The following is a 115,343-nucleotide window of genomic DNA, read 5'->3' as shown; positions in this document are numbered from 1 at the left end:
ACTGGACGTCTGGGATAATGGACCGGGTATTCCGTCGGGTATGGAACAGCGCGTTTTTGACAAATTTTCCAGAGGAAACAAAGAGTCATCGGTACCCGGCGTGGGGTTGGGACTGGCCATTTGTCAGGCGATTGTGGACGTGCACGGCGGTACCATTTCCGCCCATAATCGTGCCCAGGGGGGGGCATGTTTCCGTGTTACACTACCCCAGGAGATCCCCCCTGAACTTGAAGATTTTCATGAGGATATGTGACAAACGTACTGATTGTTGAAGATGAACAGGCCATTCGCCGCTTTCTGCGCACTGCGCTGGAAGCCGATGGTCTGCGTGTATATGAAGCGGAAACGCTACAACGTGGTTTGCTGGAAGCCGCCACGCGAAAACCCGATCTCATCATTCTCGATCTCGGCCTGCCAGACGGCGACGGCATTGATTTTATTCGCGACCTGCGGCAATGGAGCGCAATCCCGGTAATTGTGCTTTCAGCCCGCAGCGAAGAGAGCGATAAAATCGCCGCGCTGGATGCCGGCGCCGATGACTATCTCAGTAAACCCTTCGGTATTGGCGAGCTACAGGCGCGATTGCGCGTGGCATTGCGTCGCCACGCCAGCGGCGCGTCTCCCGAACCGGTGGTGCATTTTTCCAACGTAAAAGTGGATATCGCCGCCCGCCTCGTACACCGTGGTGACGAGGAAATCCATCTGACGCCGATTGAGTTTCGCCTGTTAGCGGTACTGCTGAATAATGCCGGGAAGGTACTGACGCAACGCCAGCTGTTGAACCAGGTCTGGGGGCCGAACGCCGTTGAGCACAGCCATTATCTGCGAATTTATATGGGACACCTGCGCCAGAAACTGGAGCGGGACCCGGCTCGTCCACGTCATTTTCTGACCGAAACCGGGATTGGCTATCGGTTTATGCCGTAAGTCTAGTCGAATAAAAAAGCCGGATCAGCATACATGCTATCCGGCTTTTGTATTCATGCCGGATGGTGACGTTAGCGTCTTATCCGGCCTGGGGTTTACGCGTTTTTCAACACTTCGCTGACGATCTCAACCGCTTCTTTTTCGATCTGTTTGCGGTGTTCTTCGCCGAGGAAGCTTTCGCAATAGATCTTGTAAGCGTCTTCTGTGCCTGACGGACGCGCGGCAAACCAGCCGTTGTCAGTCATCACTTTCAGACCGCCAATGGAAGCACCATTGCCAGGTGCCGCGGTCAGACGTGCGGTGATCGGGTCGCCCGCCAGCGTGCTGGCGCTTACCATTTCCGGAGACAGCTTAGACAGCGCCGCTTTCTGCGCGGAGGTCGCGCTCGCCTGCAAACGATTGTAGCTCGGCGCGCCGAAGCGAGCAGCCAGTTCGTTGTAGTGTTCTTGCGGGTTCTTACCGGTCACAGCGGTAATTTCTGCCGCCAGCAGGCACATGATGATGCCGTCTTTGTCGGTCGACCACGGTGTACCGTCGAAACGCAGGAAAGAAGCGCCCGCGCTCTCTTCACCACCAAAGCCAAAGCTGCCATCGAACAGACCGTCAACAAACCATTTAAAACCGACCGGCACTTCCACCAGCTTACGACCCAAATCGTTGACCACGCGGTCAATCATTGCCGAGGAAACCAGCGTCTTACCGACGGCAACATCTTTGCCCCACTGCGGACGATGCTGGAACAGATAGTTGATCGCCACCGCCAGGTAGTGGTTCGGGTTCATCAGCCCCGCCGGGGTGACGATACCGTGACGGTCATAGTCCGGATCGTTGGCAAAGGCCAGATCGAACTTGTCACGCAGCGCCAGCAGACCCGCCATCGCGCACTCGGAGGAGCAGTCCATACGGATTGCGCCGTCTTTATCGAGATGCATAAAGCGGAAAGTCTGATCAACGTGGTCGTTAACGATAGTCAGGTTCAGGTTGTAGTGCTTCGCAATACGCTTCCAGTATTCGATACCGGAACCGCCCAACGGATCAACACCCAGCGTCAGACCCGCTTTCTGGATCGCCGCCATGTCGACGATATCCGCCAGTCCTTCCACAAACGGTTGAACCAGGTCCTGCTCTTTCACATGACCCGATGCCAGCGCCGCGTCCAGCGACATACGCTTCACGCCTTGCAGACCGTCAGCCAGCAACGCATTAGCCCTGTCTTCCACCACTTTGGTGACGTTGGTATCTGCCGGACCACCGTTTGGCGGGTTGTATTTAATGCCACCATCTTCCGGCGGGTTGTGGGACGGCGTGATCACAATGCCATCAGCCAGCGGGCCGCCTTTTTTGTTGTGGACCAGGATGGCATTCGACACGGCAGGGGTTGGCGTAAAGCCGTTGTTTTCCTGCACGATGACATCAACGCCATTCGCCGACAGCACTTCCAGCACAGAGATAAAAGCCGGTTCAGACAGCGCGTGGGTATCCTTGCCCACAAAGCACGGGCCAGTAATCCCGTTTTTCGCACGTTCTTCAGCAATCGCCTGGGCGATAGCCAGAATATGCGGCTCGTTAAAACTATGACGACCTGCACTGCCGCGATGCCCGGACGTACCGAACTTGACGGCGTGCTCAGCGTTCCCTGCCGTTGGTTTCAGTACATAGTACTGTGCCGTCAGTTGGGCGACGTTAATCAAATCACTCTGTTGCGCAGGTTGACCTGCACGGTTGTGGATTGCCATTGCCTGGTCCTTCTAATGCAAGGATTAAATTGTTCCGCAAACCTTTTCAATCAATTCCGCAGGGAATTGCATTGACTGCATGATGTGCTCCACCATGCTGCATTTACGGCCGGTGTTGGTATTGGTGATCACCCAGTACGGCGTGCCTGGCACGTGTTTCGGTTTGGTTTGATTACCATTTTTCAGCAGCGTCTGTTCATCTGCCGCAAAATAAACGCGCGTCCGGCCATGCAACGAATCCGTTGCTTCGGCGAATGCGTTTTGATCCAGAGAATAGAGTGTAGACAGCACCAGCATAAAGCGATTTACTGCTTTCTTCTGCTCCGCATATTCGTCGGACAGCAGCATAAAGCGATTTACTGCTTTCTTCTGTTCCGCATATTCATCGGACAACAGCAGTTCACGCATCGCGCGCACTTTATCTTTTACGGGGTTAACCGGCTTAGCTTCCACGACAGGTTGCACAGCGCGGACTTCTTTTACTACCGGAGTGACAGGCTGTGCTGCGGCGGAAAATTTCAACATACGCCGTAAAATGTCGGATGCGCTCTCGCCGATATGCTTGGTATGGCTGGCAATATAGCTATAGAGTTCATCATCAACTTCAATCGTTTTCATCTTAATCCAGTGCAGTGTTTAGCTGAATACAAGTTGTTGGGTTAACACGCGTAGTGTAAAGGCAAATCCCAACAGCGGATAGCGTCAAGCCTGGTGGCTGATAAAACTCGGAGTAACCGTAGTTGTTGCAGCCCTGTGGCAGAATGGTCAACATGATACCCTAACCCGTGAGTGTGAAAAAAAGAACTTTGCCATGAAATTGAATATCCGAGCGCAATCTGCGCAAAACCTGCACAATAATTCTCCCATCGTCCTGGTTCACGGCCTGTTTGGTAGCCTGGATAACCTGGGGATCCTGGCACGCTCCCTGGTGGCCGATCACGATATCATCCAGGTCGATATGCGAAATCATGGCCTCTCGCCCCGATCGCCTGAGATGAATTATGCGGCCATGGCGCAAGACCTGGTGGATACGCTGGACGATCGACAGATCGAAAAAGCGATCTTTATTGGTCACTCTATGGGGGGAAAAGCCGTCATGGCGTTAACCGCGTTAGCCCCTGATCGTATTGATCGGCTGGTGGCTATTGATATTGCGCCGGTTGACTATCATGTGCGCCGTCACGATGAGATTTTTGCGGCAATCAATGCCGTAACCGAGGCACAAGCGTCCTCGCGCCAGCAGGCGGCAAGCGTCATGCGCCAGCATCTGCAAGAGGAAGGTGTTATTCAGTTTCTGCTGAAATCCTTTGTTGACGGCGAGTGGCGCTTTAACGTTCCCGTATTATGGGATCAATATCCCAATATCGTCGGTTGGCAAACCATCCCGGCATGGGAGCACCCGGCATTGTTTATTCCAGGCGGTAACTCCCCTTATGTCACCGAAGCGTATCGCGAGCAACTGCTGGCACAATTCCCGCAGGCTCGGGCGCACGTTATCGCAGGCGCGGGGCATTGGGTACATGCGGAAAAACCTGAAGCAGTGCTGCGGGCCATCCGTCGTTATCTGAACGAACCGGCTAACTGATTAAAAACTCAGCGTCCGTGCGCGATTACGCGCGTGGGCGTTGGCGTGCCTCTCCTGCTGATGTATTATGGCGCGCTATCCATCCGGGCGGACGCCTGGCTGATTGTTTCCCCGAAGTCACCAAGATCATGGCCAAAGAACAAACGGACCGTACGACATTAGATCTGTTCGCGCAGGAGCGTCGCCCGGGACGACCCAAAACTAATCCGCTCTCGCGTGATGAACAGTTACGTATAAATAAACGTAATCAGCTTAAACGTGACAAAGTTCGCGGGCTTAAGCGTGTCGAACTGAAACTGAACGCTGATGCCGTTGACGCGTTAAACGAGCTGGCCGAGGCGCGCAACATGAGTCGCAGTGAACTCATCGAAGAGATGCTGATGACCCAACTCACCGCATTGCGCGGTCAGGCATAGTCTGAATTTCTGCTCTATACACTAAATAATTCGAGTTGCAGGACAAAACGCCCCGGCCGTTTTGAACAGCGCTTGCGCTGGCCCCGAAGGGGGGAGGCCGTAAGGCCGAATCATGCGGCAAATGAACGCATCCCGATGAGCTTACTGTAGTAAGTAATTCGGGTAAGTGAGCGCAGCCAACGCACCTGAAACTTGAAGTATGACGGGTATAAATCATAAATCGTGTAGCACAGAGTGCAGTCCCGCGTGTTTGCTGTTTCCGCATGCCTGACTGTTCTGCTATGATTGCCCTTATCCGTGGGCAATGCGCCACCACCATTTCAATAAGTTTCAAGAGGTTATTTTACTCATGGCAATCACTGGCATCTTTTTCGGCAGCGACACCGGTAATACCGAAAACATCGCAAAAATGATTCAAAAACAGCTTGGTAAAGACGTTGCCGATGTACATGACATTGCAAAAAGCAGCAAAGAAGACCTGGAAGGGTATGACATTCTGCTGCTCGGCATTCCAACCTGGTACTACGGTGAAGCGCAGTGTGACTGGGACGATTTCTTCCCTACCCTCGAAGACATTGATTTTAACGGCAAACTGGTTGCATTGTTCGGCTGCGGCGACCAGGAAGATTACGCAGAATATTTCTGCGATGCGTTAGGCACAATTCGCGACATCATTGAGCCACGCGGCGCCACCATCGTCGGTCACTGGCCAACGGCGGGTTATCACTTTGAAGCGTCCAAAGGCCTGGCTGACGACGACCACTTTGTCGGTCTGGCTATCGATGAAGATCGCCAGCCGGAGCTGACCGCTGAACGTGTAGAAAAATGGGTTAAGCAGATCTCAGAAGAACTGCACCTCGACGAAATCATCAATGCCTGATTTCGCGCGGCGCAGATCCTCATCTGCGCCGCATCAATAGATAAAACCAATCAAAATAATTGCTACAAATTTGTAACTTTTCCGTCTGACCCTGTACAATGGCTGGATGCCAATCGGGTGTTGCACAGTGTGTTTGTCGGCGATACCACGTTTTGATTAACAATATATGCCAGAGACTTGCTGTTTTCATTTAACCATGGCAGTTCTATAATGATACGCAATTTCTCAAGTGCAATTTCTGTCACTTCTGTTAATGAAGTGAATCGTTTAGCTACAGGACAGATTCCGCATGACTGACAACAATACCGCATTAAAGAAGGCTGGCCTGAAAGTAACGCTTCCTCGTTTAAAAATTCTGGAAGTTCTTCAGGAACCGGATAACCATCACGTCAGTGCGGAAGACTTATACAAACGCCTGATCGATATGGGTGAAGAAATTGGTCTGGCGACCGTGTATCGTGTGCTGAACCAGTTTGATGATGCCGGTATCGTGACCCGCCACAATTTTGAAGGTGGTAAATCCGTCTTCGAACTGACTCAACAGCATCACCACGATCACCTCATTTGCCTCGATTGCGGCAAAGTGGTCGAGTTCAGCGATGATTCCATTGAAGCGCGTCAGCGTGAGATTGCGGCTAAACATGGTATTCGCTTAACCAACCATAGCCTCTATCTTTATGGCCACTGCGCCGAAGGCGATTGCCGCGAAGATGAGCATGCGCACGACGGCAAATAATGTGACGCTTTCTGAAAAGCCAACCATCCGGTTGGCTTTTTTTATGGGCCAAATTTGACCATCCCCCTCTTCCTTCTACGTCAATGTTGCTTTAATGTAAAAATCAATTGCCATTCGGAGAGTTGAAATGGAACTTCGTCAACTACGCTATTTTGTACGTATTGTAGAAACCGGCAGCATGGGTAGCGCGGCGCTCGATCTCAATATCGGTGTTTCGGCACTCAGTCAGCAAATGACGCGCCTGGAAAGCGAACTTGCTATTCGTCTGCTTCAACGCACCTCGCGCGGTGTGACGCCCACCAGCGCCGGACTGGCTTTTTACTCCCAGGCGCAGCTGGCGCTCCGGCATGCAGACGATGCAATCCTCGCCGCACGCGAGGCCCGACTTTCCGGACACGTCAGCGTCGGTATGGCCCCCAGTACCGCTTCCGTTCTCGGCATGCCATTTATTCACGCCATGCGGGAAAGCTATGCTGATGTTCGCCTGCATGTGGTGGAAAGTCTCTCTGGCAACCTGGAACGAATGATTAATACCCGCCAGATTGATCTGGCTGTCGTGTTTCAAAAAGAAAAGATCCTGCGCTGGAGCGCCAGACCGATTCTTGAAGAACGGCTGTTTTTGATTGGGACCCATGCCCTATTGGCTGATATTGTCGACGACAATATTGCTCCAGCCCAGTTGGCAAATATTCCATTGATCATGCCAAGCCCGGGACATGGTCTGCGCGGCAGGCTGGATGCCATCTGCCAGGAACACGCGCTAAATATTGAGATCGCTACTGAAATTGATGGTCTGGCGTTACTGATGCGCGCCGTACGCAGTGGCATTGGCGCCACTCTTCAGCCCGGTGCGGCGATCTCCCATCTCGATAAAGAAACTCTAAGAGTGATCGGCGTCTATAATCCGATACTTAGCCGCCCTAACTTTCTGGTCAGCCTCTCTGACGATGAACTTACCCCGGCAGGCCTTGCCGCCCGTGTGGTGCTGACGAAAGTTATGCATCAACTGGTGGAAGCAGGAAGCTGGCCTGGCGCTACTCTTTACAATAACTAAAGTACTGTTTAGCACCACATCATAGCGCCCGCACAAGCTGTGCGTATACATTTCAATTACAAATTTAACAAATAGTTAAATGGTAATGGAGTATACGATGGTTGATGTTCTGGTGATTGGTGGTGGTAATGCCGCGTTATGTGCTGCCTTGACCGCCCGGGAGCAAGGAGCTTCGGTACTCCTGCTCGAAGCGGCCCCCCGGGAATGGCGCGGAGGAAACTCCCAACACACGCGTAATTTACGTTGTATGCATGATGCGCCGCAGGATGTGCTGGTGGACAGCTATCCTGAAGAAGAATTCTGGCAAGATCTGTGGCGCGTCACGGAAGGAAATACCAACGAAGCGCTGGCGCGTCTGGTGATCCGTACCTCTTCACAATGCCGCGACTGGATGCGCCAGCACGGCGTTAACTTTCAGCCACCTCTCTCTGGCGCTTTACACGTGGCGCGAACCAACGCCTTTTTTATGGGCGGTGGAAAGGCCCTTGTGAATGCCTATTATCGCAGCGCAGAAAAGCTGGGAGTGCAGATCCGCTATAACACCCCGGTTCAGGCGCTTGAACTGCGTAATGGCGAGTTCGTGGCGGCGCTGGCAGGCGAAGAGCGCATCACCGCTAAATCCTGCGTGCTTGCCGCTGGCGGTTTTGAGTCTAACCGCGAATGGCTACGAGAAGCATGGGGAGAGAACGAGCGCGGCGAATGGCCAGCGGATAACTTCCTGATTCGCGGCACGCGCTTTAACCAGGGCGTACTGCTCAAATTTATGATGGATGCCGGAGCCGACATTATCGGCGATCCCTCCCAGTCACACTGCGTGGCCATTGATGCCAGAGCACCATTATATGACGGCGGGATTTGCACCCGCGTGGACTGCGTCTCGCTCGGTATAGTGGTGAACCGGGACGCTGAGCGCTTTTATGATGAAGGTGAAGATTTCTGGCCCAAACGCTACGCCATCTGGGGACGTCTGGTCGCTCAACAGCCAGGGCAGATTGGCTACTCCATCATCGACAGTAAAGCTATTGGCCACTTTATGCCGCCGGTCTTTCCCGGCGCGCAGGCCAATACGTTGGCAGAGCTGGCTCTTCAGTTAGGACTGGATGCCGAACGTTTTACCCACACCGTGACGCAATACAACAACGCCTGCCAGCCAGATCAGTTCGACCACACCGTTCTGGATAACTGCGCCACCAAAGATTTGCTACCCGCGAAAACGCACTGGGCGCGACCGCTTGACCAGCCGCCATACTACGGCTATGCCCTGCGACCAGGGATCACCTTCACTTATCTTGGGTTAAAAGTGAACGAACACGCCGCTGTGCATTTTGCCGGGCTTCCAAGCCGTAACCTGTTCGTCGCCGGAGAGATGATGGCGGGCAACGTGTTGGGCAAGGGCTACACCGCAGGCGTGGGGATGTCGATCGGCACCACCTTTGGCCGCATTGCCGGAAAAGAAGCCGCGCTGGCCGCACGTAAGGAGACACGTCATGAAGCAGCTTGAGAAACTGATCATCGAAGCGCAAATTATCACCGAACCGGAAGCTGAAGTTGAACGTGTGATGCAGGTGTGCAATGCCTGTCGCTATTGTGAAGGCTTTTGCGCCGTATTCCCGGCGATGACGCAACGTCTGGAATTCGGTAAAGCGGATATCAACTATCTGGCGAACTTGTGCCATAACTGCGGCGCTTGCCTGCACGCGTGTCAGTATGCCCCGCCTCATGAATTTGCCATCAACGTACCGAAGGCGATGGCGGAGGTCCGGCTCGAAACCTATCAGCATTATGCGCAACCCGCCGCCTTTGGCGCGCTTTATCGTCGCGCAGGCGTAACCGTGACGCTGGCGCTGGTTTTCGGTCTGATCCTGTTTTTACTCCTCGCTATAGGTTTGAAAGGTTCACTATACCATCCTCCGCTGGCCGGGGATTTCTATCAAATTTTCCCGCATAATCTGCTGGCCTGGATGTTTGGTTCGGTCTTTATTCTGGCGATCGGTTTGCTGATGGCGGGCGTGATCCGCTTCTGGCGCGAGATCTCTCCGGGTATGCCGCGTTCCGCCGAGATTGCTGAAGCCTCACACGATGCGCTGACGCTGAAATATCTCGATGGTGGCCACGGCAAAGGTTGTAACGAAGCGGATGATGCTTTCACCCTGATGCGCCGCCGTTTCCACCACTTTACCTTCTACGGTTTTATGCTCTGCTTTGCCGCCACCGTGGTGGCTACAGGCTATCACTACTTTGCAGGCATAGAAGCGCCCTACCCGTTCTTCAGCCTTCCGGTGATGCTGGGCACGCTGGGCGGCATTGGTCTGGTTGTCGGCCCGGCTGGCTTGCTATGGCTGAATCTTAAACGCTCACCGCTACACGGCGACGCACGGCAAAAACCGATGGATCGCGGTTTTATTTTGCTGCTGCTGCTGACCAGTCTGACCGGTCTGGCGCTGCTGGCGGGAAGAGACACCTCATGGATGGCTATTTTACTGGCCATTCATCTCGGCGTGGTTATGGCGCTTTTTCTGACCATTCCTTACGGAAAATTTGCCCACGGATTTTACCGCTGCGCAGCCTTACTCAAGTGGGCGATTGAGAAACGGCGCAGCAAACAAGCGGGGGTCACAGGCGACTAACCCGCAAACTCTTACCTCTATAAATATTATGATAAGACAGTGGAGCAAACCCAATGACACAACAACCATCGCGCGCCGGAACTTTCGGCGCAATACTGCGGGTAACCAGCGGTAATTTTCTCGAACAGTTCGACTTTTTTCTGTTCGGGTTTTACGCCACCTATATCGCAAAGACGTTCTTCCCCGCGGAGAGTGAATTTGCCGGGCTCATGTTGACCTTTGCGGTTTTCGGTTCGGGTTTTTTAATGCGGCCCGTTGGCGCAATCGTGCTGGGTGCTTACATCGACAGAATTGGTCGCCGTAAAGGACTGATGGTGACGCTGGCGATCATGGGCTGCGGTACCCTGCTGATTGCCCTGGTTCCCGGTTATCAAAGCATTGGCCTGCTGGCCCCTGTGCTGGTATTAGTCGGTCGATTATTGCAAGGCTTCTCTGCGGGCGTAGAGCTGGGAGGCGTTTCGGTTTATCTTTCTGAAATCGCCACGCCTGGCAATAAAGGTTTCTACACCAGTTGGCAGTCCGCCAGCCAACAGGTCGCCATTGTGGTGGCGGCGCTGATTGGCTACGCTCTGAATGCCACACTGGGGCACGATGAGATCTCTGAATGGGGCTGGCGCATTCCGTTCTTTATTGGTTGTATGATTATTCCGTTGATCTTCGTCCTGCGCCGTTCGCTTCAGGAAACAGACGCATTTTTACAACGTACGCACCGTCCCGACACCAGGGAAATTTTCACCACTATCATCAAAAACTGGCGTCTGATCGCTGCGGGTACGCTGCTGGTAGCGATGACCACCACGACGTTTTACTTTATTACCGTCTACACCCCAACCTACGGCAGGGCCGTACTCCACCTGAGCGCGCGCGATAGCCTGGTAGTCACCATGCTGGTCGGTATTTCTAACTTTATTTGGCTGCCGATTGGCGGGGCGATATCTGACCGAATTGGTCGTCGTCCGGTATTGATGGGGATTACCGTACTGGCACTGCTTACCACCTGGCCGGTAATGCACTGGCTCACCGCCGCGCCAGACTTCATGCGCATGACGCTGGTCCTGCTTTGGTTCTCGTTCTTTTTTGGCATGTACAACGGGGCAATGGTCGCGGCACTCACCGAGGTGATGCCTGTCTATGTCCGTACGGTGGGCTTTTCACTGGCATTCAGTCTTGCCACGGCGATTTTTGGCGGCCTTACACCAGTCATATCCACGGCGCTGGTCCAGCTAACCGGGGATAAAAGCTCACCAGGATGGTGGCTGATGTGCGCAGCACTTTGTGGACTCGCCGCCACGGCAATGCTGTTTGTCCGACTGAGTCGGGGCTATCAACCAGTGGAACATAAGCTCTGAAAAGCAAACGGGCGGAAAATTCTCCGCCCGTAGCATTTTTCGAATTACTGCGCAGCGTTCTTGCTACGAATTTCCTGCCAGACCTTGTCACAATCAGCATTAACGGACTGATCGTTACCCGTGCGCGTGGCCTGGATACACTGCTGATAATCCAGTACGCGTACGCTTTCTTCATTAGCAAACTGCTGGTGCTGCTTTTCTTTCTTCAACACATTCAGCACGCTTTGGCAGGCTTCAATTTTCTCCGGCGATCCTTGCGCGGTGTTAATACACGCGCTGTAGGCTTCTTTCAGGCGACTGTCTTCTTTCGGCGAAGGGGATTGCGCACAAGCCACCAGCCCTGATGCCATAATGGCGATGAGTATCAGTTTTTTCATAGCACTTTCCTCAACGGAGCGGCAGACGTCTGGTCTGCCGCTGTTGGCATTAGAAGATGGTGAACGGAGCAATAACGATGAACTTCACGTCGCGTTCATCCTGGAAGATGTTGCCATAACCACCGCCCCAGCTCGGAATGTCTGAATGGTTGTCGTACTGGGTGAAGTGCAGTTTAAACATGGTGCCCTTCGCACGACCGTCCTGCAGGGTATAGACCGCATCCAGGCTGTAAGAAGACTCTTCGATAGTCCGGTTTTTGTCGTAGTACGCATCCGGATTGAGCTGCCAGGTAGATGGCTTGGCATCCCAGGCGTAAACGTAGGACGCACCGACTGCCCAACCCGGCAGATTCCAGTTCTTCAGGTCATACATTGCGCCGAAGAAGACGGCCTTTTCGCCGTTGGCGTTGAAGTCAGAGCGGTTGTCCCACCAGATATCCAGACGACCGTTTGATGAGGCGTAGGTCGGGGTCATACGCTGCAGGAAGTACCCCTGCTGCCCGTCCGCTTTAACCCAGGTCCCTTCCAGGCGCAGGTCAACCACTTCCGCCACTTTGTAGCCGAAGGTCAACGCCTGCAACCAGGCCGTGCCGTCATAAATATCGTTCACGGTGCGATCATCAACTTTGTCGCGCGCGCCGTAGAACTGATAACTGGTGGTAAACGGGTTACCGCCTAAATCGAATTTGTAGCTGGCTTTCGCGAAGTACTGATCGACGTAGCCTTCAGACTGACCAAATGCCGCTTCCAGCAACAGGTTATTTTTGAAGTCATATTTCGCGCCGATTGAGTGCAGGTAATCTACGCTGGTCTTTTTATCGGCCTGATAGAATTTATCGACTTCGGTGTGCCACGGCGCTTTATATTCATTGGCCCACATATAGGAGAAGCTCAGTGCGCCGGCATCACCATAGTCGAAGTTGGCACCGGCTTCGGCACCCTGATAAGTACCAGGCATAAAGCTCCAGTGCGGAGCCAATAGCGTCTGCCCGGTTGGTTGAATGTAACCGGCGCGCGCCCAGGTTGGGCCGTATTTAAATTTGGCTGCTGCTTTATACAGGCTAATTCCGCTCTTATCGCCGGAGTAATCTTCGTCGTAGCCTTTATTTTTTGAAGAGAATGCGATTTCGTTTGGATGGCCGCTTTCGCTACTTTCGTTCATTTCAATCGCGGTGAATGCTGCAATATCAATACCAAACATATCCGCCGCATAACCGGACTGGAAGTCGAGGTTGGCGTTCCATGTGGAGTGAGAAAGGTTGGTTTTGTATTTGTCATGATCGGTGACATCTTTACGGTCACGCTCACGCTGCCAGTAATAGATGCCGCCGGTTAAAGTGGAGTCATCAATGAAACCTTCGGCGTGAGCCTGGGGAGCGACAACGAAACCCGACATTGCTGTGATACCGGCGATAGCCAGCGCCAGCGTACTACGTTTGCCACTAAACGTACGCATATGTTAATCCTCTTTGACATAAAAATGCTGCCGATAAAAGCGGTCAGCGAAAAAACAAAAATTAAAAAAGTAGCGCTAAGAAAACCTCAGTGACTACAATGAATAGACTATTTTTCGCGACGCGAATTATCAATCTCTTTCTGTAACGAGTATGTAATAGTATGAGCAACCGCACATATTTCATTGCTTTCTGTTACATTTTCATCGGGAGATAAAAAAGCGTTGAAAAAAAGAAAAAACCGCTTGTTTTCCATGGGGATGAAATCGGTTTCAGCCCATTTCATATTGCGGTAAGTTATTTAAAGGTAAAAACATTCAGCCGATTCATTATTACAGGCATGTAATTAATTCGCTCCGCAAATGGAGCCTGGAAAACGTTTTGGCGTAAAAAAAACGCCGCATGAAGCGGCGTTTAGACAGGATGTGTTGCGGCTTATTCGCCCGCTTTAGCCCACGTATCGCGCAGACCAACGGTGCGGTTAAACACCAGCTTGTCAGCCGTAGCGTAGCGGCTGTCAAGGCAGAAGTAACCTTCACGTTCAAACTGGAACGCTTTGCCTGCGACCGCGGCCTGCAGCGATGGCTCGCCGTAGCCGTGTTTAATCACCAGGGATTCCGGGTTAATCACGGACAGGAAGTCCTCTGCCGCGCCTGGGTTCGGTACGCTAAACAAACGATCGTACAGGCGGATTTCAATCGGTAACGCATGTGCCGCACTGACCCAGTGAATAACACCTTTTACTTTACGACCATCGGCCGGATCTTTGCTCAGAGTATCGGCATCGTAAGTGCAGAAAATGGTGGTAATATTCCCTTCCGCATCTTTCTCTACACGCTCGGCCTTGATCACGTAAGCATTACGCAGACGTACTTCTTTGCCCATCACCAGACGCTTGTACTGCTTGTTCGCTTCTTCGCGGAAGTCAGCGCGGTCGATCCAGATTTCACCGCTGAACGGCACTTCACGGCTGCCCATTTCCGGTTTATTCGGATGATTAGGCATGGTCACCATTTCGCTCTCGCCCTGCGGGTAGTTTTCGATAACCAGTTTCACCGGATCGATAACCGCCATCGCGCGCGGCGCGTTTTCATTCAGATCTTCACGAATGCAGGATTCCAGAGAGGCGATCTCAATGGTGTTGTCCTGCTTGGTCACGCCAATGCGTTTGCAGAATTCACGGATAGCGGCCGCGGTATAACCGCGACGACGCAGGCCAGAGATGGTCGGCATGCGCGGATCGTCCCAGCCCTCAACGTGCTTGTCGGTCACCAGCAGGTTCAGCTTGCGCTTGGACATCACGGTGTATTCCAGATTCAGGCGCGAGAATTCATACTGACGCGGGTGAACCGGGATGGTGATGTTGTCCAGCACCCAGTCATACAGACGACGGTTATCCTGGAACTCCAGCGTACACAGCGAGTGGGTAATGCCTTCCAGCGCATCGCTGATGCAGTGGGTAAAATCGTACATCGGGTAGATGCACCACTTGTTGCCGGTCTGGTGGTGTTCAGCGAACTTAATACGGTACAGCACCGGATCGCGCATCACGATAAACGGCGACGCCATGTCGATTTTCGCGCGCAGGCAGGCTTTACCTTCTTCAAAGCCACCGGTACGCATTTTTTCGAACAGCGCGAGGTTCTCTTCGACGCTGCGATCGCGGAACGGGCTGTTTTTACCCGGCTGAGTCAGCGTACCGCGGTATTCGCGAATTTCGTCCGCTGACAGTTCGTCAACGTACGCCAGACCTTTATTAATAAGCTCTACCGCATAGGCATGAAGCTGATCGAAGTAATCCGACGAGTAGCGAATGTCGCCAGTCCAGTGGAAACCTAACCATTCAACGTCGTTTTTAATCGACTCAACGTACTCGATATCTTCTTTAACCGGGTTCGTATCATCAAAACGCAGGTTGCACTGGCCCTGGTAATCTTGCGCAATACCAAAGTTCAGACAAATGGATTTCGCGTGGCCAATGTGCAGATAGCCATTTGGCTCCGGCGGAAAACGGGTATGGATCGTGGTGTGCTTACCACTGGCCAGATCTTCATCGATGATCTGACGAATAAAGTTACTCGGGCGGGCTTCAGCCTCACTCATCGTGGATTCCTCAAAGCGTAAACAACGTATAACGGAATATGATCTTATAAGCCAGGCAGACTGACAACCTTTAGTTACGCAAAATATGTATCAATCGAAAATATTGGGGCCAATTGCTGCAAAAAAAAGCGGCGGAGGAATATCCCCCGCCGCTTAAGGCATTTAACTCACTTTACTCAGGAGCAGTTATTTACCTTTAATCTCATACAGTGGTGTCTGACCGGCAACCACATGACCTTCGGCTTTAATGACCAGAGCGCCGAAATCATCGCTGTTGCTGCACACAACCGGGCTAATCATGGAACGTGCATTGGCGTTCAGGAAATCCAGATCCATTTCCAGAATCGGTTGACCCGCCGTCACTTCCGCACCTTCTTCAACCAGGCGTTTAAAGCCTTTACCTTCCAGCGCGACGGTATCGATACCCATATGGACTACGATTTCCGCGCCTTTAACGGTTTCCAGACAGAACGCATGATTGGTGTTGAAGATTTTCACGATAGTGCCCGCAGCCGGAGCAACCACGATTTTATCTGTTGGTTTCACCGCAACGCCGTCGCCTACCGCTTTGCTGGCGAATGCTTCATCAGGAACCTGCTCCAGCGCAACGACGTCACCGGTAATCGGAGAAACCAGCGCTTCAACGGTGACTGCGTTCGCTACAGCCTGCGGTTTTGCCACCGAGGCCGCTGCTGCTGGCGCACTTTCAGCAGACGCTGCCGCAACCGGGCCACGCGCCACAACTTTCTTCATTTCGTCGCCGATGGATTCCGCTTTCGCACCTACGATGACCTGGATAGTTTGTTTGTTCAGCTTAACGACACCCGATGCGCCTAAGCGTTTACACATCGCATCGTTTACGCGACCAGAATCGGCCACAGTCAGACGCAGACGGGTGATACAGGCATCAATCGCTTTCAGGTTATCGGTACCGCCAACCGCAGCAATGTAGCTGGTTGCCAGTTGAGCCAGACCTTCTTCAGTATTGCTGTTCGCTTCTTCTGTAACGATATCGTCTTCTTTATCTTCGCGGCCCGGCGTTTTCAGGTTAAACATACGAATAACTGCGCTGAACAACACGAAGTAGATGACGAAGAAGACCAGCCCCATCACGACCAGCATCCAGACGTTCTTACTTGCTGCCGGCAGGTTGTACATCAACACGTAGTCGATAGCACCTGCGGAGAAGGAGAAGCCCGCGTGGATCCCCAGCAGCGTCGCAACGAACAGGCTGATACCGGTTAACAGTGCGTGCAGGAGATACAGCAGTGGCGCCAGGAACATGAACAGGAATTCCAGCGGCTCGGTAACACCGGTCAGGAACGCGGTGATCGCAACGGACAGCAGCATACCGCCAACCATCGGGCGACGCGCTTTCGGAGCAGCGAAGTACATCGCCAGCGCCGCACCCGGCAGACCAAACATCATGATCGGGAAGAAACCAGACATGAACATACCCGCAGTGCCGTCACCCGCATAGAAGCGGTTGATGTCACCGTGGAAAACGGTGCCAGCGGCGTTAGTAAATTCGCCAATCTGGAACCAGGCGATGGTATTCAGAACCTGATGCAGACCGGTTGGGATCAGCAGACGGTTGATGAAACCAAAAATACCGGAACCCAACGCGCCAGCGCCTACGATCCACTCACCACCCGCATGGATGGCGTTCTGCACCGGCGGCCACACGTAACCGAAGATAGCAGCCAGCACCAGACAGAAGAAGCCAGTGGCGATCGGCACGAAGCGTTTGCCGCCAAAGAAGCTCAGGAAGTCAGGCAGTTTGATACCAGACCAACGGTTATACACCGCACCGCCAACCAGACCGGTGATGATACCCGCCAGTACACCCATATTGATGGCCGGGTTAATGGTAACCATTGCTTTGGTCAATATGAAATAACCGACCGCACCTGCCAGCGCTGCCGCACCCGCGCTGTCTTTTGACCAGCTGGAAGCCACACCGATAGCGAAAATCAGCGCCAGGTTATCGAAGATAGCCCCGCCAGCTTGCGCGATAAAAGGTACGTTTAGTAAATCTGGTTGGCCGAATCGCAGCAACAGTGCCGCGACTGGCAGCACAGCGATGGGGAGCTGTAACGCCCTACCCAGCCGCTGGAAAAAACCTAAAATATTCATTTTATTCCCCCTACGAGACCCCGATTAGGCTTCTTTGAAGCCATATTTTTATTGTGCGACCATTCCTGACAGCAAGATTCTGGATCAACGATATTAACCATTCATCTACATTCTGAGTGTGTGAAAATTTAATTCGTATCGCAAATTAAACGCGTGTTTTTTGTGATTCCAGTCACCAAATATCGTTATTAACCCTCCCTTTCACTGGCTAACTACGAAAACTTATTTTATCATTCAAAAAATCGAAACGGATTGATCCTTACCGATGCAAAACCAGGTTACGCTTAATACTGCACAGAGACTCAATCCGCCAATTGCTTACATTTACTTTTGAGGTGAAGAATGAGACTGATCCCCCTGAATACCGCTGAACAAGTCGGCAAATGGGCTGCTCGCCATATCGTTAACCGTATTAACGCGTTCAAACCAACGGCAGATCGCCCGTTCGTTCTGGGCCTGCCGACGGGCGGTACTCCGCTGACAGCTTATAAGGCATTGGTTGAAATGCATAAAGCGGGCCAGGTGAGCTTCAAGCATGTTGTTACTTTCAATATGGACGAATATGTTGGCCTGCCGAAAGAGCATCCGGAAAGCTATCACAGCTTCATGCATCGTAACTTCTTTGATCACGTTGATATTCCAGCAGAAAACATCAACCTCCTCAATGGTAACGCGCCGGATATTGATGCAGAATGCCGTCAGTATGAAGAAAAAATCCGTTCTTACGGTAAAATCCACCTGTTTATGGGCGGTGTAGGCAACGATGGTCACATCGCGTTCAACGAGCCAGCCTCTTCTTTGGCTTCCCGTACCCGCATCAAAACGCTGACTCACGACACGCGTGTTGCTAACTCACGCTTCTTTGACGGCGACGTAAGCCAGGTGCCTAAATATGCCCTGACTGTGGGCGTGGGCACCCTGTTGGATGCCGAAGAGGTGATGATCCTGGTACTGGGTCACCAGAAGGCGCAGGCGCTGCAAGCCGCCGTTGAAGGCAACGTTAACCACATGTGGACCATCAGCTGTCTGCAGTTGCATCCAAAAGCCGTTGTGGTGTGCGATGAGCCTTCCACCATGGAACTGAAAGTGAAAACGCTGAAATACTTTAACGAGTTAGAAGCGGAAAATATTAAAGGTCTGTAATTGATGTCTCCGCCCTGTCGATAAGTTGCAGGGCGGCATTTTTTGAAATCGGGGGTCGGAATGTATGCTTTAACCCAGGGCCGGATCTTTACCGGTCACGAAATTCTTGATGACCATGCGATTGTTGTCGCCAATGGCCTGATTGACAGCGTTTGCCCACTGGCTGAGTTACCGTCAGGAATTGAACAGCGCTCACTGAATGGGGCCATTATTTCCCCCGGTTTTATCGATGTACAGCTAAACGGCTGCGGTGGCGTACAGTTTAACGATACGGCAGAAGCCGTGACCGTCGAAACGCTGGAAATCATGCAGAAAGCCAATGAAAAATCAGGCTGCACCAACTATCTGCCTACGCTTATCACCACCAGCGATGACCTGATGAAACAAGGCGTTCGCGTCATGCGTGAATACCTGGCGAAACACCCGAATCAGGCATTAGGACTTCATCTGGAAGGTCCGTGGCTCAATCTGGTGAAAAAAGGCACCCATAATCCGGGATTTGTCCGTCAACCGGACGCTGCGTTGGTTGATTTCCTGTGCGATAATGCTGACGTGATAACCAAAGTGACGCTGGCGCCAGAAATGGTCCCGGTAGAGGTCATCACCAAACTGGTAAATGCAGGTATCGTGGTTTCCGCCGGTCACTCCAATGCGACGGTAAAAGAGGCCAAAATCGGCTTCCGCGCAGGGATTACCTTTGCAACGCATCTGTTTAACGCCATGCCTTATATAACGGGCCGCGAACCGGGCCTGGCGGGCGCTATTCTTGACGAAGCCGATATTTATTGCGGTATCATCGCTGATGGTCTGCATGTTGACTACGTTAACATCCGTAATGCCAAGCGCCTGAAAGGCGACAAGCTGTGCCTGGTCACCGACGCGACCGCGCCAGCAGGTGCAAATATTGAACAGTTCATTTTCGCTGGTAAAACAATATACTACCGGAATGGATTGTGCGTTGATGAGAACGGTACATTGAGCGGTTCATCATTAACCATGATTGAAGGCGTACGCAATCTGGTCGAACATGCGAATATCGCTCTCGACGAAGTGTTACGCATGGCAACGCTCTACCCTGCTCGCGCCATTGGCGTCGACAAACGACTCGGCAGCATCGCGCCAGGCAAAGTAGCCAACCTGACTGCGTTTACGCACGACTTTAAAATCATCAAGACCATCGTTAATGGCAACGAGGTCGTTACTGAGTAAGAGAAAGAATGACACCAGGCGGACAAGCTCAAATAGGTAATGTTGATCTCGTAAAACAGCTTAACAGCGCGGCGGTTTATCGCCTGATTGACCAGCATGGGCCAATCTCGCGTATTCAAATTGCCGAGCAAAGCCAGCTTGCCCCCGCCAGCGTAACCAAAATTACGCGTCAGTTGATCGAACGCGGGCTGATCAAAGAAGTCGATCAGCAGGCCTCCACCGGGGGCCGCCGCGCTATCTCTATCGTCACCGAAACCCGCAATTTCCACGCCATTGGCGTACGTCTGGGCCGTCACGACACGACGCTCACGCTCTATGATATGAGCAGTAAAGTGGTCGCCGAAGAGCATTACCCTCTCCCGGAGCGCACCCAGGAAACGCTGGAGTATGCGCTGCTCAACACCATTGCCACTTTTATTGACAGCTGCCAGCGGAAAATCCGCGAGCTGATTGCGATTTCCGTCATCCTGCCCGGCCTGGTTGATCCTGAAAGCGGCGTCATTCGCTATATGCCGCACATTCAGGTCGAAAACTGGGGGCTGGTCGAGGCGCTCGAAAAACGCTTCAAGGTTACCTGCTTTGTCGGTCATGATATCCGCAGCCTGGCGCTGGCCGAGCACTATTTCGGGGCAAGCCAGGATTGCGAAGACTCCATTTTAGTGCGAGTTCACCGCGGAACCGGAGCGGGAATTATTTCCAATGGCCGAATTTTCATCGGTCGCAATGGCAACGTGGGCGAGATTGGTCACATTCAGGTTGAACCGCTGGGTGAGCGCTGTCACTGCGGTAACTTCGGCTGTCTGGAAACCATTGCCGCCAATGCGTCTATCGAGCACCGCGTGCAAAACTTACTGAAACAGGGTTATCCCAGCCGACTCACGCTGGATGATTGCAATATTAAAGCTATCTGTAAGGCGGCAAATAAGGGCGATAACCTGGCAGCAGAAGTGATTGAACACGTTGGTCGCCACTTGGGTAAAACCATCGCCATCGCCATCAACCTGTTTAACCCACAAAAAATCGTCATTGCAGGCGAAATTACTGAGGCAGATAAAGTGCTGCTGCCTGCAATAGAAAGCTGTATCAACACGCAGGCGTTGAAAGCGTTTCGCCACAATTTACCGGTGGTTCGTTCCACGCTGGATCACCGTTCCGCCATTGGCGCCTTTGCGCTGGTGAAGCGCGCGATGCTCAACGGGACATTGCTGCAACGTTTGCTGGAAAACTAATGCTCTCATATAGTAGTGGATTACTATAAGACTCATAACTAATTCCCTGGGTTGTTCATGACCATTAAGAATGTAATTTGTGATATCGACGGCGTGCTGATGCACGACAATGTCGCCGTACCGGGTGCGGCAGAATTTCTGACCGGGATCCTGGAAAAAGGCCTGCCGTTAGTTCTGCTGACTAACTATCCTTCACAGACCGGGCAAGATCTGGCAAACCGCTTCGCCACCGCGGGAGTGAATGTCCCCGATAGCGTCTTTTATACTTCCGCCATGGCTACCGCTGATTTTCTTCGTCGCCAGGAAGGGAAAAAAGCCTACGTGGTAGGTGAAGGCGCGTTAATTCATGAGCTGTATAAAGCCGGGTTTACCATTACCGACGTGAACCCCGATTTTGTGATTGTTGGCGAGACGCGTTCCTATAACTGGGACATGATGCATAAAGCGGCATATTTTGTCGCTAACGGCGCGCGTTTCATCGCCACAAACCCGGATACTCACGGCCGCGGCTTTTATCCCGCCTGCGGTGCACTGTGCGCCGGTATCGAGAAAATCTCTGGCCGTAAGCCGTTTTATGTCGGCAAACCCAGCCCGTGGATTATTCGCGCGGCGCTCAACAAAATGCAGGCGCACTCGGAAGAGACCGTTATCGTTGGCGATAACCTGCGTACCGATATTCTGGCGGGCTTCCAGGCCGGTCTGGAAACCATTCTGGTATTGTCTGGCGTCTCAACGCTTGACGACATCGACAGCATGCCGTTCAGACCGAGCTGGATTTATCCGTCCGTTGCTGAGATAGACGTCATTTAATCTCTTTGGCCGGATAACAATACCTGCAAGTTATCCGGCCTGAAAAACACGCCCATTCAATAAATTCATCCTTTCACTGCTGATTCATCAATAATAGCGCTCATTACATAATCTTTTTTCACCAATCAGCAATGACCATTGCGTTTTTTATTTTCCGTACCGTAATTCGCTTGCGCCCTCTCCCGCTTTGCGGCATTTTCTTTATCAAGCAAACATAAAAAGCATCACGCAACAGGTTAACGGAGAAGGTTATGTGTTCTATTTTTGGCGTATTCGATATTAAAACTGACGCAGTTGAACTGCGTAAAAAAGCCCTGGAATTATCTCGTCTGATGCGCCATCGCGGCCCGGACTGGTCAGGTATTTACGCCAGTGATAACGCCATTCTGGCGCACGAACGTCTGTCCATTGTCGACGTCAATGCCGGTGCTCAGCCGCTGTACAACGTGAAGAAAACGCATATCCTGGCGGTTAACGGTGAAATTTATAACCATCAGGCGCTGCGCGCGGAATACGGCGATCGCTATCAGTTCCAGACCGGTTCAGACTGCGAAGTTATCCTCGCGCTGTATCAGGAAAAAGGCCCGGAGTTCCTGGATGACCTACAAGGCATGTTTGCTTTTGCCCTGTACGACAGCGAACAGGACGCTTATCTGATTGGTCGCGATCACATCGGGATCATCCCACTGTATATGGGGTACGACGAACACGGTAACTTCTACGTCGCGTCTGAAATGAAAGCCCTGGTTCCGGTATGCCGCACAATCAAAGAATTCCCGGCCGGTAGCTATTTGTGGAGTAAGGACGGCGAAATTCGTCAGTACTATCAGCGTGATTGGTTTGATTACGATGCGGTCAAAGACAACGTGACTGACAAAAACGAGCTGCGTCAGGCGCTGGAAGATGCGGTGAAAAGCCATCTGATGTCAGATGTTCCTTATGGTGTACTGTTGTCCGGTGGTCTGGATTCCTCGGTCATTTCCGCGATTACGAAAAAATACGCGGCGCGCCGTGTTGAAGATCAGGAACGTAGCGAAGCCTGGTGGCCACAGTTGCACTCCTTCGCCGTCGGCCTGGAAGGCGCACCGGATCTGCAAGCCGCGCAAGAGGTCGCGAACCATCTGGGTACCGTGCACCATGAGATCCACTTCACCGTACAGGAAGGTCTGGATGCTATCCGCGACGTGATTTATCACATCGAAACCTACGATGTCACAACGATCCGCGCCTCAACGCCGATGTACTTAATGTCGCGTAAAATTAAAGCGATGGGCATTAAAATGGTGCTGTCGGGTGAAGGCTCTGACGAAGTATTCGGCGGCTATCTCTATTTCCACAAAGCGCCAGACGCGAAAGAGCTGCATGAAGAAACCGTGCGTAAGCTGCAGGCGCTGCATATGTTCGACTGCGCCCGCGCCAACAAAGCGATGTCTGCCTGGGGTGTGGAAGCTCGCGTGCCTTTCCTGGATAAGAAATTCCTTGATGTGGCGATGCGCATCAACCCGCAGGATAAAATGTGCGGCAACGGCAAAATGGAAAAACATGTGCTGCGCGAATGTTTTGAATCTTACCTGCCTGCCAGCGTCGCATGGCGTCAGAAAGAGCAGTTCTCTGATGGTGTCGGTTACAGTTGGATCGATACCTTGAAAGAGGTGGCTGCTGAGCAAGTTTCTGACCAACAACTGGAAACCGCCAGCTTCCGTTTCCCTTACAACACGCCATCGTCTAAAGAAGCGTATTTGTACCGTGAGATTTTTGAAGAATTGTTCCCGGTTGCCAGCGCGGCGGAATGCGTGCCTGGCGGACCATCAGTAGCCTGTTCTTCCGCCAAAGCGATTGAATGGGATGAAGCGTTTAAAACCATGAACGATCCCTCTGGTCGTGCGGTTGGCGTACATCAGTCCGCTTATAAATAAGTTAAGCCTTAGAAAAGAGCCCTACGGGGTTCTTTTTTTATGTCTGTTTTCTGTGCAAAAAAACAATTAATAACTAATAATTGCCGAATATTGCGCCATGCTGTTCGCAACCTAACCAAACAGTCACATTCCAGCTATTTTCAATGAAAAAGGGGTTGACGCTTCAAGGCTCAATACGCATAATGCGCCCCGCAACGCCGATAAGGTTACGCGAAAAAAAGATGGCTACGTAGCTCAGCTGGTTAGAGCACATCACTCATAATGATGGGGTCACAGGTTCGAATCCCGTCGTAGCCACCATCTTTTTTGCGGGAGTGGCGAAATTGGTAGACGCACCAGATTTAGGTTCTGGCGCCGCAAGGTGTGCGAGTTCAAGTCTCGCCTCCCGCACCATTCACCCGTAAGCGTTGCACGGATGGGGTATCGCCAAGCGGTAAGGCACCGGTTTTTGATACCGGCATTCCCTGGTTCGAATCCAGGTACCCCAGCCATTTTTTCTTCGATATAGCGGTTCACCGCAACGGTCATTGGGGTATCGCCAAGCGGTAAGGCACCGGTTTTTGATACCGGCATTCCCTGGTTCGAATCCAGGTACCCCAGCCATCGAAGAATATAATAGTATCAGGCTACGTAGCTCAGCTGGTTAGAGCACATCACTCATAATGATGGGGTCACAGGTTCGAATCCCGTCGTAGCCACCATATTAAGGACGTATCGACTCGTTCGGTAAAGCCAAAATATTGTTGGGGTATCGCCAAGCGGTAAGGCACCGGTTTTTGATACCGGCATTCCCTGGTTCGAATCCAGGTACCCCAGCCATCGAAGAATATAATAGTATCAGGCTACGTAGCTCAGCTGGTTAGAGCACATCACTCATAATGATGGGGTCACAGGTTCGAATCCCGTCGTAGCCACCATATTAAGGACGTATCGACTCGTTCGGTAAAGCCAAAATATTGTTGGGGTATCGCCAAGCGGTAAGGCACCGGATTCTGATTCCGGCATTCCGAGGTTCGAATCCTCGTACCCCAGCCAATTTCAAAAGTCGTCCACATTGTGGGTGCGCCCGTTGGGGTATCGCCAAGCGGTAAGGCTCTGGTTTCTGATACCAGCATTCCGAGGTTCGAATCCTCGTACCCCAGCCAATTTCAAAAGTCGTCCACATTGTGGGTGCGCCCGTTGGGGTATCGCCAAGCGGTAAGGCTCTGGTTTCTGATACCAGCATTCCGAGGTTCGAATCCTCGTACCCCAGCCAATTTCAAAAGTCGTCCACATTGTGGGTGCGCCCGTTGGGGTATCGCCAAGCGGTAAGGCTCTGGTTTCTGATACCAGCATTCCGAGGTTCGAATCCTCGTACCCCAGCCATATTAAAAAAGCTCGCTTCGGCGAGCTTTTTGCTTTTCTGCGTTTATCGCCAGATGGCGCTCCGCTTATCAGGCCTACGTATTTCCCCCGTAGGCCTGCCTGAATTACAATCCTAACGCATACTTCAAGGCCTGACGTTTCAGTACGCCTGCGCGCTCTGCGGCCATTAACCCGAGATTACGCATGATACGCAGCGGTTGCAGGTTGTTGCTGAATCCGGCGTAGAACAGATCCATCCCGCTCTGCATAATGAAATTATCAGTCATACGACGATTCTGATAGCGCTTCAGCACCGGCTGACTGGCCCAGGATTCACCGTAGCTGCGCGCATTAACCAGCACGTCAATCAGCGCATCCACATCACGGAACCCCAGATTAACGCCCTGCCCCGCCAGCGGATGAATGGTATGCGCGGCATCCCCCACCAGCGCCAGGCCTGGCTGGACATATTGTAGCGCGTGACGACGCGTAAGCGGGAATGCCCCCGCCGCCACAGGCGTAACGTTGCCGAGTCGCGACGGGAAGTGTTTGGCGATCTCCGCCTGCAGTTGCGACATGCTCAAACCCTGCAGTTGGCGGATACGCGCCGGTGAGTCATACCACACCAGCGAGGCCCAGTTATCAAACAGCGGTAAAAATGCGCGCGGACCGTCAGGCGTGAATTGTTGCCAGGTGCTGTCGCCAGGTGCGCTCTCGCATTGTACGGTGATTAACATGCAGGACTGCGCGTACTGCCAGGCATGAATACCAATCCCGACCATTTTCCGCACCTGAGAATTTGCGCCGTCCGCGCCGATCACCAGCTTCGCGCTGATTTTCTCACCGCCAGCCAGTTCAAGCTCGTGACGATCATCATGCTGATGCAGAGAGATCAATGACGCCGGTACGCGCAGCGTGACTTTCGGGTGGGCTTCCAGCGCCTGCCAGAGTGCCTGTTGCAGAACCGTGTTTTCCACCATATAACCCAGTAAAGGTAACTTAAGCTCGGCGGCATCAAACATTACATGGGCATTTTCCCATTCCCACGTTTCCAGACGACGGTAAGGATGACTGCGCATACCCTGAACCGTATCCCAGACCCCCAGCCCTTTCAGCAACGACACCGAGGCGGAGCTAATGGCGGAAATTCTGACATCGGGCTGTCCATCAGCCACAAACGGCGCGGGAACGGCATGTTCAATGACCGTTACCGTAAATCCATGCTGCGCCAGTCCAAGCGCCAGCGCGCCGCCGACCATCCCCCCGCCGACAATGGCAATTTCCGTTGGTTGATTTGTCATGTGGTCAATCATCCTGTTACATGTATTGTGTAAGTTTACAGGATTTTTTACCCCTTGAGGCTGACATCCGTCATACTGGTCACAACCGCGCCAAAGCAGTACACTATGCGCCCTGCATTTCAGCCACAATTTCGCAAGAGCAAGTCGATGACCAAAAAACTCCATATTAAAACCTGGGGCTGTCAGATGAACGAATACGATTCATCGAAGATGGCCGATCTGCTGGATGCCACTCATGGGTATCAACTGACCGACGTGGCGGAAGAAGCGGATGTGCTGCTGCTGAATACCTGCTCAATCCGTGAGAAGGCTCAGGAAAAAGTTTTCCATCAGTTGGGCCGCTGGAAGCTGTTAAAAGAGAAAAACCCCAATCTCATCATCGGTGTCGGTGGCTGTGTCGCATCTCAGGAAGGCGATCATATTCGCCAGCGCGCCCACTACGTCGATATTATTTTTGGGCCGCAGACTCTGCATCGCCTGCCGGAAATGATCAACAAAGTACGTGGAAGCACTAGCCGTAGCCCGGTAGTTGATATCAGTTTCCCGGAGATCGAAAAGTTTGACCGCCTGCCGGAACCGCGTGCTGAAGGTCCAAGCGCGTTTGTGTCCATCATGGAAGGCTGTAATAAATATTGTACCTACTGCGTGGTGCCCTACACCCGCGGTGAAGAAGTCAGCCGCCCGGCGGATGACATCCTGTTTGAAATCGCTCAGCTTGCGGCGCAAGGCGTGCGTGAAGTGAACCTGCTGGGGCAAAACGTGAACGCCTGGCGCGGTGAGAACTATGATGGCACGACAGGATCGTTTGCTGACCTGCTGCGCCTGGTTGCGGCGATCGACGGCATTGACCGTATCCGCTTCACCACCAGCCATCCGATCGAGTTCACCGATGATATCATTGAAGTTTATCGCGATACGCCGGAGCTGGTGAGTTTCCTGCACCTGCCGGTACAGAGCGGTTCAGATCGCGTACTGAATCTGATGGGACGCACCCATACCGCGCTGGAATATAAAGCGATCATTCGCAAACTGCGCGCGGCGCGTCCGGACATTCAGATTAGCTCAGATTTCATCGTTGGCTTCCCTGGCGAAACCACACAGGATTTCGAGCAGACCATGAAGTTGATTGCTGACGTGAATTTTGACATGAGCTACAGTTTTATCTTCTCTGCGCGTCCTGGCACCCCGGCTGCCGATATGGTTGACGACGTACCGGAAGAAGAGAAAAAACAGCGTCTGTATATCCTGCAGGAGCGTATTAACCAGCAGGCCATGGCCTGGAGCCGCCGTATGGTCGGCACAACCCAGCGTATTCTGGTTGAAGGCACATCACGTAAGAGCATCATGGAGTTGTCAGGGCGTACCGAAAACAACCGCGTGGTGAACTTTGAAGGCACCCCGGAAATGGTCGGTAAGTTTGTGGATGTTGAAATTACCGATGTCTGGACGAACTCCCTGCGCGGTAAAGTGGTGCGCACCGAAGACGAAATGGGCCTGCGCATCGCAGAATCCCCTGAGTCGGTCATTGCGCGTACCCGCAAAGAAAACGATCTGGGCGTCGGTATTTACCAGCCTTAATCTTCTGGCCCGTCAGCTCTGACGGGCCTTGTATTTCCTCCCGCAATCCCCATATTTATTGCAATGCTTGCGCCTTTTCCCTATGGCGTGAATAATTTCCTTAGATGCCGGTAAATGTTCAGCGTCCGGCGAGACATGCTAAAGAGGAACAGTTTGAACATAGACACTCGCGAAATCACCCTTGAACCCGCAGACAACGCCCGTCTGTTGAGCCTTTGCGGTCCATTTGATGACAACATCAAACAGCTGGAACGTCGCCTCGGCATCGAAATTAACCGTCGGGATAACCACTTTAAGCTGACAGGTCGCCCAATTTGCGTCACCGCTGCGGCTGATATTTTACGCAGCCTGTATGTCGATACCGCCCCAATGCGCGGTCAGACGCAGGACATTGAACCTGAGCAAATTCATCTGGCGATTAAAGAAGCGCGTGTGCTTGAGCAAAGCGCGGACAGCGTGCCGGAATTTGGCAAAGCGGTGAATATCAAAACCAAGCGCGGAGTGATTAAACCGCGTACGCCGAACCAGGCGCAGTACATCGCTAACATCCTCGATCACGACATCACCTTCGGCGTTGGCCCTGCGGGTACGGGTAAAACGTATCTTGCAGTTGCCGCTGCGGTCGATGCGCTTGAGCGCCAGGAGATCCGTCGAATTCTGCTGACCCGTCCGGCAGTGGAAGCAGGTGAAAAACTGGGCTTCCTGCCAGGCGATCTGAGTCAGAAAGTCGATCCCTATTTACGTCCGCTGTATGACGCGCTGTTCGAAATGCTCGGTTTTGAGAAGGTCGAAAAGCTGATCGAGCGTAACGTCATTGAGGTGGCACCGTTGGCCTATATGCGCGGTCGTACCTTAAACGATGCGTTCATCATCCTTGATGAGAGCCAGAACACCACCATCGAACAGATGAAAATGTTCCTGACCCGTATCGGCTTTAACTCCAAAGCGGTCATCACCGGCGATATCACTCAGATTGACCTGCCGCGTAGCACCAAGTCCGGTCTGCGTCATGCCATTGAGGTGCTGGCCGAAGTCGACGAGATTAGTTTTAATTTCTTCCATAGCGAAGACGTGGTTCGCCACCCGGTAGTCGCCCGTATCGTCACGGCGTATGAAGCCTGGGAAGAAGCAGAACAGAAACGAAAAGCCGAGCTGGCAGCGGAACGCAAGCGCGAAGCTCAGGAGCAGGAGCAAAAATGAGTCAGGTTATTCTCGATTTACAGCTGGCATGTGAAGACGAATCTGGTTTACCCACAGAAAGTCAGTTTCAGGGCTGGCTGGATGCGGTAATCCCGCAGTTTCAGGAAGAGTCTGAAGTGACGATTCGCCTGGTTGATGACGCGGAAAGCCACGAGCTGAACCTGACCTATCGCGGGAAGGATAAATCAACCAACGTGCTCTCTTTCCCGTTTGAAGCCCCGCCGGGCATTGAGATGCCACTGCTGGGCGATCTGATCATCTGCCGCCAGGTGGTTGAGAAAGAAGCGCAGGAGCAAGGTAAACCGCTTGAGGCCCACTGGGCGCACATGGTGGTGCACGGTAGCCTGCATTTACTCGGCTACGACCATATCGAAGATGATGAAGCGGAAGAAATGGAATCCCTTGAAACAGAGATTATGCTTGCTCTGGGCTATGAGGATCCGTACATTGCCGAGAAGGAATAAGCCGTCGGGCATCTGCCCGGGCTTCCCATGAAGCCATGCGCTGAGTTTACGCGCATTGAGCGACCTATTAACTAACATGAGAACCCATACGACGCCATGAGCGACGACAATTCACACAGTAGTGACACGTTAACCAGCAAAAAGGGATTTTTTTCCCTGTTACTGAGCCAACTTTTCCACGGTGAACCCAAAAACCGCGACGAACTGTTGGAGCTGATCCGTGATTCCGGGCAGAACGACCTTATCGATGAAGATACGCGTGATATGCTCGAAGGGGTGATGGACATTGCGGACCAGCGCGTTCGCGACATCATGATCCCCCGCTCTCAAATGATTACCCTGAAATGCAACCAGACCCTGGATGAATGCCTCGATGTCATTATCGAGTCAGCCCACTCGCGTTTCCCGGTGATCAGCGAAGACAAAGATCACATTGAAGGGATTCTGATGGCCAAAGATCTGCTGCCGTTTATGCGCAGCGATGCCGAAGCCTTCAGCATGGAGAAAGTGTTACGCCAGGCGGTTGTCGTACCGGAAAGCAAGCGTGTTGACCGCATGCTGAAAGAGTTCCGCTCCCAGCGTTATCATATGGCTATCGTCATCGACGAGTTCGGCGGTGTCTCTGGTCTGGTGACCATTGAGGACATCCTTGAACTGATCGTTGGTGAAATCGAAGATGAGTACGACGAAGAAGACGATATTGATTTCCGTCAGCTCAGTCGCCACACCTGGACCATTCGCGCGCTGGCGCCAATTGAGGACTTCAACGAAGCCTTTGGCACCCACTTTAGCGACGAAGAAGTCGATACCATTGGCGGTCTGGTTATGCAGGCCTTTGGTCATCTTCCCGCTCGTGGGGAGACTATCGACATTGATGGTTACCAGTTCAAAGTGGCAATGGCCGACAGCCGTCGTATTATTCAGGTTCATGTCAGAATTCCGGACGACTCACCCCAGCCCAAACTGGACGAATAAACCCGAAACTGGATCTAAGACTACATGGCATTTGCCTCACTAATTGAACGCCAGCGCATTCGCCTGCTGCTGGCGTTATTATTCGGTGCCTGCGGGACGCTGGCTTTCTCTCCGTATGACATCTGGCCTGCGGCGATCGTATCGCTGATGGGCCTGCAGGCTCTCACCCTTAACCGCCGTCCACTTCAGTCAGCCGCTATCGGCTACTTCTGGGGCCTGGGATTGTTTGGCTCCGGCATTAACTGGGTCTACGTCAGCATCGCGCAGTTTGGCGGTATGCCAGGTCCGGTTAACGTTTTCCTTGTGGTACTGCTTGCCGCCTACCTTTCACTCTATACCGGTCTGTTTGCTGGCGTGTTGTCACGCCTGTGGCCGAAAACAACCTGGCTACGCGTCGCCATTGCCGCGCCGGTTGTCTGGCAGATAACCGAGTTCCTGCGCGGCTGGGTCCTGACCGGCTTTCCGTGGCTGCAGTTTGGTTATAGCCAGATTGATGGCCCGTTAAAAGGGCTGGCGCCGGTGATGGGCGTTGAAGCGATTAACTTCCTGCTGATGATGGTCAGCGGCCTGCTGGCGCTGGCGCTGGTGACGCGCAACTGGAAACCGCTGATTGCTGGCGTGGTGCTTTTCGCTCTGCCCTTCCCGCTGCGCTATATCCAGTGGTATACGCTTGAGCCGGAAAAAACAACTCAGGTTTCGATGGTACAAGGTGACATTCCACAGTCACTCAAATGGGATGAGGGTCAGCTACTTAATACGCTGAAAATTTATCTCGACGCCACCCAGCCTGAAATGGGCAAATCACAGCTGATCATCTGGCCGGAGTCCGCTATCCCGGACCTGGAAATTAACCAGCAGCGTTTTTTGAGCATGATGGATGACCTGCTGAAATCGAAAAACAGCACGTTGATTACCGGTATCGTAGACGCGCGGCTGAATAAGCAGAACCGTTACGACACCTACAACACCATCATCACGTTGGGTAAAGACAGTCCGTACAGCTACGACTCCAGCAACCGCTACAACAAAAACCATCTGGTACCGTTTGGCGAGTTTGTTCCGCTGGAATCGATCCTGCGCCCGTTAGCGCCGTTCTTTGACCTGCCTATGTCGTCGTTCAGCCGCGGGCCGTATGTGCAGCCACAGCTGCATGCGCACGGCTTTAAGCTGACCGCAGCTATCTGCTACGAAATCATTCTTGGCGAACAGGTTCGCGATAACTTCCGCCCGGATACGGACTATCTGCTCACCATCTCTAACGATGCGTGGTTTGGTAAGTCTATCGGCCCGTGGCAGCACTTCCAGATGGCGCGTATGCGTTCCCTGGAACTGGCGCGCCCGCTGCTGCGTAGCACCAACAACGGTATTACGGCGGTGATTGGTCCACAGGGTGAGATTCAGGCGATGATCCCGCAGTTTACCCGCCAGGTTCTGACCACCAGCGTAACGCCAACCACGGGCTTAACCCCGTATGCCCGTACCGGTAACTGGCCGCTATGGCTGCTTACCGCACTGTTTGGCTTTGGCGCGCTGGTAATGAGCCTGCGCCAGCGTCGTAAATAACCTTCCTTCCCCGGGCCGGATAACGATGTGTTTATCCGGCCGACAAACTCCCTACCTTGCCCATTCTGGCACGTCTATTGCTTTGTTATACAAGGCAAACGCAGTTTTGGCTGAATGTGCAACCTGGTCGCACCAAAGTTGATCTTTGGTAGCACCTGAAACGTGCAACAAGATATTTTTGCCCCCAAATGGTGCGGCGCACTTCGCAAAAATAAACAATAACACAGCAAATTCTTTACATTCATCCAAACTAAATGTTAACAAACATATACAAGACTGCACGTTTAAGTAGCAAACAATAACAACATCACAATGGGTATCAATGCGTCCCTGGCGCAGACGATAAAGGAGTTGGATATGCAATTACGTAAGCTCGCCACTGCCATGCTGGTCATGGGAATGTCCGCCGGTCTGGCGCACGCAGAAGATGCGGCACCAGCGGCAGGCAGCACGCTGGACAAGATCGCCAAAAATGGCGTTATCGTTGTCGGTCACCGTGAATCATCGGTACCGTTTTCTTACTACGATAATCAGCAAAAAGTGGTCGGTTATTCACAGGATTACTCCAACGCCATCGTTGAAGCCGTGAAGAAAAAACTCAACAAGCCTGACCTGCAGGTAAAACTGATCCCGATTACCTCCCAGAACCGTATCCCGCTGCTGCAAAACGGTACCTTCGACTTTGAATGTGGTTCCACCACCAACAACGTCGAGCGTCAAAAACAAGCGGCATTCTCTGACACCATTTTCGTTGTCGGCACCCGTCTGCTAGCGAAAAAAGGCGGCGATGTCAAAGATTTCGCTGACCTGAAAGGCAAAGCCGTGGTCGTGACTTCGGGTACCACCTCAGAAGTGCTGCTGCACAAGCTGAACGAAGAACAAAAAATGGACATGCGCATCATCAGCGCGAAAGACCACGGTGACTCTTTCCGTACTCTGGAAAGCGGTCGCGCCGTTGCCTTTATGATGGATGACGCCCTGCTGGCTGGCGAACGCGCGAAGGCGAAAAAACCAGACAACTGGGAGATCGTCGGCAAGCCGCAGTCTCAGGAAGCCTATGGCTGCATGCTGCGCAAAGATGACCCTGAGTTCAAAAAACTAATGGACGACACGATCGCCAAGGCGCAGACCTCAGGCGAAGCGGAAAAATGGTTTGATAAGTGGTTTAAAAACCCAATTCCACCGAAGAACCTGAACATGAATTTCGAACTATCAGATGAGATGAAAGCTCTGTTCAAAGAACCGAATGATAAAGCGCTTAACTAACTAAAATAAATGGGAGGCTTCCCCTCCCTCTCGATTGCTACTCGGCACGGACAGACTATAAGCCTGATGGTCGTTCCCCATCAGGCCTGAAAACCGCAAAACGCTGAATAACAATCTTCGAGGGTAGCGCTGCTACCCTTTTTTTTCTGGAGTAGATTTATGTCTATAGACTGGAACTGGGGCATTTTTTTACAACAAGCCCCGTTCGGCAACACCACCTATCTCGGCTGGCTCTGGAGTGGTTTCCAGGTCACGGTCGCGTTATCCATTACGGCCTGGATTATCGCTTTCCTCATCGGTTCTTTATTCGGCATTTTACGTACAGTTCCCAACCGCTTCCTTGCCGGGATCGGCACGCTGTACGTTGAGCTGTTTCGTAACGTTCCGCTCATTGTCCAATTTTTTACCTGGTATCTGGTCATTCCTGAACTGTTGCCGGAAAACATTGGTATGTGGTTCAAGTCGGAACTGGATCCCAATATTCAGTTCTTCCTTTCATCCATGCTTTGTCTGGGGCTGTTTACCGCCGCGCGCGTCTGCGAGCAGGTTCGCGCTGCTATTCAGTCTCTGCCTCGTGGACAGAAAAACGCTGCGCTGGCGATGGGGCTGACGTTGCCGCAGGCTTATCGTTATGTTCTGCTGCCAAACGCTTACCGCGTGATTGTTCCGCCAATGACCTCAGAGATGATGAACCTGGTGAAGAACTCCGCGATCGCTTCTACTATCGGCCTGGTCGATATGGCGGCGCAGGCGGGGAAACTGCTGGATTACTCCGCCCACGCCTGGGAATCGTTTACGGCCATTACTCTGGCCTACGTGCTGATTAACGCTGTCATCATGCTGGTGATGAATCTCGTCGAACGCAAGATCCGCCTGCCGGGCAATATGGGAGGCAAATAATGTACGAATTTGACTGGAGTTCTATTGTCCCTTCCCTGCCGTATCTGCTGGATGGGCTGATGATCACGCTGAAAATTACCGTCACGGCGGTCGTCATTGGTATCGTATGGGGAACTATCCTGGCCGTCATGCGTCTGTCCAGCTTCGCGCCGATTGCCTGGTTTGCGAAAGGCTACGTCAACGTATTCCGTTCCATTCCACTGGTGATGGTACTGCTGTGGTTCTACTTGATTGTGCCCGGCTTCCTGCAAAACGTATTGGGTTTGTCGCCAAAGACCGATATTCGCCTGATCTCGGCGATGGTCGCGTTTTCAATGTTTGAAGCCGCGTACTACTCAGAGATTATCCGGGCAGGGATCCAGAGTATTTCTCGCGGGCAGTCCAGCGCCGCGCTGGCGCTGGGGATGACCCACTGGCAGTCGATGAAGCTCATTATTCTGCCGCAGGCCTTCCGCGCGATGGTGCCGCTGCTGCTTACCCAGGGTATCGTACTCTTCCAGGATACCTCGCTGGTCTATGTATTAAGTCTGGCAGACTTCTTCCGTACCGCCTCCACCATTGGCGAGCGTGACGGCACGCAGGTTGAAATGATCCTGTTTGCTGGCGCCGTTTATTTTGTATTCAGTCTGAGCGCATCGTTGTTGGTCAGCTATTTGAAGAAAAGGACAGTTTAATGATTACCCTGAAAAATGTTTCTAAATGGTATGGTCACTTTCAGGTGCTGACCGACTGCTCTACGGAAGTGAAAAAAGGTGAAGTGGTCGTGGTCTGCGGTCCTTCAGGTTCCGGTAAATCCACGCTTATCAAAACCGTGAACGGTCTGGAGCCGGTACAACAGGGCCTCATCACGGTTGATGGCACCGTGGTGAACGACAAAAAAACCGATCTGGCCAAACTGCGCTCCCGTGTGGGCATGGTGTTCCAGCACTTTGAACTGTTTCCACATCTGTCGATCATTGAAAACCTGACGCTGGCGCAGGTAAAAGTGCTGAAACGCGATAAAGCGCCTGCCCGCGCAAAAGCGCAGAAGCTGCTGGAGCGTGTCGGTCTGGCGGCCCATGCCGAAAAGTTTCCGGCTCAGCTCTCCGGGGGACAGCAACAACGTGTCGCCATCGCCCGGGCGCTGTGCATGGATCCTATCGCTATGCTGTTTGACGAACCGACGTCGGCGCTTGATCCTGAAATGATCAACGAAGTTCTGGACGTTATGGTTGAACTGGCCAATGAAGGGATGACCATGATGGTGGTTACCCACGAAATGGGCTTTGCGCGGAAAGTGGCGAACCGGGTGATCTTCATGGATGAAGGGAAAATTGTTGAAGACTCACCGAAAGAAGAGTTCTTCGCCAATCCGAAATCGGACCGCGCCAAAGACTTCCTCGCGAAAATCCTGCACTAATCTTGCTGGCGCGCACCGCTATGTGCGCGCCACCTCACGCTTTATCTCTTCACTCCTCGAAACAGGTACAGCCCAGCGTTAACCTTGTCACAAAGTCCCACTTACAAGGAGCAACAATGGCACTTCCTATCCTGTTTGATTGCGATCCAGGTCATGACGACGCTATCGCAATTGTTCTCGCCCTCGCCTCACCTGAACTGGATGTGAAAGCAATCACCTCTTCTGCCGGCAACCAGACGCCCGACAAAACGCTGCGTAACGTATTACGCATGTTAACGTTACTCAACCGTACGGATATCCCTGTAGCCGGCGGAGCCGTAAAACCGCTGATGCGCGATCTGATTATTGCCGATAACGTCCACGGTGAGAGTGGTCTGGATGGTCCGGCATTGCCGGAACCCGCTTTCGCTCCTCTGGACTGTACCGCCGTGGAACTGATGGCGAGAACCCTGCGCGAAAGCCCGGAACCGGTCACGATTGTCTCCACCGGGCCGCAAACTAACGTGGCATTGCTTCTGAACAGCCATCCTGAGCTGCACGCAAAAATCGCCCGTATCGTGATTATGGGCGGTGCGATGGGCCTCGGGAACTGGACGCCCGCGGCGGAATTCAATATCTATGTCGATCCTGAAGCCGCTGAGATCGTATTCCAGTCAGGTATCCCTGTGGTGATGGCAGGTCTGGACGTCACGCATAAAGCGCAAATACATCGTGAAGATACCGAGCGATTCCGCGCTATCGGCAACCCTGTTTCGACGATCGTGGCTGAACTACTCGACTTTTTCGTTGAATATCATAAAGACGAAAAATGGGGATTCATCGGCGCGCCGCTGCACGACCCGTGTACCATTGCCTGGCTGCTGAAACCTGAACTGTTTACTACCGTTGAACGTTGGGTTGGCGTGGAAACGCAGGGCAAATATACCCAGGGGATGACGGTGGTGGACTACTATTTCCTGAGCGGCAATAAACCTAACGCAACCGTGATGGTGGACGTTGATCGCCAGGGGTTTGTCGATTTGCTGGCAGAACGGCTGAAGTTTTACGCTTAATACACGCCGGATGGCGCTAACGCTTATCCGGCCTACAAAATCGTGCAGTTTGTAGGCCGGATAAGACGCTACGCGTCGCCATCCGGCAATAAGCGATCATGGCTCAAACGGTCTACGCTGAAACTGGTCATGACCGCATTTCGGGCACAGCGGCAGTACATCCGGAGTGTATACCGCTAAATGGAAGTGGCACTTCTCGCAGACCAGATTGCCCAGGCCAACCACCTCGCCGCTGTGATAAACCCCATGATGGCTAAGATCCTGAAACACTTCGCGCCATTCGAGCTGCGTTTTATCAGTAATATCGGCCAGTTCCTGCCAGATGCTCTCTTTGATAACCCGCATAAAGACGCTGTCAGTCTCTTCATCGAGACTCTCTTCATAACTCAACGCAAACTCTTCCAGGTCGCGTCTGACGGCCCGGGTGACCTCTTCCACCTCGGTTCGCGTTAACTCCCCGGTCTGCATAACTCGCTGACGCGCCTGCTCCACCAGCGCATCAATATCGCGTTCGCCGTTACGCAGGCGTTCGCTCAGTGAAGCCACCAGTTCACGGTAATATTGAGCAACCTTGTTCATCACTTCACCTCCTGGGTCGTTAACTGTCTATAATAATAGACGTTATTTACGCTACGCTTTGCAAGACTGTCCACAGAGTGTGTAAATTCGTGCAAGAATTATCCTTGCGGGAATTCAACGCTGAATGCGCGAAAGGCTGTTTTGGCGCGGGCGTTTGGGCTATGCTATGCGGATCTGAAACACCACATCTAGAGCTACGTTTGTAGCTGTATTGAAAACAGGACCACTGGCTGCCATGCAAGAGCAATACCGCCCGGAAGAGATAGAATCCAAAGTACAGCTTCACTGGGATGAGAAGCGCACATTTGAAGTGACCGAAGACGAGAGCAAAGAGAAGTATTACTGCCTGTCTATGCTTCCCTATCCTTCTGGTCGACTACACATGGGCCACGTACGTAACTACACCATCGGTGACGTAATCGCCCGCTACCAGCGCATGCTGGGCAAAAACGTACTGCAGCCCATTGGCTGGGATGCGTTCGGTCTGCCTGCGGAAGGCGCTGCGGTTAAAAACAACACCGCTCCGGCACCGTGGACGTACGACAACATCGCCTACATGAAAAACCAGCTCAAAATGCTGGGCTTTGGTTATGACTGGAGCCGCGAGCTGGCGACCTGCACCCCGGAATACTACCGTTGGGAACAGAAGTTCTTCACCGAGCTGTATAAAAAAGGCCTGGTATATAAGAAAACCTCTGCAGTCAACTGGTGCCCGAACGATCAGACCGTTCTTGCCAACGAGCAAGTTATCGACGGCTGCTGCTGGCGTTGCGATACCAAAGTTGAGCGTAAAGAGATCCCGCAGTGGTTCATTAAAATCACCGCTTACGCTGACGAACTGCTGCGCGATCTGGATAACCTGGATCACTGGCCGGACACCGTTAAGACCATGCAGCGCAACTGGATCGGTCGTTCTGAAGGTGTGGAAATCACCTTCGACGTGAACGGTTACGACAACACGCTGACCGTCTATACCACCCGTCCGGACACCTTTATGGGTGCGACCTACCTGGCCGTTGCCGCAGGTCATCCGCTGGCGCAGAAAGCCGCCGCGAACAACCCTGAACTGGCGGCCTTCATTGACGAATGCCGCAACACCAAGGTTGCTGAAGCCGAAATGGCGACCATGGAGAAGAAAGGCGTCGACACTGGCTTTAAAGCCGTTCACCCGCTGACTGGCGAAGAGATCCCGGTTTGGGCGGCAAACTTTGTCCTGATGGAATACGGCACTGGCGCAGTGATGGCCGTTCCGGGTCACGATCAGCGCGACTACGAATTTGCCACCAAATATGGCCTGACCATCAAGCCGGTCATTCTGACCGCCGAAGGCGCAGAGCCGGATCTGTCGGAACAAGCTCTGACCGAAAAAGGCGTGCTGTTTAACTCCGGTGAGTTCGATGGCCTCGACTTCGAAGCTGCCTTCAACGCCGTTGCTGACAAGCTGGTCGCAAAAGGCGTGGGTGAGCGTAAAGTTAACTATCGTCTGCGCGACTGGGGCGTTTCCCGTCAGCGTTACTGGGGTGCGCCGATTCCGATGGTGACGCTGGAAGACGGTACCGTACTGCCGACACCAGAAGATCAACTGCCGGTTATTCTGCCGGAAGACGTGGTCATGGACGGCATCACCAGCCCGATCAAAGCCGATCCTGAGTGGGCGAAAACCACCATTAACGGCATGCCTGCGCTGCGTGAGACCGACACCTTCGATACCTTTATGGAGTCCTCCTGGTACTACGCGCGTTATACCTGCCCGCAGTACAACGAAGGCATGCTGGATCCAGAGGCCGCTAACTACTGGCTGCCAGTTGATATCTACATTGGCGGTATCGAACACGCCATCATGCACCTGCTCTACTTCCGCTTCTTCCATAAGCTGATGCGCGACGCGGGCATGGTGAACTCTGACGAACCGGCTAAACAACTGCTGTGTCAGGGCATGGTGCTGGCTGATGCGTTCTATTACGTCGGCGCTAACGGCGAGCGTAACTGGGTTTCTCCGGTTGATGCCATCGTTGAACGCGACGAAAAAGGTCGTATCGTGAAGGCGAAGGACGCCGAAGGTCATGAACTGGTGTATACCGGCATGAGCAAGATGTCCAAGTCCAAAAACAACGGCATCGACCCGCAGGTGATGGTTGAGCGTTACGGCGCGGACACCGTGCGTCTGTTTATGATGTTCGCCTCTCCGGCTGACATGACCCTGGAGTGGCAGGAATCCGGCGTTGAAGGGGCTAACCGCTTCCTGAAACGTGTCTGGAAACTGGTTTACGAGCATACTTCTAAAGGTGATGTTGCTGCCCTGAACGTTGCTGCTCTGAGCGAAGATCAAAAAGCGCTGCGTCGCGACGTACACAAAACTATCGCTAAAGTCACCGATGATATCGGTCGTCGTCAGACCTTTAACACCGCAATTGCGGCGATTATGGAACTGATGAACAAGCTGGCGAAAGCGCCGCAGGAAGACGAGCAGGACCGCGCCCTGATGCAGGAAGCGTTGCTGGCCGTTGTGCGTATGCTTAACCCGTTCACCCCACACGTTTGCTTCACCCTGTGGCAGGCGCTGAAAGGCGAAGGTGATATCGATAACGCACCGTGGCCAGTAGCTGACGAAAGCGCTATGGTTGAAGACTCAACGCTGGTTGTCGTTCAGGTTAACGGTAAAGTACGTGGCAAAATCACCGTTCCGGTAAACGCCACCGAAGAACAGGTTCGTGAACGTGCTGGCCAGGAACACCTGGTGGCAAAATATCTTGATGGCGTTACCGTGCGTAAAGTGATTTACGTACCGGGTAAACTCCTCAATCTGGTCGTTGGCTAAGCGCGGGAGGAAGCGTGCGACTTCTGACAACATTGTTGTTATCTCTGGCGGTGCTGGTCACCGCCGGGTGTGGTTGGCATCTGCGTAGTACTACGCAGGTTCCACCCTCAATGAAAACCATGATCCTGAACTCTGGCGATCCGAATGGTCCATTAAGCCGCGCTGTGCGTAATCAGCTGCGTCTGAACGGCGTTACGCTGCTTGAAGACGGTACCATGCGCAAAGATGTGACGTCCTTACGCCTTGGCGCGGTCAGCATTTCGCAGGATACGGCGTCGGTATTCCAGAATGGTCAAACGGCTGAATACCAGATGGTGATGTCCGTAAGCGCTACCGTACTGATTCCGGGACATGATATTTACCCCATCAGCGCCAAAGTTTATCGTTCGTTCTTTGACAACCCACAGGCTGCACTGGCGAAGGATAACGAGCAGGACATGATCATCAAAGAGATGTACGACAAAGCGGCAGAACAGTTGATTCGTAAGCTGCCAAGTGTACATTTGGCCGATACTCAGTCATCCAGTGTGGATGCTGAGCCAGCAGCGACGAAACCTGCAGCGCCTGCGTCATCTCCGGCGCGTGTTTCCACCACGCTGGGTAACTGATGCTCAAGCTGTACCCTGAACAACTCCGCGCACAGCTCAATGAAGGGCTGCGCGCGGCGTATTTACTACTGGGCAACGATCCCCTTTTATTGCAGGAAAGCCAGGATGCCATCCGTCTGGCTGCCGCAACGCAAGGATTCGAAGAACACCACGCTTTTACTCTGGACACCAGCACCGACTGGGGAGAAATATTTTCACTCTGCCAGGCGATGAGCCTGTTTGCCAGCCGTCAAACGCTACTCCTGCAGTTGCCTGAAAATGGCCCCAATGCCGCCATTAACGAACAACTCGCTTCGCTCGTTACTTTGCTTCATGACGATCTGCTGCTGATTGTTCGCGGCAACAAACTGACTAAGGCGCAGGAAAACGGCGCATGGTATACCGGGCTGGCGAATAACGCGGTTCAGGTTAGCTGCCAGACGCCGGAACAAGCACAGCTTCCACGCTGGGTTGCTGCAAGAGCGAAACTTAACAACCTGCAACTGGATGACGCAGCCAATCAGCTATTATGCTATTGCTATGAAGGTAACCTGTTAGCACTGGCGCAAGCCCTTGAGCGGTTAGCGTTGCTATGGCCTGATGGCAAACTCACGCTACCTCGCGTAGAGAAAGCCGTTAACGATGCCGCGCACTTTACCCCATTCCACTGGGTGGATGCGCTGCTGATGGGCAAAAGCAAGCGCGCGTTGCACATCCTGCAACAGTTACGCCTTGAGGGCAGCGAGCCGGTTATTTTACTGCGTACGATACAGCGCGAATTGCTGTTGCTGGTCAACCTGAAACGGCAGTCGGCCCATACGCCCTTACGCACGTTGTTTGATAAACATCGTGTGTGGCAAAATCGCCGTGGCATGATGGGAGACGCGCTTAACCGGCTAAATCCGGCACAGCTGCGTCAGGCCGTGACGCTGTTAACGCGTACGGAAATTACGCTTAAACAAGACTATGGTCAGTCAGTATGGGCGGAACTTGAGGGACTTTCCCTTTTGCTCTGCCATAAATCGCTGGCCGATGTTTTTATTGATGGTTGATATGAAATCATTGCAGGCTCTGTTCGGCGGCACCTTTGATCCGGTGCATTATGGTCATCTTAAACCGGTTGAAATTCTGGCTAATCTGATTGGCCTTTCCCGGGTCATCATCATGCCCAATAACGTGCCGCCACATCGCGCGCAACCCGAAGCGTCCGGCGAACAACGTAAGCGCATGGTTGAACTGGCCATTGCTGATAAGCCGCTGTTTTCTCTGGATGAACGCGAACTCAAACGCGATACCGCCTCCTACACCGCGCAAACGCTACAAGAGTGGCGTGAAGAGCAAGGTCCGGACGTGCCGTTAGCGTTTATTATTGGTCAGGACTCGCTGCTAACCTTTCCGTCCTGGCATGACTACGACACGATTTTGGGTAACACGCATCTTATTGTGTGCCGACGCCCGGGCTACCCACTCGAGATGGCGCAGGAAAAGCACCAGCAGTGGCTGGAGGATCATCTGACCCATTCGCCGGAAGACCTGCACAACCTGCCCTGCGGGAAAATTTACCTGGCCGAAACGCCGTGGTTTAACATCTCCGCCACGCTGATCCGCGAGCGCCTGGAAAAAGGGGAGCCGTGCGACGACTTACTGCCGGGCGCTGTGCTTGACTATATCAATCAACAAGGGTTGTACCGCTAAGCGCCTTGCGTAATGCCGCCAGCAGTCGGTTATTCTCTTCCATGCTGCGAACGGCTACGCGATAATAGCGCGTATCCAGCCCCGGATAGTTAGCGCAACTGCGGATCAAAACATGTTGTTCGAGCATGGCGCGTTGCAGATCAACATCCGTCAGATCGCAGCGTAATAAACGATAATTTGCCCGGCCGGGATACACCGTCAGGCCGGACAGTTCTTGCAACTGTAGATCAAACCGCGCGCCCTCTTGCTCCAGCCATTTCCACGTCGCCTGCTGATAGGCGCTATCGCGTAAAATAATCTCGCCTGCAAGGGCAGCAAACGCATTAATTGACCACGGCATTTGTTGGCTACGCATCTGTGCAACGGCGTGCTGGTTACTGTTGACCAGATACCCCAAACGCAATCCCGGTATCGCATAGAATTTAGTCAACGAGCGCAGCACCCAAATATGTGGATTCCCGTGCAGCAGCGGGATAAATCCCGGCTCACCGGCAATAAAATCAATAAACGCTTCATCAAGGATCAGATTGATCCCAAGCCGCTCACAACGGGTGGCAATCTCACGTAGCAGGTGGTTATCTGGCAGTAAACCGGTAGGATTGTTAGGCGTACAGAGAAACAGGCAGTCCAGCTCAGAGGTTAACTCATCAAGAATCGCCTCGGTAAGTTGCCAGCCATCCTCTTCACGCAGCGCAAATTCATGAATCGCACACTCCCCCCATTGCAACGCCCGACGATATTCCGCAAATCCGGGCGTAACGATCATCGCATGACGTGGCTTAAGGCCATGCACCAGGGTAAAAATAGACTCGGTCTCACCGTTTCCGGCCAGGATCCACGAGGCCGGGATCTGATGATGATCCGCCAGCGCCGCATGCAATTGAGCGTAATCGACATCCGGGTAACGCTCCGCGCAGTCCAGATTGTCGATAATCGCGCGTTTTAAACTTGCCGGCATACCCAGCGGGTTAATATTCGCGCTAAAATCCAGCAATTGTTCAGGCGAGATACCCAACAATTCGGCGGCTTCTCGGGTATTACCACCATGCGCGCTCTTCAATAAAGACATCGTGCCGCTCCACGTAAAAAAGGGTATTTTAGTGAAAAAACTCTGCGCAATCAGGGCAAACATCATATTTTGTGCGAATAGCTTCACGAGGAAAACATGAGACTCTGGTTAGTACGGCATGGCGAAACCGACGCCAATGTCGCCGGATTATACAGCGGCCACGCCCCCACCTCGCTAACGGAGCGGGGGATCGCACAGGCGCAAACAGTGGGCAAGCTGTTACGCAATCTTCCTGTCGACAATGTTCTTTGCAGCGAACTCGAACGCGCCCGCCATACAACCCGGTTGATCTTAGGCGATCGCGACCTCCCTGTGCGCATTATGCCTGAACTGAATGAGATGTTTTTTGGTGACTGGGAAATGCGCCACCATCGCGATTTAGCGCGCGAAGACGCTGAAAATTACGCCTTATGGTGTAATGACTGGCAGAACGCAACGCCAACGAATGGCGAAGGCTTTCAGGCATTTTCTCAGCGGGTTGAACGCTTCATTGCCCAACTTGCCGATTATAAAGCGTGTCAAAACCTGCTGGTGGTGAGTCATCAGGGCGTGCTGAGCGTGTTGGTCGCCCGCCTGCTGTCCATGCCGGCTGCGGCAATGTGGCATTTCCGCGTCGAACAAGGCTGCTGGAGCACAATAGATTTATGTGACGATTTCGCGGTTCTGAAAGTGCTTAACAGCCGGGCCGCATGGGACGACGGGGAGTGAATGCGCGGTTTTTTCTGCCGAAGGGCCTCTCTCCCATTGACACCCCCTGACAGGCTGTTATCCTCCGCAACCTGACTTTTCCCGCCCTTCAGAGCTTTGCAGAAATTGTTTTACAAAAATGGCGATGCATTCTGTGGCGTGGGGTGGGATGATAGCGCACTTCAAAAGCGCTTTCGGAGACATTTGTCCCGATATCGCCTCTGGTTCAGGTATACTAACAGACGTTTTTAACTCTTTTCACCCAGGGGGAACACTTGCAGGGTAAAGCACTCCAGGATTTTGTAATCGACAAAATTGATGACCTGAAAGGTCAAGACATCATCGCCTTAGACGTTCAGGGTAAATCCAGTATCACTGATTGCATGATTATCTGCACCGGTACATCCAGCCGTCACGTTATGTCTATCGCAGATCACGTTGTTCAGGAGTCCCGCACTGCCGGCCTGCTGCCGCTCGGCGTGGAAGGCGAGAACGTCGCTGACTGGATCGTCGTTGACCTCGGCGATGTGATTGTCCACGTGATGCAGGAAGAAAGCCGTCGCCTGTATGAACTGGAAAAACTCTGGAGTTAATGCGTGAAGCTGCAACTTGTCGCTGTGGGTACGAAAATGCCTGACTGGGTACAAACCGGATTTACCGAATATCTGCGTCGGTTTCCGAAAGATATGCCTTTTGAGCTGATCGAAATCCCGGCAGGAAAACGCGGCAAGAACGCGGACATTAAACGCATTCTCGACAAAGAGGGTGAGCAGATGCTGGCCGCCGCAGGCAAAAACCGCATCGTCACCCTTGATATTCCGGGCAAACCCTGGGACACGCCGCAACTGGCGACCGAACTGGAGCGCTGGAAACTGGACGGTCGTGACGTCAGTCTGCTGATCGGCGGGCCGGAAGGTCTTTCTCCCGCCTGTAAAGCCGCGGCGGAACAAAGCTGGTCACTCTCTGCATTAACCCTACCTCACCCTCTTGTTCGGGTTCTGGTCGCAGAGAGTCTGTACAGGGCGTGGAGCATTACCACCAACCATCCTTATCACCGTGAGTGATCATTGATTCTTGAGTAGATTAAGCAGCGGATGAAACTACAGAATTCTTTTCGCGACTATTCGGCTGAGTCCGCGCTGTTTGTGCGCCGGGCGCTGGTCGCTTTTTTGGGGATTTTGCTGCTGACCGGCGTGCTGATCGCCAACCTGTATAATCTGCAAATCGTTCGCTTTACTGATTATCAGACCCGTTCGAACGAAAACCGCATTAAACTGGTACCCATTCCTCCCAGTCGCGGCATTATTTATGACCGTAACGGAATTCCGCTTGCCCTTAACCGCACCATTTATCAGATTGAAATGATGCCGGAGAAGGTAGATAACATTCAGGATACGCTCGACGCGCTGCGCAACGTCGTAGACCTGACGGATGACGATATTGCCGCGTTTAAAAAAGAGCGCGCCCGTTCACACCGCTTCACCTCTATTCCGGTAAAAACCAACCTGACGGAAGTTCAGGTCGCACGGTTTGCCGTAAATCAATATCGCTTTCCTGGCGTTGAAGTTAAAGGCTATAAACGCCGCTATTACCCTTACGGTTCCGCCCTGACCCACGTGATTGGCTACGTATCGAAGATCAACGATAAAGACGTGGACCGCCTGGACAAAGACGGCAAACTGGCTAACTACGCTGCGACGCATGATATTGGTAAGCTCGGTATTGAACGTTACTATGAAGACGTACTGCATGGGCAGACCGGCTATGAAGAAGTTGAAGTCAACAACCGCGGTCGTGTCATTCGTCAGTTGAAAGAGGTCGCGCCGCAGGCCGGGCATGATATTTACCTCACGTTGGATTTGAAGCTCCAGCAGTATATTGAAACGCTGCTGGCGGGTAGCCGCGCCGCCGTGGTGGTCACCGACCCGCGTACCGGTGGCGTTCTGGCGCTGGTCTCCATGCCAAGCTACGACCCGAACCTGTTTGTGGATGGCATCTCCAGTAAAGATTACTCCGGGTTGCTCAATGATCCGAATACCCCATTAGTTAACCGCGCCACGCAAGGCGTTTATCCTCCGGCGTCGACGGTTAAGCCTTACGTGGCGGTTTCTGCGTTAAGCGCGGGCGTCATCACCCGCAATACCGGTCTGTTCGATCCGGGCTGGTGGCAGTTACCCGGCTCTGAGAAACGTTACCGCGACTGGAAAAAATGGGGTCACGGCCACCTGAACATTACCCGCTCTCTGGAAGAGTCCGCGGATACGTTTTTCTATCAAATCGCCTATGATATGGGGATAGACCGGCTTTCGGAGTGGATGAGCAAGTTTGGCTATGGCCAATATACGGGTATCGATCTTGCCGAAGAACGTTCCGGGAACATGCCAACCCGTGAATGGAAGCAAAAACGGTTTAAAAAACCATGGTACCAGGGTGATACCATTCCGGTCGGCATCGGTCAGGGTTACTGGACGGCAACCCCTATCCAGATGAGTAAAGCGCTGATGATCCTTATCAACGACGGTTTGGTAAAAGTCCCGCATCTGCTGATGAGCACGGCAGAAAATGGCAAGCAAGTGCCATGGGTTCAGCCGCACGAACCGCCCGTTGGCGATATTCATTCCGGTTACTGGGAAATCGCCAAAGACGGTATGTACGGTGTCGCTAACCGCCCTAACGGGACTGCACATAAATATTTCGCTGGCGCGCCTTACAAAATTGCGGCGAAATCCGGTACCGCACAGGTCTTTGGCCTGAAAGCGAATGAAACCTATAACGCGCATAAGATCGCCGAACGTTTACGTGACCACAAGTTAATGACGGCCTTCGCACCCTATGATAAACCCCAGGTCGCTGTCGCCATGATCCTTGAAAACGGCGGCGCGGGTCCGGCAGTGGGGACGATTATGCGCCAGATCCTTGACCACATTATGTTGGGCGACAACAACACCAATCTGCCTGCGGAAAACCCAGCGGTTGCAGCAGCTGAGGACCAATAATCGTGACGGATAATCCGAACAAAAAAACATTTTGGGACAAAATCCACATCGATCCCACAATGTTGCTTATTTTGCTGGCTCTGCTGGTCTACAGCTCGCTGGTCATCTGGAGCGCCAGCGGCCAGGATATTGGCATGATGGAGCGTAAGGTCGGCCAGATCGCGATGGGTCTGGTCATCATGGTGGTGATGGCGCAAATTCCCCCCAGGGTTTATGAAGGTTGGGCGCCCTATCTGTATATCTTCTGTATCATTCTGTTGGTGGCGGTTGACGCCTTCGGCGCTATTTCCAAAGGCGCTCAGCGCTGGCTGGATTTGGGTATCGTGCGCTTTCAGCCTTCTGAAATCGCCAAGATTGCCGTGCCGCTGATGGTCGCGCGCTTCATCAACCGCGACGTCTGCCCGCCATCGCTAAAAAATACCGCGATTGCGCTGGTGCTGATTTTTATGCCCACGCTGCTGGTTGCCGCTCAGCCTGACCTCGGCACCTCAATTCTGGTTGCCCTTTCTGGTCTGTTTGTCCTGTTCCTTTCCGGTTTAAGCTGGCGTTTAATCGGTGTGGCAGTAGTTTTGGTCGCCGCGTTTATTCCGATACTGTGGTTCTTCCTGATGCATGACTACCAGCGTCAGCGCGTCATGATGTTACTTGATCCAGAAACCGATCCGCTGGGCGCGGGCTATCACATTATTCAGTCTAAAATTGCTATTGGTTCCGGCGGATTACGCGGTAAAGGCTGGCTGCACGGTACGCAGTCGCAGCTTGAGTTTTTACCCGAACGCCACACTGACTTTATCTTCGCCGTCTTAGCGGAAGAACTGGGTCTGGTGGGGATCCTGATTTTGCTGACGCTGTACATTTTGCTGATTATGCGCGGGTTGTGGATCGCTGCTCGCGCACAAACCACCTTTGGTCGCGTCATGGCGGGTGGTTTAATGTTGATATTATTCGTTTATGTCTTCGTAAATATTGGTATGGTGAGCGGTATTCTACCTGTGGTTGGGGTTCCACTCCCATTGGTCAGTTACGGAGGCTCGGCACTGATCGTGCTGATGGCCGGGTTCGGGATTGTTATGTCGATCCACACCCATAGAAAAATGTTGTCGAAAAGCGTGTAAGGGGTACGCAATGCGTAAGCAGTGGCTTGGTATCTGCATCGCAGCAGGAATGCTCGCGGCGTGTTCGAATGATGATGGTCAGCAACAGGTTGCTGTCGCGCCGCAGCCTGCGGTGTGTAATGGTCCGATTGTTGAAATCAGCGGGGCCGATCCGCGCTTTGAACCCCTGAACCCAACGGCGAATCAGGACTACCAGCGTGATGGTAAGAGCTACAAAATAGTCCAGGATCCCTCCCGCTTTAGCCAGGCTGGGCTTGCCGCTATTTATGATGCGGAGCCTGGAAGCAATTTAACCGCGTCTGGTGAAGCGTTTGACCCAATGCAGTTGACCGCTGCGCACCCGACGCTGCCGATCCCAAGCTATGCCAGAATCACCAACCTGGCAAACGGCAGGATGATCGTCGTACGCATTAACGATCGCGGCCCTTATGGCAACGATCGCGTCATTTCACTTTCACGTGCCGCCGCAGATCGACTGAACACGTCTAACAACACCAAAGTGCGTATCGACCCTATCATCGTCGCGCAGGATGGTTCATTATCCGGCCCGGGAATGGCCTGCACAACTGTGGCGAAACAAACCTATGCCCTGCCGGCTCGTCCTGATTTAAGCGGTGGCGGCGCGATGTCTTCCGCACCGGATGCGGGTCAGCCGCAAAACGATATCCGCCCTATCAGTAATTCCACGCTGAAAAGCGAGGATACCAGCGGTGCGCCGGTCAACAGCAGTGGTTTCCTCGGCGCGCCGACAACGCTTGCTGCCGGTGTACTTGAAGGCAGCGACCCCACGCCTGCACCACAACCTGTAACCGCCGCTCCCGCAGCGTCAACTGCCCCGGTATCCGCGCCAGCGACCGTTACCGCGCCAGTTGCTGCGACCAACGGACGCTATGTCGTTCAGGTCGGTGCCGTTAGCGATCAAACCCGTGCGCAGCAGTATCAAAAGCGCTTAAGCCAGCAGTTTGGCGTCCCTGGACGGGTAGTGCAAAACGGCGCGGTATGGCGTATTCAGATGGGGCCATTCGCCAGTAAAACTGAAGCCTCCTCATTGCAGCAGCGTCTTCAATCCGAGGCGCAATTACAGTCCTTCATCACCGGCATGTAATAACGTAAACCGGGTATCTGAATTGTCAATTTCCGTAAATGACATTAACAAAGTCACGCGGAAAGTCAGATGCCTGCCCGTTATGCATTTGCTATAGTAGGGCACTTTTTTTTAATTTCATCACGGACGTCGTAGTTCAGACCATGAAGACCACTTTTTCCGCTCGTTTCGTGCAGCGTATGGCGCTCACCGCGGCTCTCTGCGCAGCTACTCTCTCTGCTGCCCATGCCGATGACCTGAATATTAAAACCATGATCCCCGGCGTTCCGCAGATCGATGCGGAGTCGTATATCCTGATTGATTACAACTCAGGTAAAGTTCTGGCAGAACAGAATGCTGACACTCGCCGCGACCCCGCCAGCCTGACCAAGATGATGACCAGCTACGTTATCGGCCAGGCGATGAAAGCCGGGAAGTTCAAAGAAACCGATCTGGTCACCGTCGGCAATGACGCATGGGCTACGGGTAACCCAGTCTTTAAAGGTTCATCGCTGATGTTCCTCAAGCCAGGCATGCAGGTTCCTGTCTCTCAGTTGATCCGTGGTATTAACCTGCAGTCCGGGAACGACGCATGTGTGGCGATGGCTGACTTCGCTGCCGGCAGCCAGGATGCTTTCGTCGGCCTGATGAACAGCTATGTGAACGCGCTGGGTCTGAAAAACACCCACTTCCAGACCGTTCATGGTCTTGATGCTGACGGTCAGTACAGCTCAGCCCGCGATATGGCGATGATTGGTCAGGCGCTGATTCGCGATGTGCCTAATGAATACTCTATCTATAAAGAAAAAGAGTTCACCTTTAACGGCATTCGTCAGTTAAACCGTAACGGTCTGCTGTGGGATAACAGCCTGAATGTCGACGGTATCAAAACCGGTCACACCGATAAAGCTGGCTATAACCTTGTTGCATCCGCAACCGAAGGCCAGATGCGTCTGATCTCCGCCGTAATGGGTGGCCGCACCTATAAAGGTCGCGAAACCGAAAGCAAAAAACTGCTGACCTGGGGCTTCCGTTTCTTCGAAACCGTCAACCCGCTGAAAGTGGGTAAAGAATTTGCCTCAGAACCCGCCTGGTTTGGTAACACCGATCGCGCATCGTTAGGTGTCGATAAGGATGTCTACCTGACTATTCCGCGCGGTCGTATGAAAGATCTGAAAGCAAGTTATGTGCTGAACACCACTGAACTGCACGCGCCGCTGCAGAAAAACCAGGTTGTCGGCACCATCAACTTCCAGCTTGATGGCAAAACCATCGAGCAGCGCCCACTGGTCGTGCTGCAGGAAATCCCGGAAGGCAACTTCTTTGGGAAAATCATTGATTACATTAAATTAATGTTCCATCACTGGTTTGGCTAAAAATCGAACACTTGAAAGTGTGATTTACGTCCCCATATACTAGGTATCCAGATAACTCCCACGCGCTGTGGGAGTTATTATTTTTTGATGTAACGCCGGAGCTGACATGAAAACCAAACTTAACGAACTGCTTGAATTCCCTACTCCATTTACTTACAAAGTAATGGGGCAGGCGTTGCCTGAGCTGGTTGATCAGGTGGTTGAAGTGGTACAGCGCCATGCGCCAGGTGATTACTCTCCGACGGTAAAACCGAGCAGCAAAGGCAACTACCACTCGGTCTCTATCACCATCACTGCTACACACATTGAGCAGGTTGAAACACTGTACGAAGAATTAGGCAATATTGATATCGTACGCATGGTGCTGTAAAAACCTGTCGGTTACCCGCTGCATCCCCGCTCGGGTAACCCCTTCCTCCTGTGATATACTTTTCCCCTCTTTAACATTCTCTACTCTGTGTGAGTATCTACGGAGATGCCGTTTTGTATCAGGATAAAATTCTGGTCCGCCAGCTCGGTCTTCAACCTTACGAGCCAGTCTCTCTGGCCATGCACGAATTTACCGATACCCGCGATGAAAACAGTCATGATGAAATCTGGCTGGTAGAGCATTATCCTGTCTTTACCCAGGGTCAGGCCGGTAAAGCCGAGCATGTACTGATGCCAGGAGATATTCCGGTGATTCAGAGCGATCGCGGCGGTCAGGTGACCTACCACGGTCCAGGTCAACAGGTCATGTATGTGCTGTTGAACCTGAAACGCCGCAAACTGGGCGTTCGCGAACTGGTTACGCTGCTGGAGCAAACTGTCGTCAATACCCTTGCGGAAATTGGCATCGACGCCCACCCGCGAGCCGATGCGCCAGGCGTTTATGTCGGTGAGAAGAAAATCTGCTCATTAGGGTTACGTATTCGTAAGGGATGTTCATTTCACGGCTTAGCGCTCAACGTGGATATGGACCTGTCGCCTTTCCTACGTATCAACCCTTGCGGTTATGCCGGAATGGAGATGGCAAAAGTATCGCAATGGGATAACGCTGCCACGACTGAGAGCATTCGCCCACGTCTGCTGGCCAACATTCTGGCGCTGTTGGGTAACCCACCGCACGAGTACGTTGTGGACTAAAAAGGCTGTCATACTTTGCCACGGCATATGTTGTGGCAAATGGCACAAAACAACAACTATTTTACATTTTGCCAGCCTGTCAGGCTGCTTTCTGGCCCGTTTCAATGATATACTGCGTATCACTAATTCAAAAATAGTTGATAAATGCAACATTCCCTTGAATTGAAACGCTTTCCTTCGTAATTCGCAACTGGAACACGCAAGCTATGAGTAAACCCATTGTGATGGAACGCGGTGTTAAATACCGCGATGCCGATAAGATGGCTCTTATCCCGGTTAAAAATGTGGCAACAGAGCGTGAAGCCCTGCTGCGTAAACCGGAATGGATGAAAATAAAACTGCCAGCGGACTCCACCCGTATCCAGGGCATCAAAGCGGCAATGCGCAAAAACGGCCTGCACTCTGTCTGCGAAGAAGCTTCCTGCCCTAACCTGGCTGAATGTTTCAATCACGGAACCGCAACCTTTATGATCCTCGGCGCAATCTGTACTCGCCGTTGCCCATTCTGTGACGTTGCCCATGGTCGTCCGGTTGCGCCTGATGCTAACGAGCCGTTGAAACTGGCTCAGACCATTGCGGACATGGCGCTGCGCTATGTCGTCATTACCTCCGTTGACCGTGACGATCTGCGTGACGGCGGTGCTCAGCACTTTGCTGACTGCATCACTGCTATCCGCGAGAAAAGCCCATCGATTAAAATCGAAACGCTGGTGCCTGACTTCCGTGGTCGTATGGATCGTGCGTTGGATATCCTCACAGCCACGCCGCCGGACGTATTTAACCACAACCTCGAAAACGTACCGCGTATTTACCGTAACGTACGTCCGGGAGCTGACTACAACTGGTCGCTGAAGCTTCTGGAGCGTTTCAAGGAAGCGCACCCGGAGATCCCGACTAAATCGGGTCTGATGGTAGGTCTGGGTGAAACCAATGCCGAAATTATTGAAGTCATGCGCGATCTGCGCAGTCATGGCGTGACCATGCTAACGCTGGGGCAGTATTTGCAGCCGAGCCGCCATCACCTGCCGGTGCAACGCTATGTCAGCCCGGATGAGTTCGACGAGATGAAAGCCGAAGCCATGGCGATGGGCTTTACCCATGCAGCCTGCGGCCCGTTTGTTCGTTCTTCATACCATGCTGATATGCAGGCCAAAGGGCTGGAAGTGAAGTAATCGTGTAATACTCACTTACATATCAGCAATAAAAAAACCGGCAAATTGCCGGTTTTTTTCATACAGAGCATACAGTATGAGCATCATGCTCCTGATATTACTCTTTATGAGAGAGCTTTTCCGCCTGAACGCTACCATCAGCCTCTTTCCTGGCATCGGTATTATCGTCGTTCATCGCTTTCTTAAAGCCCTTAATTGCCGTTCCCAGGTCTCCACCCAGTGTACGTAACTTCTTGGTACCAAACAGCAGAACGACCAGTGCGGCAACCACCAGCAGTTTGGTAATACTAATCTCACCCATAGATACCTTCTTAACTTAAACCAGGCTACATAATGCGCCATATTAACCTGAGAATATTAACGGCCTTTCGACGCGCGCACACAATAGCAATCTGTAACAAGGTGAATCAAGTCTTGTTTAAAAAAACGTCATAATAATTGCGGTGGCGCAAAGCGTCGGTTAATTAACACCGGAAGTTGCGCCCTGACCTGCTTCACCCGCTCTGCTGAAACCTCGGCCATAATCAGCGCCGGCGTTTCTGCCGCTGCGGCAATGGTCACCCCAAAGGGATCGATGACCCGGCTTTGCCCAATGTTCTTATTACCACATTCTCCAGCGGCAATAACATAGCAAGTAGCATCAAGAGCCCTTGCCGCCAACAATGTTGCCCAGTGATGCTCTTTTAGCGCTCCCCGCACCCAGGCGGCAGGTAAAGCGAGAATGTCTGCCCCCTGCAGAGCGTGCGCTAACGCCAGCTCAGGGAAACGCAGGTCATAGCAGGTCATCAACCCTACCTTTAATCCGTCTACGTCCAGCAGCGGCGCTATGGCGTCTCCTGCATCGACATTCCGCGACTCCTGAATCGCAAACGCGTCGTAAAGATGCAATTTTGCATAATGGGCAACAACCCGACCTCCCCGCAACGCCACCAGCATGTTAAAAGCCCGACCTGGCACAGAAGGAACATGAATCGTCAGAATTGTCGTCATCTCATTTTGCGCGCTTTCTCGGAGTAAACGCGTCAGGAACCCACCCTCCAGCAATTGCGCTGACTTCACTGACAGGTCAGGGTCAATATCGTTACGGGCCAGCAACGCCTCCGGTAGTACCAACAACGATACTCCCTCTCCTGCGGCCTGAGACATTAATGAAGCGCAGGTTTCTGCATTCTTTTCCCACGAAGGACCCACTGCAAACTGCCCTGCTGCAACGAACATATTCCCTCCAGAAAAGTTTGTCAGGCTCGCCAACAGTGATTATTCAGCGTTACACTCATCCTATATACAATCAAATAGCAGGATTTAGCAGTGTTACAACTTCTTTTAGCGGTTTTTATCGGTGGTGGTACAGGTAGCGTAGCAAGATGGATGTTGAGCATGCGCTTCAACCCACTGCATCAGGCTATCCCATTCGGTACGCTGGCGGCAAACTTACTTGGCGCGTTTATCATTGGTATGGGTCTGGCGTGGTTTAATCGCATGACAAACATCGATCCAATGTGGAAAGTGCTGATTACTACCGGCTTTTGCGGCGGGTTGACAACGTTCTCCACCTTCTCGGCAGAGGTCGTGTTTTTACTTCAGGAAGGACGCTTTGGCTGGGCTATGGTGAATGTGCTGGTTAATCTGCTGGGGTCATTTGCGATGACCGCCCTGGCATTCTGGCTGGTTTCTGCCTCTCCCGCACATTAGAGCGAAAAAAACCCGCAATTAAGCGGGTTTTGAATGCTTGCTGTCGTATGCTTACAGAGCGATTACGTTTGCAGCAGAAGGGCCTTTGGCACCGTTAGTGATTTCGAACTCTACGCGCTGACCTTCAGCCAGAGTTTTAAAACCATTGGTCTGGATTGCAGAGAAGTGTACGAACACGTCTTTGCTGCCATCTTCCGGAGTAATGAAACCGAATCCTTTGGACTCATTAAACCACTTAACGTTACCTTTAATCTTAGACATCAAAATTACCTTTACATGAAAAATAGACACAAATGCTGTGTCGGGTATCAGTACAACAATTGTGATGCGCTTTGTCCAGTCGAACTTTATCAAAAAGTGATAAATGTCGCGTTATTTTTCAGTAACCGTTTCCATCCATATGTTTTTAATGGTTTTTTTAAAACCTGACTGACAATACAGGCAGTCCATCAAAACTGGAAGCGTAACCACGCAAAGTAGACGTTACCATTGTTATAGGTTCCTGGAATGTAGGTCATCTGAAACGTTGCCGGACCATAACCGATTGACGCCAGCGGTAACAGCACCGGTACGGGAATGTAGTTCCAGTTATCGCGTGCGGTAAAACCAGCGGTAAAGCCAAGGCCGGTATGGAAGTTATCATCAGGCAGCGGTCGCCAGGTTTTCTCCCAGCCGTAGCCGCCAATCGGTTCCCATTTATTGTAGGAATCCTTAAAGGCCATAATATAAAGCCCGTGCCAGTTACCTTTATCATCCCAACGGGACTGGCCAAATCCTGCCCCCCAGGGGCGCTCATTGTAGCGATCCGTTTTTTCTTTATCGTAGGCAAAACGGGCATGCCAGGTAATAGCCGGTACATACAGGTCATAATGCTCCGGCTGCTGCCAGGTTTCACTGACATTATCTTTAAACGTGGCAAACCAGCCTTTATCTTCAGCAGCGCCCTGGGGAATGAAAGCTAACTGAATAAAAAGAAATGAAAAAATGAGAAAATATCGTTTAGCGACAATCACAACTTAATTACCATCCTGGGAGTTATCAGCAATTGTAGCAAACTCAACCTTAATGTTAACTTAACAAAAATGCGCAGGTAAAAAATCAGAATATTCTTTGGATAATGCTTATAAGATGATTCCCCCTCTATTTTCTGGGCTTTATTACAGGAATAATTTTCTCTTGATTGCTATTAAATTGTTCTTTTCAAACGTGACAAGTAAATAAAGAAACAATAATTTAACACTCTCATATCAAAACACACACAGCAGCAATGCTGTTTCACAGTTTTTGCCGGGGATATTCTTTTTTAAACCACGATGTTGAAAAAACAGTCAGGCCATCGGTTGAATCCGTATTTTTATTGATTTCAATCAGCAATAGTTATCGGTTTATTAGGCACATTCTGTCACCACTTTTTACTTTTTTTAGTTTTTTTACTTTCCGGGCAGCAATGCGACAGGGGAAACAATGTTGACATTTATTGAACTCCTTATTGGGGTTGTGGTTATTGTGGGTGTGGCGCGCTACATCATCAAAGGTTATTCCGCCACCGGCGTACTGTTTGTTGGCGGTCTGGTTTTGCTGATTATCAGTGCGGTGATGGGACATAAAGTTCTGCCTTCCAGCGCAGCAACGACGGGCTATACTGCTACAGACATTGTTGAATACATTAAAATTTTGCTGATGAGCCGCGGTGGCGATCTCGGCATGATGATTATGATGCTGTGTGGTTTTGCCGCCTACATGACGCATATTGGCGCGAACGATATGGTCGTTAAGCTGGCCTCCAAACCGCTGCAATATATCAACTCACCTTATCTGTTGATGATTGCCGCCTATTTTGTCGCCTGTCTGATGTCGCTGGCAGTCTCGTCAGCTACCGGCCTGGGCGTATTGCTGATGGCAACGCTTTTCCCGGTCATGGTAAACGTTGGAATCAGCCGTGGCGCCGCGGCGGCCATATGCGCTTCCCCTGCCGCAATCATTCTTTCACCGACATCCGGTGATGTGGTGCTGGCGGCAAAAGCCGCAGAAATGCCGTTGATTGATTTCGCGTTTAAAACCACGCTGCCAATTTCCATTGCCGCCATCATTGCTATGGCGATCGCACACTTTTTCTGGCAGCGCTATCTGGATAAAAAAGAGAACATTTATCACGAAATGTTAGACGTAGCAGAAATCACCACTACCGCGCCGTCGTTTTACGCCATCCTGCCGTTTACACCGATCGTAGGCGTTCTGATTTTTGATGGTAAATGGGGTCCGCAGCTGCACATTATTACTATCCTGGTACTATGCATGCTCATCGCCGCCGTTCTGGAATTTGTTCGCGGATTCAATACTCAGAAGGTGTTTTCAGGTCTGGAAGTCGCTTACCGGGGCATGGCGGACGCCTTTGCTAACGTAGTGATGCTGCTCGTCGCTGCGGGTGTTTTTGCCCAGGGCTTGAGTACCATCGGCTTTATTCAAAGCCTGATTTCTATCGCCACCTCGTTTGGCTCAGCGAGTATTATTCTGATGCTGGTACTGGTGATCCTGACCATGCTGGCGGCAATGACCACGGGTTCCGGTAACGCGCCGTTCTATGCTTTCGTTGAGATGATCCCGAAACTGGCACACTCTTCCGGCATTAACCCGGCTTACCTCGCTATCCCGATGCTTCAGGCCTCCAACCTCGGGCGTACCATTTCCCCAGTCTCCGGCGTCGTTGTGGCGGTGGCTGGGATGGCGAAGATTTCTCCGTTCGAAGTTGTGAAACGTACCTCGGTTCCGGTGCTGGTCGGACTGCTGGTGGTGATTATCGCCACCGAAGTGATGGTACCGGCAACGTCTGCCCTGATTGGCGGTTAACGATACCTGTCAATACCTGACCTTAATACACAAAATCATTTATGCTGCATCGCGGCGGCAAGTAAAGAAATCCCCAGGAGCATAGATAACTATGTGACTGGGGTTTCTGCACGCAGCCAACAAAGAGGCAGCTTAAAGGATGACGTGTATTAGCCGCCGTGATAAATACGCTGCGGTCTACCCACCTTCCCGTGAATAATCTCCGCGATAATCAAATGGCGGCTGGCACAGTACTCCAGATAACGTCTGGAGGTCGTACGACTGATGGTGAGCGCCTGGGCGATCGTTTCCGCAGTATGATGTACCGTCGGATCGGCAAATAGCTTCAGCACCGCATTCAGCGTTAACGCATCAATCCCGGTCGGCAAATCGCCTTTCGGCTCGCCGCGCGCATAGGCGTTAAACATTTCATCAATCTGCTTTTGACTGGCGCTGTCATTGCCTGCCAGCATACGTCTGCGCTGTTGATACCGCGTCAGCGTCTGCCCCAAACGCTCGTAAGCGATAGGTTTGACCAGATAATCAAACGCGCCGCTGCGCACGGCCTCGGAGACCGTTTCCATATCGCTGGCCGCCGTGGTAAAGACCACACCGCCCGGATAACGCGCCTGGGTCAGCTCATGCAACAAAGTAATACCCTTACCGTCCGGCAAGTAGTTATCAAGAAGAATCAAACCGGGCTTAAAACGCTCAATCATCATTCTTGCCTGCGCAAGATTACCCGCCAGCCATATCTGGCTGAAGCCGGGTATATGGCGGATATATTCAGCATGCATTTCCGCCAGTAGCGTTTCATCCTCAACGATCAGTAGCGTTAATGGTTCCGTCATTATTTTTTTTCACTTTCGGAAGAAATAAAGAAAATAAGGTGCCGCAAGGGGAGTTATCTTCGAGCGTAATCACCCCGTTACAGCGCCTCACATAACTTGCAATCAGATACAAACCGATGCCATGTTCGCCTGGTTCATCGGTACGGGTGCTTACACCCTGTTCAAATATTTTTTCACGCAATGCTTCCGGCACACCGCATCCCTGATCGGCAACTTCGATGACCACATCATCCCCTTCGTCGCTCAAATAGAGTTCGACGACTTTGTTGCCTTGCTGGGTGCGTAAACTCGCTTCAAATGCATTATCAAGCAGATTGCCAACAATTGCTGCAAACTCTGTGCTATCCAGCCCTTCAGGCAGTTGGCGCAGTTGGCTGCCAGGAACAATGGTCATCGTAAGACCCAGTTCCCGCGCACGTTGCACCTTGCCAAATAACAGACCCGCCACCTGACGATCGGCAAAGGCGCCGCGCAGGCTGTCAATCAGTTGTTGCTGCGCCTGTGACTCGCCCTGAACCATAGCCAGCACCCGGTCATACTCTTTCATTTGCAGCAGGCCATTGATAGTCGACATCCAGTTCAGGTGCTCATGACGCAGCGTTCTCAGGCTCTCAACATACTGTTTGATTTGCGTTAATTGCGCATTAAGGGTAGCAATTTCATCTTTACTACGAAAACTGATAATGGCGCCGAGCAGTTCGTCACCGGAGCGAATCGCCTCACGGTTGGCGATAACGCTCAACCCATTAAAATTAACCATCGCATCCTGGCGTTGTTCCGCAATCTGTTGGGTGAAAAAGTCCGCTGGCTGAACGACTTCATTTACCGGTTTGCCCAGCCACTTTCTGCCCGGCGATGACAGCCCCAGCATTTTCCTCGCACTGCGGTTTATCGCAGTGATATATCCGTCAGGATCCACGGCAATCAACCCTTCATACACCGAGCTGAACAGCGCTTCCTGCTGACGCACCACCCGCGCGATTTGTTTAGGCTCCATCCCCAACATCTGCCGACGAATATGGGCAGCAAAAAACCAGGAAAGCAGCATAAGTACCAACAACAGCAGGATAAATACCCCAGCCATTGGCAGTAAGAAATCCGATCGCCAGCTATCAATTTTACTGATCAGATAGCCAATTGAGACCACGCCAATGATTTTGCCATCGTCATCAAAGATAGGGGTTTTGGCGCGCATTGCCATCCCAATAGATCCTTTGCCGGTAATAAAGTAGCTCTCACCTTTTTCCAGCGCGCCAGGCTTGGTGAACTGCATCGGGTAACCAATTTTTTCCGGGTTCGGATGATAAAGACGAATAGAGTGGGTATCTCCAATCACCACATAATCGAAATCAGTCCCGCTCTGTAGTTTGTCGGCAATAGTCGCCAGACGCTTGTAATCACGATGCTTCACCGCCGTGATGATGCTGTCATTAGAGGCGATGATTTTGGCCTGGTTCATTGCCATATCGCGGACATGTGTCGTCAGATAATCTTCAAAACTGGCGGTAAAGTATTGTGCTAACGCTGCGATAATAAGAACAGAAACGACCAGAATGAGCAGAAAAATGCGTAACGGAAACGCCAGACGGCGAAAAAAAGGAAACCGTGTTTTATTTTTCTGTTCTGCCATAAATTTTCCTCACCGACGTTACCGAAACTTATTTTCTATTGTAGTTGTAATAAAAATGTTTTATTTAAAAGTGACGATATAAAACAGGATCGTTGCAGATTCCCCACCTTAAATCAATTAAACAAATTAAAACCACGCGCTATTTCCGGGTTAAATTAATTAAAAAACTTAAAACCATAAAACACATTAAAACCTTCTAACTTATTGTGAAATAAATCAAAAACCACCTCCAAAATACTCCTTACGATGTATGCAGCAGGGAAAAAAAGAAATACTCCGTAATAAAAAACCATTCCCTTCAATTGCAAACAAAACGTTATCAGGTTGCTAATCAGAGCAACAAAAACAGAAACCCAGTAACAAATATAGCATCGGGGCTCTATTTACTATGTTCGGTAATAATATATTCACGCAAGTTAAACGCTCAGAAAATAAAAAGATGGCGGCTATCGCGCAATTTCTGAAAGAGAACGATCTGAGCGTTGATACCACCGTCGAAGTATTTATCACCGTCACCCGTGACGATCGCCTGATTGCCTGTGGCGGTATCGCCGGAAATATCATTAAGTGCGTCGCGATTTGTGAGTCCGTGCGCGGTGAAGGCCTGGCGCTGACGCTGGCGACAGAACTCATCAACCTCGCCTATGAGCGCCACTGTACGCACCTCTTCATCTATACCAAAACCGAGTACGAATCGCTGTTTAAACAGTGCGGCTTTTCCACACTCACCAGCGTGCCCGGCATTATGGTGTTGATGGAGAACAGCACCACGCGGTTGAAACGCTACGCCGAATCGCTGGCAAAACAGCGTCATGAAGGGAAAAAAATTGGCTGTATCGTCATGAACGCCAACCCCTTCACCAACGGTCATCGTTTTCTGATCCAACAGGCGGCCGCGCAATGTGACTGGCTGCATCTGTTTTTGGTGAAAGAAGATACCTCGCGTTTTCCGTATGAAGACCGACTGGATCTGGTACTTAAAGGGACAAAAGACATTCCGCGTTTAACCGTGCATCGCGGTTCGGAATACATCATTTCCCGCGCCACGTTCCCGTGCTACTTCATCAAAGAGCAGAGCGTTATTAACCACTGCTACACCGAAATAGACCTGAAAATCTTCCGCCAGCACCTGGCCCCGGCTCTCGGTGTTACGCACCGTTTCGTGGGTACCGAGCCGTATTGCACCGTCACCTCCCAGTACAACAACGATATGCGTTACTGGCTGGAGACCCCAACGCTTCCCGCCCCACCGATTGAACTGGTGGAAATTGAGCGGCTGTGCTTCCAGGAGATGCCGATTTCCGCCTCCTGGGTGCGCAAGCTGCTGGTTAAAAAAGATCTCACGGCTATCGCATCCCTGGTTCCTGACGCCACGCTGCGCTATCTGCAAAGCATGGTTGAACGAGCCTCATCGGGTGCGGCAGTCCGCCAAAATACCCCCGCATTAGCAACAGGTGAAAAATGAAAATAAACCAGGCAGCCGTCGCAGGCACACTCGAGTCCGGTGATGTGATGATTCGCATCGCTCCACTCGATTCGCAGGATATTGACCTGCAGGTTAACAGTAGCGTCGAAAAGCAGTTCGGTGATGCCATTCGGGCCACCATTCTGGACGTACTGTCCCGCTACAACGTACGCGGCGTGCAATTAAATGTTGATGATAAAGGCGCACTGGACTGCATTTTACGTGCGCGACTGGAAGCACTACTGGCCCGCGCTGGCGGTATTCCGGCACTGCCATGGGAGGATTGCCAGTGATTGCCGAATCTTTACAACAACGTAAAACCCGTACCCGCCGTAGCATGTTGTTCGTACCGGGCGCCAATGCCGCCATGGTCAGCAACTCGTTTATCTACCCGGCTGATGCGCTGATGTTCGACCTGGAAGACTCCGTCGCGCTGCGTGAAAAAGATACCGCCCGCCGCATGGTGTACCACGCGCTGCAACATCCGCTGTATCACGACGTTGAAACCATCGTGCGCGTAAACGCCCTCGACTCCGAATGGGGCATCAATGACCTCGAAGCCGTTGTGCGCGGCGGCGCCGACATCGTGCGTTTACCGAAAACCGATACCGCACAGGATGTCATCGACATCGAAAGCGAAATCTTGCGCATCGAAAACGCCTGTGGTCGCGAACCCGGCAGCACCGGTCTGTTAGCCGCCATCGAGTCGCCGTTAGGCATTACCCGCGCGGTAGAAATCGCCCACGCTTCCGAGCGTCTGATTGGTATTGCACTGGGTGCTGAAGATTATGTGCGTAACCTGCGCACTGAACGTTCCCCGGAAGGCACTGAACTGCTGTTTGCCCGCTGCTCTATTTTGCAGGCTGCACGCTCTGCCGGTATTCAGGCATTCGATACCGTCTATTCCGATGCCAACAACGAAGCAGGTTTCCTGCACGAAGCCTCACACATCAAGCAACTGGGTTTTGACGGCAAGTCGCTGATCAACCCTCGCCAGATTGAACTTCTGCATAACCTCTATGCCCCGACGCGCAAAGAGCTGGCTCATGCCCGTCTGGTGGTGGAAGCCGCTGAAGCTGCCGCCCGCGAAGGTCGTGGCGTGGTTTCCCTGAACGGCAAGATGGTCGACAGCCCGGTTATCGAGCGCGCCCTTCTGGTTATCTCCCGTGCAGAACTTTCCGGCATTCGCGAAGAATAAGGCAAAAAAATGACGCAGAAAATCGAACAGTCTCAACGCCAGGATCGCGTGGCGACCTGGAGCCGTCATGCAGAAAGCGAGCTTTCCGCTTATAAGAGCACCGCAAAAGTAGAATTGCAGGCGCAAAAACCGCGCGACAAAAAGCTGTGCGCTAATCTGGAAGACGCCATTCGTCGTTCAGGTTTACAGGATGGTATGACCATCTCTTTCCACCACGCATTTCGCGGTGGCGATCTGACGATTAACCTGGTGATGGACGCCATCGCCAACATGGGCTTTAAAAATCTGACGCTGGCCTCAAGCTCCCTGAGCGACTGCCACGCGCCGCTGGTTGAGCACATCCGTCAGGGCGTGGTCAGCCGAATTTATACCTCCGGGCTGCGTGGCCCGCTGGCAGAAGAGATCTCTCGTGGTCTGCTGGCTGAGCCGGTGCAAATCCACTCCCACGGTGGTCGTGTACACCTGGTGCAAAGTGGCGAACTCAACATTGATGTCGCATTCCTCGGCGTACCGGCGTGCGACCAGTTTGGTAATGCTAACGGTTATACCGGCAAAGCATGCTGCGGCTCACTGGGCTATGCCCGCGTCGATGCCGAGAACGCCAGGCAGGTTGTTCTGCTGACAGAACAACTGCTGAGCTATCCGCACAACCCGGCCAGCATTACCCAGGATCAAGTGGATCTGATCGTGCAGATCGACCAGGTCGGCGATGCGGACAAAATTGGTGCTGACGCGACCCGTATGACCACCAATCCGCGTGAATTGTTGATCGCCCGCAGCGCGGCAGACGTCATTGCTAACTCCGGTTACTTCAATGAAGGCTTCTCATTGCAGACAGGAACCGGCGGCGCGTCTCTGGCCGTTACCCGTTTCCTGGAAGACAAAATGCGCAGCCGTGACATCCATGCCGATTTCGCGCTGGGCGGCATCACCGCCACCATCGTTGATCTGCATGAAAAAGGCTTAATCCGCAAACTGCTGGATGTACAAAGCTTCGACAGTACCGCCGCGAAATCCCTGGCCCGCAATCCAAATCACATTGAGATTAGCGCTAACCAGTACGCTAACTGGGGCTCGAAAGGCGCATCCGTTGACCGCCTGGACGTTGTGGTACTGAGCGCATTAGAAGTAGACACCAACTTCAACGTTAACGTACTGACCGGCTCCGACGGCGTACTGCGTGGCGCTTCCGGTGGTCACTGCGATACGGCTGTGGCCGCAGCGCTTTCTATCATCGTCGCACCGCTGGTTCGTGGACGCATCCCGACATTGGTAGATAACGTGCTGACCTGCGTAACCCCTGGTTCCAGCGTTGACATTCTGGTTACCGACCACGGTATCGCCGTCAACCCTGCTCGCCCTGAACTGGCGGAACGCCTGCAAGAAGCTGGCATGAAAGTGGTGTCGATTGAATGGCTGCGCGAACGTGCACAGCAGCTAACCGGTCAACCGCGCGCCATCGAATTTACCGATCGCGTAATTGCCGTTGTGCGCTACCGCGATGGTTCGGTAATTGACGTTGTGCATCAGGTGAAGGAATAAGCTATGCACCTGCTCCCTGAACACGCCACCTGCCACGCGGTTTCCATCCCTGAGCTGCTCGCCAGCCGAGATGAGAGACAAGCAAGGCAGCATGCCTGGCTCACGCGTCATCACGCGCCACTGGTCTCGTTTACCGTGGTCGCGCCAGGTCCGATTAAAGACAGCGAATTAACCCGTCGCATCTTTAATCACGGCGTCACCGCCCTGCTCGCGCTGGCGGAAAAATCCGCCTGGATTGTCAGGGAGCAAACTGCGCTGGTCTCTGCCAGCGGACCGGAAGGCCTGCTGGCCATAGAGGCTCCGGCCCAGGACCTCAAGCTCGCCACTATCGGACTTGAGCATTCACATCCGCTGGGACGGTTATGGGACATCGACGTCCTGAACCCTGAAGGGGAAATTCTGTCCCGGCGTCATTTCGCGCTCCCTGCCCGCCGCTGTCTGCTGTGCGAGCAAAGCGCTGCCGAATGCGCGCGAGGTAAAACTCACGCGCTTTCCGACTTACTCACTCAGATGGAGGCACTGCTGCATGATGCCGATTCCCGCAACATCAACTCATAACGCAGTTCTTCCTCTGGATCTGCCTGACGCTTACGCCACGCTGGCGTGGCGCGCCATGCTGACGGAAGTCAACCTGTCGCCTAAACCGGGTCTGGTGGATCGTATTAATAACGGCGCGCATAAAGATATGGCGCTGGAAGATTTTTATCGCAGTGCTGAAGCGATTCAGACATGGCTGCCGCGTTTTATCGAATACGGCGCATTTAGCGCACAGCAGTCGCCGGTAGATGTCCTGCCAGGACTACGTCCGCTGGGCATGGCCTGCGAAGCCGATATGTTTCGCGCTACTGCCGGAGTGAACACCCATAAAGGCAGCATCTTCTCGCTGGGATTACTGTGCGCCGCCATTGGCCGCCTGCTCCAGCTCCGCCTGAGCGTTACCGCTGAAACCCTTTGCTCTACGGCAGCAACATTTTGCCGTGGCCTGACCGAGCGCGAACTGCGCCAGAACAACCAACAACTCACGGCTGGCCAACGTCTTTATCAGCAACTGGGATTAACCGGCGCACGCGGCGAAGCCGAAGCAGGATATCCCCTCGTCATTCAGCATGCTCTGCCGCACTACCGTGCACTGCTGGCTGAGGGCCGCGATCCTGAACTGGCGTTACTCGATACGTTACTGCTGCTGATGTCTATCAACGGCGACACCAACGTGGCTTCCCGTGGTGGCGCAGAAGGTTTGCTCTGGCTACAGCAGCAGGCCTCCACGTTGTTACAACAAGGCGGGATTCGTACCCCTGCCGATCTCGAATACCTACGCCAGTTCGACCAACAGTGCATTGAACGCAACCTCAGTCCTGGAGGCTGCGCCGATCTGCTGATCGTCACATGGTTCTTAGCTCAGATTTCACAAGTTCATCATTATCACAATTAAAGATCCTTTCCGGAGAATCACACACATGTCTTTAGCAAAAGATAAAATTTGGAAGTTACTGGCCCCATTGGTAGTCATGGGCGTCATGTTTCTTATCCCCGTCCCTGATGGCATGCCCCCACAGGCATGGCACTATTTTGCCGTGTTCGTGGCCATGATTGTCGGGATGATTCTGGAGCCCATTCCGGCAACGGCAATCAGCTTTATCGCCGTGACGATCTGCGTTATCGGCAGTAACTATCTGCTGTTTGACGCATCCGAGCTGGCCGACCCGGCATTCAAAGCGGGTAAGCAAGCGCTGAAATGGGGTCTGGCGGGCTTCTCCAGCACCACCGTGTGGCTGGTGTTTGGCGCGTTTATTTTCGCACTGGGTTATGAAGTTACCGGCCTGGGTCGTCGTATCGCGCTGTTCATGGTGAAATTCATGGGTAAACGTACCCTGACGCTGGGCTATGCGATTGTTATTATCGACATCCTGCTGGCGCCGTTTACACCGTCCAACACCGCGCGTACCGGTGGTACCGTATTCCCGGTTATCAAAAACCTGCCGCCGCTGTTTAAATCATTCCCGAACGATCCTTCCGCGCGCCGTATCGGCGGATATCTGATGTGGATGATGGTCATCAGTACCAGCCTGAGCTCCTCTATGTTCGTGACCGGCGCGGCGCCGAACGTACTGGGTCTGGAATTCGTCAACAAAATTGCTGGCATTCAAATTAGTTGGCTGCAATGGTTCCTCAGCTTCCTGCCGGTCGGTATTATTTTGCTGATCGTTGCGCCGTGGCTGTCCTATGTTCTGTACAAACCAGAAGTCACTCACAGTGCTGAAGTTGCCGCATGGGCCGGTGAAGAACTGAAAACCATGGGTAAACTGACGCGTAAAGAGCTGACCCTGATCGGTCTGGTTCTGCTCAGCCTGGGTCTGTGGGTCTTCGGGGGTAAACTGATTGATGCCACCGCGGTGGGTCTGTTGGCGGTTTCCCTGATGCTGGCGCTACACGTTGTACCGTGGAAAGATATTACCCGCTATAACAGCGCATGGAACACACTGGTAAACCTCGCCACGCTGGTTGTTATGGCAAATGGTTTGACCCGTTCAGGCTTCATCGACTGGTTCGCTAACACCATGAGCACGCACCTGGAAGGCTTCTCACCTAACGCGACCGTGATCGTGCTGGTGCTGGTGTTCTACTTTGCTCACTACCTGTTCGCCAGCCTTTCCGCACACACCGCCACCATGCTGCCGGTTATTCTGGCGGTCGGTAAAGGTATCCCGGGCGTTCCAATGGAACATCTGTGTATCCTGCTGGTGCTGTCCATCGGTATCATGGGCTGCCTGACGCCGTATGCAACCGGCCCTGGCGTTATCATCTACGGTTGTGGTTATGTGAAGTCTAAAGACTACTGGCGTCTGGGAGCTATCTTCGGCGTTATCTACATCGCTATGCTTCTGCTGGTCGGCTGGCCGATTCTGGCAATGTGGAGCTAATCATCCCGGCTCACACCTGATGAAAATGATGCCAGTCAGCTAAACCTGACTGGCATTTTTTATGATTAAATAGATGATATTCAGAATTTATATAAGTATCCGAAATCATCATGACATCAACATGGCGTTATTCTTCTTTACTGGCAGCGCTTCTGCTGCCAGTTTCTGTGGCTCAGGCCGATGAACTTCAGGCAAAACAGTACGCTGATTTTGACCGTTACGTGCTGGCCCTCTCCTGGCAAACCGGTTTCTGTCAAAGCCAACACGAGCGTAATCGTCAGGAACCCGACGAATGTCGTCTGCAAAAAGAGATTGCAGACAAAGCGGATTTTCTGACCGTTCACGGCCTGTGGCCCAGCCTGCCAAAATCAATCGCCGCTCGCGGAGTAGATAACCGCCGCTGGATGCGTTTTGGCTGCGCAACGCGTCCCATTCCTAACCTGCCTGAAGCGCGCGCCAGCCGTAAATGTGCAGCGCCTGAAACCGGCCTGTCACTGGAGAGTGCGGCGAAACTGAGCGCGGTGATGCCAGGCGCTGGCGGAACATCCTGCCTGGAACGCTACGAGTATGCCAAACACGGCGCCTGTTTTGGTTTTGATCCCGACGTGTACTTTGGCACGATGGTGCGGCTGAATAATGAATTCAAAAACAGCGAAGCGGGCAAGTTCCTCGCGGATAACTACGGCAAAACCGTCAGCCGCAACGCATTTGACGCCGCTATCGCCAAAAACTGGGGCAAAGAGAACGTCAAAGCCGTGAAGCTAAGCTGCCACGGCAATCCGGCTTATCTCACAGAGATCCAGCTATCCCTGAAAGCCGACACCATCAATCAACCGCTATCTGCGCAGTCATTCTTACCGCAGCCGCATCCGGGTAACTGCGGTAAACAGTTTATTATCGACAAGGTTGGATACTGAAAATCACGACCGACGCGCAAGCCGGGCGTCGGTCTGCATGCTTAGCGTTGCAAACGGGCGTCCGGGCGAACCAGATCAAAACGGTGTGTTTCACTGATTGAATAGTACGCCGTGGGTCCACCCGCACGCAGTACCGGCTTCGCTTTCGCCGTCTGGTAGATGCCTTCTTCCAGTAGCGTTTCGTCTATATGGATGCCCACCACTTCTCCCAGCACCAGCCAGGTTTCTACAGGCGCGCCGTCAGCAGTGGTCAGTTGCAGAGTTTGCGATAAACGGCACTCAAAATTAACCGGGCTTTGCGCCACGCGCGGCACGCTGACAATCCGGCTGTCGGCTTTATTCAGCCCAGCGGCAAAAAACTCGTCCTCGCCGTGCGGCAAGCTGGCAGACGTTTCATTCATCGCACCAGCCAGTTCAAGGGTGGTCAGGTTCCAGACAAACTCACCGGTTTCGACAATATTCCGCACGCTGTCTTTCCAGCCGCTGCTGGCAAAACCAATAATCGGCGGATGGTAGTTAAAGCAATTAAAGAAACTGTATGGCGCCAGGTTATGTCGCCCGTTACTATCGCGCGACGCAATCCAGCCAATGGGGCGCGGTCCAATGATGGCATTTAGCGGGTCGTGCGGTAAGCCGTGTCCCTGTGATGGTTGATAGAAATACATAGCCTTCTCTGGTGTCATTAACGGTAGCGCAGCACGAATTATGCTTCGCTCATCTCCCTGGAAAAAGAAGATCAGCGTAGAACAATCCGTTAAAGATTACGACTGAATAAAGTTGAGCAGATCGCCATTGATCTGCTGTTTATGGGTGGTGCAAATACCGTGAGAACCACCGGCATATACCTTCAACTGCGCATCCGGCAATATTTCTGCCGCGACCTTGCCGCAGGTTTCAAACGGGACAATCTGATCGTCATCGCCGTGGATCACCAGCGTCGGGATGGTCATTTTTTCGAGATCGCCACGCAGGTCTGTTTCTGAAAACGCATGAATGCAGTCGTACAACGCTTTGATGGACCCTTGTAAGCCCTGTTCAACAAAACTTTCCCGGACGGCTTTCGACTCTTTTGCGCCCGGACGGTTATAACCATAGAATGCCGCGGTCAGTTCATAGAAGAAGGCGGCGCGATCGTTCACTACCCCTTCCCGGATGCCATCAAACACCTCTTTCAGCACGCCATTCGGGTTAAAGTCGGTCTTGATCATGATGGGCGTCACCGCGCCAATTAACACCGCTTTTGCCACCCGCTGCGTCCCATGGCGGCCAATATAACGCGCCACTTCCCCACCGCCGGTAGAGTGCCCAACATGCACGGCATCTTTAAGATTGAGATGCGCGGTAAGTTCAGCCAGATCGTCAGCATACTGATCCATATTGTGGCCATCCCACGGTTGGGCCGAGCGGCCATGTCCGCGCCTGTCATGGGCGATCACACGAAATCCTTTCGACCCAAGAAACAGCATCTGATCCTCAAACGCATCTGCTGTCAGCGGCCAACCATGACTGAACACGATGGGCTGTCCAGTTCCCCAGTCTTTAAAATGCAAATAGCTGCCGTCTTTTAAGGTAAGTTTGTCGTACTGGCTCATGAGATCTCCTGTAGCGGAACACTGAGTTGTATTGACGCACCCGCAACGAGCGCTTAAAAAGCATAATGCAAATTGGAGAACGATCACGTTTTTCGGCTAAAATCACACCATATGCGACAATATTGATGATTTACCTGAATGTGAACTAAATCACTTCAAACATGGGGTAAGTCTCAGTATCATCATACAAGCTAAACCCTTGCCGCCTGACGGTGAGGGTTTTCTTTTGGGATTATTTACCTGCGCACCCGCAGTATCGACGACATGGAGTAATAAATGTCCAGACCAACTATCATCATTAACGACCTCGATGCGGAACGCATTGACCGCCTGTTGGAGCAACCTGCGTTTGCTGGTTTACCCATTGCCGACGCCCTGAACGCCGAGCTGGATCGCGCGCAAATGTGTTCTCCAGAAACCATGCCGCACGATGTCGTGACCATGAACAGCCGCGTGAAATTCCGCAATCTGAGTGATGGCGAAGTCCGTGTGCGTACCCTGGTGTATCCGGCTAATATGACTGACAGCAGCACACAGCTTTCCGTTATGGCGCCTGTTGGCGCGGCACTGCTGGGCCTGCGCGTTGGCGACACCATTCACTGGGAACTGCCGGGCGGTACATCAACACACCTCGAAGTCATCGAGCTTGAGTACCAACCAGAAGCTGCGGGCGACTACCTGCGCTAACTCTGTCTTATCAAAGCTATTCGCTTTATCTTGCAGGGGATGCATCTGCATCCTCTTTCCGGTTACTCCTCATCTCCCCGCTCCTCACGTTATTTCCTGTTCGCAAAACATAAATCTGTGCCGTGACTGACAGAATCATTTTTAATACTATGCTGTTATGTGTTCATGTAATGACAAGGAGAATGTTTATGTACAACACAATCATAATGCCTGTTGATGTATTCGAAATGGAACTGAGTGACAAGGCTATTCGCCATGCAGAATTCCTGGCACAGGAAAACGGCGTTATCCATCTGCTGCATGTGCTGCCAGGCTCAGCGAGCTTAAGCCTGCACCGCTTTGCGGCAGACGTTCGTCGTTTTGAAGAGCATCTGCAACACGAAGCGGAAACGCGTCTGCAAACAATGGTCGGTCACTTCAGCATCGATCCCTCCCGCATTAAACAACACGTGCGCTTTGGTAGCGTCCGTGACGTGGTCAACGAGTTGGGTGAAGAGTTGAATGCGGATGTGGTGGTCATTGGGTCACGTAACCCGTCCATCAGTACCCACCTGCTCGGCTCAAACGCCTCCAGCGTTGTCCGCCACGCCACTCTGCCGGTACTGGTTGTCCGTTAACTGCGTCTGATTTACTGTAACAACCCCACCCGTCTTACGGGTGGGGGGTTATTGCGTAATGCACTCTTTCTCATCAGCAGCGCCCATAACCTGGCACACCTCCCCTGTAGATATTTTTTGTAAGGCCAACTCCCTGTACTGTCCTGGGCTGACACCCGTATGTTTATGGAAAAAACGCGTAAAGTAGGCTTCATCATTGAATCCTAAAAAAGCCGCAAGCTGCTTTATCGTCTTAGAGGTGTAGACCAGCTCCTGTTGGGCTTCCTGCAGTACGCGCATATTAATCACATCCAGGCTGGACATGCCTAATGTTATCCGGCATAAGCGCGACAGATGCCCCGGGGACATACCCATCTCTTCAGAATAATCATTAACGGTCAGCCGCTGGCGAAAGCGCTGATCCACCAGCTGGAGGAATTTGTTTATTTGTGAGGCTTTACGCGAGCAGATATCAAATTTCTGCTGTTCTTCTGTCAGGGTACTGATACGCGTGAGGTGAACCAGGATGGAAATAAAAATCGAAATGCACATTGCCTTATGATTAACCCTCGGTTTCTGCATCTCTTTTTGTAAAGACTGATAAAAACCCTGAATAATTTTCCCGTCTTCTGGGGAGCCATCGAGGGGGATTACGCAGGGCTTATGCATCAGAGTGAGAACGTTGGGCGCCAATAATCCCATTACCGACTCCATTGGCCCTTGTGAGGCAGTGATCGTCATCCCTTCCGTACCGGGTCGGTAATCAAAACCGTGAACGGTCTGCGCAGGTACAAGGATGAGACCCGGCCCCTTCAACTTCATCCGGGTGTAATTCATTAAAACATCAACCTCGCCACTCTGAATAAAGAGGGTCTGAATCAATGAGTCATGAATATGCGGGCTGGCTTTCCAGTTCAGGGGTTTTGAACGCAATGAGATCATTTCTACATTAAAGAAATTTTCCCAGCCTGGTTCCGACTGCTCGCCATATAACGCATAAGTAGGAATGGTCGTTGTCATCAATGCTTCCCCACCCAATCAAATGGACCCGCCAGGCGGCAACGGTGTCATCCCCTGGCGGGCTAAGGTTATGCGGGCATAATGACCGCGCCGTCAGCATTCAAACGCGCTATCTCCTCGACAGAATATCCGTATTCCAAAAGAATTTGCTGCGAATCATGCCCTAATCTGCGGGATGGACGAATTTGTGCAGGCCCCATACTGCCAATGTTCACAGGAGGGGTCACCAGCACGCGTCGGTTACCAGTGATATATTCAACATTTCTCAGACAGTCCGTCGCCCACGCCTGCTCATCGTCAAGGATTTCATCAGGCGTGAAGCCTTTCTCATGAGCAAAGTCGTTTTGTTTTAACATCTGCATCATTTCATCAAGCGAGCGTTTAGCGACCTGCTCACTGATGATCCTGATAATATCCCGGTTACGTCCATGCAGATTGACATCGGCAATACGACAAAACTCGGGACTGTCGACCAAATCTTCGCGACCAAGTAGCGTCATGAACTTATTGAAAAAGCGATCGTACTCTGGGATACAAATTACCATCCAGCGACCATCACGGGTTTTATAGGTATTGTTGAACGGGTTCGCGACTTCACAACGGGATTTAGGATATACGTTGCCGTATTGCGCCGATGTGACGGCAATACTCATCATAAACAACGCGGTATGATGCAGACTCACAGTGACCTTATCCCCCTGTCCGGAGAGCGTACGACCATATAACGCCGCGCAGACACCCGAAACAAGACACATGGAGGCCTGGAAATCGCCAAACCCATTAACTGAGTTAATCGGCGTTTCCCCCCGTTCGTTTGTCGACCCCAGGATCCCTCCCCGGCAAACATAGGCCGTCGCATCAAACCCTGCGGTATCTTTTTCTGGTCCTTGCTCACCGTACCCCAGAATCTGAGCGAAAATTAAACGAGGGAAACGCAGGTGCAACTCTTCCCATGAGAACCCCAGCCGCTCCAGCGCTTTCGTCCGATAGCTGGTCACTACCACATCAGCGGTGGAAAGAATACGCCAGGCAATTTCTTTCGCTCGCTCCTGTTTCAAATTCAGGCACAGAAAACGCTTATTGGCATTGGAAATATCAAATGCCGGATTCTCATCATCTTCATACGGCATATTAAAAACTGACGCCTGCGTACGACCAGGATCGCCGATAGGCGGTTCGATTTTGATCACATCCGCCCCCCAATCACCTAAAATACGCGCTACCGTTGGCGCAGCCAGAAATGATGTCAGATCAACGACCTTAACGCCCTCTAATGGTCTCATACGTCATATTCCCTCAATAATGAGTAGCCTGTTTAACCGGCAAATCCTTTACGGCCACCGGCGCTTACGCGTGCTAATTTCTTTTCTATTGGCCGAATGCGCGCAATTAACATAAAGAATGCTCCGACAATCGCCACGCCCGCGCCCAGATACAGTGCGTACTCGTACTGACCACCGGAGACATCAATCACCCAGCCAGCGAGTACAGGCGAGAGAATACCCGCCAACGTCCCGAACACCCCGTTCAGCCCGACCAACATACCGGTGTCTTTTTGCGAGAAAATAATAGGAATTGAAAAGTGTGCAGCCATCGTGAAGCACAGGAAGAAGTTCGACGCAGAGATAAGCGTGGCGGCACTCCACAAGCTATTTGCCTGAGTGCCGAGGATCAAAAATACCCCAGCTAATAATAACCCCAGTACCGGAGAAATCTTACGTCCGACGTTTTGTCCAAATCGACGACATGCGGCATCAGTAACTACGCCCCCCAGCGGATAGGCAAAGATTGCCACCAGATACGGCAGCATAGAAAAAATCGCGCTTTGTTTGAGATCGATTCCACGCCCCATAGCAAAGTAGGTTGGCAGCCAGGTCATGAAGAGAAAAAAGAGGTAATTGGTACAAAAGTAACATAAGGCGCATGCCCAGACTGAAGGGGTTGCCAGAATATCGCCTTTACTTAGCGGCTCATTTTGTGTGGCCGGAGAGATTTCAGTAGAGACTTGCCCAGCCAGAATATAGTCTCGTTCACCCTGGGTGATAAATGTATCCTGTTGCGGACGGTTGCTGCCGAGCTTCCACCACAGCAGACACCACAGTACGCCGGGTACCGATACAACGTAAAACACGGCCTGCCAGTCCCAGCGTTGGACTATCCATGCAGCCAGAACCATGGCAACGGCAATACCAGTAGGGCAACCTATCTGCAATAATCCTGTCGCCATTCCGGCTTCATGCTTAGGTACCCATTTTGCCGCCAGTGAAAAGTTAGCCGGCACAAGCAACCCTTGGCCAATCCCGACCAGAATACGCAGCAACATCATGATGCCCAGCGTTGATCCTAACGGCGTTAGAAATGTGAAAACTGCCCACCATAATGTTCCGGTCACCAAAACGACCCCGCCGCCGAACCTGTCCGCCAGTAAACCCGCGGGTAACATTGTGACGGCATAGCCAATGAAAAACGCCGTGGATACCCAGCCAAACTGCATAGCGCTCCAGCCATATTCCTGCATTAATGCAGGCCCACACATCGACATCCCACTTCGCGCCACAAACATGACGAAATAATCAATAATGAGCAGGACAATAATGCCCCAGCGTCTGTTCCCTGGTGATGTACTCATAGGTCACTCTCGCAAAAAAGCAAAAATGGCCGTAGCCACAGGATAAACAGCGACGTACGACCAAAACTGAGGTTAGTGTCCCGTAAAATCGGCTAACCTCTGACACGGTGCAAACGCCCCCGGACTAGCGAATCTCACCACCTGCGGCAATCAATGGGCGTGCGATAGTCAGTCGCTGCACGGTACGTGGGCCTTCTTCAAACCACAGGGCACGAGCATCGCGGTACATCCTTTCTACCGGGCCATACGGGTTATCTTCGAAATAGCCAATACCACCAAAGATTTCGAGACAGCTATCCGATACCGTACGCACGGTATCAATGCCGTGCAGTTTGCACATGGCTGAAACCATCTCAATATCTTCGCCACGGTCGAATTTTTGCGCACAGTCGCGCAGCATGACGCGCAGCGCATGTACCTGCGTGCCCATATCCGCCAGCGTTTGTTGAATCGCCTGGCGAGAAACGAGAGCCTTACCGAAAGTCACACGATCTTTTGCTCTGGCAATCGCCAGCTCCAGGAAGCGCTGTGACATGCCAAGGCAGGTTACGGCAATCATGGCGCGTGAATGCGCCAGCGCATTCATGAAAATATCCAGGCCATCGCCCTCTTTCCCCATAATGTTATGCGCAGGGACTTCGCAGTTTTCAAAACGCAGATAAGCATGACCCGCGCCACGGCACCCCATCATGTGCGGCATAGGATCAATATAATAACCGGGGGTATTCGTTTCGATAAAGAATGCTGTTAAGCCACCCTTTTTACGCTTATTCTCATCCGTAACCGCAATAACATAGCTCCCATCGGATATATCCGTATGAGATATCAACGTCTTAGTTCCGTTAAGAATATATTTATCCCCTTTTTTAACCGCGGTAGTACGAATATCTGCACCCGAGCCGCAATCCGCCTCAGTTAATGCAAAGTTAATATACGCATCTTTATTTGCCAGCAGCGGTAACCATTTAGCACGCAAATCTTCTGCGCCATGATCGTACATAATTCGCCAGTTCAATCCGTTGGCGTGGTGCAGGTTCATACGCATCCCACCAGGCCCGCGGCAAAACTCTTCCATCACCGAAAAGAACTGTTCGCAGTTGAGTCCCATACCGCCAAATTCTTCAGGCATTGCCAGACGAAACAGATCGTTTTTACGGCAAACGTCGTAATAAGAGTCAGGAAAGACATTCGTCCGCTCAACTTCCAGTTGAATTTCTTCCAGCTCAGTTTCGGTAACCTTTCTGACTTTTTTCTTCAATGCTTCCAGTTGCTGCTGAGATAAAATGGACATATACCAACCCCACTCCACGTTGAATACTCAGGTAAGAATGCAGGCCATAAGAATATGAATATATAAAAGATAAGATATTCTAACCAACCTGTTTCCATGAATTAACGTGATGGATTATAAAAATAAAATTCGTCCTCCTGACATTGACAGATTTAACCAAAAACAGGACAAATCGAACATCACCAAAACCCAGCGCTTATTTCTGAACCCGCATCACAAAAACATACTAAATGCTCCTTTTGTCCAGGACGTTGTTAAATATGTCTATGCATCATTAATGCCCGCTGAATTTATTCTCCTCATACCAATTATTCTGCAAGTCGGCGTCCAGGCACGATCAGAATATAAAGAAATGAACATCGTCCGAAACATCAATTCTTATCAGCAGGCATCATTGAGGAGACACCATGGACTTTAGCCTGACCGAAGAGCAGGAACTGCTTTTAGCCAGTATCCGCGAACTGATAACACGAGATTTTCCCGAAGAATATTTCAAGACCTGTGATGAAAATGGCGCCTTCCCCAGCAAGTTCTTTCAGGCATTGGCCGCAAGCGGCGTGGGGCTGTTAGGCATTCCAGAAGAACTCGGCGGCATCCCCGCCGATATGATGACGCAAGTGCTGGTTCTGGAGGAAATCGCGCGCATGGGGGCTCCCGCCTACATTATGACGGAAGGCCAATGCATCCATAATATGCAGCGCTTTGGCAATGCAGAACAGTTGGCGAAAACGGCTGAAGTCGGGCTGACCGGGATCCCTGCCTATTCACTCGCCTTCACCGAGCCGCAGGCGGGATCGGATAATAACCGCGTCGCCACAACCTATACCCGAAGAAATGGCAAAGTTTATCTGAACGGGCAAAAAACGTTCATCACGGGCGCCAAAGATTACCCATACATGCTGGTGCTGGCACGCAATCCCGAACCGGAAGATCCGAAGCGTTGCTTCACCCTGTGGTGGGTGGATCCAAACATGCCGGGCGTTAAGCGTAATAGCCTGCACAAAATCGGCTGGCACATGGTCAGCAACTGTGAGGTTTTTCTCGATAACGTTGAACTGGAAGAAAGCGCGATGGTGGGCCGCGAAGGTTACGGCTTCATTCACATGATGGAAAACTTCGATATTGAACGTCTCGTCATCGCCGCACACTCGCTGGGTGTGGCGGAATGCGCCTTTGAAGATGCCGCCCGCTACGCCAACCAACGTATTCAGTTCGATAAAAATATCGGCCAGTTCCAGATGATTCAGCTCAAGCTGACCCAAATGGCGATAAAAATCCAAAACATGAAAAACATGGTCTATCGCACGGCATGGGAATGTGACAACGATTTACCCATGCGCCTGTCCGCGCCGATGTGCAAATTGTATTGCGCACAGTCAGCCTGTGAAGTCATTGACGATGCGATGCAGATTTTAGGTGGCCTTGGTTACACCAATGACAGCCGGGTATCCCGCTTCTGGCGAGATACCCGTGTTAACCGCATCGGTGGCGGTACTGACGAGATTATGGTGTATATCTCAGCCCGCCAGATCCTGAAACAGTATGAAAAATAATAGGATACGTCATGAAATTACTTGCCTGTTATAAATTGGTCGCGGAAGAACAAGACATCACTATCACCGCCGACAGAACGCTGGACACAACGCGTGCTGGAGAAAAAATCAGCCCATTCGACCTCAATGCTATTGAAGAGGCCGTCCTGCTGGCCGGTGAAAACGATGAAGTCATAGCCCTGTGCGTTGGCGGTCAGGCGCTGGATAACGCCAAACTGCGAAAAGATTTGCTCTCCCGAGGTCCTCATGGACTCTACCTGGTGCGCGACGAGCGGCTGTCAACTGCGCTTGCGCACGAAACCTCCCGGGTCATTGCCGCAGCAGCGAAGAAAATCGGTTTTGATCTGCTGCTGTGTGGCGAAGGCTCTGGCGATCTCTATGCACAGCAAACCGGGCTGCGTGTCGGGGAAATGCTTCATCTGCCCACCGTCAATGCCGTCAGCCACATTGAAATCCATGACGGCTACGTTACGGTCGAACGCACACTGGAAAATGAAATAGAGATTATTGATGTGCCGCTTCCTGCCGTCTTGTGCGTCACGTCAGATATTAATGAACCGCGTATTCCTTCCATGAAAGCGATTCTCGGCGCAGGGAAAAAGCCCGTTACCCAATGGACGGCCGATGACATCGGCTGGTCGCCGGTGTCTCCCGAGGCCGAAATGGTCAATATTTATGCCCCGCAGCAGGCAGAACGTAAACACATCATCATTGAAGGCGACGGCGCAGAAGATATCGCTCTCCTGGCAGAGCATCTCAATAAAGTGCTGAACTGAAGACAACGGAGAAGCTGGAATGAGCAAAATCAATCAGGTATGGGTAGTGAGTGACAGCGCCGACCGTTACGCGGATCTCCTTGCAGGAGCAAAGCAGTTCGGTGAACACGTGAGTGCGGTCATCTGGGATGAGAGCGAGGCTTTGCAGGTACAACATGCCGACGCGGTGTACGTCCTGAGCGGAAAGTCAGAACAGCAACGATTAGAAAACTATGCAGAAACCCTCGCGGCCCTGATACAAAATACCGAAAAAGACGACAGTGAGCTCAGGACGGAAACATTAATCCTGCTGGCGGCAACCCGACGAGGAAAAAGCCTGGCGGCCAGGCTTAGCATCCTGCTGCAATCAGCGCTGATTAATGATGCCACCAGCCTGGCGCTGGAGAATGGCGAACTGTATGCCGAACATCGAATGTATGGCGGTCTGGCGTTTGGTCGGGAAAAAATTAACACACCTACGGCTATCGTGACCGTTTCGAGTGGCGTATTCGAGCCGCTGGAAGCAAATGCGCCGCATCAGCTTGCTCCCATGCCCGTCAGCTATATCCCACCGCAACATGAGCTTTTATGCAAAGCGCGCCGGGCAAAATCGGTCAGCAGCATCGATCTCAGTAAAGCCCGTCGTGTCGTCGGTATTGGGCGTGGCTTAGCGGCCAAAGACGATCTGCATATGATCTGGGATTTAGCCGCTGCGCTGAATGCGGAAGTCGGCTGCTCTCGCCCCATTGCTGAAGGTGAGCACTGGATGGATCGTGAACGTTACATTGGCGTTTCTGGCGTACTGCTTAAAACCGATGTGTATCTGGCGCTGGGCATCTCAGGGCAGATACAGCACATGGTCGGCGGTAATGGCGCCAAAACCATTGTCGCCATTAATAAAGATAAGAATGCGCCAATCTTTCAGTACGCCGACTACGGGCTGGTAGGCGATATATATAAAGTCGTCCCGGCATTAACGGAACTGCTGCAGCACTAACATTTAACGCCGCCATCCCGAATGGCGGCAACAGGAGCAAAAGCGATGTCGGACGAAAAATTTGACGCCATTGTTGTCGGCGCAGGCATCTCAGGCTGCATCGCCGCTTATGTAATGGCAAAAGCAGGACTGGATGTGCTGGTCATTGAGCGTGGTGATACTGCGGGCAGTAAAAATATGACCGGAGGACGACTCTACACGCACAGCCTGGAAGAAATTATGCCGGGTTTTACCCATATAGCCCCCGTTGAAAGAAAAGTAGTCAGGGAGCGAATTTCCTTTCTTACAACAGAAAGCGCTGTCACGCTGGACTATCTCGCGAGCCCCCCCCAACAGGCCCCGGTCGCAGAATCATGGACGGTGCTTCGCCGCACATTTGACAGTTGGCTCATGGCGCAAGCAGAAGCCGTTGGCGCTCAGTTCATCACCGGCGTCAGAGTAGATTCACTGATTCGTCAAAATGGACGAGTGACGGGAGTTCAGGCCGGAGACGATACCCTGGAGGCAAATGTGGTTCTCCTCGCCGACGGTGTAAATTCTCTGCTGGGCCGCGCTATCGGTATGGTGCCAGAATCATCGCCGCACCATTATGCCATTGGTGTGAAGGAGGTGATTTCACTGCCATCCGCACAAATTCAGCAGCGCTTCGGGCTAACAGGTAACGAAGGCGCTGCCTGGCTGTTTGCCGGTTCACCGTCAGACGGATTAATGGGCGGCGGTTTCTTGTATACCAATCGCGATACGCTTTCACTGGGTCTGGTATGCGGCCTCGACGGTATCGAGCATGCCCGTAAAACCGTGCCGCAAATGCTGGAAGACTTCAAACAGCATCCTGCTATCCGTCCGCTAATCGAAGGCGGTACGCTACAGGAATATTCCGCGCATCTGGTGCCGGAAGGCGGGATAGATATGGTTCCAACGTTAGTCGAGAACGGAGTGATGATTGTCGGTGATGCGGCCGGAATGTGTCTGAATCTGGGCTATACCGTGCGGGGCATGGATCTCGCCATCACAGCAGCCAATGTGGCGGCGCAAACGGTCATTGCCGCGAAAAATGCCAATGATTTCAGTAAAGGAAAACTCCAGGCTTATCCCAACGCACTGGAGAAAAGCGCGGTGTTACGCGATATGCGCCACTACCGCCGCCTCCCTGCAATGATGGAGAACCCGCGAATTTTTCAACAATATCCGCAAATGGCAACCGATCTCATGGCGTCTCTGTTTACCGTCAACGGCAAGGCCCCTGCTTCACTGTGCTCGACAGTATTAGCGCACGGCAAAAAAATCGGATTAATTAATCTCTTAAAAGACGGCATTAAAGGAGTTCGCGCATTATGAATACCGTGAACGTCGATGTGAAATTGGGCACGAATAAATTCAGGGTCGATGAAAGCCATCCCCATATTGTCCTGGTGGAAAACCCCGATCCAGAGCAGTTCCGTAAACTGATCCTCGCCTGCCCCGCCGGATTATATCGCCAGGATGACGCTGGCAATATTCACTTTGATTATGCTGGCTGCCTCGAATGCGGCACATGCCGGGTGCTGTGTTCACACACCATTCTACAAAAATGGGAATATCCACAAGGAACGTTTGGCGTTGAATTTCGCTTCGGCTAACCCCCTGCAAAACAGCATATCGCCGTATCAGGAGATACCTCGTGTTCGCGGTTCAGGGAGAAGACCATGTCGGTACAGAATCAAATTGATATCAGTACGATTTTAGACAAACACCCCATCAGCAAACGGCAATGGTTTATTGTCTTTCTCGGTTTTTTTGTTCTGGGTATTGATGGTTTCGATGTCACGGCAATTGGCTACATTGCTCCGGCATTAATAGATCACTGGCAACTATCCAAACAAGATCTGGGCCCGGTTATGATGAGTGGATTATTGGGGCTGGCGGCAGGCTCTTTAATTTCTGGCCCGCTAGCTGACCGCTATGGACGTAAAAAGTTAATTATTGGGTCAGTTGTCTTTTTTGGTCTCAGCAGCCTGCTTTCTGCCGGGGCCTGGAATTTATCCAGCCTGACTTTTTTTCGTTTTATTACCGGACTCGGGTTAGGCGCAGCCATGCCCAACATCACGACGCTGGTTGCAGAGTACGCCCCCCACCGTTATCGCTCTCGCCTGTCAACGGTGATCCATTGCGGCTTTAATTCTGGCGCAGCGCTGGGAGGCATACTTAGCCAACAGTTGCTCGGAACGTTTGGCTGGCGCGCCGTGCTTATCGCAGGCGGCATTTTGCCATTATTGCTGGCACTGGTTTTACTGCGTTGTTTACCTGAATCGATGTTGTATCTGGTGCAGCACGCCGGTAACGATGCGCGCCTGGTTCGCCTGCTAAATCTGTTTATTCCCGGAATTGCAGACAAAGATACGCGTTTTTACACCACCGAGCCGCAAAAAGCCCGCGCCAGCACGGCAAAGTCACTGCTGCATCCCCCTTACACGCTGGGAACAGTGGCGCTGTGGTTGACGCTTTTTGTCGGACTCTTCAGCGTTTACCTTTTATCCAGTTGGTTACCCCTGATGATAAAAGATGCCGGACTTACGCTCTCTCAAGCCGTCATTATGGGGTCTGTCTTTCAGATAGGCGGCATGATAGGCAATTTTTGCATTGGTATTGAAATGGATCGTTGGGGCAAACACGAGGCTATTATTCTGACGCTGTCAGGCAGCATATGCGGCGCATTAGTTCTGGGGCTGTTCACCCCTTCGCTTTTCCTGCTCTATGCCCTGGTTCTTATTCTTGGCTTCACTCTCAACGGGATCAACCCCGGTTGCTATGCACTGGCTGCGCACTTTTACCCGACTTCAATACGGGCAACCGGCGTTGGTTGGGCGACGGGCATTGGCCGGCTGGGCGCGATTACCAGCGCAGGCGTGGGTTCGCTCATGCTCGCAGCAGGCTGGACATTCAGTGACGTCTTTCTGTTTTTGCCTCTGCCGCTACTGGCTGGCGCACTGGCGATGTATTGCAAAAAAAGAACTCAGTCTGAGACATAACCAATGACAACGAACCTAAAAATCAATGCCGAGCGTAAAGCGCAATACCGGCAACAGGGCCACTGGGGAGATGCGACATTAGCCGATTACTGGTCCCTGTCGGCCAAAGCGTATGCAGACAAAGTGGCGGTCACCGATAATCGGGGGGATAACTATACTTATAAAGCGCTGGATATTGCCGCAGGACGGCTGGCGTCCTGGCTCATTGACGCCGGTATCCGCCCGGGCGATCGCGTGGCGCTCCAGTTGCCCGGCTGGTGTGAATTCACGATAATTTATCTGGCTTGTCTGAAAAGCGGAGCCGTGATCGTCCCGCTCCTGCCTGCTTTCAGGGAGTGTGAACTGACCTGGATACTCAATAAATCCCGAGCCCGGATACTGTTTACACCAACGAGTTTTAAAAACGACAACCCGGCAGATAGGATCGCCGCACTCCGTTCCGATCTGCCCTGGCTTGAGAAGGTGGTGGCGGTTGATAAGCTGGCGCTGGCGCCTGCGCCCACTGGCCCCGTTCTAAGCCAGATCCTCAATGATTCTCCGCCAATAGCGCATCACGTCCTAACGCATAGCGACGATCTGGCGGCAGTTCTTTTTACTTCCGGTACGGAAGGTCATCCCAAAGGCGTGATGCTGACGCACAATACCATCATCGCCAGTGAACGAACCTTCTGCGCGGCGCTCAATATAAACTGGACGGATTCGATTCTCATGCCCGCTCCGCTAGCCCATGCAACAGGATTTCTGCATGGCGTGACCGCCCCTTTTTTAACGGGCGCCAGCAGCGTGTTGATGGACATATTTTCTCCGCAAGAGTGCCTGGCATTACTGGCGCAAGAGCGCTGCACCTGCATCATGGGGGCAACACCGTTCGTGTGCGATCTGCTGTATGCTTCCAAAGCACAGCGCAGCAGTCTCTCTTCTCTTCGCTTCTTTCTGTGCGGGGGAACCACAATCCCAGGAAAACTTCTGCAGGAATGTCACCAGGCAGGGATTCAACTCCTTGGCGTATACGGAAGTACAGAAAGTGCTCCCCATGCGATAGTGCGACCGCATGACTCTCTGACTCATCAAATGAACACGGATGGCAGAGCCGCTGCAGGCGTTGAAATCAGAGTGGTCGACCAGAAGAAGATGACTCTGGCGGAAAATAATGAGGGCGAAGAAGCCTCTCGCGGCCCCAATGTTTTTGTCGGCTATCTTGATGAACCGGAACTGACCGACCAGGTGCTTGACGACGACGGGTGGTATTACAGCGGCGACTATTGCCGGATGGATAAAGACGGCTATATCAAAATTACTGGCCGAAAAAAGGACGTTATTGTTCGTGGCGGTGAAAACATCAGTAGTCGCGAAATAGAAGATATTCTGCTGCTTCATCCGGATATCCACGATGCCGCTGTGGTGGGCATGCCGGATAAACGCCTGGGTGAACGTTCTTGCGCTTATGTCGTGCTGAGTCATCCACAAAAAACGCTTCAGTTGGCTGATATCATCGCGTTTTTCGCCCAACGGCGTATCGCAAAATATAAATACCCGGAATATCTGGTTGTTATAGACAAATTACCGCGTACGGCCTCAGGCAAAATTCAAAAATACATTCTCCGACAGGATATTCTCCAGCGTCTGGCATCCCTCTCGCAAGAAACGACTGGTCTAACAACCTCGGCGTAAGAAGGAGCGCGTTATGTCTCTCACTCATACTGTTCCCGAACATTCCCGCAATGTACGCAGGGTATCAAACCGGATTAAAAACAGTACCAAACCCACTTTTATCCGCCCTAACCCGAACTTCTACCGTTGTCCTCAGTGTGGGGCGTTCCTTGTCACCATGGCTATACGTGACGAAACATCCCCGATAACCTGCTGTGGAAAAACACTCGTCGCGTTACGGGTTAATGATGCCACTACTACCGATGCGCTCGCCCAACAGCATCAACCGCTGATGACCATTTCCGGGGGATTTGAATCAAATACGCTTTCCGTAACGGTAGGTAATCCGGCGCATCCAATGACGGCAGATCACTATCTGGAGTGGATCTTTATTTACACCTTTCAGGGGGGACAATTTAAATATCTGCCGCCAGGCGCGCCGCCGGAAGCCACTTTTGCACTCGCGGGCAATGATGCTTATGTTTATTGCGATCGCCCAATCTGTAAAGGGAAACAGTGTAAATTCAACTGCAAACGAGGATTTTCAGCCTATACCTGGTGCAACCAGCATGGGTTGTGGCGGTACACATTTTGACGGATCACATTGCAGGTCAGCATGTTGTGCGCGCTTTAGCGAAATAAAAAACCGCCAGCGAATGACTGGCGGTTTTGGCATTGCAGGTGAGTCTTACTTTTTTATGCTACTGTGGTGCGAATCAGATAATCAAAGGAGCTTAACGAGGCTTTCGCGCCTTCGCCTGTCGCGATGATGATCTGCTTATAGGGTACGGTTGTGCAGTCACCTGCAGCGAAAACACCTTTCACGCTGGTTTCGCACTTCGCATCAATGATAATTTCACCCATGCGGTTACGTTCAACGGCACCTTCCAGCCAGTTGGTGTTCGGCAACAGACCAATCTGAACAAAAATACCTGCCAGTTCTACACTGTGAACATCGCCGCTCACGCGGTCACGATACTCGAGCCCAGTGACTTTGCTGCCATCGCCTTTTACTTCTGTCGTTTGCGCATTCAAAATGATGTCGACGTTTTTCAGACTACGCAGTTTATTCTGCAGCACCTGATCGGCCTTCATTTCAGGAGCAAACTCCAGCAGCGTCACATGTTCCACGATGCCCGCCAGGTCGATAGCGGCTTCAACACCGGAGTTACCACCGCCAATCACCGCCACACGCTTGCCTTTAAACAGTGGGCCATCACAGTGAGGGCAATAAGTTACGCCTTTGGTGCGATATCGATCTTCGCCCGGAACATTCATGTTGCGCCATTTCGCTCCGGTCGCGATGATAATGCTGCGCGCTTTCAGCACCGCGCCGGATGCCGTTTCAATCTGATGCAGCCCACCTTCCTGCGCCGCAGGAACCAGTTTGCTGGCGCTTTGGCTGTCGATCACATCAACATCATAGTCATCAACGTGTGCTTTCAGCGCGCCAGCCAGTTTCTGGCCTTCGGTTTTCGGTACCGAGATATAGTTTTCAATATCAACGGTATCCAGAACCTGACCGCCAAAACGTTCGCCCATCAGACCGGTGCGGATACCTTTACGTGCAGAGTACACCGCCGCAGCCGCTCCCGCAGGGCCAGAACCAACAATCAGTACGTCATAAGCATCACGCTTGTTCAACTCTTCAGCCGCACGTTTCTCTGCGCCGGTGTCCACCTTCGCCACGATCTCAGTCAGCGTCATGCGACCCTGGCCGAACTCTTTACCGTTCATAAATACCGCCGGAACGCCCATCACGTTACGATCGGTGATTTCATTCTGGAACGTACCGCCGTCAATCGCCGTATGTTTAATGCGTGGGTTCAGTACCGACATCAGGTTCAGTGCTTGCACCACGTCCGGACAGTTATGGCAGGAGAGTGAATAATAGGTTTCAAATTCAAAATCACCGTCGAGATCGCGGATCTGCTCCAGCAACGCCTGCGCCTCTTTTGACGGATGACCACCGGTCCACAACAGCGCGAGCACCAGCGAGGTAAATTCATGGCCCAGCGGAGAACCCGCAAAGCGCGGCCCCTGGTGAGAGCCAGGATTGGTAATCAAGAACGATGGCTTACGCACTGCCAGAGTATTGTCTTCTGTGAAGGTGACTTTTTCTGACAGTTCAGCAATTTCAGTCAGCAGTTCCTTGATTTCTGCCGATTTAGCGCTGTCATCCAGCGTAGCAATCAGCTCAACAGGTTTGGTCAGTTTCTCAAGGTAAGCCCTGAGCTGGGTTTTCATATTTGTGTCGAGCATTCTTCTTCCCTCTCTGAAAACATCATCATGCAAGCCGACTTCGCGGGACTGCATTAATGCAACTTGCGTCATGGTGCTGGAATGAAACAGGCGCAAATTTGCGCCTGTGGAATGCCGGATGCACTACGTTTATCCGGCCTACAAATTAGCTTAGATTTTACCAACCAGGTCTAAAGATGGAGCCAGTGTCGCTTCACCTTCTTTCCATTTAGCCGGGCAAACTTCACCTGGGTGGGATGCAACATACTGTGCGGCTTTAATTTTGCGCAGCAGGTCGGACGCATCACGGCCGATACCTTCAGCGGTAACTTCGATTGCCTGGATGATACCCTGCGGGTCAACAACGAAGGTTGCGCGGTCAGCCAGACCTTCATCTTCACGCATGTTGTCGAAGTTACGGGTCAGGGCGCCAGTCGGGTCGCCGATCATTGCATATTTGATTTTTGCGATGGTGTCAGAGCTGCTGTGCCATGCTTTGTGCGTAAAGTGGGTATCGGTAGAAACAGAGTAAACGTCTACGCCCAGTTTCTGCAGTTCTTCATAATGGTCTGCAACGTCGCCCAGTTCGGTCGGGCATACGAAGGTGAAGTCAGCCGGATAGAAGAAGAAGACGCTCCAGCGACCTTCGGTATCTTTCTCGGTTACTTCGATGAACTCACCGTTTTTGAACGCCTGGTTTTTGAAAGGTTTAATTTTGGTATTAATCAAAGACATCTGTACTTCCTCCGTGTTTTCGTTGAGAGATAAGTTAACGAAAATCTCTTCCAAGGGCTAATGCGTTTCCTTTATCAAATCAATAAGCGTTAACTAACAACTTCCTCAATCGAACCTAAAAGACAAAAGTAAAAAAGGCCCCCTTTGCAGGGAGCCTCATTACCCGAGCTACCCGCAGGTAACTTCAGTACCAGCAGAACTGGCTATGTGTTGCGCTCTACATTACCTTAACAAAGGTCGTAACAGCGATTGGGATTACATCACCCAACTAAAGAAAGGGCAATCGACAGACTGTCGATCTTACCTATGGCTGTGATAGGTTTTGCAATTCAGTCCCCTTTCCTTCTGATTTTATAAGGAAAATCAATGTTCAAGCGTACCTTACTCTTATCCTTACTTCCCGCTATCGTTCATGCCGAAGAGCTACCTGCCCCTGTTAAAGCCATTGAGAAACAGGGCATTACTATTCTGAAACCTTTCGATGCCCCTGGCGGAATGAAAGGTTATCTGGGTAAATATCAGGATATGGGCGTCACTATCTACGTCACGCCCGACGGCAAACATGCTATCTCAGGCTACATGTACAATGAGAAAGGTGAAAACCTCAGTAATGCACTGATAGAAAAAGAGATCTATGCCCCAGCAGGGCGCGAGATGTGGCAGCGAATGGAAAAAGCCTCATGGATTCTGGATGGTAAGAAAGAGGCCCCGGTGATTGTCTACGTGTTCGCCGATCCCTTCTGCCCTTATTGCAAACAGTTTTGGCAGCAGGCGCGTCCGTGGGTCGATTCCGGTAAAGTTCAGTTGCGTACGCTACTGGTGGGCGTAATCAAACCTGAAAGCCCGGCAACAGCTGCCGCAATCTTGTCGACAAAAGATCCGGCCAAAACCTGGCATGACTATGAAGCCTCCGGCGGCAAAATGAAGCTGGAAATTCCTGCCTCTCTCCCGCCCGAGCAGATGAAGATACTCAATATCAATCAAAAGTTGATGGATGATTTGGGTGCTAACGTGACGCCAGCCATCTACTACATGAGTAAAGACAATACGCTGCAACAGGAAGTCGGGTTACCCGATCAGGAGAAATTAAACATTATCATGGGAAATAAATAAAGGTAATAAAATGAGTGATTGTTATCGTTCTCATTTCAATCACTCACCACACTTCTTTTTTTTCTCGTGAAAATAAAGTGTTTTGTGCTATGTTAGTTTAAATTAATCGTTCATTAAGCACTGAAACATAAAGCCTGTAAATAAGTACATTTCAAACTATTTCATAATTTAATTATTTCAAATTTTACCGTCAGAGGAAAGTATACATGGCTAATCTTTACGATCTTAAAAAATTCGATCTAAACCTACTTGTTATTTTTGAATGTATCTATCAGCACCTGAGCATCAGCAAGGCTGCAGAAACACTTTTTATTACACCTTCGGCCGTGAGCCAGTCATTGCAACGACTTCGTACTCAGTTTAACGATCCATTGTTCATTCGCTCGGGAAAAGGCATCACGCCAACAGTAACTGGCATCAATCTTCATCATCATCTGGAACAAAACCTCAACTCACTGGAGCAAACAATTAACATCATGCATAACTCCAGTTTAAAGAAAAAATTTATTATTTATAGCCCGCAAATGGCAACCAATTTAAATTTATACGAGATGGTTCATTCTCTCAGAGAAGGTTCTGATATTGATATTGAGATTGAACATCACGACATTCTAATGAGCGCGGAAACTGCTGAAAATATTCTATCTTACCGCAAAGCGGATCTGGTATTCACAATCGTACCAGTACATAACCGCTCTATTGTATGCACGCCGGTCAAAACGCTCGAAGGGGTGTTAGTCCGTAACAGTAACCATCCCAGAATTAATGATTCAAGTACCGTAGAACAATTATTAAAGGAAAAATTTACATTACTCCTCACTGAGGAACAGGGGATGAAAGAGTATCAGTCACAAACGAATCAACTTTTAGCCAATCGTGATATTGGTTTCAGTAGCGACTCTTTGATTTCAATCGTTAACGTTATATCAAACACTGATATCATTGGTATTATACCCAGAATTATGTACGAATTTTTCTCCCCTGTCTTTAATCTCAAAGAGATTAGCATCGGTATAAAATTGCCGTCAGCAAAACTGTATTTGATGTATAACCGCGCTTCGCTTTCTAACGATTCCTTTGCCTCATATATAAAAAGAATCACACCAGATAGCGAATAAACGCCTGTTAATTATTTTCCCGGTGAGCGTAATTAATTCATGTTAATAATTCATAAAAGCCATTTATTGAAATGGTGAATTATTTATGAAAATTACAACACATATAGATTAGCATTTCTTATGCTGACCATTTACCATAGCGGGGAATAACAGCTCCTCACTATGGATTTGATATGTCTGTTTATAAAATACCTCTAACTCAACATGTACTTGAAGCCGCACAGGAGCGCATTACATGGACGCTCAACACGCTGCCGCGCATTTGTGTTTCATTATCGGGAGGAAAAGATTCCGGTCTTATGCTCCATCTTACGGCCACCCTTGCCCGCCAGTTACAGAAAAAAATTAGCGTCTTATTTATTGACTGGGAAGCTCAGTTTTCCTGCACTATCGATTATGTCCAGGCGCTACGCGAGAGTTATTCCGATGTTATCGAAGAATTTTATTGGGTCGCATTACCTCTGACCACACAAAACGCGCTTTCACAATATCAACCCGAATGGCAGTGCTGGGAGCCGAATATACAGTGGGTGCGTCAGCCACCGGCCGATGCCATTACCGACCCCAATTTCTTTTCTTTCTATCAGCCCGGTATGACCTTTGAGCTCTTCGTTCGCGAGTTCGCAGATTGGTTTTCACAAAAGCGTCCCGCAGCGATGATGGTCGGTATTCGCGCGGACGAGTCCTATAACCGCTTTGTGGCCATCGCCAACTCGCGTAAGCAACGTTTTGCCGATGACAAGCCGTGGACGACGGCAGCGCCAGGTGGCCACACCTGGTATATTTATCCGTTATATGACTGGAAAACAGCCGATATCTGGACATGGTTTGCGAAGACAAAAATGCCGTGCAATCCCTTGTATAACCTGATGTATCAGGCCGGGGTCCCAACAAGATATATGCGTATTTGCGAGCCCTTTGGACCGGAACAACGCCAGGGATTGTGGCTGTACCATGTCATTGAGCCACAGCGATGGGCGGCTATGTGCGCCCGCGTCAGCGGCGTTAAAAGTGGCGGGATTTACGCCGGTCATGACAACCATTTTTACGGTCATCGGAAAATACTCAAACCAGAGCATTTAAGTTGGCAGCAATACGCCATGCTGCTATTACACAGCATGCCAGAACAGACCGCAGAACATTACCGCAACAAAATCGCTGTCTATATACAGTGGTATAAGAAAAAAGGCATGGACAATATCCCGGAAAGTCAGGAAGGCGATATTGGTTCCAGGGATATCCCCTCATGGAGAAGGATCTGCAAAGTACTCCTGAATAATGATTACTGGTGTCGGGCACTGTCGTTCAGCCCCACAAAAACGAAAAACTACCAGCGATATACTGAACGCATGAAAACCAAACGTCAGGAATGGGGGTTGTTATGCAACAACGATTAACACAGGAACTCCTCGGCTTTCTTTCTGGTTTGCCAGAAAAAGATAGAATTGAAGCCATTAATGAATTCAGAATGGCAATCCACAGCGTCAGTCCATTTCGTGAAGAACCAGTAGATTGCGTGTTATGGATTAAAAGCGATCACATTTCGCCCAATGATTACAATCCTAATAACGTTGCGCCGCCGGAGAAAAAGCTGCTGTTGAAATCCATCGAAGCTGATGGCTTCACCCAGCCGATTGTCGTGGTTCACTCAACGGAAGAAGAGTATGAAATCATCGATGGCTTTCACCGCCATGAATTAGGAAAAAACAAAGCATCGCTAAAACCACGATTAAAAGGCTATCTGCCCGTCGCCTGCCTGGAACGCGATCGCCATGAACGTATGGCGGCGACAATCCGCCATAACCGCGCCCGCGGACGCCACCAAATCCACGCCATGTCGGAAATCGTGCGTGAATTATCGCAACTGGGCTGGAGTGAAGAAAAAATCGCTAAAGAACTGGGCATGGATAACGATGAAGTGTTGCGACTGAAACAAATCAACGGCCTGCAGGAGTTATTTGCCGACCGTCGGTTTTCCAAAGCCTGGACAGTAAAATAATTACAGCAAAACCAGACGCTCTGCGGCTGCTAACAGCGTCGATTCTTGCTTGGCAAAACATAGGCGGATCAGCTTATGCGGGAAAGGATCGGCGCAGAACACCGACAGCGGTATCGCCGCAACCCCCACTTCTTTAGTTAACCACTGACAAAACTCAACGTCAGTAAGCGTTGAGACCGCACTGTAATCGACCAGCAGAAAATAGGTCCCCTCACACGGCAGAATTTCCAGTCGGCTGTCGCGTAACGCATTCACCAGCACATCACGCTTTCTCTGATAAAACGCGGGCAGCTCGCGGTAGTGTATTGGGCTCTCCCGCAGCATATCCGCCAGCGCCAGCTGAGCCGGTGTGTTGACTGAGAACGTCAGGTACTGATGGACTTTGCGTAGCTCGGCGCTAATGGCGTCGGGTGCAACGCAATAGCCGACTTTCCAGCCGGTCATATGATACGTTTTACCGAAAGATGAAACGGCAACAGCGCGTTCCCGTAGCTGCGGATGAGCCAGCACGCTCGCATGTCCATGAGCGGCAAAGCAGATATGCTCATACACTTCGTCGCTAATAACAAAAATCTCGCGCTCTTTAATCGCCTGCCATAACGCATCAAAATCAGCGCGCTGCCATACGGTAGCAGATGGGTTATGCGGTGTATTGAGGATCACTAACCGGGTGCGCTCGCTGAGTAGCGTGGCAAATTCCTGCCAGTTCACACGAAATGACGGCGGTTGCAACGCAATACGTTTCACCACGCCGCCGGATAACGCCACCGCAGGCGCATAGCTATCGTAGCTCGGATCAAAACAGATCACTTCGTCACCAGGCCGCACCAGCGCCGTAATGGCTGCATACAATGCTTCTGTAGCCCCTGCCGTGACGGTGACTTCACTTGTCGCATCGGGCTTATAACCGTACAACTCCGCGGTTTTATCGGCAATGGCTTCGCGCAGCGGCTGCACGCCCGTCATCGGCGCATACTGGTTAGCGCCATGCGCGACATGATATGCCAGACGTTCCTGTAAGAAATGTGGACCGTCAAAATCAGGAAATCCCTGCGAGAGGTTAATGGCCTGATGCTGCTGTGCCAGCGCGCTCATTTGCGTAAATATTGTGGTCCCCAGATTTGGGAGTTTGCTTTGCACAATCAGTGGGTTATTGCTCATTATTGTTATCCCGACGTGTGATGTTGTTGTTGAAGCCACTATAGCACGATGTTAGTATTTGGCAATCAAGACGTTCAGACGTCTATATAAAAATAACCTGCCAGATCAGGACAGCACAAGGACAACACAACATGAGTAATACCGAGATTCGCGTCGTCACCGGCCCGGCTAACTACTTTTCCCACACCGATAGCCTCTCCAGACTGCACGACTTTTTCACCCCGGATCAACTCTCACACGCCGTCTGGGTCTACGGTGAGCGAGCTATCGCCGCGGCGCGTCCTTATCTGCCAGAAGCTTTTCATCTTGCCGAAGCTAAGCGCCTGTTGTTTACGGGACATTGCAGCGAAACCGATGTTGCTCAACTGGCAAAAGAATCGGGAGATGATCGCAGCATCGTGATTGGCGTGGGTGGCGGTACACTGCTCGATACGGCTAAAGCGCTGGCTCGCCGCCTTGATTTACCTTTCGTGGCGATCCCAACCATCGCCGCCACCTGCGCGGCCTGGACGCCGCTTTCCGTCTGGTACAACGATGCCGGTCAGGCGCTGCATTTCGAAATATTCGACGATGCCAATTTTTTGGTGCTGGTTGAGCCACGAATCATACTCAACGCGCCTGAAGAGTATTTACTGGCCGGTATTGGCGATACGCTGGCGAAATGGTATGAGGCAGTGGTGCTGGCTCCGCAGCCAGAAACGTTACCTCTGACCGTACGTCTGGGCATCAACGGCGCGCTGGCCATCCGCGACGTCCTGCTGGAAAGCAGCGAGCAGGCACTGGCAGATAAGCAGCGTGGTGAACTAACCCAGGCGTTTAGTGACGTGGTGGATGCGATTATAGCCGGCGGCGGTATGGTCGGCGGCCTGGGCGAGCGCTACACCCGTGTGGCGGCGGCTCATTCGGTCCATAACGGTCTGACCGTCCTCCCGCAAACGGAGAAATTTCTCCATGGCACCAAAGTGGCGTATGGCATTCTGGTGCAGAGCGCGCTGCTTGGACAAGATGATGTGCTGGCGCAGTTAATTACCGCTTATCAGCGCTTCAACCTGCCAACTCGATTGGCTAATCTGGAAGTGGACATCAATAACCGAGCCGAAATCGATAAGGTGATTGCGCATACCCTGCGCCCGGTCGAATCTATTCATGCGCTGCCGGTAACGTTAACGCCAGATACCCTGCGCGCAGCGTTTGAGAAGGTAGAATCGTTTACGGTGTGACTATGGTGCAGGTTGCCTGATGACGGCTTCGCCTTATCAGGCCTACGGCCAAAGCATTGTTGTAGGCCGGATAAGCGTCAGCGCATCCGGCAAAAAATTAACAGCACTTCGCGCCGCCTTTCCCCCCATAGCGCGCATCCTGCCGCTCGCGGAAAAACTCTTCGTAGGTCATTGGCGTCTGATCCGGATGCGTGACGCGCATATGCTCAACATAGTTGTCATAATCCGGCACACCGATCATCAAGCGGGCGGTTTGCCCTAAATACTTCCCGGCTTTGGAGAGCGTTTCAAACATAGTGATTCCCTGTCGTACAAACGCCCTCCCCGTACCGGAGAGGGCTTGTTGGTTAAGAGAATATTAGTGCGCGCCTTTCGCCTGCGCCACGATCTCTTCGACATTCTCAGGCATTGGTTCGTACGGCGTTTCTTTCGAAGTCGGTTTGTCCTCTTTCAGCGCTGCCAGCGCAGTTTTAATCGAGAACAGCCCCAGCACCACGACGACCACCATGAAGAAAATAGTGAGGCCCGCGTCCAGGCGGTTGTTAAACACCAGTTGCGTCAGCTGCGACTGGGTGTACTGTGCCGGAATATTACCGCTGTCGATCATCGCCTGGAACTTGTTGGCGATAGCCAGGAAGCCAATTTTCGCATCCGGGCTAAACGCTTTCTGCCAGCCCGCAGTCAGAGTACAAATCAGCAGCCAGGCCGTTGGCACCAGCGCCACCCATGCGTAGCGCTGACGTTTCATCTTGAACAGCACCACCGCACAGAGCATCAATGCCATACCGGCCAGCATCTGGTTGGCGATACCAAACAGCGGCCACAGGGTGTTGATACCGCCCAGTGGATCCACCACGCCCTGGTGTAAGAAGTAACCCCAGGCCAGTACGCACAGCGCTGTAGCCAGCAGGTTCGCAGGCAGTGAGTCGGTACGTTTCAGGCTCGGTGATACCACGCCCAACAGATCCTGCAGCATAAAGCGTGCGGCGCGTGTACCGGCGTCAACCGCCGTCAGAATAAACAGGGCTTCAAACAGAATGGCGAAGTGATACCAGAACGCCACATCCATCATGCCGCCCAGCGCACCATGCAGAATATACGCCATCCCAACGGCCAGCGTCGGCGCACCGCCTGCGCGGGAAATGATGGATTGTTCGCCGACTTCATTGGCGATTTGATGCAAGGTGTCCGGAGTAATAGCAAAGCCCCAACTGCTGACCACCTGCGCCGCAGAAGCCACGACATCCGCCGTACCCGCCGGAGCCAACACCGCCATCGGGCTGTTCATCGCAAAGTACACGCCCGGATCGATGATGCACGCGGAAACCAGCGCCATAATGGCGACAAAGGATTCCATTAACATTCCGCCATAGCCGATAAAACAGGCCTGCCCTTCGTTCGCCAGCATCTTCGGCGTGGTACCGGAAGAGATCAGCGCGTGGAAGCCAGATACCGCACCACAGGCAATGGTAATAAACAGGAACGGGAACAGGTTACCGGTCCAGACCGGGCCAGTACCGTCAACAAACTTGGTCAGCGCAGGCATGGTCAGCGTCGGACGCATGATCAAAATCCCTACCGCCAGGCCAACAATGGTGCCGATTTTCAGGAAAGTAGAGAGATAATCACGTGGGGCCAGCAACAGCCATACCGGCAGCACGGCAGCGACAAAGCCGTAGCCCACCAGCATCCACGTCAGTTGTACGCCGGTAAAGTCAAAATACGGTGCCCAGGTCGGACTTTCGGCCACCCAACCGCCGGAAATAATGGCAAACACCAGGAATACCAGACCGATGACCGACACTTCGCCAATGCGGCCCGGACGCAGATAACGCAGGTAGATCCCCATAAAGATCGCCAGCGGAATGGTAAACGCGACGGTATAGGTTCCCCACGGGCTGTGGGTCAGCGCTTTCACGACGATCATCGCCAGTACCGCGAGGATAATCACCATGATCATAAAACAGGCTACCAGCGCAATAACGCCCGCCGTTGGGCCCATCTCTTCTTTCACCAGTTCGCCAAGGGAACGACCATCGCGACGGGTAGAAACAAACAGCACCATGAAGTCCTGCACAGCCCCCGCGAGTACCACCCCGGCAAGCAGCCAGATCATACCCGGCAGATAACCCATTTGTGCCGCCAGTACCGGCCCGACTAACGGGCCCGCCCCGGCAATCGCCGCAAAATGGTGACCGAACAGCACTTTTTTATCGGTAGGAACATAATCCAGACCGTCGTTATGGCGCACGGCTGGCGTCATACGCGTCGGGTCCAGCGCCAGCACATTTTTCGCAATGTACAGGCCATAGAAACGGTAAGCGATAAGGTAGACACAGACCGACGCCACGACTATCCACAACGCGTTGATCTGTTCACCACGGTTTAATGCGATATAGCCGAGGGCAAATGCTCCCATCACGGAGAGCACTGTCCAGACGAGGTACTTCCCTGATTTATTCATATTGATTATCCGTTGTCCAGGTCAGAGAGATGTTACATTTTGTTTCTATAACATCTTTTCTGAATTTAACAACATGACAACCATACAAACCCGAAGTATCACTGAGTTTTTACATTGCAGTGTTAACTAGATCACTTCATTTACCTGTTAACCCTGCAATTTCATTTTACTTTGTCGGGCGACTTCACCCCATCACCGCAGTACCTAATCGGCAGGTACAACAGCGTCGTCCTTGCTCATCAAAGATGACGATTTCCCAGCTTTGATTCTGCCGTCCAAGATGCAGCGGCTGACAAACGCCGCGCACTTTGCCCTGCGAAACCGCCCGATGGTGCGTGGCGTTCAGTTCTGTACCGACTACACACTGCCCGTCGCGGGTCATCAGATAACCCGCCATTGAACCCAATGTTTCGGCCAGTGCCGCCGACGCGCCGCCGTGCAGCAAACCAAACGGCTGATGCGTGCGGGTATCAACTGGCATTTCGGCCTCCAGCACATCATCGCCCAGTCGGGTATAAAGGATGCCTAAGTGCGCGACCATGTTGTTGTGGCTGGTGGCATTCAATTCATCCAGCGTGAGATGGCGTTTCCAGATCATCATCATGCTCCCAGCGTTGAGCCGCCATCCACCACGATATCCTGTAGCGTAATGTGGCTGGCAAGGTCGGAGGCGAGGAATAAAATGGTGTTGGCGATCTCCTGCGGTCGGGCGATTTTCCCCAACGGGATACCGAGTTTAAACTGTTCGCCAAACCCGCGAATACGCTGCTCCTCCGCGTCATCACTGACCCATAACGTGCGCTGCATGTCAGTATCGGTCGAGCCTGGCGAAACCACATTACAGCGCACACCGCTGCCCGCCAGTTCCAGTCCGACGGTGAGCGCCAGGCTTTTTAGCGCGGCTTTTGACGCCCCATAAGCACTCATGCCGATACGCGGTGTGTGCGCCGCATCTGAGGCGACGGTCACGATCGCCCCGCCCTGCTGGCGACGAAACTGCGCCATCGTCTGCTGAAACAGATTGAACGCGCCGCCAACGTTAACGGCAAACGTCTGCTGCCACTCTTCAACGCTCAGTGCGTCAGTGGCCCCCATGCGCAGAATACCGGCGGCATTGACCAACACATCCAGCCGCTCGCATGCTTTAAGGACTCGCTGGCACACCTCAGCCACCTGCCCGGCATCGGCCACATTCAGCACTTCGGTCGCAAACGGGTAGTTATCCTGAGGAAATTCGCGATCGAAGCCAGTCACCTGCGCGCCGGCTTTCACAAATGCCAGTGCCGTAGTGTAGCCAATGCCTTTACCCGCGCCGGTCACCCAGATGGTTTTCCCGGTAAAATCAAATCCGGCCATCAGTTCACCTCGCGGGAGAGTAGCTTCCACCAGGCGTCTATGGTCGGGTTTTTCGCCAGCATCACGAAATCAATATCGCCATGAACTTTACGCCAGCGTGCCGCCAGCGCCATCATGCGCACGGAATCCAGCCCGTAGTCGATCAGGTTTTCGTCATCCATTGGCTCCTCGGACTCATCCAACAGCGGCAGAATCACGCTGCGCAGCGCCTCTTTACTCGCCGGAACCGGCGTTGGCAAAAGTTCCTGGGTCATCACCACCCGACCGGAACGTCCCGCCACGTATTTCAGCGACATCAGGTGTTCATCACGGCTGAAGTCCGCCAACGCATCGGCGACCATAAACGGCTTGATATCGCGCATGAACGCGTCAGTCGCAGTGGTCATGCAGCCAATATGGGCATACACACCGGTAATAATCAGTTGATTTCGGCCAGTATCTTTAAGCATCTGCTCCAGCGGAGAGCGATGAAATGCGCTGTAACGCCATTTCACCAGGATGGTATCCGCCTCATCGGGAGCCAGCGCATCAACGATCTTTTGCTGTTCCGGCGAACGCGTCAGGCCTGGTCCCCACATATCATTCAGCAGGGCGCGGTCTTCATCGCTCTGTTCTTTGGGTTGCGCGGTGTAATACACCGGAATGTTGTGCTCTTTGCAGAACTGACGCAGTGCGGCAATGTTAGCCACCACTTGCGCCATCATCGGGCAGTTATCCCCCCAAAAGCCGATAAAATAGTCCTGCATGTCGTGGATCAGCAGCGCGGCGCGTTCAGGTTCAAACGTCCAGTCGACTTTATTGGCTGGAACATCAAGCGCCGTAGGCAGTGCATAAGCCTGCAGTTTAGGAATTGCCATCTCTTTTTCTCCTTCAGGCCAGTGAACGTGACGCCAGCCACTGACGTAATTGTTTTTTATCCACTTTACCGACCGGGGTTAGCGGGAGTGACTCAACGCACTCCACACGGTCAGGTAATTTGAATTCCGCTACGCCCTGGTCACGCAGGAAACGGCGCGCCTGCACCGCGCGCAGCGGCTCTTTCACCACCAGCCATGCACAGCTTTTCTCGCCCATCAGTTCGTCATCCATACTGACCAGAGCGGCATGGATCACCGATGGGTGGCGTAACAGCAGATTTTCAATTTCTTCTGCTGCGATCTTCTCGCCACCCCGGTTGATCTGATCTTTCTCACGTCCTTGTACGGTGATATAGCCATCCTGATCGATAGCGATCAGATCGCCGGAGCAGTAAAAACCGTTGGCGTCAAAGGCGCTGGCATTGTGCTCCGGGCTGTTGAAGTAACCCCGGAAGGTGTACGGACCTCGCGTCATCAGGCGGCCCGTTTCGCCCTGCGCCAGGGGATTACCATCAGCATCGGCGACCCAGACTTCATCATCCGGACACATCGGACGGCCCTGGGTATTGATGATGCGCTCAGGGCTGTCGTCCAGACGGGTGTAGTTCACCAGCCCTTCCGCCATGCCAAAAACCTGCTGCAACTGGCAGCCAATCTCCGCCGGAATACGCGCCGCAAGCGAGGCGGAAAGCCGTGCCCCACCGACCTGCAGCAGCGTCAGCGAAGCCAATTGCGCATTGCTCCCCCACTCCGCAATCGCCTGCAGCCACAGGCTCACCGCCGGCGGCACCAGCGCCGTGACGTTAACCTGATGCTGTTCAATCAGCGGGAAGCACAGGGTTGCGCTCGGGTCAGCCGCCAGAACCACGGTGCCGCCAGCCAGGAACACGCCAAGCGAACCAGGCGAACTCATGGCGTAGTTATGCGCCGCCGGGATCGCGCACAGATAGCGCGTTTCCCCGGTGAAGCGGCAGATCTCATTACTGCGACGCACGCTGTAGTAGTAATCGTTATGGGTACGAGGAATAAGCTTCGGCGTCCCGGTGGTACCGCCAGAAAGCTGGAAGTACGCCACTTCATCAGCAGGCGATGGCGTCGCGGTAAAATCAGCCGCAGGCTGGTCTATCGCCATTTGCAGGTTATGTTCGCCTTCATCATTGCGCAGTTGCACCACGCGCACTGAATTGTGTTCAGCCACAAAGGTATTGAGAAAATCTTCCCCGCTAAACAGCGCATGCTGGCGATCGGCGATCAGTAACGCGGGTGCGATCTGTTTAGCATAAGCATTGAGTTCGTTACGCTGATGGCTAAACAGCGCCAGCACCGGAGCGACGCCCAGCTTGAGCAGCGCAAAGAAGGTGATGTACAGCTCCGCCACATTGCCCAACTGCACCAGCGCGGTTTCGCCAGGTTTGATTCCCTGACGACGCAGGCTGCAGGCGAGATTGTCAGTCGCCTGATTCAACTGGCGATAGCTCAGATGGCGTTCACCATCAATGACCGCCGTATGGTCGCTCTCGGCGTGACGGGTCAGAATGTCGGTCAGCGGCAAATCCTGCCAGTAGCCTTTTTCACGGTAACGGCGGGCAAACTCCTCCGGCCAACGGGTGAAAGGAATACTCATCATGACTCCTTAATGCAGTCCAAAAACATTCAACATGGTGGCAAGCTTGGCTCCCGTTTCACGCCATTCCGCAACCGGAGAAGACGCAGGCACAATACCGGCACCGGCAAAGAAACGAACCTGATTACGCAGCAGCTTCGCGCAGCGGATCGTCACCACCCATTCGCCATTACCTTCAGCATCACACCAGCCGACGATGCCGCCGAACAAGTCGCGATCGAACGGCTCCAGCTCGGCGATAATGTTGCGCGCAACCTGATGCGGGAAACCGCTCAGCGCAGGCGTCGGATGCAACAGGCACGCCAGCGTCAGCGCGTTTTCCTCTGCGTTGGCTTTTCCTTCAAACGGCGTGCCGAGGTGCCAGAGCGTAGGCGTAGTGACCAGTTGCGGAGAGGAAGGCAGTTGCAATTCACTGCTGCGATCGCGCAACACGGCTTTCATCGCCTGCGTCACCAGGTCGTGCTCATGGCGGTCCTTCTCAGATGCCAGCAGGCGGATCCCCGCTTCCCTGTCCAGCACATCATCAGGCTGACGGCGCGCCGAACCGGCCAGCGGCAGCGAGCTAAAACGATCGCCTTCTTTGCGCAACAGCAGTTCCGGGCTGGCGCCAAGCAATACGCCACCGTCTTCAATGGGGACATGGAAGTTGTAACTCGCCGGATTTTGCGCCACCAGACGCTCCAGCAGCGCACCGCTGTCAATGTTGGCATCGGTGGTGATATCGATCAGACGTGACAACACCACTTTGTCGACTTCCGGCGTGGCCGTCAGCGCAGCCGCCCGGGCAACCATCTCTTCAAAAAAGTCCTGTTCCGGAATCGATTTACGCTCAACGACGTTTAATGACTGATGCCGGGTAAAGTAACGTGATGATTGCTGCTTTGCCGTGCGAGAGAAGCTCTGCCACGATTGGGGAATAAACAGCGATGATGGCTGGCGGGTATCGAAAGGAATTGCCCCGACCATAATGGGGTTAGCGATGCCCTGCGATTTGGCATCAGCAAACAGTGCGTGCATTTTGTGTTGGAAAGGGCTGTCTGGCGAATCGCCATCAATTGCCGGTTCCGCATAGCGGGCGAAGCATCCTGACGTCGTAAAACTACGATACGGCGACATAAAGAAAAAACTGTCGGGAGCGAGCGTCGGCATAGTCTGCGTTTTTTCCTCGGCCAGTGACATATCCATATCATCCTCCAAAAATGATAAAGGCTCTAATAATGATTATCATTTATATTTTCGGTCGCTAACCTAAAAGCAAAGCGGCTGTATGTCAACTCTTGTGGCAGCACAATGTGCGACTTTGGCTTGCATCCTCGCCCGCTAACAATGAAAATGAGAAGCATTAACCATACTGATAACAGGAAGCTGATTCGTGAGTCTCCCCTCTTTTCGTCGCACCGTGCTTTTACTGACTGGTTTGTTTATTTCAGGAATTTCTTTAGGTCACGCCGCCGACTGGCCGCGTCAGATCACCGACAGCCGTGGCACGCATACGCTGGAGCATAAGCCGCAGCGCATTGTCTCCACCAGCGTCACCCTTACCGGCTCGCTGCTGGCGATTGATGCCCCGGTCATCGCCAGCGGCGCCACCACGCCGAACAACCGCATTGGCGATGCGCAGGGCTTTTTACGTCAATGGAGCGACGTGGCCAGGGAACGCAAACTCAGCCGTCTGTACATCGGCGAACCAAGTGCGGAAGCCGTCGCGGCACAAATGCCGGATCTGATTCTGGTAAGCGCCACCGGCGGCGACTCCGCCCTCGCGCTATACGATCAGTTGTCCACCATTGCGCCCACGCTTATCATCAACTACGACGACAAAAGCTGGCAGACGTTGCTGACGCAACTGGGTGAAATTACCGGTCAGGAGCCGCAGGCAGCCGCGCGAATTGCCGAATTTGATAAGCAACTGCAAGCGGTTAAGCAACGGATCACCCTACCGCCGCAGCCGGTCAACGCGCTGGTCTATACCGCGGCGGCGCACAGCGCCAATCTTTGGACGCCTGAGTCGGCACAGGGCAAGCTGATGCAACAGTTAGGCTTCACGCTGGCGCCGCTACCTGCCGGTTTGCACACCAGCCAGAGCCAGGGCAAACGCCACGATATCATCCAGCTTGGCGGTGAAAATCTGGCGGCTGGCCTGAACGGCGAAGCGCTGTTCCTGTTTGCTGGCGACAGCAAAGATGCCGACGCCATTTATGCCAATCCGCTTCTGGCGCATCTGCCAGCCGTGCAGAATAAACGTGTTTACGCCCTGGGCACGGAAACCTTCCGTCTCGACTACTACAGCGCGACGCTGCTGTTGCAACGTCTGTCAGCGCTCTTTTAATCGCCAGCGCCGGATGCGGCTAACGCCCTATCCGGCCCGTCAGGTATTCACAGGCATTTGCCGGAATCGACGTAATTCCCCCAGCAACAACAGCAGTAGCAGACCGACAATCACCAGCCCAAATCCACTTACGCTTGCCGAGGCGACCGGCGTCATCATCGCACCCAAACCACCTAACAACGCCGCGCCAATCGCGTCCCCGGTGACGTTCTGCGCCGTCCACAAACCGTTAATTCGCCCGAGCATCACTTCTGGCGTCTGCGTCTGTAACAGGGTGTACTGCAACAAAGAGCTAACCGCACTTAACCAACCGAACAGCGCCAGGCAGACAACCCCAAGCTCCCAGACCGGCATCAAGCCAAACAGACCGATAGCCAGGAATGAAGCCACGGTAGAACCCAGCATGATCAATCCCGGACGAACGCTGTGCGCCAGCTGTCCGCTGGTCAAAGCGCCCACCGCCGCGCCAAGAGGAATGGCCGCATACAACAAACCAATTTGCGCGCTCGACATCTGCCAGTTAATTGCCAGCGCCGGATACAGCACCCGCACGGCGCTCGCCATGGTCAACAGGCCGCCGAGCAGCGCAATGCCGCCAATCAGCGGACTGGCGAGCAAAAAGCGAAATGCTGCCAGCAGCGATTTCAGCGGATGCTCGCGCGGCTGCGGCGGTGGAGGTAACGCGGGAAGGCTAAGCAGCGGCAGTAAGGTTATGAACGTGCCTGCCGCCGCCAGGCCGTAGTTCCAGGCCACGCCACCGGTCGCCAGCAGTACCCCACCAAGTATCGGCGAAATGACCGAACCCAAACGCACCGTCAGCATGGTAATCGCCCCGGCCTGCATCAAATTCTCCCTCCCGACCAACGCCGGCGTTGCTGCCAGCAAAGCCGTCACGCCCAGCGAGGCAAAGAAACCGTCCCATAAGCCAAGCAGATAAATCGCCAGTAACGACGGTTCGGGCAGCAGCGCATTCAGACACAAACCAATAAAGCCGACGCCACAGGTTCCACGCGCCAACAGGATCACTTTTTTACGCTCATAGCGGTCGGCCAGTACACCGCCAACCATCAGGCCAATAAACATTGCGCTACCGGTCAACGTCACCGATAAACCCACTTGCCAGGTCGACTGGGTCATCATCTGGATCTGTATCGGAACCGCCACACCGAGTAGCCCCAAAGAGACAATGGAAATAAAACGAGCGAGGAAGACGGCGCGAAATGCAGGGTGGGTCTTTAACAGGCTGAGGTTAAGCAGCCAGGATTGTCGATTCATTACAGAGCCTTACCAGGTACTTTTTCAATATCCATTCGATGGCTGCACATGCTAACATATCCAAATAAGATCGATAACGATAATTACTATCATTATCAGGGAAGTTGATATGTCATGCTCTGTTTCCGCGACACGCGCTTTCGCCGTGCCCGGACTATTGTTATTACTTGTTCTCACCACGGTATTAAGTCTGGTTATTGGCGCAAAATCGCTACCTGCATCCGTGGTGCTGGATGCACTCACCGGCAGTTGCCAAAGCGCGGATTGCACCATCGTGCTGGACGCGCGACTGCCACGCACGCTGGCAGGACTGCTCGCCGGCGGCGCGCTGGGTCTGGCGGGCGCCTTAATGCAAACGCTCACGCGTAACCCGCTCGCCGATCCGGGGATCCTTGGGGTTAATTCTGGCGCCAGCTTCGCCATCGTGCTGGGCGCGTCGCTGTTCGGTTTCTCTTCCCCACAGGAACAATTGCTGATGGCTTTTTCCGGGGCGCTGATCGCCTCGCTGATTGTAGCGTTTACCGGTAGCCAGGGCGGCGGGCAGCTCAGTCCGGTACGACTGACGCTGGCGGGCGTTGCGCTGGGTGCAGTGCTCGAGGGGCTATCCAACGGCATCGCCCTACTCAACCCGGACGTCTACGATCAGTTGCGATTCTGGCAGGCCGGTTCTCTGGATATCCGCAGTCTGCAAACGCTGAAGGTGGTGCTGGTGCCGATATTGATTGCCGCGGCTGCCGCATTGTTTCTCAGCCGCGCCCTGAATAGCCTGAGTCTTGGTAGCGACACTGCTACCGCGCTGGGCAGTAAAGTCGCCCGCACGCAGTTTATCGGCCTGCTGGCGATCACCGTCCTGTGCGGCAGCGCGACCGCAATTGTCGGTCCTATCGCCTTTATCGGCCTGATGATGCCGCATATGGCGCGCTGGCTGGTGGGGGCGGATCACCGCTGGTCATTGCCCGTCACCCTGCTGGCAACCCCCTCTCTGCTGTTAATTGCCGATATTATCGGGCGTGTGATTGTCCCCGGCGAACTGCGTGTTTCGGTGGTCAGCGCATTTATCGGCGCGCCGGTGCTCATCTTTCTGGTTCGCCGTAAATCGCGCGGGGGTGGCGCATGATGCACCTCTCCCGTCGTCTGATTATCAGCAGTCTGCTGCTGGTTGTAGGCTGTCTCGCCGTTGGCTTGTGGAGCCTGCGTAGCGGCGTCGTTACGCTGGAAACCCAGCAAATTATTGCCGCCCTGTTTGGTGATGCGCCGCGCAGTATCACGCTGGTGGTCACCGAATGGCGTTTGCCGCGCGTGCTCATGGCGTTATTGATTGGCGCGGCGCTCGGCGTGAGCGGCGCAATATTTCAGTCGCTGATGCGCAACCCGCTGGGCAGCCCGGATGTGATGGGTTTCAATACCGGTGCCTGGAGCGGTGTACTGGTGGCAATGGTGCTGTTTGGACAGCATCTCACCGCTATCGCGCTGGCGGCTATGCTGGGTGGGATCCTGACTTCACTGGTGGTCTGGGCGCTCGCCTGGCGCAACGGCATCGACACCTTCCGGCTGATTATTATCGGTATCGGCATACGCGCTATGCTGGTGGCGTTCAACACCTGGCTGCTGCTGAAAGCGTCATTAGAAACCGCATTAACGGCCGGACTGTGGAACGCCGGCTCGCTCAATGGCCTGACCTGGGCCAAGACCTGGCCTTCTGCCCCGCTGATTATTGTGATGCTGGTGTGCGCCACGCTGCTGGTGCGCCGGATGCGTTTACTGGAAATGGGTGACGACAGCGCCTGTGCGCTAGGCGTCAGCGTTGAGCGTTCGCGTCTGATGATGATGCTGGTCGCCGTGGTACTGACCGCCGCCGCCACCGCGCTGGCAGGTCCAATTTCCTTTATTGCTCTCGTCGCCCCCCATATTGCGCGTCGACTTAGCGGCACATCCCGCTGGGGATTAACCCTGTCAGCGCTATGCGGCGCGCTGCTGCTGCTGATGGCGGATTTATGCGCCCAACAGCTGTTTATGCCTTATCAGCTTCCGGTGGGCGTTGTCACCGTAAGCCTCGGCGGTATTTATCTTATCGTCTTGTTAATTCAGGAGTCCCGCAAAAAATGATCGAATCAGTTGCCCGTTTGCGCGGCGACCAGTTAACGCTGGGTTATGGCAAGTTTACCGTCGCGGAAAATCTCAATGTGTCGATTCCCGACGGTCACTTTACCGCGATTATTGGGCCAAACGGCTGCGGGAAGTCAACGCTACTCCGCACACTGAGTCGTCTGATGACGCCCGCCCACGGCAAGGTTTGGCTCGACGGTGAGCATATTCAGCACTATGCCAGCAAAGAGGTCGCACGCAGAATAGGTTTGCTGGCGCAAAACGCCACCACGCCGGGTGATATTACCGTACAGGAGCTGGTTGCTCGCGGGCGTTACCCACATCAGCCGCTGTTTACCCGCTGGCGGCAAGAAGATGAAATTGCGGTAAACACAGCGATGCAGGCCACAGGGATCACCCATCTGGCGGCGCAAAGTGTAGATACGCTTTCCGGCGGACAACGCCAGCGCGCATGGATAGCAATGGTGCTGGCGCAGGAAACATCGATTATGTTGCTCGATGAACCCACCACCTGGCTGGATATCAGTCATCAGATTGATCTGCTGGAGCTGCTCAGTGAGCTAAACCGGGAGAAGGGTTATACGCTGGCCGCCGTTCTGCACGACCTCAATCAGGCCTGTCGCTACGCAACGCACCTGATTGCGCTGCGTGACGGAAAAATTATTGCCGAGGGGGCGCCGAAGGAGATAGTTACGGCGGAGCTTATCGAAAAAATCTATGGATTACGCTGTATGATTATCGACGATCCGGTTGCCGGCACGCCGTTAGTCGTACCGCTAGGGCGCAACAAATAGCGAGAGTTAACGTATGGCGGCTGCCTGCCGCCATACGGCAATTAATCACACCAGTTGCTGATCGATAAACGCCATTTTTTGCTTACGCGACACCATGGCGTAGTTCAGCAGAACGCCGCCACAGGCCACCATACCACCCAGTAATACGGCCAGAATAACGATCATCGATTTAGCCGGACCATCTTTATGCACTGGCAGTGAAGGTGAAAGCTGATATTTAAACGGCGTAAATTTTACGTCACTCACGTTCATGGCTAACAGTTGATCAACGTGATATTGGCGGTTACGTAATTCTCCGTTAATTTCCGCAACATCTGTTACTGATTTTTCAATTTCTAATTTACGCGAGATACCGTCCGCGCCCAGTGAAATAGAGAAATCAGGATCATCTTTCACCGCCTGGCCATTACTGTAGACCGGCTTTTTAATCCCGGCGGCATTCGCAATCTCCAGGGAGTAGTTGAGGCGCTGAATATTTGCTTCCATCTGGTTTTTGAGCCTGACGCGATCCATCGCCAGTCTTTCTTTTTCATAACTGGTTTTGATGAACAGTTTATTGCGAATATCTTCCAGCGTTTCTTTCTCAACAATAGAAGAAATATAATGGATATAACCCTGTAGCACAGACTGGGCTTCTTCGGCCTGAGGAGCGGTAAAGCTCAGTGTCCATGAGGTATACAGCGAGGTCTCACTCTTTTTTCCCGCATTGCTATCAACCGCGGTCATTTTTTCACCGAGCCTGACGATTGCCCGATGCAGGTCCATTTCGTCAATATCAGCGCCCTTCAATTGCTCCATCACATAGGGTGAAGAACGCAGATAATCTTCTAACAATGAGGGCGACTGAAATTTTTTGATAAACAGGTTAAACACATCACTGCGGCTGACGTTAATATCCATATCCAGCACGCGCAATTTGGTCAACGTATTCTCGAGATCCTGCCACTGAACGGGTTCTGCCGGCGTCACGATGGCCTGACTGGTCCATTTTTGCGGCAGCAGGAAAGAGACCAGAATACCCACGCAGGCAAAAGCGAAAACGGTAGCCACAATTTTCGTCCTGGCGCGCCATAAGATTTCGACCAGGTTAATTAAATCAATTTCGTTGGCGTTTACCGTAGGCTGAGGATAAGCAGTAAATTCTGAAACGTTGTCTTGCTTAATATTCAATGATGACATGTTGCGTGACCTGAAAACTTTCCCAAAAGAAAAACACTCCCGTGGGAGAAGTCTACCAGCTAGTCAGAATTATCTGAAACTTTCTTTACGCATCCGCCCCTACCAAAAATTATCTTCGGAATTTATTCACTCCCTTCGCCACCCAATTCCACACCAAAGCAACAACTCCACAACATGACATTGCATTATGGAGTTGTTCGATTGCCGTAATAGCAAAAGTGACTTTGTTACGCAGATTGATTAATCAACGCATTGATTACAGGCCCTATCGTCACAAACGCGGTGGGAGAAATGATGTCGACATGCGCGCAGTCGTGACGATAAACCTCCAGACTGGATATCCACGGTGACCAACTACGTTCAGGGCTAACGTCCTGCGGTAATGTGCGTTCAGCCACGAACAACGTAGCGTGACCCGCAAAAGCTACGCTGTGGGCTGTGGTTAACAGGCGAACCGCATCCGCATAATTGCCTTCGATAGCGTTGAATAACGCGTCAGACGCATTCCCCTGCTGTGCAGCCAGGAACGCTTCACGTTCACGCTCGATCTCCGCCAGTACGGCAGGATCCAAGCCATTGGCCTCTTTTTCCTGCCAATTTTGCGTTTCAGGCGGCCAGGTATCCAGCAGCCCCAGGAAGGCAACATCCTCCCCCCGGGCGTGTAAACGCGCGGCAATCCCCTGCGCCAGCGTCCCCCCCAGCGAGTAACCTAATAAATAGTATGGACCGTGAGGCTGCTGGTTAAGCAGCGTTGCCAGATGATGGTCACATACCGCATCGAGGTTTTCCGCCGTTTGCATGGGTCCATCCGGTCGCGGCGACTGAATGCCTGTAATCGACCACTGCGGGCTGAGGTAACGCGACAGCACGCTAAACTGCCAGGCAAAACCCGACGCGGGATGGAAGCAAAACAGCGTTGGGCCGTGACTTTCACGCAGCGGCAGCAGCGTCTCAAACCCCAGATGCTGCGACTGTTCATCATCATCACTCTCCAGCAATGCGCTGAGTTGTTCAACGGTAGAAGCCACCATAATCTGACCTGGCGTCACCTGTCGTTCAAACATACGACTCAATTGCGCCGCCAGCTTCATCGCCAGCAGAGAATGTCCGCCCAGCGCGAAGAAATCTGCCTCCACATCATTGACCTCACAATCCAGCAAGGCCGCAAAAGAGTGCGCAATGGTGGTTTCGATCCCAGGGCGCGGCGCACGTCCCGTTGTACGTGATGTTAACTGAGGCATCGGTAACGCTTTACGATCCAATTTACCGTTCGCGCTGAGCGGCAGCTCCGCCAGTTGCAGCAATACCGTCGGCACCATATGCGCTGGCAGTTTTTCGCGCAGACTCTCCCGCAATGCAGAGGTGTCCAGCGGTAAACCCGATTGCGACACCAGATACCCCACCAGTTGACGCGCATCGCCGCCGGTCGCCGCAGCCTGATTAAATACGCAGGCATGGGCAACAGCATGCTCGACGTCGGGCAGTTGCTGCATCATCCGATCAATTTCCCCCAGTTCAATACGCTGTCCGCGAATTTTAAGCTGGTCATCGCTGCGCCCCAGGTATTCCACCGCGCCATTTTCCAGCCAGCGGGCCACATCCCCGGTACGGTACATGCGTTCACCGGCATTAAACGGATCGGCGATAAAGCGGCTTGCCGTCAGATCCGCTCGTCCCAGATAGCCCTGCGCCAGTTGGATCCCCGTCAGGTATAGATCGCCCGCTACGCCGAAGGGCACCGGACGCATCATAGCATCGAGGATCCGCAAACCGGTGTTCCATACCGGATAACCAATCGGCACGCTGTTGCCGGTTACGGCGGCGAGCGCTTCCCCCCAGGCCGGATACCAGCTCACATCAACCGCCGCTTCAGTTGGTCCGTACAAATTGTGCAACGGCGCATGGGTTAACTGTTCCCACTCACGACATAAATCTGCAGGCAAGGCTTCGCCGCTGCAGAATACCTGCTTCAGCGAAGCACAACTTTTCTGCGCAGTTTCTGGCGTCAATGACGCAATAAAAGCAGCCAGCATGGAAGGAACAAAGTGAGTGGTCGTCACCCCGTATTGGGCGAAGAATTGCTGCATCGCCAGCGGATCGCGATGCGCCTCGGGCTCCGCCATCACCAATTTTGCGCCGGCAATAAACGGCCAGAAAAATTCCCACACCGAGACATCAAAACTGCATGGTGTTTTTTGCGCCACCACATCCTCTGCCGTCAGCGGATAGTGATTTTGCATCCATAACAGGCGATTGACGATCGCCGTTTGCCCGACCATCACCCCTTTGGGTCTGCCGGTAGAACCGGAAGTAAAAATGATATAGGCCGTTTGATGCGGTTGAGAGAGGGCCAACGGCGCGGTATCTCCCGCTGGCAGCGGCGCGTTGTAGCACAGACTTTCCAGCCCCGGGATATCGCCAAAGCGCGCCAGTTGATCATCGGTGGCGATCACTAATTTTGGCTTTGCATCTTCGAGCATCATCCGCAGGCGATCGTCCGGGTATCCGGTATCCAATGGCAGCCAGGCGGCTCCGGCTTCAACAATACCGTGCAGCGCCAGCGTCAAGAATACTGAACGCGGTAATGCCACGGCAACGCTGTCACCTGGCTGTACGCCCCGCGCGCGCAGTAGCTGCGCCAGCGCCACAACCTGCTGGCGCATTTCACGATAACTAAACTGATAACGAGCATCGGCCAGCGCCGGGGCATCCGGTGTTTTATCGGCCTGCTGTGCCACTAGCGCGCTCAGCGTCGTGGCCGGGATCTCCACGGTCGTGTCGTTAATCTTCGCCAGTTGCTCATACTCCGCTGGCAACAGCATCCCGGCCTCACCACAGCATAGCGCCGGATTGTCGGCAAACTGTTCGATAAGCGCGGTTAAACGCGATGCGTGTTGCGCCAGTGTCGCGGCATCATAACGCTGTTTATTGGCGAGGATTTCAATACTCAGCCCACCGTTTTCATCCGGGAATAGCGCCAGCTCAAGATCGTTGACCGGGCCTGTCGCCAGGGTATGGGTCTGCGCCTGAACGCCGGGAATATTTAGCTGATAATCGAATATTTTCACGTTCAGCACCGGGCCAAACAGCGGCTCGGTACCGGCTGCACGCCCGCTGTCGCGCACAATTTGTTCAGCGTCATAACGCTGATGTCGGCGCATTTTCTTCAACTGCCCTGCCAACCGCTGTGCCAGCGCAGGCAAGCTTTCTGCCGCATCCAGCCTCACGCCAAAGGGCAAAACGTTTAAAACCGGTCCGGTGGACGTGAGTGCCGCCGATCCCATACGCCGCATAAAGATAAATCCGGCGGCATAATCCATTCGGCTGCATAAACGTCCCAGCCACAACGCTACCAGCGCGAGGGCCAGATCCGCACGCTGCACATCAGGCATACGTGCTGCAAGCTGGCGGAACGCGCCTTCAGGCGCGGTGAGCTTCAGACGAATAATATCGACACTGGCCGAGCGCCCCGGCAACGGTTTGTTCGACAACGACGCCGGGGGCGGTAACTGTTTACGCTGCTCGGTCCAGAAAGTAGCATCACGTTGCCAGGCATCGCTTTGACGATACTGTTGATACTCTTCCACGACCTCGGCAAACGGCGTAAAAGGAGAATCCGGCGTGGGTTCGCCACTCTGCCATGCGCAGTAAATGGCGGCTATCTGGCGGGTAATGGCGGGAAAGCTGAAGCCATCAACCAGCAGATGATGGTAACGCTGATACCAGTACCAGCGGTTATCACCTACCTGAATGAGCTGATGGAAAACCAACGGTTTATGGCCATCAGCGCGTAAGTCCTGTTGCAGATCGGTCTGCATCAGTGCGCGGGCTGCTTTATGTGGGTGAGATTTTTCGCGCAGGTCGAAAATTTCAGGTTCCGCGAAGGTGAGCGCAGGATCAACCCATTGCCAGACCTCGCCGTTATCTTCGCTAAACCGCATCCGCAGAGTATCAGCCTGCTCCAGACCGGCAACGATTGCCTTTGCCAGCAACGGCGCGTTCAGTTCGCCGGTTAATTCTACGTAGTGCGCCACGCTCCACGCCGAGGGCAAGGTGGAGAGTTTTTCCGCCATCCAGATCCCCGGCTGAGCCGCGACTAACGGTAAACGCTGAGTCATGGAGCCTCCTGCACATCAACGTAGTTTGCTGGCGTCAGCGTGGTCCAGTTTGCATCCAGCCATTGCTGGCAGGCTTCCTGCGATTGCGGTTCGCACGCGACTTGCCAGCCAGCAGGAAGTGAGCACTGCTGCGGCCAGAGGCTAAACTGACGCTGTGGGTTTTGCAGAATGTAAAACTGGCCCTGCGGATTATCGAAGGGGTTACTGAACTCCATACTCAACTCCTGTCGTGGAACATCGTCCGGTTAAATCGTCTCGGAAAGCGGCTGCCAGAGCGTCATTAGCCCTTGCATCAGGCCACCGCGCCAGCAAAGCGCATCGTGTCCGCCATCAACCTGACGCCAGAAAATAGATTGTGGTGCAGAGGGTAATTGGGCATATAGCGCCTGATTGGCACGAAAAATTATCGGCTCGCGGATCCCGGCCTCCAGAACGATACGTAGCCCCTGAACGCTGACCTTGCCGCTCTTCAGTTGTTCAACAATCGCCCCATCCTGATGACCGCCGCGATGCGGCCACCAGAAAGAACCGGACTGGCTGAGCACACAGCCAAAGCGCGCGGGCCAGTTCAGCCCGGCATACAGCGCAGACAACCCGCCAAAACTTTGTCCGGCTACCACCGTGCGCAGCGGATCGTCACTGAACGCAGTGGTCGTCTTCACCAGCGGCAAAAGCTCCTGCTGTACCGCCAACCAAAAATCGGCGTTACACGGCAGTTCGCGGCTACGATGAGATGTGTCGATAGCGTCAATCAGGAGATATACGGCGGGAGGGAGATCTCCGCGGTGCGTGAGCGAAGCCAGCGCAGACCACACCGGCATACTTTGCGCCCAAAACTGACCGTCCAGCAGGATAGCCAGCGGACGTGCTTCTGGTTGGTCGTCACCGGTAGTAAATACCCATACGCGACGCGTATTGCAAAGCCTGGCGCTGTGCCATTGCAGGCAAACTGCGGGGCAATCGGGAGCCGCGGGCTGATCCCAGCCGGGCTGTACGGGAGCGTCTGGCATTTCGAGCGCTGACACCGCATGGCCACGACCTCCCCGCCAGCTCTGCGGATTGAGAGGATCGGCAATCGCCTGCGGTAACAATTGTCGCCAGCCTTCACGCAGCACGTTTCGGTCAGGCGTTTCGTCCGCCGCCAGCGCGGCAAAAATGTCATCCCGAGCGGTGGGAATGAAGCAGTAGCTACCGCGCCAGTTGGCGCTGAGGGAAACACTCCAGCACCAAACATTTGTACCGTTAATGCGTTGCATCGACTGAGGGGGGACATTTTGATGATGGTCGGTGACGCCGGTGATATAGACCCACACACGACGAATGGTTGACTCTTTTTCCGTTCCCTGCGGGTCACGCCACCAGAAGGTTACCCGATAATTTCCGTTCTCTTCACGCTCCCACTCCGGACCTTTTTTCGACTGCCACCACGCTTCGCTTCCCGTCTTTAACGTCGTCACCGCCATAACCCCATGTTTACTGTGAATTTTTATGATCTAGCGTGAAATATATTGATAATATTATTGATAACTATTTGCATTTGCAATAGCGTATTGTCGCGCTGTGGGAAGCGCGCACAGTTTTTCACCACTTATAAACCGACCTGGCGCTGCGTACTTTTTCTGGAACGGAGGGTTTACGCGGATGCGGGCGACATCAGACCAAATGCCGCACCACGGCACATGGGTACTCGTGGCTAAAAGAACAGCAGGACATACAATGAACAACAAGATTCATTCACTGGCCTTATTGGTCAATTTAGGGATTTACGGGGTAGCACTGCCAGCAATGGCAGAAGATCAAACTGATAACGCCGCTGTCTCTCATGAAGACACCATCGTCGTTACCGCCGCGCAGCAAAACCTGCAGGCGCCGGGTGTTTCAACCATCACCGCGGATGAAATCCGTAAAAACCCTCCCGCGCGCGATGTTGCGGAAATCATCCGTACCATGCCTGGCGTTAACCTGACCGGCAACTCAACCAGCGGCCAGCGCGGTAACAACCGTCAGATTGATATTCGTGGTATGGGTCCAGAAAACACCCTGATTCTGATCGACGGTAAGCCGGTGACCAGCCGTAACTCCGTGCGTCAGGGCTGGCGCGGCGAGCGTGATACCCGTGGCGATACCGCCTGGGTGCCACCGGAAATGATCGAGCGTATTGAAGTGCTGCGTGGTCCTGCCGCAGCACGTTACGGCAACGGAGCTGCGGGCGGCGTGGTGAATATCATCACCAAAAAAGGCAGCAATGAATGGCACGGTTCGTGGGATACCTATTTCAATGCCCCGGAACACAAAGACGAAGGCTCGACCAAACGTACCAACTTTAGCCTGAACGGCCCAATGGGCGGGGATTTCAGCTTCCGTCTGTACGGTAATCTGGATAAAACGCAGGCCGATGCCTGGGATATCAACCAGGGTCATCAGTCAGAACGTACCGGCACCTACGCCAATACCTTACCGGCCGGTCGTGAAGGCGTTATCAATAAAGACATTAACGGCGTAGTTCGCTGGGATTTCGCCCCGCTCCAGTCGCTGGAACTGGAAGCGGGTTATAGCCGCCAGGGCAACCTGTACGCGGGCGATACCCAAAACACCAACACCAACCAACTGGTGAAAGATAACTACGGGAAAGAGACCAACCGCCTTTATCGTCAGAACTACTCTCTGACCTGGAACGGCGGCTGGGATAATGGCGTTACCACCAGCAACTGGGTGCAATATGAACATACGCGTAACTCCCGTACGCCGGAAGGTCTGGCGGGAGGAACCGAGGGGATCTTTGACCCGAATGCGTCACAAAAATATGTCGATGCCGACCTGAATGACGTCATGCTGCACAGTGAAATCAGCATTCCACTGGACCTGCTGGTCAACCAAAACCTGACGCTCGGTACCGAGTGGAATCAGCAGCGCATGAAGGATATGCTCTCCAATTCGCAGACCTTTATGGGCGGTGATATCCCAGGTTACAGCAGCACCAACCGCAGTCCGTACTCCGATGCGGAAATTTTCTCTCTGTTTGCTGAAAACAACATGGAACTGACCGACAGCACCATGCTGACGCCGGGTCTGCGTTTCGATCACCACAGCATCGTCGGTGATAACTGGAGCCCATCTCTGAACCTGTCACAAGGTCTGGGCGATGACTTCACCCTGAAGATGGGGATTGCGCGCGCCTATAAAGCGCCAAGCCTGTATCAGCTCAACCCGAATTATATTCTCTACAGTAAAGGCCAGGGTTGCTACGCCACTGGCTCCGCCACCGGCATCGGTTGCTACATGATGGGCAACGACGATCTGAAGGCCGAAACCAGTATCAACAAAGAGATTGGTCTTGAGTTTAAGCGTGACGGCTGGCTGGCCGGGGTAACCTGGTTCCGCAACGATTACCGCAACAAGATTGAAGCGGGGACGGTACCGTTCGACAGAACGTCCATCACCAGCAAAGGGAAGACGACTTACACCGATATCTATCAGTGGGAAAACATTCCTAAAGCGGTGGTTGAGGGTCTGGAAGGTACGCTGAACGTGCCGGTTAGCGAAACCGTTACCTGGACCAACAACATCACTTACATGCTGCAAAGTAAGAATAAAGAGACCGGCGAACGCCTGTCGATTATTCCTGAGTACACGCTGAACTCGACCCTGAGCTGGCAGGCACGCGAAGATTTGTCGCTGCAATCCACCTTCACCTGGTACGGTAAACAGCAGCCGAAAAAATATGATTACCAGGGCAAACCGGTAACCGGCAGTTCGGCGAGTGAAGTCAGCCCGTACAGCATCGTCGGCCTGAGCGCGACCT

Annotated in this window: 105 protein-coding genes and 11 tRNA genes (2 of these 116 only partly in view); 80 read left to right on the top strand and 36 right to left on the bottom strand. The window is 52.7% G+C overall.

All coding sequences use genetic code 11. From position 1 onward, the window contains the following. A protein-coding gene (gene kdpD, locus FDX09_RS07460; protein WP_137346998.1) for a two-component system sensor histidine kinase KdpD crosses the window boundary here: on the top strand, nt 1-253 show its 3' portion. It extends 2,432 nt beyond the left edge of the window; only the last 253 of its 2,685 coding nucleotides appear in the window; the start codon falls outside the window, past its left edge; it ends in the stop codon at nt 251-253. After that, nucleotides 250-927 carry a two-component system response regulator KdpE gene (kdpE, locus tag FDX09_RS07455; protein WP_038638835.1) on the top strand — a complete coding sequence of 226 codons (678 nt, stop codon included), beginning with the start codon at nt 250-252 and terminating at the stop codon, nt 925-927. The genes kdpD and kdpE overlap by 4 nt, the downstream gene beginning before the upstream one ends. Nucleotides 928-1,022: 95 nt before the next feature. Here the strand turns inward: kdpE and pgm are convergent, their stop codons facing one another. After that, nucleotides 1,023-2,663 (bottom strand): phosphoglucomutase (alpha-D-glucose-1,6-bisphosphate-dependent), encoded by a 1,641-nt coding sequence (pgm, locus tag FDX09_RS07450; protein ID WP_137346997.1) that lies wholly within the window; start codon nt 2,661-2,663, stop codon nt 1,023-1,025. Between the two features lie 24 nt (nt 2,664-2,687). Then, nucleotides 2,688-3,281: a replication initiation negative regulator SeqA gene (locus FDX09_RS07445; RefSeq protein WP_137346996.1), complete on the bottom strand. Its 594-nt coding sequence runs from the start codon at nt 3,279-3,281 to the stop codon at nt 2,688-2,690. Between the two features lie 193 nt (nt 3,282-3,474). On the opposite strand from FDX09_RS07445, the gene ybfF reads away from it, so the two are divergent. The 8 genes from ybfF to FDX09_RS07400 all read left to right on the top strand — a co-directional run bounded on the left by ybfF (nt 3,475) and on the right by FDX09_RS07400 (nt 11,310). After that, complete coding sequence (gene ybfF / locus FDX09_RS07440) at nt 3,475-4,248, top strand: esterase (RefSeq protein WP_137346995.1); 774 nt, start codon at nt 3,475-3,477, stop codon at nt 4,246-4,248. A 128-nt stretch (nt 4,249-4,376) separates the two neighbouring features. Further along, nucleotides 4,377-4,664 (top strand): LexA regulated protein, encoded by a 288-nt coding sequence (gene ybfE, locus FDX09_RS07435; protein ID WP_042310165.1) that lies wholly within the window; start codon nt 4,377-4,379, stop codon nt 4,662-4,664. A 349-nt stretch (nt 4,665-5,013) separates the two neighbouring features. Continuing rightward, the gene (gene fldA, locus FDX09_RS07430; protein ID WP_003022839.1) at nt 5,014-5,544 is read left to right on the top strand and encodes a flavodoxin FldA; all 531 of its coding nucleotides are present in this window, start codon (nt 5,014-5,016) and stop codon (nt 5,542-5,544) included. 289 nt (nt 5,545-5,833) lie between these two features. Further along, nucleotides 5,834-6,280 carry a ferric iron uptake transcriptional regulator gene (gene fur, locus FDX09_RS07420; RefSeq protein ID WP_003022836.1) on the top strand — a complete coding sequence of 149 codons (447 nt, stop codon included), beginning with the start codon at nt 5,834-5,836 and terminating at the stop codon, nt 6,278-6,280. Nucleotides 6,281-6,407: 127 nt separating this feature from the next. Beyond that, a complete protein-coding gene (tcuR, locus tag FDX09_RS07415) occupies nt 6,408-7,334 on the top strand; it encodes a tricarballylate utilization LysR family transcriptional regulator TcuR (protein WP_038638820.1) in 927 nt (308 codons plus the stop codon). Between the two features lie 97 nt (nt 7,335-7,431). Next, nucleotides 7,432-8,835, top strand: coding sequence for an FAD-dependent tricarballylate dehydrogenase TcuA (gene tcuA / locus FDX09_RS07410; RefSeq protein ID WP_137346994.1), 1,404 nt, complete (start codon nt 7,432-7,434; stop codon nt 8,833-8,835). After that, nucleotides 8,822-9,961: a tricarballylate utilization 4Fe-4S protein TcuB gene (gene tcuB / locus FDX09_RS07405; protein ID WP_137346993.1), complete on the top strand. Its 1,140-nt coding sequence runs from the start codon at nt 8,822-8,824 to the stop codon at nt 9,959-9,961. The genes tcuA and tcuB overlap by 14 nt, the downstream gene beginning before the upstream one ends. A 53-nt stretch (nt 9,962-10,014) precedes the next feature. Further along, the gene (locus tag FDX09_RS07400; protein WP_038638812.1) at nt 10,015-11,310 is read left to right on the top strand and encodes an MFS transporter; all 1,296 of its coding nucleotides are present in this window, start codon (nt 10,015-10,017) and stop codon (nt 11,308-11,310) included. Nucleotides 11,311-11,354: 44 nt separating this feature from the next. Here the strand turns inward: FDX09_RS07400 and chiQ are convergent, their stop codons facing one another. From chiQ to nagE, 4 genes are all read right to left on the bottom strand, one after another. Beyond that, on the bottom strand, nt 11,355-11,687 hold the full coding sequence (chiQ, locus tag FDX09_RS07395; protein ID WP_038638809.1) for a ChiQ/YbfN family lipoprotein: 333 nt from the start codon (nt 11,685-11,687) through the stop codon (nt 11,355-11,357). A 49-nt stretch (nt 11,688-11,736) separates the two neighbouring features. Then, nucleotides 11,737-13,143 (bottom strand): chitoporin, encoded by a 1,407-nt coding sequence (gene chiP / locus FDX09_RS07390; protein ID WP_038638807.1) that lies wholly within the window; start codon nt 13,141-13,143, stop codon nt 11,737-11,739. A gap of 433 nt (nt 13,144-13,576) precedes the next feature. Next, nucleotides 13,577-15,244, bottom strand: a complete 1,668-nt coding sequence (gene glnS / locus FDX09_RS07380) for a glutamine--tRNA ligase (protein WP_038638804.1) — start codon at nt 15,242-15,244, stop codon at nt 13,577-13,579. Between the two features lie 186 nt (nt 15,245-15,430). Then, a complete protein-coding gene (gene nagE, locus FDX09_RS07375; protein WP_137346992.1) occupies nt 15,431-17,380 on the bottom strand; it encodes a PTS N-acetyl glucosamine transporter subunit IIABC in 1,950 nt (649 codons plus the stop codon). Nucleotides 17,381-17,722: 342 nt separating this feature from the next. Between nagE and nagB the strand changes: the two genes are divergently transcribed. The 16 genes from nagB (at nt 17,723) to FDX09_RS07295 (ending at nt 25,052) form a co-directional block, all read left to right on the top strand. Further along, nucleotides 17,723-18,523, top strand: a complete 801-nt coding sequence (gene nagB / locus FDX09_RS07370; protein ID WP_003022803.1) for a glucosamine-6-phosphate deaminase — start codon at nt 17,723-17,725, stop codon at nt 18,521-18,523. A gap of 60 nt (nt 18,524-18,583) precedes the next feature. Continuing rightward, on the top strand, nt 18,584-19,732 hold the full coding sequence (gene nagA / locus FDX09_RS07365) for an N-acetylglucosamine-6-phosphate deacetylase (protein WP_038638801.1): 1,149 nt from the start codon (nt 18,584-18,586) through the stop codon (nt 19,730-19,732). Nucleotides 19,733-19,740: 8 nt separating this feature from the next. After that, nucleotides 19,741-20,961, top strand: coding sequence for an N-acetylglucosamine repressor (locus FDX09_RS07360; RefSeq protein ID WP_038638799.1), 1,221 nt, complete (start codon nt 19,741-19,743; stop codon nt 20,959-20,961). Between the two features lie 57 nt (nt 20,962-21,018). Continuing rightward, nucleotides 21,019-21,771, top strand: a complete 753-nt coding sequence (nagD, locus tag FDX09_RS07355; protein ID WP_038638796.1) for a ribonucleotide monophosphatase NagD — start codon at nt 21,019-21,021, stop codon at nt 21,769-21,771. A gap of 251 nt (nt 21,772-22,022) precedes the next feature. Next, nucleotides 22,023-23,687 (top strand): asparagine synthase B, encoded by a 1,665-nt coding sequence (asnB, locus tag FDX09_RS07350; protein ID WP_038638793.1) that lies wholly within the window; start codon nt 22,023-22,025, stop codon nt 23,685-23,687. A gap of 223 nt (nt 23,688-23,910) precedes the next feature. Continuing rightward, nucleotides 23,911-23,987: transfer RNA gene (locus FDX09_RS07345), tRNA-Met, on the top strand. Nucleotides 23,988-23,995: 8 nt separating this feature from the next. Then, nucleotides 23,996-24,080, top strand: a tRNA-Leu gene (locus FDX09_RS07340). A 23-nt stretch (nt 24,081-24,103) separates the two neighbouring features. After that, a tRNA-Gln gene (locus tag FDX09_RS07335) sits at nt 24,104-24,178 on the top strand. A 37-nt stretch (nt 24,179-24,215) separates the two neighbouring features. Next, nucleotides 24,216-24,290, top strand: a tRNA-Gln gene (locus FDX09_RS07330). 21 nt (nt 24,291-24,311) lie between these two features. Next, nucleotides 24,312-24,388: transfer RNA gene (locus FDX09_RS07325), tRNA-Met, on the top strand. 43 nt (nt 24,389-24,431) lie between these two features. Then, nucleotides 24,432-24,506 (top strand) — tRNA-Gln (locus FDX09_RS07320). A gap of 21 nt (nt 24,507-24,527) precedes the next feature. Continuing rightward, a tRNA-Met gene (locus FDX09_RS07315) sits at nt 24,528-24,604 on the top strand. 43 nt (nt 24,605-24,647) lie between these two features. Continuing rightward, nucleotides 24,648-24,722, top strand: a tRNA-Gln gene (locus FDX09_RS07310). A 35-nt stretch (nt 24,723-24,757) separates the two neighbouring features. Further along, nucleotides 24,758-24,832 (top strand) — tRNA-Gln (locus tag FDX09_RS07305). A gap of 35 nt (nt 24,833-24,867) precedes the next feature. Next, nucleotides 24,868-24,942: transfer RNA gene (locus FDX09_RS07300), tRNA-Gln, on the top strand. 35 nt (nt 24,943-24,977) lie between these two features. Further along, nucleotides 24,978-25,052: transfer RNA gene (locus FDX09_RS07295), tRNA-Gln, on the top strand. A 104-nt stretch (nt 25,053-25,156) separates the two neighbouring features. Here the strand turns inward: FDX09_RS07295 and ubiF are convergent. After that, nucleotides 25,157-26,332 (bottom strand): 3-demethoxyubiquinol 3-hydroxylase, encoded by a 1,176-nt coding sequence (ubiF, locus tag FDX09_RS07290; RefSeq protein ID WP_137346991.1) that lies wholly within the window; start codon nt 26,330-26,332, stop codon nt 25,157-25,159. A gap of 147 nt (nt 26,333-26,479) precedes the next feature. On the opposite strand from ubiF, the gene miaB reads away from it, so the two are divergent. The 10 genes from miaB (at nt 26,480) to rihA (ending at nt 36,729) form a co-directional block, all read left to right on the top strand. Then, nucleotides 26,480-27,910, top strand: coding sequence for a tRNA (N6-isopentenyl adenosine(37)-C2)-methylthiotransferase MiaB (gene miaB / locus FDX09_RS07285; protein WP_085047762.1), 1,431 nt, complete (start codon nt 26,480-26,482; stop codon nt 27,908-27,910). A 153-nt stretch (nt 27,911-28,063) separates the two neighbouring features. After that, nucleotides 28,064-29,110 carry a PhoH family protein gene (locus FDX09_RS07280; RefSeq protein WP_019076268.1) on the top strand — a complete coding sequence of 349 codons (1,047 nt, stop codon included), beginning with the start codon at nt 28,064-28,066 and terminating at the stop codon, nt 29,108-29,110. Further along, complete coding sequence (gene ybeY / locus FDX09_RS07275) at nt 29,107-29,574, top strand: rRNA maturation RNase YbeY (protein WP_003835559.1); 468 nt, start codon at nt 29,107-29,109, stop codon at nt 29,572-29,574. Before FDX09_RS07280 ends, ybeY begins: the two co-directional genes overlap by 4 nt. A gap of 96 nt (nt 29,575-29,670) precedes the next feature. Further along, nucleotides 29,671-30,549 carry a CNNM family magnesium/cobalt transport protein CorC gene (corC, locus tag FDX09_RS07270; protein WP_137346990.1) on the top strand — a complete coding sequence of 293 codons (879 nt, stop codon included), beginning with the start codon at nt 29,671-29,673 and terminating at the stop codon, nt 30,547-30,549. A 24-nt stretch (nt 30,550-30,573) separates the two neighbouring features. Further along, nucleotides 30,574-32,112: an apolipoprotein N-acyltransferase gene (lnt, locus tag FDX09_RS07265; RefSeq protein ID WP_038638779.1), complete on the top strand. Its 1,539-nt coding sequence runs from the start codon at nt 30,574-30,576 to the stop codon at nt 32,110-32,112. 357 nt (nt 32,113-32,469) lie between these two features. Then, nucleotides 32,470-33,378 carry a glutamate/aspartate ABC transporter substrate-binding protein GltI gene (gene gltI / locus FDX09_RS07260; protein WP_003022762.1) on the top strand — a complete coding sequence of 303 codons (909 nt, stop codon included), beginning with the start codon at nt 32,470-32,472 and terminating at the stop codon, nt 33,376-33,378. Between the two features lie 159 nt (nt 33,379-33,537). After that, nucleotides 33,538-34,278, top strand: coding sequence for a glutamate/aspartate ABC transporter permease GltJ (gltJ, locus tag FDX09_RS07255; protein ID WP_038638776.1), 741 nt, complete (start codon nt 33,538-33,540; stop codon nt 34,276-34,278). Beyond that, nucleotides 34,278-34,952, top strand: a complete 675-nt coding sequence (gene gltK / locus FDX09_RS07250) for a glutamate/aspartate ABC transporter permease GltK (RefSeq protein WP_038638772.1) — start codon at nt 34,278-34,280, stop codon at nt 34,950-34,952. The genes gltJ and gltK overlap by 1 nt, the downstream gene beginning before the upstream one ends. Beyond that, nucleotides 34,952-35,677, top strand: a complete 726-nt coding sequence (gene gltL, locus FDX09_RS07245; RefSeq protein ID WP_137346989.1) for a glutamate/aspartate ABC transporter ATP-binding protein GltL — start codon at nt 34,952-34,954, stop codon at nt 35,675-35,677. The genes gltK and gltL overlap by 1 nt, the downstream gene beginning before the upstream one ends. A 116-nt stretch (nt 35,678-35,793) precedes the next feature. Beyond that, entirely contained in the window at nt 35,794-36,729 is a 936-nt protein-coding gene (rihA, locus tag FDX09_RS07240) for a pyrimidine-specific ribonucleoside hydrolase RihA (protein ID WP_137346988.1), read from the top strand. A gap of 96 nt (nt 36,730-36,825) precedes the next feature. On the opposite strand, the gene FDX09_RS07235 is transcribed toward rihA, so the two are convergent. Then, nucleotides 36,826-37,308, bottom strand: a complete 483-nt coding sequence (locus FDX09_RS07235; protein ID WP_006685521.1) for a zinc ribbon-containing protein — start codon at nt 37,306-37,308, stop codon at nt 36,826-36,828. A gap of 235 nt (nt 37,309-37,543) precedes the next feature. Between FDX09_RS07235 and leuS the strand changes: the two genes are divergently transcribed. Genes leuS through nadD form a run of 4 tightly spaced genes read left to right on the top strand, consistent with a single transcriptional unit; the run spans nt 37,544 to nt 42,408 of the window. Next, nucleotides 37,544-40,126: a leucine--tRNA ligase gene (leuS, locus tag FDX09_RS07230; RefSeq protein WP_087857134.1), complete on the top strand. Its 2,583-nt coding sequence runs from the start codon at nt 37,544-37,546 to the stop codon at nt 40,124-40,126. Between the two features lie 14 nt (nt 40,127-40,140). Next, nucleotides 40,141-40,734, top strand: a complete 594-nt coding sequence (gene lptE, locus FDX09_RS07225; RefSeq protein ID WP_038638758.1) for an LPS assembly lipoprotein LptE — start codon at nt 40,141-40,143, stop codon at nt 40,732-40,734. Beyond that, on the top strand, nt 40,734-41,765 hold the full coding sequence (gene holA, locus FDX09_RS07220; protein ID WP_038638754.1) for a DNA polymerase III subunit delta: 1,032 nt from the start codon (nt 40,734-40,736) through the stop codon (nt 41,763-41,765). The genes lptE and holA overlap by 1 nt, the downstream gene beginning before the upstream one ends. Before the next feature lies 1 nt (nt 41,766). Further along, nucleotides 41,767-42,408, top strand: coding sequence for a nicotinate-nucleotide adenylyltransferase (gene nadD / locus FDX09_RS07215; protein ID WP_087857163.1), 642 nt, complete (start codon nt 41,767-41,769; stop codon nt 42,406-42,408). On the opposite strand, the gene cobD is transcribed toward nadD, so the two are convergent. Next, on the bottom strand, nt 42,383-43,477 hold the full coding sequence (cobD, locus tag FDX09_RS07210; RefSeq protein ID WP_137346987.1) for a threonine-phosphate decarboxylase CobD: 1,095 nt from the start codon (nt 43,475-43,477) through the stop codon (nt 42,383-42,385). The genes nadD and cobD overlap by 26 nt on opposite strands. 96 nt (nt 43,478-43,573) lie before the next feature. Between cobD and FDX09_RS07205 the strand changes: the two genes are divergently transcribed. From FDX09_RS07205 to lipA, 10 genes are all read left to right on the top strand, one after another. Continuing rightward, complete coding sequence (locus FDX09_RS07205) at nt 43,574-44,185, top strand: adenosylcobalamin/alpha-ribazole phosphatase (protein WP_137346986.1); 612 nt, start codon at nt 43,574-43,576, stop codon at nt 44,183-44,185. A gap of 254 nt (nt 44,186-44,439) precedes the next feature. After that, complete coding sequence (gene rsfS / locus FDX09_RS07200; protein WP_003022728.1) at nt 44,440-44,757, top strand: ribosome silencing factor; 318 nt, start codon at nt 44,440-44,442, stop codon at nt 44,755-44,757. A gap of 3 nt (nt 44,758-44,760) precedes the next feature. Then, nucleotides 44,761-45,228, top strand: a complete 468-nt coding sequence (rlmH, locus tag FDX09_RS07195; RefSeq protein ID WP_003022725.1) for a 23S rRNA (pseudouridine(1915)-N(3))-methyltransferase RlmH — start codon at nt 44,761-44,763, stop codon at nt 45,226-45,228. 30 nt (nt 45,229-45,258) lie between these two features. Beyond that, complete coding sequence (gene mrdA, locus FDX09_RS07190) at nt 45,259-47,160, top strand: peptidoglycan DD-transpeptidase MrdA (protein ID WP_006685528.1); 1,902 nt, start codon at nt 45,259-45,261, stop codon at nt 47,158-47,160. Nucleotides 47,161-47,162: 2 nt separating this feature from the next. Beyond that, nucleotides 47,163-48,275: a peptidoglycan glycosyltransferase MrdB gene (gene mrdB / locus FDX09_RS07185; RefSeq protein ID WP_006685529.1), complete on the top strand. Its 1,113-nt coding sequence runs from the start codon at nt 47,163-47,165 to the stop codon at nt 48,273-48,275. Nucleotides 48,276-48,285: 10 nt separating this feature from the next. Beyond that, nucleotides 48,286-49,380: an endolytic peptidoglycan transglycosylase RlpA gene (gene rlpA, locus FDX09_RS07180; protein WP_137346985.1), complete on the top strand. Its 1,095-nt coding sequence runs from the start codon at nt 48,286-48,288 to the stop codon at nt 49,378-49,380. Nucleotides 49,381-49,523: 143 nt separating this feature from the next. After that, a complete protein-coding gene (gene dacA, locus FDX09_RS07175) occupies nt 49,524-50,735 on the top strand; it encodes a D-alanyl-D-alanine carboxypeptidase DacA (protein ID WP_038638745.1) in 1,212 nt (403 codons plus the stop codon). A 106-nt stretch (nt 50,736-50,841) separates the two neighbouring features. Continuing rightward, nucleotides 50,842-51,105, top strand: a complete 264-nt coding sequence (gene ybeD, locus FDX09_RS07170) for a DUF493 family protein YbeD (RefSeq protein WP_003022706.1) — start codon at nt 50,842-50,844, stop codon at nt 51,103-51,105. A 113-nt stretch (nt 51,106-51,218) separates the two neighbouring features. Beyond that, on the top strand, nt 51,219-51,860 hold the full coding sequence (gene lipB / locus FDX09_RS07165; protein WP_085047521.1) for a lipoyl(octanoyl) transferase LipB: 642 nt from the start codon (nt 51,219-51,221) through the stop codon (nt 51,858-51,860). Nucleotides 51,861-52,066: 206 nt separating this feature from the next. After that, on the top strand, nt 52,067-53,032 hold the full coding sequence (gene lipA / locus FDX09_RS07160) for a lipoyl synthase (RefSeq protein WP_003022702.1): 966 nt from the start codon (nt 52,067-52,069) through the stop codon (nt 53,030-53,032). Nucleotides 53,033-53,129: 97 nt separating this feature from the next. On the opposite strand, the gene tatE is transcribed toward lipA, so the two are convergent. Both tatE and FDX09_RS07150 read right to left on the bottom strand, forming a co-directional pair. After that, nucleotides 53,130-53,333: a twin-arginine translocase subunit TatE gene (gene tatE, locus FDX09_RS07155; protein ID WP_038638735.1), complete on the bottom strand. Its 204-nt coding sequence runs from the start codon at nt 53,331-53,333 to the stop codon at nt 53,130-53,132. A 128-nt stretch (nt 53,334-53,461) separates the two neighbouring features. Next, complete coding sequence (locus FDX09_RS07150; protein WP_038638732.1) at nt 53,462-54,250, bottom strand: deaminated glutathione amidase; 789 nt, start codon at nt 54,248-54,250, stop codon at nt 53,462-53,464. Between the two features lie 90 nt (nt 54,251-54,340). On the opposite strand from FDX09_RS07150, the gene crcB reads away from it, so the two are divergent. After that, entirely contained in the window at nt 54,341-54,724 is a 384-nt protein-coding gene (crcB, locus tag FDX09_RS07145; RefSeq protein ID WP_003831281.1) for a fluoride efflux transporter CrcB, read from the top strand. 51 nt (nt 54,725-54,775) lie between these two features. Here crcB and cspE read toward each other — a convergent pair whose 3' ends face one another. Beyond that, nucleotides 54,776-54,985, bottom strand: a complete 210-nt coding sequence (cspE, locus tag FDX09_RS07140) for a transcription antiterminator/RNA stability regulator CspE (protein ID WP_000034825.1) — start codon at nt 54,983-54,985, stop codon at nt 54,776-54,778. A gap of 188 nt (nt 54,986-55,173) precedes the next feature. Then, entirely contained in the window at nt 55,174-55,737 is a 564-nt protein-coding gene (gene pagP, locus FDX09_RS07135; RefSeq protein WP_137346984.1) for a lipid IV(A) palmitoyltransferase PagP, read from the bottom strand. Nucleotides 55,738-56,188: 451 nt separating this feature from the next. Here pagP and dcuC point away from each other — a divergent pair, with 451 nt between their 5' ends. Then, complete coding sequence (gene dcuC, locus FDX09_RS07130) at nt 56,189-57,571, top strand: anaerobic C4-dicarboxylate transporter DcuC (protein WP_137346983.1); 1,383 nt, start codon at nt 56,189-56,191, stop codon at nt 57,569-57,571. 149 nt (nt 57,572-57,720) lie between these two features. Here dcuC and dpiA read toward each other — a convergent pair whose 3' ends face one another. Then, nucleotides 57,721-58,401 carry a two-component response regulator DpiA gene (gene dpiA, locus FDX09_RS07125; RefSeq protein ID WP_003831279.1) on the bottom strand — a complete coding sequence of 227 codons (681 nt, stop codon included), beginning with the start codon at nt 58,399-58,401 and terminating at the stop codon, nt 57,721-57,723. Further along, nucleotides 58,370-60,031: a sensor histidine kinase DpiB gene (gene dpiB / locus FDX09_RS07120; RefSeq protein ID WP_137346982.1), complete on the bottom strand. Its 1,662-nt coding sequence runs from the start codon at nt 60,029-60,031 to the stop codon at nt 58,370-58,372. The genes dpiA and dpiB overlap by 32 nt, the downstream gene beginning before the upstream one ends. A 388-nt stretch (nt 60,032-60,419) precedes the next feature. Between dpiB and citC the strand changes: the two genes are divergently transcribed. From citC to rna, 8 genes are all read left to right on the top strand, one after another. Further along, a complete protein-coding gene (gene citC / locus FDX09_RS07115; protein WP_137346981.1) occupies nt 60,420-61,496 on the top strand; it encodes a [citrate (pro-3S)-lyase] ligase in 1,077 nt (358 codons plus the stop codon). After that, the gene (gene citD, locus FDX09_RS07110; protein ID WP_003831276.1) at nt 61,493-61,789 is read left to right on the top strand and encodes a citrate lyase acyl carrier protein; all 297 of its coding nucleotides are present in this window, start codon (nt 61,493-61,495) and stop codon (nt 61,787-61,789) included. The genes citC and citD overlap by 4 nt, the downstream gene beginning before the upstream one ends. Beyond that, nucleotides 61,786-62,694, top strand: coding sequence for an aldolase/citrate lyase family protein (locus FDX09_RS07105; RefSeq protein ID WP_069323153.1), 909 nt, complete (start codon nt 61,786-61,788; stop codon nt 62,692-62,694). Before citD ends, FDX09_RS07105 begins: the two co-directional genes overlap by 4 nt. 9 nt (nt 62,695-62,703) lie before the next feature. Beyond that, complete coding sequence (gene citF / locus FDX09_RS07100; protein WP_137346980.1) at nt 62,704-64,236, top strand: citrate lyase subunit alpha; 1,533 nt, start codon at nt 62,704-62,706, stop codon at nt 64,234-64,236. A gap of 3 nt (nt 64,237-64,239) precedes the next feature. After that, nucleotides 64,240-64,794, top strand: a complete 555-nt coding sequence (gene citX, locus FDX09_RS07095; RefSeq protein WP_038638710.1) for a citrate lyase holo-[acyl-carrier protein] synthase — start codon at nt 64,240-64,242, stop codon at nt 64,792-64,794. Continuing rightward, nucleotides 64,763-65,668, top strand: a complete 906-nt coding sequence (gene citG, locus FDX09_RS07090; RefSeq protein ID WP_137346979.1) for a triphosphoribosyl-dephospho-CoA synthase CitG — start codon at nt 64,763-64,765, stop codon at nt 65,666-65,668. The genes citX and citG overlap by 32 nt, the downstream gene beginning before the upstream one ends. A 25-nt stretch (nt 65,669-65,693) precedes the next feature. Continuing rightward, nucleotides 65,694-67,157 carry a citrate/succinate antiporter CitT gene (gene citT / locus FDX09_RS07085; protein WP_038638704.1) on the top strand — a complete coding sequence of 488 codons (1,464 nt, stop codon included), beginning with the start codon at nt 65,694-65,696 and terminating at the stop codon, nt 67,155-67,157. Nucleotides 67,158-67,267: 110 nt separating this feature from the next. After that, a complete protein-coding gene (rna, locus tag FDX09_RS07080; RefSeq protein WP_137346978.1) occupies nt 67,268-68,074 on the top strand; it encodes a ribonuclease I in 807 nt (268 codons plus the stop codon). 41 nt (nt 68,075-68,115) lie between these two features. On the opposite strand, the gene FDX09_RS07075 is transcribed toward rna, so the two are convergent. Both FDX09_RS07075 and FDX09_RS07070 read right to left on the bottom strand, forming a co-directional pair. After that, a complete protein-coding gene (locus FDX09_RS07075; RefSeq protein WP_087857129.1) occupies nt 68,116-68,739 on the bottom strand; it encodes a flavin reductase family protein in 624 nt (207 codons plus the stop codon). A gap of 96 nt (nt 68,740-68,835) precedes the next feature. Continuing rightward, nucleotides 68,836-69,666, bottom strand: a complete 831-nt coding sequence (locus FDX09_RS07070; RefSeq protein WP_137346977.1) for an alpha/beta hydrolase — start codon at nt 69,664-69,666, stop codon at nt 68,836-68,838. Nucleotides 69,667-69,942: 276 nt separating this feature from the next. Here FDX09_RS07070 and rnk point away from each other — a divergent pair, with 276 nt between their 5' ends. Both rnk and uspG read left to right on the top strand, forming a co-directional pair. Then, nucleotides 69,943-70,353: a nucleoside diphosphate kinase regulator gene (gene rnk / locus FDX09_RS07065; protein WP_005120853.1), complete on the top strand. Its 411-nt coding sequence runs from the start codon at nt 69,943-69,945 to the stop codon at nt 70,351-70,353. Nucleotides 70,354-70,541: 188 nt separating this feature from the next. After that, entirely contained in the window at nt 70,542-70,970 is a 429-nt protein-coding gene (uspG, locus tag FDX09_RS07060) for a universal stress protein UspG (protein WP_016152215.1), read from the top strand. Nucleotides 70,971-71,018: 48 nt separating this feature from the next. Here uspG and FDX09_RS07055 read toward each other — a convergent pair whose 3' ends face one another. The 4 genes from FDX09_RS07055 to FDX09_RS07040 form a co-directional block, all read right to left on the bottom strand. After that, entirely contained in the window at nt 71,019-71,969 is a 951-nt protein-coding gene (locus FDX09_RS07055; protein WP_137346976.1) for a helix-turn-helix domain-containing protein, read from the bottom strand. Nucleotides 71,970-72,037: 68 nt separating this feature from the next. Then, complete coding sequence (locus tag FDX09_RS07050) at nt 72,038-73,252, bottom strand: CaiB/BaiF CoA-transferase family protein (RefSeq protein WP_038638690.1); 1,215 nt, start codon at nt 73,250-73,252, stop codon at nt 72,038-72,040. Between the two features lie 32 nt (nt 73,253-73,284). Then, nucleotides 73,285-74,598: an MFS transporter gene (locus FDX09_RS07045; protein WP_085047529.1), complete on the bottom strand. Its 1,314-nt coding sequence runs from the start codon at nt 74,596-74,598 to the stop codon at nt 73,285-73,287. 124 nt (nt 74,599-74,722) lie between these two features. Next, on the bottom strand, nt 74,723-75,889 hold the full coding sequence (locus FDX09_RS07040) for an acyl-CoA dehydrogenase family protein (RefSeq protein WP_038638685.1): 1,167 nt from the start codon (nt 75,887-75,889) through the stop codon (nt 74,723-74,725). 407 nt (nt 75,890-76,296) lie between these two features. Between FDX09_RS07040 and FDX09_RS07035 the strand changes: the two genes are divergently transcribed. From FDX09_RS07035 to FDX09_RS07000, 8 genes are all read left to right on the top strand, one after another. Next, nucleotides 76,297-77,442 carry an acyl-CoA dehydrogenase gene (locus FDX09_RS07035; protein ID WP_085047531.1) on the top strand — a complete coding sequence of 382 codons (1,146 nt, stop codon included), beginning with the start codon at nt 76,297-76,299 and terminating at the stop codon, nt 77,440-77,442. A gap of 11 nt (nt 77,443-77,453) precedes the next feature. Beyond that, entirely contained in the window at nt 77,454-78,218 is a 765-nt protein-coding gene (locus tag FDX09_RS07030) for an electron transfer flavoprotein (RefSeq protein ID WP_137346975.1), read from the top strand. A 19-nt stretch (nt 78,219-78,237) separates the two neighbouring features. Continuing rightward, a complete protein-coding gene (locus FDX09_RS07025; RefSeq protein WP_137346974.1) occupies nt 78,238-79,194 on the top strand; it encodes an FAD-binding protein in 957 nt (318 codons plus the stop codon). Between the two features lie 45 nt (nt 79,195-79,239). Continuing rightward, nucleotides 79,240-80,532 carry an FAD-dependent oxidoreductase gene (locus FDX09_RS07020; protein WP_137346973.1) on the top strand — a complete coding sequence of 431 codons (1,293 nt, stop codon included), beginning with the start codon at nt 79,240-79,242 and terminating at the stop codon, nt 80,530-80,532. Beyond that, nucleotides 80,529-80,813, top strand: coding sequence for a ferredoxin (locus FDX09_RS07015; protein WP_069323141.1), 285 nt, complete (start codon nt 80,529-80,531; stop codon nt 80,811-80,813). The genes FDX09_RS07020 and FDX09_RS07015 overlap by 4 nt, the downstream gene beginning before the upstream one ends. A gap of 66 nt (nt 80,814-80,879) precedes the next feature. Further along, nucleotides 80,880-82,202, top strand: a complete 1,323-nt coding sequence (locus tag FDX09_RS07010) for an aromatic acid/H+ symport family MFS transporter (RefSeq protein WP_038638665.1) — start codon at nt 80,880-80,882, stop codon at nt 82,200-82,202. A 3-nt stretch (nt 82,203-82,205) separates the two neighbouring features. Beyond that, nucleotides 82,206-83,873 carry a medium-chain fatty-acid--CoA ligase gene (fadK, locus tag FDX09_RS07005; protein ID WP_137346972.1) on the top strand — a complete coding sequence of 556 codons (1,668 nt, stop codon included), beginning with the start codon at nt 82,206-82,208 and terminating at the stop codon, nt 83,871-83,873. A 13-nt stretch (nt 83,874-83,886) separates the two neighbouring features. Next, nucleotides 83,887-84,447 (top strand): desulfoferrodoxin family protein, encoded by a 561-nt coding sequence (locus tag FDX09_RS07000; RefSeq protein WP_137346971.1) that lies wholly within the window; start codon nt 83,887-83,889, stop codon nt 84,445-84,447. Nucleotides 84,448-84,548: 101 nt separating this feature from the next. On the opposite strand, the gene ahpF is transcribed toward FDX09_RS07000, so the two are convergent. Together ahpF and ahpC are read right to left on the bottom strand one after the other, a co-directional pair. Next, entirely contained in the window at nt 84,549-86,114 is a 1,566-nt protein-coding gene (ahpF, locus tag FDX09_RS06995; protein WP_137346970.1) for an alkyl hydroperoxide reductase subunit F, read from the bottom strand. A gap of 150 nt (nt 86,115-86,264) precedes the next feature. Next, on the bottom strand, nt 86,265-86,828 hold the full coding sequence (gene ahpC / locus FDX09_RS06990) for an alkyl hydroperoxide reductase subunit C (protein WP_004859485.1): 564 nt from the start codon (nt 86,826-86,828) through the stop codon (nt 86,265-86,267). Between the two features lie 366 nt (nt 86,829-87,194). On the opposite strand from ahpC, the gene dsbG reads away from it, so the two are divergent. From dsbG to FDX09_RS06970, 4 genes are all read left to right on the top strand, one after another. Further along, nucleotides 87,195-87,941 (top strand): thiol:disulfide interchange protein DsbG, encoded by a 747-nt coding sequence (gene dsbG / locus FDX09_RS06985; protein ID WP_085047538.1) that lies wholly within the window; start codon nt 87,195-87,197, stop codon nt 87,939-87,941. Between the two features lie 206 nt (nt 87,942-88,147). Beyond that, nucleotides 88,148-89,059: a LysR family transcriptional regulator gene (locus tag FDX09_RS06980; protein ID WP_121528745.1), complete on the top strand. Its 912-nt coding sequence runs from the start codon at nt 88,148-88,150 to the stop codon at nt 89,057-89,059. A 173-nt stretch (nt 89,060-89,232) separates the two neighbouring features. Further along, nucleotides 89,233-90,456, top strand: coding sequence for a phosphoadenosine phosphosulfate reductase (locus tag FDX09_RS06975; RefSeq protein ID WP_038638652.1), 1,224 nt, complete (start codon nt 89,233-89,235; stop codon nt 90,454-90,456). Beyond that, entirely contained in the window at nt 90,441-91,058 is a 618-nt protein-coding gene (locus FDX09_RS06970; protein ID WP_038638649.1) for a ParB/RepB/Spo0J family partition protein, read from the top strand. Before FDX09_RS06975 ends, FDX09_RS06970 begins: the two co-directional genes overlap by 16 nt. Here the strand turns inward: FDX09_RS06970 and FDX09_RS06965 are convergent, their stop codons facing one another. After that, nucleotides 91,059-92,219: a pyridoxal phosphate-dependent aminotransferase gene (locus FDX09_RS06965; protein WP_137346969.1), complete on the bottom strand. Its 1,161-nt coding sequence runs from the start codon at nt 92,217-92,219 to the stop codon at nt 91,059-91,061. Between the two features lie 131 nt (nt 92,220-92,350). Between FDX09_RS06965 and FDX09_RS06960 the strand changes: the two genes are divergently transcribed. Continuing rightward, nucleotides 92,351-93,439, top strand: a complete 1,089-nt coding sequence (locus FDX09_RS06960) for an oxidoreductase (protein ID WP_137346968.1) — start codon at nt 92,351-92,353, stop codon at nt 93,437-93,439. Nucleotides 93,440-93,536: 97 nt separating this feature from the next. Here FDX09_RS06960 and FDX09_RS06955 read toward each other — a convergent pair whose 3' ends face one another. From FDX09_RS06955 to entC, 7 genes are all read right to left on the bottom strand, one after another. Next, nucleotides 93,537-93,734 (bottom strand): YbdD/YjiX family protein, encoded by a 198-nt coding sequence (locus tag FDX09_RS06955; protein ID WP_006685574.1) that lies wholly within the window; start codon nt 93,732-93,734, stop codon nt 93,537-93,539. A gap of 63 nt (nt 93,735-93,797) precedes the next feature. Then, nucleotides 93,798-95,903: a pyruvate/proton symporter CstA gene (gene cstA, locus FDX09_RS06950; RefSeq protein ID WP_006685575.1), complete on the bottom strand. Its 2,106-nt coding sequence runs from the start codon at nt 95,901-95,903 to the stop codon at nt 93,798-93,800. A gap of 184 nt (nt 95,904-96,087) precedes the next feature. After that, nucleotides 96,088-96,501 (bottom strand): proofreading thioesterase EntH, encoded by a 414-nt coding sequence (gene entH, locus FDX09_RS06945; protein WP_137347016.1) that lies wholly within the window; start codon nt 96,499-96,501, stop codon nt 96,088-96,090. 2 nt (nt 96,502-96,503) lie between these two features. Continuing rightward, the gene (gene entA, locus FDX09_RS06940) at nt 96,504-97,259 is read right to left on the bottom strand and encodes a 2,3-dihydro-2,3-dihydroxybenzoate dehydrogenase EntA (protein WP_137346967.1); all 756 of its coding nucleotides are present in this window, start codon (nt 97,257-97,259) and stop codon (nt 96,504-96,506) included. Next, nucleotides 97,259-98,116, bottom strand: coding sequence for an isochorismatase (locus FDX09_RS06935; RefSeq protein ID WP_038638636.1), 858 nt, complete (start codon nt 98,114-98,116; stop codon nt 97,259-97,261). Before FDX09_RS06935 ends, entA begins: the two co-directional genes overlap by 1 nt. Nucleotides 98,117-98,129: 13 nt before the next feature. After that, a complete protein-coding gene (entE, locus tag FDX09_RS06930; protein WP_137347015.1) occupies nt 98,130-99,740 on the bottom strand; it encodes a (2,3-dihydroxybenzoyl)adenylate synthase EntE in 1,611 nt (536 codons plus the stop codon). Nucleotides 99,741-99,749: 9 nt separating this feature from the next. Next, a complete protein-coding gene (entC, locus tag FDX09_RS06925) occupies nt 99,750-100,925 on the bottom strand; it encodes an isochorismate synthase EntC (RefSeq protein WP_137346966.1) in 1,176 nt (391 codons plus the stop codon). Nucleotides 100,926-101,112: 187 nt separating this feature from the next. On the opposite strand from entC, the gene fepB reads away from it, so the two are divergent. Further along, nucleotides 101,113-102,069, top strand: a complete 957-nt coding sequence (gene fepB / locus FDX09_RS06920; protein ID WP_121528740.1) for a Fe2+-enterobactin ABC transporter substrate-binding protein — start codon at nt 101,113-101,115, stop codon at nt 102,067-102,069. Nucleotides 102,070-102,108: 39 nt separating this feature from the next. Here fepB and entS read toward each other — a convergent pair whose 3' ends face one another. Further along, nucleotides 102,109-103,344, bottom strand: a complete 1,236-nt coding sequence (gene entS / locus FDX09_RS06915) for an enterobactin transporter EntS (RefSeq protein ID WP_137346965.1) — start codon at nt 103,342-103,344, stop codon at nt 102,109-102,111. A 109-nt stretch (nt 103,345-103,453) separates the two neighbouring features. On the opposite strand from entS, the gene fepD reads away from it, so the two are divergent. Genes fepD through fepC form a run of 3 tightly spaced genes read left to right on the top strand, consistent with a single transcriptional unit; the run spans nt 103,454 to nt 106,244 of the window. Beyond that, nucleotides 103,454-104,461, top strand: a complete 1,008-nt coding sequence (gene fepD, locus FDX09_RS06910) for a Fe(3+)-siderophore ABC transporter permease (protein ID WP_121528738.1) — start codon at nt 103,454-103,456, stop codon at nt 104,459-104,461. Next, entirely contained in the window at nt 104,458-105,450 is a 993-nt protein-coding gene (gene fepG, locus FDX09_RS06905) for an iron-enterobactin ABC transporter permease (protein ID WP_170973230.1), read from the top strand. Before fepD ends, fepG begins: the two co-directional genes overlap by 4 nt. Further along, nucleotides 105,447-106,244 carry an iron-enterobactin ABC transporter ATP-binding protein gene (gene fepC / locus FDX09_RS06900; RefSeq protein WP_038638617.1) on the top strand — a complete coding sequence of 266 codons (798 nt, stop codon included), beginning with the start codon at nt 105,447-105,449 and terminating at the stop codon, nt 106,242-106,244. Before fepG ends, fepC begins: the two co-directional genes overlap by 4 nt. Nucleotides 106,245-106,289: 45 nt before the next feature. Here the strand turns inward: fepC and wzz(fepE) are convergent, their stop codons facing one another. From wzz(fepE) to fes, 4 genes are all read right to left on the bottom strand, one after another. Beyond that, nucleotides 106,290-107,423: an LPS O-antigen length regulator Wzz(fepE) gene (gene wzz(fepE) / locus FDX09_RS06895; protein WP_121528737.1), complete on the bottom strand. Its 1,134-nt coding sequence runs from the start codon at nt 107,421-107,423 to the stop codon at nt 106,290-106,292. Nucleotides 107,424-107,650: 227 nt separating this feature from the next. Then, nucleotides 107,651-111,541 carry an enterobactin non-ribosomal peptide synthetase EntF gene (gene entF, locus FDX09_RS06890; protein ID WP_137346964.1) on the bottom strand — a complete coding sequence of 1,297 codons (3,891 nt, stop codon included), beginning with the start codon at nt 111,539-111,541 and terminating at the stop codon, nt 107,651-107,653. After that, entirely contained in the window at nt 111,538-111,756 is a 219-nt protein-coding gene (locus FDX09_RS06885; RefSeq protein WP_087857112.1) for an MbtH family protein, read from the bottom strand. Before FDX09_RS06885 ends, entF begins: the two co-directional genes overlap by 4 nt. Nucleotides 111,757-111,786: 30 nt before the next feature. Continuing rightward, complete coding sequence (gene fes / locus FDX09_RS06880) at nt 111,787-113,004, bottom strand: enterochelin esterase (protein ID WP_137346963.1); 1,218 nt, start codon at nt 113,002-113,004, stop codon at nt 111,787-111,789. Nucleotides 113,005-113,257: 253 nt separating this feature from the next. On the opposite strand from fes, the gene FDX09_RS06875 reads away from it, so the two are divergent. Next, nucleotides 113,258-115,343 carry the 5' portion of a TonB-dependent siderophore receptor gene (locus tag FDX09_RS06875; protein WP_069323126.1) on the top strand. The gene runs 188 nt beyond the window's last position, so 2,086 of the gene's 2,274 nt are visible here — the first part of the coding sequence; it begins with the start codon at nt 113,258-113,260; its stop codon lies off the right edge, out of view.

The organism is Citrobacter sp. wls717 (genome assembly GCF_005280955.1).
Classification (GTDB): domain Bacteria; phylum Pseudomonadota; class Gammaproteobacteria; order Enterobacterales; family Enterobacteriaceae; genus Citrobacter; species Citrobacter werkmanii.
The sequence above is the reverse complement of the archived record's forward strand: the minus strand, read 5'-3'. Positions and strand labels throughout refer to the sequence as shown.

What these genes read in the sequence shown, in the direction of transcription:
- tcuR (WP_038638820.1), top strand. Translation starts at nt 6,408, where the DNA reads ATGGAACTTCGTCAACTACGCTATTTTGTACGTATTGTAGAAACCGGC.
- leuS (WP_087857134.1), top strand. Translation starts at nt 37,544, where the DNA reads ATGCAAGAGCAATACCGCCCGGAAGAGATAGAATCCAAAGTACAGCTT.
- tcuB (WP_137346993.1), top strand. Translation starts at nt 8,822, where the DNA reads ATGAAGCAGCTTGAGAAACTGATCATCGAAGCGCAAATTATCACCGAA.
- FDX09_RS07000 (WP_137346971.1), top strand. Translation starts at nt 83,887, where the DNA reads ATGTCTCTCACTCATACTGTTCCCGAACATTCCCGCAATGTACGCAGG.
- citG (WP_137346979.1), top strand. Translation starts at nt 64,763, where the DNA reads ATGATGCCGATTCCCGCAACATCAACTCATAACGCAGTTCTTCCTCTG.
- entE (WP_137347015.1), bottom strand. Translation starts at nt 99,740, where the DNA reads ATGAGTATTCCTTTCACCCGTTGGCCGGAGGAGTTTGCCCGCCGTTAC.
- FDX09_RS06975 (WP_038638652.1), top strand. Translation starts at nt 89,233, where the DNA reads ATGTCTGTTTATAAAATACCTCTAACTCAACATGTACTTGAAGCCGCA.
- citT (WP_038638704.1), top strand. Translation starts at nt 65,694, where the DNA reads ATGTCTTTAGCAAAAGATAAAATTTGGAAGTTACTGGCCCCATTGGTA.
- FDX09_RS07035 (WP_085047531.1), top strand. Translation starts at nt 76,297, where the DNA reads ATGGACTTTAGCCTGACCGAAGAGCAGGAACTGCTTTTAGCCAGTATC.
- cobD (WP_137346987.1), bottom strand. Translation starts at nt 43,477, where the DNA reads ATGTCTTTATTGAAGAGCGCGCATGGTGGTAATACCCGAGAAGCCGCC.
- nagD (WP_038638796.1), top strand. Translation starts at nt 21,019, where the DNA reads ATGACCATTAAGAATGTAATTTGTGATATCGACGGCGTGCTGATGCAC.
- ahpC (WP_004859485.1), bottom strand. Translation starts at nt 86,828, where the DNA reads ATGTCTTTGATTAATACCAAAATTAAACCTTTCAAAAACCAGGCGTTC.
- tatE (WP_038638735.1), bottom strand. Translation starts at nt 53,333, where the DNA reads ATGGGTGAGATTAGTATTACCAAACTGCTGGTGGTTGCCGCACTGGTC.
- chiQ (WP_038638809.1), bottom strand. Translation starts at nt 11,687, where the DNA reads ATGAAAAAACTGATACTCATCGCCATTATGGCATCAGGGCTGGTGGCT.
- gltK (WP_038638772.1), top strand. Translation starts at nt 34,278, where the DNA reads ATGTACGAATTTGACTGGAGTTCTATTGTCCCTTCCCTGCCGTATCTG.
- FDX09_RS07020 (WP_137346973.1), top strand. Translation starts at nt 79,240, where the DNA reads ATGTCGGACGAAAAATTTGACGCCATTGTTGTCGGCGCAGGCATCTCA.
- chiP (WP_038638807.1), bottom strand. Translation starts at nt 13,143, where the DNA reads ATGCGTACGTTTAGTGGCAAACGTAGTACGCTGGCGCTGGCTATCGCC.
- ybeY (WP_003835559.1), top strand. Translation starts at nt 29,107, where the DNA reads ATGAGTCAGGTTATTCTCGATTTACAGCTGGCATGTGAAGACGAATCT.
- nagE (WP_137346992.1), bottom strand. Translation starts at nt 17,380, where the DNA reads ATGAATATTTTAGGTTTTTTCCAGCGGCTGGGTAGGGCGTTACAGCTC.
- glnS (WP_038638804.1), bottom strand. Translation starts at nt 15,244, where the DNA reads ATGAGTGAGGCTGAAGCCCGCCCGAGTAACTTTATTCGTCAGATCATC.
- ubiF (WP_137346991.1), bottom strand. Translation starts at nt 26,332, where the DNA reads ATGACAAATCAACCAACGGAAATTGCCATTGTCGGCGGGGGGATGGTC.
- entH (WP_137347016.1), bottom strand. Translation starts at nt 96,501, where the DNA reads ATGATCTGGAAACGCCATCTCACGCTGGATGAATTGAATGCCACCAGC.
- entA (WP_137346967.1), bottom strand. Translation starts at nt 97,259, where the DNA reads ATGGCCGGATTTGATTTTACCGGGAAAACCATCTGGGTGACCGGCGCG.
- ybeD (WP_003022706.1), top strand. Translation starts at nt 50,842, where the DNA reads ATGAAAACCAAACTTAACGAACTGCTTGAATTCCCTACTCCATTTACT.
- FDX09_RS06965 (WP_137346969.1), bottom strand. Translation starts at nt 92,219, where the DNA reads ATGAGCAATAACCCACTGATTGTGCAAAGCAAACTCCCAAATCTGGGG.
- asnB (WP_038638793.1), top strand. Translation starts at nt 22,023, where the DNA reads ATGTGTTCTATTTTTGGCGTATTCGATATTAAAACTGACGCAGTTGAA.
- rna (WP_137346978.1), top strand. Translation starts at nt 67,268, where the DNA reads ATGACATCAACATGGCGTTATTCTTCTTTACTGGCAGCGCTTCTGCTG.
- fadK (WP_137346972.1), top strand. Translation starts at nt 82,206, where the DNA reads ATGACAACGAACCTAAAAATCAATGCCGAGCGTAAAGCGCAATACCGG.
- pgm (WP_137346997.1), bottom strand. Translation starts at nt 2,663, where the DNA reads ATGGCAATCCACAACCGTGCAGGTCAACCTGCGCAACAGAGTGATTTG.
- FDX09_RS07400 (WP_038638812.1), top strand. Translation starts at nt 10,015, where the DNA reads ATGACACAACAACCATCGCGCGCCGGAACTTTCGGCGCAATACTGCGG.
- mrdA (WP_006685528.1), top strand. Translation starts at nt 45,259, where the DNA reads ATGAAACTACAGAATTCTTTTCGCGACTATTCGGCTGAGTCCGCGCTG.
- FDX09_RS07010 (WP_038638665.1), top strand. Translation starts at nt 80,880, where the DNA reads ATGTCGGTACAGAATCAAATTGATATCAGTACGATTTTAGACAAACAC.
- nagA (WP_038638801.1), top strand. Translation starts at nt 18,584, where the DNA reads ATGTATGCTTTAACCCAGGGCCGGATCTTTACCGGTCACGAAATTCTT.
- FDX09_RS06970 (WP_038638649.1), top strand. Translation starts at nt 90,441, where the DNA reads ATGCAACAACGATTAACACAGGAACTCCTCGGCTTTCTTTCTGGTTTG.
- entF (WP_137346964.1), bottom strand. Translation starts at nt 111,541, where the DNA reads ATGACTCAGCGTTTACCGTTAGTCGCGGCTCAGCCGGGGATCTGGATG.
- FDX09_RS06960 (WP_137346968.1), top strand. Translation starts at nt 92,351, where the DNA reads ATGAGTAATACCGAGATTCGCGTCGTCACCGGCCCGGCTAACTACTTT.
- citX (WP_038638710.1), top strand. Translation starts at nt 64,240, where the DNA reads ATGCACCTGCTCCCTGAACACGCCACCTGCCACGCGGTTTCCATCCCT.
- FDX09_RS07445 (WP_137346996.1), bottom strand. Translation starts at nt 3,281, where the DNA reads ATGAAAACGATTGAAGTTGATGATGAACTCTATAGCTATATTGCCAGC.
- gltJ (WP_038638776.1), top strand. Translation starts at nt 33,538, where the DNA reads ATGTCTATAGACTGGAACTGGGGCATTTTTTTACAACAAGCCCCGTTC.
- lipA (WP_003022702.1), top strand. Translation starts at nt 52,067, where the DNA reads ATGAGTAAACCCATTGTGATGGAACGCGGTGTTAAATACCGCGATGCC.
- fur (WP_003022836.1), top strand. Translation starts at nt 5,834, where the DNA reads ATGACTGACAACAATACCGCATTAAAGAAGGCTGGCCTGAAAGTAACG.
- uspG (WP_016152215.1), top strand. Translation starts at nt 70,542, where the DNA reads ATGTACAACACAATCATAATGCCTGTTGATGTATTCGAAATGGAACTG.
- dcuC (WP_137346983.1), top strand. Translation starts at nt 56,189, where the DNA reads ATGTTGACATTTATTGAACTCCTTATTGGGGTTGTGGTTATTGTGGGT.
- ybfE (WP_042310165.1), top strand. Translation starts at nt 4,377, where the DNA reads ATGGCCAAAGAACAAACGGACCGTACGACATTAGATCTGTTCGCGCAG.
- FDX09_RS07040 (WP_038638685.1), bottom strand. Translation starts at nt 75,889, where the DNA reads ATGTCCATTTTATCTCAGCAGCAACTGGAAGCATTGAAGAAAAAAGTC.
- fldA (WP_003022839.1), top strand. Translation starts at nt 5,014, where the DNA reads ATGGCAATCACTGGCATCTTTTTCGGCAGCGACACCGGTAATACCGAA.
- FDX09_RS07360 (WP_038638799.1), top strand. Translation starts at nt 19,741, where the DNA reads ATGACACCAGGCGGACAAGCTCAAATAGGTAATGTTGATCTCGTAAAA.
- fepG (WP_170973230.1), top strand. Translation starts at nt 104,458, where the DNA reads ATGATGCACCTCTCCCGTCGTCTGATTATCAGCAGTCTGCTGCTGGTT.
- holA (WP_038638754.1), top strand. Translation starts at nt 40,734, where the DNA reads ATGCTCAAGCTGTACCCTGAACAACTCCGCGCACAGCTCAATGAAGGG.
- FDX09_RS07205 (WP_137346986.1), top strand. Translation starts at nt 43,574, where the DNA reads ATGAGACTCTGGTTAGTACGGCATGGCGAAACCGACGCCAATGTCGCC.
- ahpF (WP_137346970.1), bottom strand. Translation starts at nt 86,114, where the DNA reads ATGCTCGACACAAATATGAAAACCCAGCTCAGGGCTTACCTTGAGAAA.
- FDX09_RS07150 (WP_038638732.1), bottom strand. Translation starts at nt 54,250, where the DNA reads ATGTTCGTTGCAGCAGGGCAGTTTGCAGTGGGTCCTTCGTGGGAAAAG.
- corC (WP_137346990.1), top strand. Translation starts at nt 29,671, where the DNA reads ATGAGCGACGACAATTCACACAGTAGTGACACGTTAACCAGCAAAAAG.
- rnk (WP_005120853.1), top strand. Translation starts at nt 69,943, where the DNA reads ATGTCCAGACCAACTATCATCATTAACGACCTCGATGCGGAACGCATT.
- tcuA (WP_137346994.1), top strand. Translation starts at nt 7,432, where the DNA reads ATGGTTGATGTTCTGGTGATTGGTGGTGGTAATGCCGCGTTATGTGCT.
- FDX09_RS07055 (WP_137346976.1), bottom strand. Translation starts at nt 71,969, where the DNA reads ATGACAACGACCATTCCTACTTATGCGTTATATGGCGAGCAGTCGGAA.
- gltI (WP_003022762.1), top strand. Translation starts at nt 32,470, where the DNA reads ATGCAATTACGTAAGCTCGCCACTGCCATGCTGGTCATGGGAATGTCC.
- FDX09_RS07050 (WP_038638690.1), bottom strand. Translation starts at nt 73,252, where the DNA reads ATGAGACCATTAGAGGGCGTTAAGGTCGTTGATCTGACATCATTTCTG.
- cspE (WP_000034825.1), bottom strand. Translation starts at nt 54,985, where the DNA reads ATGTCTAAGATTAAAGGTAACGTTAAGTGGTTTAATGAGTCCAAAGGA.
- rihA (WP_137346988.1), top strand. Translation starts at nt 35,794, where the DNA reads ATGGCACTTCCTATCCTGTTTGATTGCGATCCAGGTCATGACGACGCT.
- FDX09_RS07025 (WP_137346974.1), top strand. Translation starts at nt 78,238, where the DNA reads ATGAGCAAAATCAATCAGGTATGGGTAGTGAGTGACAGCGCCGACCGT.
- nadD (WP_087857163.1), top strand. Translation starts at nt 41,767, where the DNA reads ATGAAATCATTGCAGGCTCTGTTCGGCGGCACCTTTGATCCGGTGCAT.
- ybfF (WP_137346995.1), top strand. Translation starts at nt 3,475, where the DNA reads ATGAAATTGAATATCCGAGCGCAATCTGCGCAAAACCTGCACAATAAT.
- nagB (WP_003022803.1), top strand. Translation starts at nt 17,723, where the DNA reads ATGAGACTGATCCCCCTGAATACCGCTGAACAAGTCGGCAAATGGGCT.
- FDX09_RS06885 (WP_087857112.1), bottom strand. Translation starts at nt 111,756, where the DNA reads ATGGAGTTCAGTAACCCCTTCGATAATCCGCAGGGCCAGTTTTACATT.
- entC (WP_137346966.1), bottom strand. Translation starts at nt 100,925, where the DNA reads ATGGATATGTCACTGGCCGAGGAAAAAACGCAGACTATGCCGACGCTC.
- miaB (WP_085047762.1), top strand. Translation starts at nt 26,480, where the DNA reads ATGACCAAAAAACTCCATATTAAAACCTGGGGCTGTCAGATGAACGAA.
- gltL (WP_137346989.1), top strand. Translation starts at nt 34,952, where the DNA reads ATGATTACCCTGAAAAATGTTTCTAAATGGTATGGTCACTTTCAGGTG.
- FDX09_RS07030 (WP_137346975.1), top strand. Translation starts at nt 77,454, where the DNA reads ATGAAATTACTTGCCTGTTATAAATTGGTCGCGGAAGAACAAGACATC.
- cstA (WP_006685575.1), bottom strand. Translation starts at nt 95,903, where the DNA reads ATGAATAAATCAGGGAAGTACCTCGTCTGGACAGTGCTCTCCGTGATG.
- citC (WP_137346981.1), top strand. Translation starts at nt 60,420, where the DNA reads ATGTTCGGTAATAATATATTCACGCAAGTTAAACGCTCAGAAAATAAA.
- FDX09_RS07235 (WP_006685521.1), bottom strand. Translation starts at nt 37,308, where the DNA reads ATGAACAAGGTTGCTCAATATTACCGTGAACTGGTGGCTTCACTGAGC.
- fepD (WP_121528738.1), top strand. Translation starts at nt 103,454, where the DNA reads ATGTCATGCTCTGTTTCCGCGACACGCGCTTTCGCCGTGCCCGGACTA.
- fepC (WP_038638617.1), top strand. Translation starts at nt 105,447, where the DNA reads ATGATCGAATCAGTTGCCCGTTTGCGCGGCGACCAGTTAACGCTGGGT.
- citD (WP_003831276.1), top strand. Translation starts at nt 61,493, where the DNA reads ATGAAAATAAACCAGGCAGCCGTCGCAGGCACACTCGAGTCCGGTGAT.
- entS (WP_137346965.1), bottom strand. Translation starts at nt 103,344, where the DNA reads ATGAATCGACAATCCTGGCTGCTTAACCTCAGCCTGTTAAAGACCCAC.
- dpiA (WP_003831279.1), bottom strand. Translation starts at nt 58,401, where the DNA reads ATGACGGAACCATTAACGCTACTGATCGTTGAGGATGAAACGCTACTG.
- FDX09_RS06935 (WP_038638636.1), bottom strand. Translation starts at nt 98,116, where the DNA reads ATGGCAATTCCTAAACTGCAGGCTTATGCACTGCCTACGGCGCTTGAT.
- dpiB (WP_137346982.1), bottom strand. Translation starts at nt 60,031, where the DNA reads ATGGCAGAACAGAAAAATAAAACACGGTTTCCTTTTTTTCGCCGTCTG.
- FDX09_RS06955 (WP_006685574.1), bottom strand. Translation starts at nt 93,734, where the DNA reads ATGTTTGAAACGCTCTCCAAAGCCGGGAAGTATTTAGGGCAAACCGCC.
- FDX09_RS07075 (WP_087857129.1), bottom strand. Translation starts at nt 68,739, where the DNA reads ATGTATTTCTATCAACCATCACAGGGACACGGCTTACCGCACGACCCG.
- dsbG (WP_085047538.1), top strand. Translation starts at nt 87,195, where the DNA reads ATGTTCAAGCGTACCTTACTCTTATCCTTACTTCCCGCTATCGTTCAT.
- FDX09_RS06980 (WP_121528745.1), top strand. Translation starts at nt 88,148, where the DNA reads ATGGCTAATCTTTACGATCTTAAAAAATTCGATCTAAACCTACTTGTT.
- rlpA (WP_137346985.1), top strand. Translation starts at nt 48,286, where the DNA reads ATGCGTAAGCAGTGGCTTGGTATCTGCATCGCAGCAGGAATGCTCGCG.
- FDX09_RS07070 (WP_137346977.1), bottom strand. Translation starts at nt 69,666, where the DNA reads ATGAGCCAGTACGACAAACTTACCTTAAAAGACGGCAGCTATTTGCAT.
- FDX09_RS07015 (WP_069323141.1), top strand. Translation starts at nt 80,529, where the DNA reads ATGAATACCGTGAACGTCGATGTGAAATTGGGCACGAATAAATTCAGG.
- FDX09_RS07045 (WP_085047529.1), bottom strand. Translation starts at nt 74,598, where the DNA reads ATGAGTACATCACCAGGGAACAGACGCTGGGGCATTATTGTCCTGCTC.
- fes (WP_137346963.1), bottom strand. Translation starts at nt 113,004, where the DNA reads ATGGCGGTGACGACGTTAAAGACGGGAAGCGAAGCGTGGTGGCAGTCG.
- citF (WP_137346980.1), top strand. Translation starts at nt 62,704, where the DNA reads ATGACGCAGAAAATCGAACAGTCTCAACGCCAGGATCGCGTGGCGACC.
- lnt (WP_038638779.1), top strand. Translation starts at nt 30,574, where the DNA reads ATGGCATTTGCCTCACTAATTGAACGCCAGCGCATTCGCCTGCTGCTG.
- dacA (WP_038638745.1), top strand. Translation starts at nt 49,524, where the DNA reads ATGAAGACCACTTTTTCCGCTCGTTTCGTGCAGCGTATGGCGCTCACC.